Source organism: Actinocorallia aurea, from assembly GCF_054783995.1.
The window spans coordinates 55,300-166,967 of sequence record NZ_BAAGPQ010000032.1; the positions used below are offsets into that span (position 1 = coordinate 55,300).

Here is a 111,668-nt window from a genome sequence, read left to right on the forward strand (position 1 = left end):
CGGACCGCGGCGAAGGCGTGTTCAAGACGATGGGCTGAGGTCCTGGAGCTGGGCCAGGGTGCGGTGGAAGGTTTCCGCCGCGCCCAGCTGCTCGGCGATGTGCCGCTCGACGAGCGGCAGCACCTCCATGACGGGCACCGGCCGGCCCAGCTCGCGGGTGAGCGAGGTGGACGACGCGTCGCTGATCCCGCACGGGATGATCCGGTCGAACCAGCTCAGGTCGTTGTCGCAGTTGATCTGGATGCCGTGCATCGTCACGCCCTGGGAGACGCGCAGCCCGACCGAGCCGAGCTTGCGGTCCGGGCCCTGCCCGTCGACGAGCCAGACGCCGCTGCGGCCCTCGACCCGGACCCCTTCGAGACCGAGGTCGCCGAGCACCCCGATCATGGCCTCCTCCATCCTGCGGACGAAGGCCACGACGTCGATCGGGTCGGGCAGCCGGACGATCGGGTAGACGGTGAGCTGGCCGGGACCGTGCCAGGTGATCTTGCCGCCCCGGTCCACGTCGATCACCGGCGCGCCGGGGTCGCCCAGCGGCCGATCGAGCGGCTCGGTGCGCTTGCCCGCGGTGTAGACCGGCTGGTGCTCCAGCATGATCACGGTGTCGGCGACCTCGTCGGCCACCCTGCGCTCGTGGGTGCGGCGCTGTAGCGCCAGGCCCGCTTCATAGGGAACGGCCTGTTCGCCGAAGCCCGCATGCACGAAAATCACGTCACGACCCTACTCGACGTGCGCCCGCGCCCTCAGCGGAGCTGACGGGTCCAGTCGTCAGCGGAGCTGACGGGGTTCGATCGGGGTCTCCTTCACGCCCGCCCCGTCCCGCTCGATCCGCCACGCCCTGCCGGACGGGCGGTAGCCGACCGCCTGGACGAACTCGGTGCCGACGTAGTGCAGCGCGACGCCCTCGTCGGCGGCGTAGCCGTCGGGCAGCTCCCCCGAGGCGATCGAGGAGTGCAGCAGCGGACGGCGCTGGGAGTCGCTGTCGTAGTGGACGCCGCACGAGTACGGGAGCAGGCCGAGGCCGTCGCTCAGCGGACGCAGCGCGGGACCGAAGGAGTCGGTGTTGCCGCCGGAGTGCCAGCACAGCGCGCCCGCGCTCTGCCCGGCCAGGACCACGCCCGAGCGCCACACCTCGGCGAAGACCTCGTCGAGCCCGTGCGCGCGCCACAGGGCGAGCAGGTTGACGACGCTGCCGCCGGTCACGTACACGAGGTCCTGGGCGAGGAGGTGGCCGCGCAGGTCCTCCATGTTGGGCATGGGGAACAGCGCGACGTGGGTGACCTCGGCGTCCATCCGGCCGAAGGCCTCGTACATCTGGGCGACGCGCTCGGGCTGGTCGCCCAGCGCCGTGGCCAGGAAGCAGACGCGCGGACGGTCCTGCCCCGTCAGGTCGAAGGCGTACCTCAGCAGCGGGCTCGGGTCCAGGCCGAACCGGCCGTTGGCCACGAAGGTCCCGCCGCCGATGGCGAGGATGTGCGGCTGTCCGTCAGTGCTCAACTGTGCTCCCGGTCTTCGTCGGCGGCGTTGCCGTTGGTCTCGGGGTCCCCGTACCCCGCGCCCGCGGAGCGCAGCCGGAAACCCTTGCAGAGTCACCGTACGGCTACGCAGAGCCTCAGAAAGGCGTTTCCGCGTTTCTGTGGACATCCGCGGCGAGGAATGGGGAGGACCGCAACCCGCTAGCGTGGCCTGCAACCGGTAGTGCACTGCGTCGCGGGAGGAACCATGCCGTCTGTTCGGGTCGAGCGCACCGACACGGGATTCGTCGCCACGAACGAGCGGGGAGGGCGGATCGAGATCGGGTCGGCGCGGGACGAGGGGGTGTTCTCGCCCGTGGAACTGCTCCTCGCCGCGCTCGGGGGGTGCGAGATGGCGACGATCGAGCCTCTGACGGCCAAGCGGGGGCACCGGCTGGCGAAGCTCGCGAGCGTCGTGGAGGCCGAGAAGGTCTCCGACACTGAGCTGAGGTCCTTCACCGTCACGTATGACGTCGAGCTCCCCCCTGAGGACGAGAAGGCGCTGGAGGTCTTCCGCGCGGTCGCGCAGCGCGTGCACGAGCGGTACTGCCCGGTCGGCAAGGCGCTGAAGAACCCGATGCCGGTCGAGCAGCGGCTCCCCTGAGTGCCGCGGGGGGATCCCCCTAGGGAAGGACGCCCGCCCGGGGACCGGTCCCCCCGGAGGAGCACCGGGGTCGGAGTACGCCGAGAAGGCGAGGTGAAGACCATCCGTTCCGGTGATCACAAGCGGGCGCGACCGCCGGACCATGGACGACATGGTCCGCATCGCCCCCCGTTCACCTGTTCGTTCGCCTCTGGTCGGATTGCCCGGACCGGTCCCCGTCGCACCGCCCCGGCCGCGCGCGCCGCTCCCCGGAAGGGCGCCCGCTCCCCCGCCCCGTCCGACGGCGGCCCGTCCGTCGATCCTTCGGGAGTTCGTTCTCGTCGCCGTCTTCTACAGCGCCTACTCGCTGATCCGCGTCGTGCTGAACGACCCGGGCGGCCCGGCGCGCGCGTTCGCCAACGCCGCGGCGGTGCTCGACCTGGAGCGGTTCCTGTCCCTGGACGTCGAGCTCTCCCTCAACCGCGCGCTGGTGGCCAGCGAGCCCCTGTCGCTCGCCGCCAACCTCTTCTACCTCAGCGCCCACTTCACGGTGACGCTCGCGGTCCTGGTGTGGCTCTACCGCGCCCGCGCCGCGCACTACACGCGGATGCGGACGGCGCTCCTCGCGGCGACGGGGCTCGCGCTGGCCGGCTTCTGGCTGTTCCCCCTGGCCCCGCCCCGCTTCCTGCCCGCCGAGGGCTTCCTGGACCCCGTGACGGCCTTCGGAACGCCCGGCCTGTACGCCTCGGACGTCTCGGCGACCATGGCCAACCAGTACGCGGCGATGCCTTCGATGCACGCGGGCTGGGCCGCCTGGTGCGGCATAGCCCTCTTCGCGTACGGACGCCGCTGGTGGACGCGCGCGCTCGGCGTGCTCTACCCGGCCTGCACCGTCGCGGTGGTGCTGGCGACCGCCAACCACTACGTCCTGGACGTGGTGGTCGGGGTCGCCCTCGTCCTCCTGGCGCTGCTCGCGACGGCTCCGCGGGCCGGGCTCAGCGCCCGCTTCCGTAGAAGACGCGCTCGGTGACCTCGCGGGCGTGCCTGGCGTTCTTGCGCCAGTCCTCCAGCATGTCGCCCGTCCCGGGGTACCCGAGCAGGCGGCTGACCGCCGTCCGCTCGCGGTGGTGGTCGGTCGGCAGCAGGTCCGAGGCGCGCCCGCGCACGAGCATCACCGCGCCGCGGATCCGGGTGGCCAGCTCCCACGCCTCGGTGAGGACCCGCGCGTCGTGCGCCTCCAGCAGGGAGTACTCGACCGCGGACTCCAGCGCCGCGAGGGTTTGCGTGGTGCGCAGGCCCGGCACCTCCGAGGCGTACTTGAGCTGGAGGAGCTGGGCGACCCACTCGACGTCCGACAGGCCGCCGGGGCCGAGCTTGAGGTGCAGCCGCCGGTCGATGCCGCGCGGCAGCCGCTCGGCCTCCATGCGCGCCTTGAGCCGCCGGATCTCGTGCACGTCGCGCTCGGAGATCCCGCCCTCGGGCCAGCGGATGGGGTTGATCACCTCGGCGAAGGCCGCGCGCAGCCGCGCGGAGCCGATGAGCGGGTCGGCGCGCAGCAGCGCCTGGCTCTCCCACGGCGACGACCAACGCCCGTAGTAGGCGGCGTAGGAGGAAAGGCTCCGCACCAAAGGCCCGGACTTGCCTTCAGGACGCAGGTTGGGGTCGATGCCGACCGGCGGCTCCGGCGCGGGCAGCGCCAGGAGGCGGCGCAGCTCCTCGGCGACGGAGTGCGCGGCCCGGTGCGCCTCGCGGTCCTCGACGCCCTCGTGCGCCTCGTAGACGAACATGACGTCGGCGTCGCTGCCGTAGCCGAGTTCGTGGCCGCCGAACCTGCCCATCGCCACGATCGCCAGCTCGCACGGCAGCGGCCCTCGGCGCTCCATCTCGACCTTGTTGACGGCGGCCTCCAGCGCGGCCTCCAGCGTCACCGACGTGATGTCGGTGAGCGCCTCGCACACCTGGCGGACGTCCACCAGGCCGAGGAGGTCGGCGACGGAGACCCGGAACAGCTCGCGCCGCCGGATCGCGCGGACCGCGGCCACGGCGTGCTCGGCCTTCTCCCGGTCCTCGTGCCGGGAGACCACGGCCATCGCCTCGGTGCGCAGTTCCTCGACCGCGCGCGGGCCGAGCTCGTCGCCGCCGAGGATGGTGACCGCGTCGGGGGCGCGCAGCAGGAGGTCGGTGACGTAGGCGCTGGACGCCAGCAGCCGCGCCATGCGCTCGGCGACGGTGACGTCGTCGCGCAGCAGCCGCAGGTACCAGGGGGTGCTGCCGAGGGCGTCGGAGACCCGGCGGAAGCCCAGCAGGCCCGCGTCGGGATCGGGCGCGTCGGCGAACCAGCCGAGCATCACCGGCAGCAGCGTGCGCTGGATGGCCGCGCGGCGCGAGACGCCCTTGGTGAGCGCCTCGATGTGCCGCAGCGCGCCCGCCGGGTCGTTGTAGCCGAGCGCGAGCAGCCGGGCGCGCGCCGCCTCGGGGGTGAGGCGGGCCTCATCGGGCAGGTTGGCGACGGCGCGCAGCAGCGGCCGGTAGAAGAGCTTCTCGTGGATGCGCCGGACGCCGCGCGCGTACTTGCGCCACTGCTCGGTGAACCGCTCGGCGGGGTCTCCTTGGAGGCCGAGGGCGCGGCCGAGACGGCGCAGTTCGGGGGCGTCGGCCGGCACGAGGTGGGTGCGGCGCAGCTGGTGGAGCTGGAGCAGGTGCTCGGTGCGGCGCAGGAAGCGGTAGGCCTCGGCCAGGTCGGCGGCGTCCTCGCGGCCGACGTACCCGCCCTCCGACAGCGCCTCCAGGGCCTCCAGGGTGTTCGCGCTGTGGATCTGCTCGTCGGCCTTGCCGTGGACGAGTTGGAGGAGCTGGACGGCGAACTCCACGTCGCGCAGGCCGCCGGGGCCGAGCTTGAGCTGCCTCTCGACCTCGCCGTGCCGCTCCCGGAGGTCCTCCTCTACGCGGCGGCGCATGGCCTGCACGTCGGCGACGAAGTCCTCGCCCGCCGCGGCCTTCCACACCAGCGGCGATATGGCCTCGATGTAGGCGGCGCCGAGGCCGGCGTCACCCGCGACGGGCCTGGCCTTGAGCAGCGCCTGGAACTCCCAGGTCTTGGCCCAGCGCTCGTAGTAGGCGCGGTGGCTGGCGAGGGTCCGCACGAGCGGGCCCGACCTGCCCTCGGGGCGCAGGTTGGCGTCGACCTCCCACAGGGAGCCTTCGGGGGTGGTCGCCGAGCAGGCGCGCATCATCGCAGCGGCCATCCTGCCCGCGGCCTTCAGCGCGGCCTCCTCCGGCGCGCCCTCGGCGGCTTCGGCGACGAAGACGACGTCCACGTCGGAGACGTAGTTCAGCTCCCGTCCCCCGGACTTGCCCATGCCGATGACGGAGAGGCGGGCGAGCGCGTGGTCGGGGACCTCTGCGCGGGCGATGGCGAGCCCTGCCTCCAGGGCCGCGTCGGCGAGCGCCGCGAGTTCCGCGGCGACCTCGCTGACGTCGCACTCCCCGCACAGGTCGCGCCCGGCGAGGCTGAGGAGGCGGCGCCGGTAGGCGATCCGCAGGTGGTCGAGGGCGCCGGGTCCGGCGACCGGCGCCGCGGCCGCGGGGTCGGCGCCGACGGCGGCCAGCAGGTCGGCCCGCAGGTCGGCGGGATCGGGGGCCGAAGGCGCGCCCCTGAGAACGTTCCACTGCTCCGGATGGCGGGCCAGGTGGTCGCTCAGCGCCGCGCTGACGCCGAGCACGGCCAGCAGCCGGGCGCGGAACGCGGGGTCTGCTTCGAGCAGCCCCGGGAGGGAGGGGTCGGCGGCGGCCAGCCGGAGCAGGCCGTGCAGGGCGAGATCGGGATCGGCCGTCCCGCCCAGCGCGTCGATCACGGAGTCGGGGAAGGGTCCACCGGGACCGCCGGCGGCGGAGCCATGGGCGGCGAGGGCCTGCTCGGCCGCGGACGCGTCGGTGAAGCCCAACCGCGCGAGCCTGGCGGCGAGGGAGGTACGGCGTTCACTCACACCCATCAAAGTAACCTTCCCCGCCGCCTCCGCACCGGATCAAGGACCGCAAGGTCTCCGGAACGTTACAGATCTCACGTCAAGGTTACGCGCGGTTTGCGGCGCGGTGAGGGAACGGACGGATCGGGCATCGGGCTGTACCTGCCGCATTCGTGCAGCCAGTCGAGCTGCGCGCGCGGCGCGGCGAGCAGCGCGCACGCCACCCGGGACACGCCCCGGGCCCTGACGGGATCGAGGCGGAGCCTGCGCAGTTCGGCGTCCAGGTTCCGGGCCGCCTCCGCGACCTCCTCCAGCCGCCCCCAGATCCGCTCGTGCACGACCACCGCGGCGGCGGTGCGCGGCGACAGCCCGAGCTGCCTGCCGGCGACGGCGACGTGGTTGAGCGGGCCGTGGCCGTCCGCGGAGTAGGCGACGAGGTCGTTGCACCACGCGGTGACGTCGGCGGTGCCGTCGAGGAGCGCCTGCCAGGTCTTGGTGCCCAGCAGCTCGGCCGGGACCTCGGTCCCGAGCGCGGGTTCGAGGAGGTCGAGCAGGAACGGCGCGTGCAGTCGGCGGCGGACCGCGCCGTAGCGCGCCGGCGGGGGCAGCTCCCCGGTGCGGCGCGCGACGGCCTCGTCCAGGCGGCCCTGGCGGTGCCAGGCGAAGTGGTCGCGGAACCTGCGCCGCCAGCCCTGGCTCATGCCGGGCACGGTGCGGTTCCACAGGTCGGCGAGCGCGCTCTCCAGGGCGCTCGCGCCGGGCCGGGCGGTGCCGCGCCGCAGCGTCAGCGTGAGCGGCTCGCAGAGGGCGTCGACGGCCGTGGCCGACATGCCGAGCGTGCCGTCGTCGATGTGGTCGTCGAGCGCGAACAGCCAGATCAGCCATTCGGTGACGAGCACCGCGCGGTCGGGCGGGACGTCGGGGAGCAGCCGGCAGACCAGCCGCTCGAAGCGGCCCCTGCCGAGCCGGGTCGCGTCGGACTCCCCTATGACGAGCCCATGGCCGCCGGCCCAGGAGGTGGAGTCCTCGCCGATCTGCCACATGCCTTCGTGGACGCGGCAGGGGGCGACGAGCGCGGGGATGCGCTCGGCGAGCGGGAGCAGGAGGGAGACGTCCATCAGATCCGGCCGAACAGCCAGTTGCCGCCGGCCCGCGGGTCGTCGCCGGTGTAGAACTCGCGCGCCGCGCGCTCCAGCTCGCTGACGCTGACCATGCCGTCGCCGTCGGCGTCCAGGGCGCCGAAGGCGCTGGCGATGTCGGCTTCGGTGGTCCCGTAGGCGGTCTGCATGGTGCGGAAGGCCACGGGGTCGATGAGCCCGTCGGCGTCGGTGTCGCAGATGCGGGCGACGGCCTGGTTGGCCGGGCGCAGCACCGGCTCGTAGTCGGGCCCGACGATGAAGGCCTCGGCCATGCCCTTGCGGAACTGGTCGCGGCCGATGCGGCTCTCGGTGTCGAGGTCGAGACGGGACATCACCGCGGCCCAGACGTGGTCGAAGGCCTCCAGGAGGGTCCGGCCGGGGGTCGAGGTCGGCGGCTCGCCGAACCCGATCAGGAAGCGGGCGCCCAGGCCCGCGAGGTCCTCCCGGTCGACCATGCCGTCCCGGTTCACGTCGAGGTGGTCGAACGCCCGGTCCAGCTTCCGATCCTGCAATTCGGAGGTAGACATGCCCTCACGTTAGGTGAGGGCCCGCTCCCCGCATTCTTCATCGCTGGCCGCAGCAGGGTCAAAGTCCCGTCTTGACTTCCTCCGCCGCCCTCGAAGGACGGGGATGCCTTTCCTCGCGGGTCGGGGTTCCTGCTTCGTCGGGTCGTGCCCTCGCCGCTCTCGCGGGTCGGGTCTCACCGGCCCTCCACAGGCATTTCAGTCCTCCGTCGGCCCGGCGGCGAGAAGCTTCCCAGCTGCGTTGACGTTTCGGTCGTGGGCGACCGATTGCGCTACCGGGTCGAGCCGGGTGACGTGGTCCTCGCACAGGACGGACACCTCGCGCGCTGTTCCCTCCCGCGCATGAAGGCAGGGGTCAGCTCCCCGCGAAACTGATGACGCTCTCGCGGAGGAGCGGGGCGAGGATCGGCTCGGCGAGTTCGGCGGCGCCGTGGCCGGCGTGCCAGGTGCAGGCGCCGCCGACCGCGACGACCCGACCCGTCTCCAGGATCTTGCGGACGGCCTTGGCGACCTTCTTGCGGGACGGCCCGTTCGGCGCGGGGAAGAGCAGCCCGGGCAGTTCGCCGGAGTCGACGACGTCGAAGTCCACGTGGAGGTAGATCGGCCCTTCGGGCAGCACGAGGTCGTCGACGGAGCAGCGGGTGATCCGCGCGGACTCCAGGTACTCGGCCTCCGGCGGGTCGAGGTCGCGGGCGTCCACGAGGGTCACGTTGGCCTCGGGCACGGCCTCCAGGCCGAGGAGGTCGGCGATGACCTCGGGATGGGCGCCGACGAGCAGGCGCAGGGGCATCCCGCCGAGGTAGCCGGACAGGGAGCTGCGGGGGGTGTGCACGTCTCCGTGGGCGTCGAACCACACGATGGACGGCTGGACGCCGGCCCGCTGCAGACCGGCGACGACGCCGAGGGAGGTCGTGCAGTCTCCGGAGACGACGACGGGGCGGTCTCCCTCGGAGACGGCCTTCGCGACGGCGTCGGCCACCGTGTCGTAGAGGACGGCCATGCGCTGCCAGTGTCCGCCGTCGGGCAGCAGCAGCGTGATGGTCTCGTCGGCCTCCACGGGAGCCTCGAAGGCGGGGAGCCGCTCATCGAGGTGATAGGGCACGCAGATAACGCTCACATGATGACGGTATCCCTTAGGCCCGCGCTCCTTCGAGCACTTCAGGTGACAACCCCCGTACCTCGTCCGGGCCCGCCTTGTCATCCGGGCCCACGGAGTCGGCCCCGCGGCGGCCTTCCGCGAGGTCGCGGCCACCCATAACCGCGGTGTTCTAGATCCGTTCCGATCATGGCCGCCCCGGGCCCCCTGGTACTGCGGTCGGACCGTAATGCCCCGGCGTCCGGTGTGTTAACCAGGGGTGGACGTCAGGGGAGGTCTCCCCTCAACGTGCCCTGCGGGCCCCGGACGGGTAGGTTTGTAACGCTGGGGAAATACCGGCAGGGCAGACTGAAGGCCGGGGCCAGGGAAGCGATCGAAGCCTGCTTTCCGAGATGGCGTGGTGTGAAGAGGGAGAATGGTTTTGGACCGTCAGCAGGAGTTCGTCCTCCGGACGCTCGAAGAGCGGGACATCCGCTTCATCCGGCTGTGGTTCACGGACGTCCTCGGCTTCCTCAAGTCCGTGGCCGTGGCCCCCGCCGAACTCGAAGGCGCCTTCGCCGAAGGCATCGGCTTCGACGGCTCGGCGATCCAGGGCTTCGCCCGGGTCCACGAGGCCGACATGCTGGCCAAGCCGGACCCTTCGACGTTCCAGATCCTGCCGTGGCGGGCCGAGGCGCCGGGCGTCGCGCGCATGTTCTGCGACATCCTCATGCCCGACGGCACCCCGTCGTTCGCCGACCCGCGGCACGTGCTGAAGCGCACCCTGGGCAAGGCCGCCGACCTCGGGTTCACCTTCTACACCCACCCCGAGATCGAGTTCTTCCTGCTCAAGGACATGCCCAAGGACGGGAGCATCCCCGAGCCGGTCGACCAGGGCGGGTACTTCGACCACACGCCGCACTCGGCGGCGCACGACTTCCGGCGCAGCGCGATCACGATGCTGGAGTCCATGGGCATCTCGGTGGAGTACAGCCACCACGAGGGCGCCCCGGGCCAGCAGGAGATCGACCTCCGCTACGCCGACGCGCTCACCACCGCCGACAACATCATGACCTTCCGCCTGGTCATGAAGGAGGTCGCGCTGGAGCAGGGCGTGAACGCCTCGTTCATGCCGAAGCCGTTCACCGACTACCCGGGCTCCGGCATGCACACCCACATGTCGCTGTTCGAGGGCGACCGCAACGCCTTCTACGAGCCGGGCGCGGAGTTCCAGCTCTCCAAGGTCGGCCGGGCCTTCATCGCGGGCCTGCTCAAGCACGCGCCGGAGATCACCGCGGTCTGCAACCAGTGGGTGAACTCCTACAAGCGCCTGTGGGGCGGCCCCGGGGCCGACGCGGGCGCGGGCGGCGAGGCCCCCTCCTACGTCTGCTGGGGCCACAACAACCGGTCCGCCCTGATCCGCGTGCCGATGTACAAGCCGCAGAAGGGCCACGCGACCCGGATCGAGTTCCGTTCGCTGGACACCGCCTGCAACCCCTACCTCGCCTTCGCGGTGATCCTGGGCGCGGGCCTCAAGGGCATCGAGGAAGGCTACGAGCTGCCCCCGGGCGCCGAGGACGACGTCTGGGCGCTGACCCCGGCCGAGCGCCGGGTGCTGGGCATCCAGCCGCTGCCGCAGTCCCTCGACGAGGCGATCAAGGCGATGGAGCGCTCGGAGCTGCTGGCCGAGGTCCTCGGCGAGCACGTCTTCGACTTCTTCCTGCGCAACAAGCGCGCCGAGTGGGACGACTACCGCCGCCAGGTCACCGGCTACGAGCGCAAGCGCTACCTAGAGATCCTGTAGTTCGCCGGGACGAAACGCCCCGCTGCCCGTCCGGGCGGCGGGGCGTTCGCGCGCCCGGGCCCGTACCGCCCTCTCAGACCGCCCTGACAGGATCCTCGACTTGCCTTAACCTGCCGTTCGCCTTCTCTCAGCGGGAACTGCGGTTCGTCTCAGCCACGAGGGCGCGCGCCCTCATCGGGGCGCAAGGAAGCGTCCCTAACGTGCTGCTCGTCCCAGTAAACGAGAACCGGAGGACCAAGATGATCCGGAAGATGATCCCCGTGGCCGGCGCCTTCGTCGTCACCGCTTTCGCGCTCGCCGGGCCCGCCACCGCGGCGCACGCCGCCGAGCGGCCGCAGGTGTCCGCCACGCAGATCCAGCAGGCGCAGGAGCCGGCCGAGGACGCCGAGCCGGCGAAGCCCGCCACCGAGGCCAAGAAGGACGACAAGGACAAGCCCGTCCACAAGCGTGACAGCGCCGCCGTCAAGAAGGCCAAGGCCGTGTGCCTGGCCACCGGCGCGAAGGACGCGAAACTCGCCGCGAAGATCTCCGAGTACGACCATGCCAGGCCCACCAAGGCCAAGCGGGCCGAGGTGGCGACGCTGAAGAAGCAGCGCGCCGCGCTGGCCAAGACGCTGAGCTGGTGCGCCCAGAAGGGCTACGCCACCTCCTGACGCGGCGGGCGGGCCCGGCCGCGGACGCTCAGGCGCCGCGGTCGGGCAGGCCGTCCAGGGGCAGGCGGGGCAGCGGGAAGCTGTCGGTGTGGTGCTTCTTGCCCGGCCACTCTTCGGTGAAGGCGGTGTCGTCGGGGTCGATCCCGGGCAGCTTCAGGTCGCACCAGACGACCTTGCCGAGGGCCGTGCGGCGGGTGCCCCAGCGGCGGGCGTACTCCGACACCACCAGCAGGCCGCGGCCGCCCTCATCGTCGTCGGCCGCGCGGCGCAGCCGGGGCAGGGCCGCCGAGCGGTCCATCACCTCGATGACGAGGGTGCGCTCGCGCAGCAGGCGCAGCTCCAGGGGGCCCGGCGAGTACCGCATCGCGTTGGTCACCAGCTCGGAGGCCAGCAGTTCGGCGGTGTAGGACAGGTCGTCCAGACCCCAGTCGGCGAGCTGGGTGCGCACCAGGCCGCGGGCGCGGCGGACGGCGGCCAGGTCGTTCGGCAGGGTCCAGGACTCGCAGGTGTCCGCGGGCAGGCGGCGCAGGCGGGCGATGAGCAGGGCGATGTCGTCGCGGTCGACGTTGTCGTAGACGCCCGCGAGGCACGCCTTGGCGAGGTCCTCCATCGGCCGGTCCAGCGCCGAGGGGTCGAAGATCCCCTTCAGCCGGTCCAGGCCGTCGTCGATGTCGCGGCCCCGACTCTCCACCAGGCCGTCGGTGTAGATCACGAACATGCTGCCGTCCTCGACGGCGAACTCGCGGCTCTCGATCGGACTGCCGCCGACGACGCCGAGCGGCGGGGCGTCGGGCAGATCCAGGTACTCGGTGGTGCCGTCGGCCCGCAGCAGCAGCGGCGGCAGATGCCCTGCGGAGGCGATCTCCAGGGTGCCGGTGGTCGCGTCGTAGACGCCGAACACGCAGGTCGCGAAGTGCGGTTCCTGCTCGCCCAGCTCCGTCATCAGCTCGTGCACAATGTGCAGCGCGTCGGCGGGCGGGTAGTCGAGGTTCGCCAGCGTGTGCAGGGCGGTGCGCAGGCGGCCCATGGTGACCGCGGCCTTGACGCCGTGCCCGGCCACGTCGCCGACGATCAGCGCGACCCTGCCGCCCGGCAGCGAGATCGACTCGTACCAGTCGCCGCCGACCTCCACCAGCTTGCTGCCCGGGAGGTAGCGGTGCTTGACCTCCACCGACGACGGGTGCGACAGCCGCAGCGGCAGCAGGCTCCGCTGCAGGGTGAGGGCCGTGGCGCGCTCCCGGCTGAAGCGCCGCGCGTTGTCGATCACGATCGCGGCGCGCGAGGCGAACTCCATGCCGATCTCGACGTCGTAGGCGTCGAACCTGCGGAAGCCGGGGGTGCGGGTGCAGGCCATCAGGCCGAGCAGGTTCCCCTTCTTGCCGATCAGCGGCAGGATCACCATCGACACGTCGTCCAGCAGCTCGCGGACGGGGTCGCGGCGCCAGGCGTCGGCGATCCGGCCGGCGTGCTCGGCGCTCATGACCTTGAGGTGGACGGGCGCGACCTTGTCGAGGCACTCGCGGTAGGGGGTGCCCGGCGGGTAGACCAGCACCTCTCCGGTCGGGAAGGTGGCGGCCCAGTCGAGCTCGTGGTTGTCGGTGGCCAGCGCCAGGCGGCGCAGCACCGCCGAGCCGTTGGCCTCGCCGTGGCTCTCGTCGGCGGCGACCAGGCTCTCCAGCAGGACGATCGAGGCCACATTGCAGTAGTGCGGCACGATGACGTCGGCCAGGGCGCGGGTGCACAGGTCGAGGTCGAGGTTGGAGCCGAAGCGGGTGAGCTGGTCGTCGAACAGGGCGCGGCGGACCCGGGCCGGGTCCTGGAAGCGCTCGGTCGTCGACAGGGCCACGCGCAGGTGGACCATGGCGAACAGATCGGTGCCGCCGACCATCGGCTGGACCGTGACGACGGCGTCGCCGGGGCCGTGCAGGCGCCAGACCGAGGTGCGCTCCTGGCCTTCGGCGACGGCCTCGAGGATCGCCGGGATCTGGTCGCCGCCCTCGTCGAGAAGGTCGTACAGGCGGGTGCCGATCAGCGCGTCGGCCTCCAGGCCGATGACCTTCTCGGCGTTGTGCCCTGCCTGGACGATCACGCCGCGGTCGTCGATGCCCAGCACGAGCGTCCGGGACGCCGAATCGGCGGTCGACGCATTGGCCTTGCGCGCCATCGCGGTTCTCACGTTGGGCTCTCCCGCCGACCGGTTGCTCCTTCGTCCTGCCGGACAAGTATGCGCCACTCGGGCCTTCTGCGCGGCTTGTTGCGCACTATGGATGTCACGCAGGCGACCCTGTCCGTCACCCACCGGTGATCACGAACTCCCGGCCAGGGGCGGGCGTTCCTCTCCTCACATCGGGAATGGCCCCCTCTTCCCCTCCGGTTGAGTTGGTGGAATCATCTATTTCGTCCGGGTACGCCGAAGGGGCGATTCGAGACCGAGAGGTAGAGGAAGCATGTCCGAGGGACAGCAGAACCACGTGCAGAAGGACCGGTCGACCGCTCTCTACGGCGGCCAGGGAACCAGGCGCATCACCGTTCGCGACATCGCCGCCGCCAAGGCCCGCGGCGAGAAGTGGCCCATGCTCACGGCCTACGACGCGATCAGCGCGCGGATCTTCGACGAGGCGGGCATTCCGGTGCTCCTCGTGGGCGACTCCGCCGCCATGGTCGTCTACGGCTACGAATCCACGATCCCCGTCACGGTCGACGAGCTGGTCTTCCTGACCGGCGCCGTCGTCCGCGGCTCCAAGCGCGCGATGGTCGTGGCCGACCTCCCGTTCGGCTCCTACCAGGCCTCGGTCGAGCAGGCCCTGGCCACCGCCACCCGCTTCCTCAAGGAGGCCGGCGCCCACGCGATCAAGCTGGAGGGCGGCCGCCGGGTGGCCGCGCAGGTCGAGGCGATGGTCGCGATGGGCATCCCCGTCATGGGCCACCTGGGCCTCACCCCGCAGTCGGTGAACACCTTCGGCGGCTACCGGGTCCAGGGCCGCGGCGAGGACGGCGAGCAGCTCATCCACGACGCCAAGGCCCTGGAGGCGGCGGGCGCCTTCGCCGTCGTGCTGGAGTGCGTGCCGGCCGAGCTTGCCGAGCGGGTGACGGCGTCGCTGTCGATCCCGACGATCGGCATCGGCGCGGGCGGCGGCACCGACGCCCAGGTCCTCGTCTGGCAGGACATGGTCGGCCTCGTCGAGAAGCCCGCCAAGTTCGTGAAGAAGTTCGCGCAGGTCGGCGACGCCCTCGGCGCCGCGGCCCGCGCCTACGCCGACGAAGTGGTCGGCGGCACCTTCCCGGCCCCCGAGCACACCTACCACTAGTCCTTCTCTCCCACCCCACAGAAACGGCCCCGGTTCCCCCGCCGGGGCCGTTTCGCCTTCCCGCGGCTTCAGGCGGGCCGGTGCCTCACCACGATCAGCCGGTCGCCCCGCTCCAGGACGCGGCTCGGCAGGCCCTCGTAGGGGAGGGTCTCCTCGTCGCGGACCACGGCGAGGACGGGCTCGTCGATCTCGTGGACGGGCCTGCCGACCTCTCCCCCGGTGACCTGCCGTTCCAGCAGGCCGAGGCGGCTGCCGAGGACGAGCAGATCCTCGATCACCGCGCTCACGTTGGGCTCGCTGGTGGCCAGGCCCAGCAGCCTTCCGGCGGACTCGGCCGCGGGGATCACGTGGTCGGCGCCGCTCTGGCGCAGCAGCGGCTCGTTCTCCGCCTCGTTCACCGCGACCTGGATGGCGGCCGCCGGGTTGATCTGGCGGGCCGTCAGGGTGATCAGGACGGCGCTGTCGTCGCGGCCGGTCGCCACGATCACGTCGCGGGCCCTGTCGACCGCGGCGCGGCGCTGCACGGCGCTGCGGGTGGCGTCGCCGAGGACGCCGGTCAGACCGCGCTCCGAGGCCTCGGCGACGGCGGCGCGGGCGACGTCTACGACGACGACCTTGTCGGGCGCCGTTCCCGCGTCCAGGAGCGCCTCGGCCGCCGCGCGGCCCTTGGTCCCGTACCCGATGACGACGACGTGGTCGCGCACCTTGGCCTCCCAGCGCCTGCGCCGCCATTCCTCGCGCGACTGCTCGGCCAGCACCTCGAGGGTGGTGCCGACGAGGATGATGAGGAAGAGGATCCGGATCGGGGTGACCACGACGCTGTTGACCAGCCGGGCGACGGGCGTCACCGGCACGATGTCGCCGTAGCCCGTGGACGACAGGGCCACGCAGGCGTAGTAGAAGCAGGCGAGCAGGTCCACCGGCTGCCCTGTGGCGTCCTTGTAGCCCGCGCGCCCGAGGTAGACGACCCCCACCACGATCCAGAACAGCAGCACGGCGACCGCGACGCGCCACAGCACCCGCTCCAGCGGACTCCTGTGGCGCGTCGGCAGCAAGATCCCCGCGACCGCCCCCACAGCCGAGTGCCTACCCGGCAGTGACCGGGATCACCCGGAACCCGCGAGAGCGCCCCCGGCGAAGCCGGGATCTCAAGGCGCCCGAGCCGCGGCGACGAAGGGGCCGCGAACGACAGAGCGCCCGAGCCGGCGGCGAAGCCGCCCTAGATGTCAGTGAGGCGGATGCCGGCGTGGGCCTTGTAGCGGCGGTTGACGGAGATGAGGTTGGCGACGAGGGCTTCGACCTGGTGGGCGTTGCGGAGGCGGCCGCCGTAGACGCCGCGGAAGCCGGGGACGCGTTCGGCGAGGGCCTGGACGAGGTCGGTGGCCTCGCGGTCCTCGCCCTCGCCGAGGACGAGGACGTCGAGCGCGATCTCGTCGACGGCGGGGTCGAGCAGCAGCACGGCGGACACGTGGTGGAAGGCGGCGACGACGCGGCTCTCGGTGAGGATCGCGGCGGCCTGCTGGGCGGCGCTGCCCTCCTCGACGGGCAGCGCGTAGGCGCCCTTCTTGTCGAAGCCGAGCGGGTTCACGCAGTCGACCACGATCTTGCCGGCCAGCTCGGACCTGAGGGACTCCAGGGTCGCCTTGTGGCCGCCCCACGGCACCGCGACGATCACGATGTCGGACTCGGTGGCGCAGGCGGAGTTGTCGAGGCCGCGGACGCCGTGGCCGAGCTCGTCGGCGGCCTCCTGGGCCCGCTCCGCGGCGCGCGACCCGATGATCACCTTCAGGCCGGACAGGGCGAAGCGCCGCGCCAGGCCCTTGCCCTGGTCCCCGGTGCCGCCGAGGATTCCGATCGTCAAGCCGCTCACGTCAGGGAGATCAGTCATGGCGGCATCCTGTCAGAGCGCGCTTCTCCCGCTCACCTCGGGGTGAGCGCCGGTCGCTTCGGGGTGCGGCACCGCTCACCTCGGGGTGAGCACGGTGTCCCGGGGTGAGCGCGCGTCGGCGCGAACACCGCGTGTCGCGCGGAGAATTGCGTCACCATGTGGCGCATGGACAACGGACAGGTGGCCTTCTTGCGGGAGCTGCTGGCGTCCTCCGAGACGATGGCCGAGACCCGCCGCTTCGCCCGAGCCCTTCGTTCCTCGGCCCGCGAGGACCTGCTGCTGCTGGGCGCGCCCGGCGAGGAGGACCCGTGGCATCTCGCCGCGCACCTCGACGCGGAGTCCCGTTTCGTCCCGTCGCTGAAGCCCACCCTCGTGCGCTGGCAGCCGCCGCCCGGCGCGCCCGCGCACCTGGCCGTCGGGCTGGACCGGCTGGCCGCGGCCCGGCGCGGTGAGGCCGTGCTGGTGGTCGCCGAAGGCGCCGAGGCCCCGCCTCCGCTGCTGGAGCGGGTCGACGACGCCCGGCGCACCGGCGCGGTGATCCTCACCCTCGACGGCGGCGACCGGGAGCTGACCGGTCTCGCCCATGAGGCGCTGACCGTCCGGCCGGACGGTCCGGTGAGCTTCGACCAGGCGCAGCACCTGGTGAGCGCCACCGCGGGCGAGGAGACGGGCCGGCGGGGCCTGCGCGACCGCCTGGCCCGCTTCCTCGAGGTGGTCTCGGGGCCTCAGGAGTCCTGAGAGTCCCAGGCCTCGTTGCGCTCCTTCGCGTGCTCCAGCGCTTGCGCCGCCTGCTCCTTGGTGTCGTAGGGGCCCATCCTGATCTTGTCAGGGCAGCCGGGTCCCTCCTCGACCTTCATGTGCTTCAGGCAGAAGAACCAGTGTCCCTCGTCCGCCATCGCCTCTCGCCTCCCTAGACCGCATCCGACTGCGGCTCCCTCGTCGCCGCGGCCCGGACTCTTGCGGGAGCCCGGCCCGACCGACCGTCCCGGATCCTGCCCCGAAACGGGAACTAAACTCTTCCGCATGACGACGACGTATCTCACGCCCGGCCGGGTCTCCGCCCCGCGCAAGGTCCCCGCGAGCATCACGCGGCCCGAGTACGTCGGGAAGAAGGCCCCCAAGACCGGCGAACCCGACGTGAAGACCCCCGAGATCATCGAGGCGATGCGCGTCGCGGGCAGGATCGCCGCCCAGGCCCTGGAAGAGGTCGGCAAGGCGGTCCGCCCCGGGATCACCACCGACGAGCTGGACGCCGTCGGCCACGAGTTCCTGCTCGACCACGGCGCCTACCCCTCCACCCTGGGCTACCGGGGCTTCCCGAAGTCCCTGTGCAGTTCGATCAACGAGGTCATCTGCCACGGCATTCCGGACGACACCGTGGTCCGCGACGGCGACATCGTCAACATCGACATCACCGCGTTCGTCGGCGGCGTCCACGGCGACACCAACGCCACCTTCCTCGCGGGCGAGGTCCCCGAGGAGTCCCGGCTGCTCGTCGAGCGCACCCTTGAGGCGACCATGCGCGGCATCAAGGCGGTCCGCCCCGGCCGGGCCATCAACGTGATCGGACGGGTCATCGAGGCCTACGCGCGCCGTTTCGGCTACGGCGTCGTGCGCGACTTCACCGGCCACGGCATCGGCACCACGTTCCACTCCGGCCTGGTCGTCCCCCACTACGACGACCCGAACGCCACCACGGTGATGGAGCCGGGCATGACCTTCACCATCGAGCCGATGCTCACGCTCGGCACCTACGAGTACGACATGTGGGACGACGGCTGGACGGTCGTCACCAAGGACCGCAGGCGCACCGCCCAGTTCGAGCACACGATCCTGGTGACCGACACCGGCTCGGAGATCCTCACCCTGCCGTAGAACGGCGCGGCGGGTGGGCCGGACGGGGCGGTCCCGCGATAATTCGCCGCATGATGGGCCAAACCCATGCGCTGAGCGGGGCCGTCGCGTGGCTCGCCGCCGTGCCGCTGCTCACCTCGCCGGATCTGCTGCACGACCACGCGGTCTCGCTGAGCCCCGGCCAGATCGCGGCGGGCACCGTGGTGTGCGCGGGGGCGGCGCTCCTCCCTGACGTCGACCATCCGCGCGGGACCATCGCCAACACCTTCGGCATCTTCACCCGGTGGCTGTGCAAGGCGATGGCGTCGATCTCCGGCGGGCACCGGCACGGCACCCACTCGGTCCTGTTCGCGGTCGGCGCGGGCTACGGCGCGCAGTGGCTCGCCGACAACAACGCCTGGGGCTGGTGGGTCGCGCTGTTCCTGCTCGTCGGCCTCGGCCTGCGCGGGCTCGGCGTCGGCTTCGAGGGCAACGACGTCACCACGGGCGTGCTCAACGCCGCCCTCGCGGCGGGCCTGGTCTTCGCGATGCACGACGTCGGCGCGTCCTGGGCCGGGTACGCGGTCGCGCTCGGCTGCGTCGTGCACGTCGCCGGGGACTGCTGCACCCCGCAGGGCTGCCCGGTGCTGTGGCCCGTGCCCTGGCGGGTCGGCGTCCCCCTGGTGCCGCGGACGGACGGCAAGGTGGAGCGCTGGATCGTCACGCCGCTGCTCACGCTGGGCGTCGCCGTCCTCGCCGTCCGCACCGCGCTGGGCGAGGAGATCACCCACTGGCTCGACACGCACGCCTGACGACCCCGCCGGAGGGCGGGGCCGCCAAGCCGTCAGTCGACGAGAGTCACCGAAAGCAGCGTCACCCCGACGGACTGGGCCTCGTCGGAGCAGTCGCACTGCCCGCAGCCGGGAAGAAGGTCGCTGTTCATTTCCCGGGCTCCCTTCATGAAGAGTGATGAGGACGTTTCCGAGCGTACGCGGGAGAACGCGAAACGGGCACTGTCACGCGGGGGCAAATCTGTCGTCAAGGTAGCGGGGCGTGTCCCGTCGGGCGGGGGCCCGCAGGGTAGTGAACGCCTGTGAGAAAACGACACCTCCGCGCCACCGCGTCCGTGCTCGTCCTCGGCTCCGCGCTCGCGGGATGCTCCGGCGGGGAGAGCCCGCTGCACGTCGGCGGCTCGGGTTCGGCGCTGCCCGCCGTCGCGGACGGTTCGGCGACGGGCCTGGAGGCCGGGTACGAGCGGGTCGTCACCAAGGTGCTGCCGTCGGTCGTGCAGATCGTCACCGACCAGGGCGAGGGCTCGGGCGTGGTGTTCGACGGCTCCGGCAACATCGTCACCAACGCGCACGTCGTCGCCGGGGCCAAGAACTTCGAGGTCTTCCCGTCCAGCGGCGGTCCCGGGCTGCCCGCCACCCTCATCGGGTCCTTCACCGCGGGCGACCTCGCGGTCGTCAGGGTCGACGACGCGGGCCTGCCGCCGGCGACGTTCGGGCAGTCGAGCGGGCTCAAGGTGGGCCAGCTCGTCCTGGCGATGGGCAGCCCGCTCGGCCTGTCCGGCAGCGTCACCAACGGCATCGTGTCGGCGACCGGCCGGACCGTCAGCTCCCGCCAGGAGGGCCCGTTCCCTGGCGCGACCATCTCCAACGCGGTGCAGACCAGCGCCGCCATCAACCCCGGCAACAGCGGCGGCGCCCTGGCCACGATGGACGGCAGCGTCATCGGCATCCCGACCCTTTCGGCGGGCACCAGCCAGGGCACCGCCTCCGGCATCGGGTTCGCCATCCCCAGCGACACGGTGAAGAACATCGCGCCGCAGCTCATCTCCTCGGGGAAGGTCACCAACTCGGGGCGGGCCGCGCTCGGCGTCACCATCGCGCAGACCGTCAACATCTCCTCGGGCGAGCAGGACGGGGTCGCGGTCGTCGCGGTCACGTCGGGCGGCGCCGCCGCGCAGGCCGGCGTCAAGACCGGCGACGTCATCACCGCCGTCGACGGGCAGACCACCGACAGCACCACGGCGCTGGCCGAGGTGCTCGCCGAGCACCAGGTCGGGCAGACGGTCCCGGTGGAGGTCCGGCGCGGCCAGGAGACCCTCACCCTCGACGTGAAGCTCGGTGAGCTGCCCGGTTCCTGAGCCGTCGGGTTCCGGGGCGGTCCACATCCTCGAGAGAACAGGAAATTCACCGAGATCCCACGAACTATCCGCCGGGCGGAATGCTCCAAGAATCGGGTTCGCATGCTCTGGTCGTGTTCGTACGGCCACCGACATAATGCGTGCAGCCTGATCGGAGGAAAGCTGCATTGTTCGGGGTAGTTCGCCCGTGTCGCCACGTCATGAGCGCGGCGATGTTCCGGGACTGGATGGCGCATCTGTGCGGACACTGCCTCGCACTGCGCGACGAGCACGGCCACGCCGCCCGGCTCGTCACCAACTACGACGGCCTGCTCGTCTCGGTGCTCACCGAGGCGCAGGAGCCGGAGGCGTCGCCGCGCCGCAAGGCCGGGCCCTGCGCGCTGCGCGGGTTCAAGGGCGCCGAGGTCGTCGCCGCGCGCGCCGAGGGCGCCCGGCTCGCCGCCGCGGTGTCGCTGCTGCTGGCCGCGGGCCGCACCCGCGACCACATCGCCGACGGCGACGGGATCTTCGCCCGCAGGGCGCCCGCGGCGCTCGCCGAGCGGGTGTCGGCGCGCTGGGACCGCGCGGGCGGGCGCACCGCCGAGGCGCTGCGCTTCGACCCGTCGACGCTACGCGAGGCCGTCGCCCGGCAGACCGTGCTGGAGAACACGCCGGGCCTGTCGCTGCCGGCCCTGCTGGAGCCGACCGAGACCGCGGTCGCCGCCGCGTTCGCGCACACCGCGGTACTCGCCGGCAAGCCCGGAAACGCCGCGCCGCTGGCCGAGGCGGGCCGCTTCTTCGGCAGGCTCGCCCATCTGCTGGACGCGGTCGAGGACCTGCCCGAGGACCACGAGAGCGGCGCGTTCAACCCGCTCCTGGCCACCGGCACGTCGCTGCGCGAGGCACGCCGGCACGCCGACGCCGCCCGGCACGGGCTGCGGCTGGCGCTGGCCGAGACCGACTTCGCCTCCCGGGAGCTGGTCGAGGCGCTGCTTCTCGGCGAGACCCGCCGGGCCGTGCAGCGCGCTTTCGACGGCCACCCCTTCGCGGTGTTCGACGACAGGCCGTGGACGCCGGACGCGGACCCCGCCGAGTGGGCCGAGGCCCTCGCCGCACTCGCCGCCCGGCCGCGGCACCGGCACGGGCACGACCGCGAGCACCGTGAGTCGTGCGCGCACCGGACGCCGAGGTCGCCGCGGGCCGAGCTCGCCGACCAGGTCGGCGGGACCCTCCAGATCCTGCGCGTCGACGGGTCCGTCTGGACCCCGGCCGTCGCGCCCGTCCTGCGGCTCGACCAGGCCGCGGCACCGGGCGACCCGGCGGCGCCCGCACCCGGGGCCGGGCGCGCCGTGCCCGCGATCGCGGCCCATCACCCCCAGGAGCCGCCTCCCGGTGCGCCGTACTACCCGCAGGGAGGCCACCCGCCTCAGCCGGGTCAGTACCCACAGGGCGGCTATCCGCAGGGCGCGCCGTACCCGCCGCAAGGCGTCCCGGCCGGGCACGCGCACGCTGGGAGCCCTCCGCCTCCTCCCCCGCACGTTCCGTCCTCGGCGAAGGGCCCCTACCCGCCTCCGGGCTCTCCCCTGCCGCCCGGCTTCCGGCCGCGCAGGCAGCGCCCTGGCTGCGGCCCCGAGCTGTGCCTCGCGGGCGCGCTCGTCGGCTGCACCTGCGGCCTCTGGCGGCCCGAGTGGAGCGAGTACCACCAGGCGGACTGCACCGACCGCTGCGCCTGCGGGCGCTGCGACTGCGGCAACTGCGACTGCAGCGGCTGCTGCGACTGCTGCTCGTGCGGCGGTGATGGCGACGCAGGCGGTTCCGATGGCTGCTGCGACGGGTGCGACTGCTGCGACTGCGGGTGCGACTGCAACTGCTGACGGATCCGCGTCGAGGGTGCTGACACGAGAACCAACCAAGCGTACGCTCGGTTCCCGTGGAGACTCACGCGACTTTCGCCGAGCTGCTGACGGCCCGGTCCGGTGACGACCGAATCGGGCTGGTCTTCGAGGAGGAGGCGCACACCTGGGCGCGGGTGGTCGACGAGGCCCGGCGCAGGGCGTCCCTCATCGAGGGCCTCGCGACCGCCGTCCCCGGCCGCGCGCCGCACCTGGGCGTCCTGCTGGAGAACGTGCCGGAGTACGTCTACTGGCTGGCCGCGGCGGCGCTCGCGGGCGCGGTCGTCGTCGGGGTCAACCCGACCCGGCGGGGCGCGGAGCTGGCCGCCGACATCGCGCACACCGACTGCGACGTGCTGATCACCGACGCCACGGGCCTGGACGTCCTGCCCGCCTCCCACCGGCCGGGGAACGCGGCCGAGGGGCTCGCACTGCGGGCCGCCGGAGGAGGGCCGCCCGTCGTCCTGGTCGACTCGCCCGCCTACGCGGACGCCGTATCGGCCGCGCCGCCCTACGACGGTCCCGCGCCGAGCCCCTCCGCGCGCTACCTACTGCTGTTCACCTCCGGCTCGACGGGCGCGCCGAAGGCCGTGAGCTGCTCCCAGGGGCGGCTCGCGGTGATCGCGGCGATGGCGCCGGGCTTCGGGCTGACCCATGACTCCGTGACGTACGTCGCGATGCCGCTCTGCCACGGCAACTCGATCATGGCCAACCTCGCGATGGCCGTCCACGCGGGCGCCCGGGTGGTGCTGCGGCGCAGGTTCTCGGCGTCGGGCTTCCTGCCGGACGTCCGGCGCCACGGCGTCACCTACTTCAACTACGTGGGCCGCGCCCTCGCCTACATCCTCACCACCGGCGCCACAGACCCGGACTGCACCCTGGAGAGGGTGTTCGGCACCGAGGCCTCGGCCCGCGACCGGGAGGCGTTCGGCGCCCGCTTCGGCTGCGCCGTCGTCGAGGGCTACGGCTCCAGCGAGGGCGCGATCGCGATCCGGCGCACCCCCGAGACCCCGCCCGACGCCCTGGGCGTCGCCCAGCACGGCGTGGAGATCCTCGTCCTCGATCCCGACACCGGCCGGGAGTGCCCGCGCGCGGTGCTCGGCCCCTCGGGGCGGCTGGAGAACCCCGAGGCGATCGGCGAGCTCGTCGGCCTGACGACGGCGTTCGAGGGCTACTACAACAACCCCGAGGCCGACGCCGAGAGGCTGCGCGGCGGCCGGTACCACAGCGGGGACCTGGCCTACCGGGACGAGGCGGGCTTCTTCTACTTCGCCGGGCGCACCCCCGACCGGCTGCGGGTGGACGGCGAGAACTTCGCCGCCGCGCCCGTCGAGCGGATCCTCGCGCGCTGGGCGCCCGTCGTGATGTGCGCGGTCTACCCGGTGCCCGACCCGCGCACGGGCGACCAGGTGATGGCGGCCCTCGAACTCGACGGCACCGCGTTCGACCCCGCCGCGTTCGCCGCGTTCCTCGCCGCCCAGGAGGACCTCGGCACCAAATGGGCGCCCCGGTTCGTCCGGATCGTCGGTTCCATGCCGCTGACCGCGACGACCAAGGTCGACAAGAAGCCACTGCGCGCCCAGGCCTGGCTCACCGAAGACCCCGTCTGGCACCGCCCGGGCCGCGACCTGCGCTACGAGCCGTTCACCGACCCGGCGGCCCTCCGCGCCGAGTTCGCCGAACACGGCCGCCACCCCGCCTGACCGCCCCCGGCCCGCAGGGCCGACGGCCACGCCCTGCGGGCCGGACGCCCCGGTGGAACCGGCCCTCAAGCGCCTGGGCCGCAGGGCCCTACCCGCGCGGTTGTCCACAGGGGTCGGGGCGCGGCATCGGTTCTGGTCAATAAGGTGGGGGTGGCCACCGCTACCCGAATCGGACGATCATGAGATTCTTCGCCCTCACCAGGGCCGCCGGCGCAGTCGCCGCGTTCGCCGCCCTGACGCTCGCGGCCTTCGCCGCGCCCGCCTCGGCGCACACCGCGCTGAGCGGCAGTTCGCCCGCCGACGGGGCGAAGGTCGACTCCGTCACCGAGGTCGTGCTGACCTTCAACGAGGAGGTGCGCTCGGGGCAGCTCGTCATCCAAGACCAGGACGAAAAGCCCGTCCACAAGGGCAAGGTGACCATCTCCGGGACGGACGTCGAGCGCAAGGTGCGCGAGGCCCTTCCCGCCGGGAAGTACACCGTGGGCTACCGGGTGATCTCCGCCGACGGCCATCCCGTCACCGGCTCGCTGTCGTTCACCGTCACCGGGACCGCCGCCACGGCGCCCGCTTCTCCCGGGGCCGTTCCCGAGACGGCGTCCCCCTCGGCCTCGCCCGAGGGCGGGAGCGGGAGCGGCACGGCACGCTGGCTGATGGTCGGCGTCGGCCTGGCCGCGGGCGCCGGCGTCGGCCTGCTGATCTCGATGCGGAGGCGCCGGAATGCGTAGCGCGTACCGCGCGGCCGCGGTGGCCGCGCTCGCCGCGGTCCTCGGCCTCGTCGCCGCCCTGTACGCGGGCGGCTCCCTGGCCGAGAAGGTCATCCCGGGCATCGGCGACGCGGGCGAACTCGTCCGCTGGGGCCTGCCCGTCTCCCGGACGGTCATGGACCTCGCGGCGGCGCTGACCATCGGCTGCCTCGTGATGGCCGTGGTGCTGCTGCCGCTGATCCGCGACGGCCTCACCTCCGCCGCGCAGAACTACCTGCGCGCGGCCTCCTGGTGCGCGGCGGTCTGGGCCTGCGCGGCCGGGGCCACCCTGGTCTTCACCGTCGCCGACATCCTCGGCGTGGGCGTCACCGGCCTGCTGCGCGGCAACGAGCTGTCCAGCTACGTCGGGCAGCTCCCGCAGGGCACCGCGCTGCTGCTGGTGATCCTCGCGACGGTCGTCGTCGCGCTGCTCGGCCGCACGGTCGACACCCCGGCGGCCGGGCTCGGCCTGCTCGCGCTGTCGTTCTTCGCGCTGCTGCCACCCGCGCTGACGGGCCACTCCGCGTCCTCCCCGAACCACTCCCTGGCGATGATCGGCCTCGCGCTGCACCTCGCGGCGGTGGTGCCATGGGTGGGCGGCCTCGCCGTGCTCACCTGGCACGCGCTCGCCAAGGGGCGGCTGCTGGAGACCGCCGCGGCCCGGTTCAGCACGCTCGCGCTGTGGTGCGCGGTCATCGTGGGCCTGTCGGGGCTGGCCAGCACCGTCTCCCGGCTGCCCGACCCCGTCCAGCTCTTCGAGACCGACTACGGCAGGCTCATCCTCGCCAAGATGGCCGCGTTCGCCGTCCTGGTGTGGATCGGCCACCGGCACCGCGAGAAGACGATCCCGCTGATCGCCGCGCGCAAGCCGCGGGCCTTCACCCGGCTCACCTCCGTCGAGGTCGCGATCATGGCCGCCACCATGGGCCTGGCCGTCGCGCTCGCGCAGACCGCGACCCCGGTGACGTCGCTGGAGGCCGAGAGCACCGTCAAGACGCTCCTCGGCTACGACATGCCACCCGAGCTGAACCTGGCGAGGCTCGCCTCACTGTGGCGCTTCGACCTGTTCTGGGTGGTCCTGGTGGTCGCGCTCGGCGGGTTCTACCTCGCCGGGGTCGTCCGGCTGCGGCGGCGCGGCGACTCCTGGCCCTGGTACCGGCTCGTGTTCTGGCTGATCGGCCTCGCCACGATCGTCATCGCGACGCTCAGCGGGCTGGCCACCTACGCGCCGCTGATGTTCAGCGTCCACATGGTCCAGCACATGGTCATCGCCATGGTCACGCCGATCTTCCTGGTGCTCGGCGCGCCCATGACGCTGGCGCTGCGCGCGCTCAAGCCCGCCAAGGTCCGCGGTGACAGGGGGCCGCGCGAGTGGCTGACGGTCTTCCTGCACAGCCGCTACACCAAGGTCGTGGCGCACCCTGCGGTCGCCACCCTGCTGTTCATGGGCAGTACCTGGGCGCTGTACTACAGCTCCGCCTTCGAGTGGCTGATGGGCAACCACCTGGGCCACATCGCGATGCTGCTGCACTTCCTGGTGAGCGGCTACCTGTTCTACTGGGTGATCATCGGCGTGGACCCCGCGCCGAAGCCGCTGGGCTACCCGTGGCGGCTGCTGCTGCTGTTCGTCACCATGCCGTTCCACGCGTTCCTCGGCCTGGCGATGATGAACATGGGCGAGCCGATCGCCGCGGACTGGTACAAGATCGTCTACCCGCCGTGGGCCGGGTCGCTGGTCGACGACGTCCAGACGGGCGGCGCCATCGCCTGGGGCTTCGGGGAGATCCCGACCTTCATCGTCATCATCGCGATCGTCGCGCAGTGGGCCATGTCCGACACCCGGCAGGCCCGCCGCACCGACCGCCGCGCCGAACGCGAGGAGGACGCCGAACTCGCCGAGTACAACGCGATGCTCAGCGGCCTCGGCAAGGGCGGCGACAAGTAGCCCGAGCGGCGCGGAACGGCGCGGGATGCGCCGAACCGCACGACGGGCCCGGCCCCCTGATCGAGGAGGGGGCCGGGCCCGTCGCCTTTCCCGTGGTGGCCTGCGGCGCGCCGGGCTCAGCCCGCGAGCGCGGCGGCGTCGGCGGCGATCACCGCCGCATAGTCCGCCGGGAGGCCCTTGCCGCTCTCACGCTCGGCGTAGGCGACGACCTCGCTGTACTTGCCGTCGAGGACCTTCTTGAGGATCCAGTCGACCGACTTGGCCTCGGCGCCGGAGTTCAGCACGAGGTGGGCGAGGCCCGTCCGGGAGACCTCGACGGTGAAGGTCGAGGCCGCCGTGACGGTCCCCTCCTCGCCCGTCGCCGCGGCCTCGACCCTGTGCTCGCCCGCGGCGAGCAGCGACAGGTCCAGGGCCGTGCCCTGCTCGACGGCCCGGCCGTCGACGGTCACCTTGACGTCCTTGGCGTTCGCGGCGACCACGCCGACGACCGGCTTCTGCGAGCGGTCGAGGGCCGCGTCCGCGAGCGGGGAGGCGATCGTCACCGACGCGGGCGCCGGAGCCGCCGCGGGGGCCTCCTGCTGCCGGGCGGCGTTCCAGCCGGCCAGCTCGGTGGGCCGGTTGGTGATGATGCCGTCGACGCCCGCCTCGTCGAGCTTCTTCCACTGGGCGGCGGAGTCCACCGTCCAGGCCATGACGGCGATGCCCGCGGCGTGCAGGTCCTGGATCGCCTTCGGGTTCGCGATCAGCGCGTCACCGGTGGGGTTGTAGGCGGTGACGCCGAGGTCCTTGGAGACGGCGACGGGGTCGGCGTCCAGGCCGCTGCGCAGGAGGCCGGTCGGCAGTTCGGGCGCCAGCTCGCGGGTGTACTTGAGGGCGTCGACCTCGAAGCTCTGCACGAACACGCGCTGGGTCATCCCGGCGTCGCGGATCACCTTGACGATCGTGGCGACCTCGTCCTTGGTGTGCGCGCCCTTGATCTCCAGCAGGAGGTTGCCGCCGCGCGCCTTCAGGTCGGCGAGCTGCTCGGCGAGGGTCGGCAGCTTCTCGCCGGCGAAGTTCGGGGAGAACCAGGAGCCGGCGTCGAGGGCCTTCAGCTGGGCGGAGGTCAGCGAGCGGATCTCGCCGGTGCCGCTGGTGGTGCGGTTGACGGTGCCGTCGTGCAGGACGAACGGGACGCCGTCGGCGCTGGGCTGGACGTCGTTCTCGATGAAGTCGGCCCCGCCGCGCCGCGCGACCTCCTGGGCGGCCATGGTGTTCTCCGGCGCGGCGGACGAGGCGCCGCGGTGGGCGATCACCGCCATGGGGGTGCCGGCCGGGCGCAGGTAGCCGTTGGCGGGCAGTTCGGTGACCTTGACGTCGTCGAAGGAGACCGTGGAGCCGTTGACGATGAAGGCCTGGCCGCCGTCGGCGGAGCGGACCAGGCTCGTGGTGCGCTGCATCTGGACTCCGTCGAAGAACCAGCGCGCCTGGTTTCCGTGCACCTCGATGGAGACCTTGATGTCGCGGCCGGTGCCCGCGGCGTAGGGCGCCGACGCGGTGTTGGTCACGTTCCAGGCGTTCGCGGTGGTGAGCTGGGCGAACTCGAGGCCGTTGGAGGCCGTGGTGCCGGAGCGCATGGTGGCGATCCACCAGGGCACGGCGCCGCTGGCGGGGATGTCGAGGCCGAGCGCGGTCCAGCGGGTCGCCTCGTTGACCTTGTCGAAGCGGACGGTGGCCTCGAAGCGGAAGTCGTTGAGGTGCTTGCCGAAGGTGATCCGCTTGTTGCCGGAGGCGGAGGTGCCGACCAGCCGGCCGTCCTTGACCGCCCAGGCCCCGTCGGAGTTCCAGCCCGCGGGGATCCGGCCGTCGTCGAAGTTCGCGGAGACCGCGACGTCGCCGGGTGCGGCGGAGGCCGGCTCGGAGGCCGTGAGGGACAGGGCGGTGATGCCCGCGACCGCCACCGCGGAGGCCGAGGCGGCGGCGGCCAGCCGCCGCGCGGAGATCTTCTTACCGGGGAGCGGACTCTGTGTCAGGGGAATTAGTGTCACGCCGGGTGACGCTAAGGACCGCTCCGAAACACCCGGCGGCCACCAAACGATCTTCCCCGCAATAAGGGATTAACAGCGACCAATGCGACTAACAACACATTTTGCGGACACCGCCTGGCCGCCCCGCCGTCACCGCCAGGACGTCAACGGGGCTGGATGTAGGACGTCTCGTAGGCCAGGATCACGGCCTGGGTGCGGTCTCGGGCGCCGAGTTTGGCGAGGAGGTTGCCGACGTGGGTCTTGATGGTCTGGAGGCTGAGGAAGAGCGTGTCGGCGATCTCGGCGTTGGACAGGCCCGTGGCCATGAGGCGGAGCACTTCGGCCTCGCGTTCGGTGAGGTCGCCGTGCCAGCGGGCGCGGACCGGGGAGGTGCGCTGGGCGGCGAGCGCGCGGATGGCGGCGGGGAACAGCAGCATGTCCCCCTGCACGACGAGCCTGATCGCCTGGAGGATCTCCTCGGGCCGGGAGCGCTTGAGCAGGAAGCCGCTCGCGCCGACGCGCAGCGCGTCGTAGACGTAGTCGTCGTTCTCGAAGGTCGTCAGGACGAGGATCTTGGGCGGGTCGGGCTGCTCGGCGAGGATCGTCCGGGTGGCCTCGAGGCCGTCCGCGCCGGGCATCCGCACGTCCATGAGCACGACGTCGGGGGCGAGCCTGGCCGACTCGCGGCACGCCTCGACGCCGTCGCCCGCCTCGCCGACCACGGTGAGGTCGGGTTCGGCGCCGACGATGGCGGCGAGCCCGGCGCGGATCAGTCGCTCGTCGTCGACGATGAGCACGGAGGTCATGCGGTTCCCTTCGGGAGCGGGGTCATGCGGTTCCCTTCGGGAGCGGAATGGAGGCGGCGAGGCGCCAGCGGCCGTCGCGCGCGCCGGCGCTGAGCCCGCCGGCCAGCACGCCGACGCGTTCGCGCAGTCCGGCCAGGCCCCGCCCGCCGGTCTCCCTGCCGTGCGTGCGCGCCCCCATCGGATTGCACAGTTCGAGGTCGAGGACGCCGGGCCGGGCGCTGAGCCGCAGGTCCACCGGGACGCGCCCGGCGTGCTTCGCCACGTTCGTCAGGCCCTCCTGGACGATCCGGTAGGCCTCCCGGGAGACGGCCGCGGGCAGCCGGTCCAGATCGCCGTCGCACGAGACGCTCACGTCCAGGCCGGTCTTCGTCAGGAGGTCGTCGAGATCGCGAAGGGTGCGCTGCGGGGCTCGGGCCGTCTCCTCCTCGCGGAGGAGGCCGAGCACGTGGTCGAGGTCCTCCAGCGCGGTCCGCGCCGACTCCTCGATGGCCTTGAGCGCCTGGCGCGCGAAGTCCGGGTCGCGGTCGAGCACCCGTTCGGCCGCCGCGGACTGCACGGTGACGATGCTGAGGGCGTGGCCGACGGAGTCGTGCAGCTCCCGGGCCAGCCGCGTCCGCTCCACCTGCACCGAGGCCCTGCGCTCGGCGGCCTCCAGCCGCTCCTGCGGCGTCGGGCCGAGCGCCCGTTCGGCGACGCGCGCCGCGACGTGGCCGGTGAGGACGACCCCGTAGAGGAAGGCGGGGATCACGAGGAAGCCGAGCAGCGACGGCCAGACCGGGGCGTCGTCGGCCAGCAGTGGCCGGATCAGGCCGTAGCCGATCGCGGGCGGCACGCAGATCGTCGCGGTGCAGGCGATCGCCCCGCAGAACAGGTGCCCGACGAACCAGAGCGCGGCCCGTATCCGGGCGGCCCAGCGGTCGGAGACTCCCGCGACCAGCGGCGCGCCGAGCAGTTCGGCGGCGACGGCGGCCTCCAGTTTGCGCACCACCGGCAGGAGCCCGAGGCCGCTCATGAGGACGAGACCCGACCCGAAGGTCACCGCGATGGCGCCGGCCTCGGTGTCCAGGAGGGCGCCGGCGGTGCCCCCGACGAAGGCGACGACGACCGCCGCCGGAGCGCACAGGAGCCCCCCGAGCAGCAGGAAGGTCCATCTGCGCCAGGTCACGCCGGCGAAGAGGGGGCGGAGCGGTCTCACACCTTCATCGTGCCAGTGCGGGGCCCTGGATCGTCTCACTCTCAGGTGCCATACGGATCTCCTTCTCACGCGGGAGTGACGAAAGAGACAAGAAACGGTTGTATCTGAAGCACTAGGTCAAGGCTATGGTGAGCAGAACGTTAAAAGTGTCAGCGACTGTCGATAGCGTGGGATCATGAGCGTAGGGAACCCCCCCGGGGCCGAACGGCCCTTTCTAGGTCAGACCGGGCCGGCGACGCCGGGTCCGGTCCGCTCCTTCGTGCTCTTCGTGGTGCTGGGCGGCGGAGTGACCGTCCTGTCCAGCCTCGTCCTCTCCCTGTTCGGCGTGATCAGCGACGTGCCCGCACAGCTCGTCGCCATCAACGCCCTGATCACGGTGGCGGGCACGGTCCTGTCGACCGAGCTGCACCGCAAGATCACCTTCCGCAGCGGCCGGCGTGGGCTGCGGATGCACGCCGAGTCGGCGGTGACGGCCTTCGGGGCGTTCGCGGCGACGTCCGTGGCGATGGTCGTGCTGCGCGCCCTCCACCCGAACCCGAGCGTCCTGCTCGACCAGAGCGTCTACCTCGTGGCGTCCGGCGTCGCGGGGACCGTCCGCTTCATCGTCCTGCGGCTCATGGTCTTCTCCAAGCGGCTCGGCGGCATGGACGACCGCGACACGGTCGCCCTCGCCGCCTGACCCCGGCACGACGAAGCCCGGCCCCTCGGGGGACCGGGCTTCTTCCGTTCTCGGCGATCTTCGGCGACCGTCAGAGGCCCACGCAGGTCAGGGCGCGGCGGTAGGCGTCGCGGCGCTGCCCTTCCTCGCCCGTCTCCCCCAGCAGCTCGGCGAGGTCGAACCAGGCCTGGGCGGCGTCGCGGGTGGACTCCATCTCCTCAAGGCAGGTCGCGGCCTTGGTCAGGAACGTCAGCGCCTCGCCGCGCCGACCCAGCCGCACGTGCGCCTCGCCCAGGACCGTCAGCGCCCAGGCCGAGGAGCGGCGGGGCTCCTCGCCCAGCAGCGCGAGCGCCTGTCCGGCCAGCTCGACCGCCTCGGCCGGGCGGCCCAGCATCGTCTCGGCGCGGGCCAGCTCCGTCAGGCACCAGGCGGTGTCGACCTCTCCCGCGGCGTTGCCCTCGATCTCGGCGCGGGCCTGCACGAGCACCTCGCGCGCGCGCGAGGCCTCCGACGGGCGGGCGCGCAGGAGCAGCGAGGCGTAGGCGAGCTTCAGTCGGGACAGGTTGCGGGCGTCCTCGTCCTCGCCCAGAAGGCTCAGCGCCCGCTCGGCCTGGGCGACGCCGCGCTCGTACTCGCCGCGCATCTCGGCGACGTAGGCGGCCTCCCAGTAGGCGGCGATCCTGGCCTGGACGGTGCCGATCCGCTCGGCTCGGGAGATCAGCTCGTCGGCGAGCTGCCCCGCGCGCACGAGGTCGCCGCGCTCGATGCAGCAGCCGAGCAGGGTCGCGCCCAGGTGCACCGCGGCGTCGGTGAACTCCCCGCCCGCGATCGCCAGGCGGCGCAGCGCCTCCTCGGCCACCTGGACGCCCGCGCTGGTGTCGCCGCGCTCGCGCAGACAGCGGCTGAGCGCCACGTGCGCCCGGGTCCAGTGGTCGCGGTCGTACTCCAGGGACGCCCCGGAAGCGATCTCGCGCAGGGCCGCGATGGCCTCTTCCAGCGCGCCGCCTGCCTCCAGCGCCAGCGCGTGGCCCCAGCGGGCCTGCTTGAGCATGTCGGGCAGGGCGAGGGCGTCGGAGTGCGCGAGCACCTCGGCGAAGCGGTCGCGCGCCTCGGCGGCTGCGCCGTTCTGCAGGGCGATCTCGGCGTACTCCAGGGTGACCCGCAGCTCGTCGACGATGTCCTCGCTGACTCCGCTGACGAGGTAGGTGGCCGAGCAGTTGAGCTTGCGGGCGAGCAGTTCGATGACGCTCGGCGCGGGGACCCGCTTGTCGCTCTCGATCAGTGAGATGTAGCTGTCCGACAGTTCGGGAAAAGCCAGCTGCGCCTGGCTGACGCCCAGCTTGATCCGGAGATTCCTGATCCGGTCTCCCAGAGTCTCTTGACTCACTGCCGCCCGCTCCTCTTAGCTTCCAGTCATGAACCGTAAGCGCACAGTCATCGCCGCTCTGGCGATCTTGGGAGTCTGCGGACTCCTTCTGGCACCCTCGACCGCCCATGCCACGCCCCATGGGATCGGCCCGCGCGTGCATTGTTGCTGATTCGGGCGGGGTCCGCCCTTACATCGCACGAAGTGCCAGGAAAAAGTCCACTCTGTCCTCCAAAGTCGACAGGTCCCGGCCCGTCAGCTCCTCCACCCGCCGGATCCGGTACCGCAGGGTGTTGACGTGCAGGTGCAGGGCCGCCGCGCACCTGTTCCACGAGCCCGAGTGGTCGAGGAAGGCCGCGAGGGTGGCGACGAGATCGGAGTTGTGCTCGTCGTCGTAGTCCTGGAGCGGGCGCAGCAGCCGGTCGCGGAACGAGCGGCGCACCCCGTCGGGCACGGTGGCGAGCAGGAGCGCGTGGGAGTGGATCTCGTCGCTGGTCACCACGTGGGCGCGCCCGGCCCGGCGGGCCGCCGCGAGCCGCCTGGTGTGCCTGGCCTCCTCCACCGCGCCCCGCAGCATCGACGGACCGGTCGCCGGGCCGCTCACGCCCACGGTGAGCCGCTCGCGGACCAGCCCGGCCTCCAGCAGCGCGACGGACTCCCGGAGGCGCTCCACCAGCCTCTGAACGCCGTCCTCGGCGCGCACCACCGTCACCGCCTCCCCCTCGACGGCGGTCACCGCGGTCGCCTCGGGCATCAGCTCCCGCAGCACCTCGACGCCCTCGGCGGCGTCCGCCGTCCCGTCCCCGAGCGCGCAGGCGACCGCGACGAACGGGCGCACCGGATCCAGCCCGCAGGTCCGCATCCGCGCGCCGATCTCGGCGGGCTCGGTCAGGGCGGGGTCGAGCAGTTCGCCCAGCAGCCTCCGCTCGACCTTGTGGCCCTCCTCCAGCCTGGCCCGCTCCAGCGCGGCCAGGGCCGCGAGCTCGTGGGCCGACTCGCGCGCCTCCTCCGGCAGGTCGGCCAGCTCCCCCTCGCAGGCCAGGAACCAGCCCGCGACGCGGTGCGCGGCCCGGCTGTTGATCGGCAGCAGCGTCCGCGGCCCCTCCGGCCCGCCCGAGACGACCTGCGGGAGCCGGACCGCGGTGAGGTACTCGGCGGCGAGGCGCCGGGCGTCCGGCGGGTCCTGGCCGGGGCCGACGACGACCCGCCCGGTGGGCGACAGCACCCAGCAGGCCCGGCCCAGCTCGGCCTGGGTGACCTTGAAGACCGATTCCAGCCCCGAGCCCTCGGCGACCGACGCGATGAGCCGCCGGTGCCGTCCGAGCACCGTGGCCAGGCCCGCGGCGCGCTCGGTGGTGAGCCGCCGGGTCACCAGCTCGCTGATCGTGCCGAACGACAGCTCCCGGGAGACCTCCAGCAGCGGCAGCCCGCGCCGCGCGCAGGCCTCGCGCACCCGCGCGGGCACCTCCTCGTGCACCGACAGCCCGACGCCCAGCGCCGTCGCCCCGGCGTCGACGAGATCGTCCACGAGGGCCTCGGGCCGCTCGCGCAGCTGCGGCCCGATCAGCCCGGTGAGCACCAGCTCGTTTCCCGAGAGGTAGCGGCCGGTCTCCACCAGCTCGGTGAGGTACACCCAGCGGATCGGCCGGTCGAGCGCATGCTCGCCGGACACCAGCACGAGCCCCAGCTCGCCCATCTCCAACAGGTCCCTCAATCGCACAGCGCAAGGCTAACGGGCGGGAGGATGAGGGTATGAGCATCACGATCAAGGTGGTCGACACCGTCCAGGGCAAGCCGGCGAGCCAGGTCCCGGCCCGGCTCGACGCCTACGACGGCACGACCTGGAGCCCCGTCGGCGAGGACGTCACGGACCCTTCCGGCCGGATCTCCTTCGACGCCCCGGGCGACGGCCCCCTGCGGGCGCGGCTAGGGGTGGGCCAGTACTTCCGGAGCGCGTTTCCCGAGGTTCAGGTGATCTTCGATCCGTCGGCGGGAAGGAGTCTTCATGTGCACATCGCACCCCACGCGTATACGGCGACGGTCGTAGCGGAATAATCCCGGATGAAAATCTCGGCGTAGGAGGATCTGCATGGCCGCGGCCGGTCTCGATGGTTTCTTTCAGGTGTCGGCCCGCGGCAGCACGATGCCCCGCGAGCTGCGCGGCGGCGTCACCACGTTCGTCGCGATGGCCTACATCCTCCTGCTGAACCCGATCATCCTCGGCGGCGCGTCCGACGTCACCGGCGCCCAGCTGTCAGTGCCGCAGCTCACCGCGATGACCGCGCTGTCGGCCGCCATCGGCACGTTGTTCATGGGCCTCGTGGGCAACGCGCCGATGGCGGTCGCGGCGGGCCTCGGCATCAACGCGGTCGTGGCCTACCAGGCGGCCCCGCAGATGCTGTGGAGCCAGGCCATGGGCCTGGTCGTCCTCGAAGGCGTCATCATCATCCTGCTCGCCGTCACCGGCGTGCGGGAGCTGATCATGAACGCGATCCCGCTGGCGCTCAAGTACGCCATCACCGCGGGCATCGGCGCGTTCATCGCCCTCATCGGCATGGTCGACGCGGGCTTCATCAGCGGAGGCGGTGGAACGGTCCTGTCCCTCGGACCCGGCGGCGCGGGGCGGCTCACCGGCTGGCCGATCGTCATCTTCGGCTTCACGCTCGTGCTCATGGTCGCCCTGTACGTCCGGCGCACCCCGGGCGCGATCCTCATCGCGATCGTCTCGGGCACGGTGCTCACGATGATCATCAACGCCTTCGCCGACATCAAGGACGAGTCCTGGGGCCTCGTCGTGCCGAAGCTGCCCGAGGGCGTCCTCGGCCTGCCCGACTTCAGCCTGTTCGGCCAGGTCGACCTGTTCGGCGGCTTCGGCCGGGCCGGCTTCATCACCGCGCTCGTCGTGCTGTTCACCCTGGTCCTCTCGGGCTTCTTCGACGCCATGGGCACGATCGTCGGCCTGAGCGAGGAGGCCGGGACCGTCACCGAAGAAGGCAAGGTGCCGGGCCTCGGCCGGATCCTCACCATCGACGGCGTCACCGCCGCGCTCGGCGGCGTCACCAGCTCCTCGGCCAACACCGTGTTCGCCGAGTCCGCCGCCGGCATCGGCGAGGGCGCGCGGACGGGCCTGGCCAACATCGTCACCGGCCTGCTGTTCACCCTCGCGCTGTTCTTCACCCCGCTGGCCTCGCTGGTCCCCGCGCAGGCCGCCGCGCCCGCGCTCATCGTGGTCGGCGCGCTGATGATGAGCCAGGTCGGCAAGATCGACTGGCGCGACCCGGAGATGGTGATCCCGTCCTTCATCACCATCGTGTCGATGCCGTTCACCTACTCGATCACGAACGGCATCGGGCTCGGCGTGATCGCCTTCACCGTCGCCCGCACCGCACTCGGCCGCAGGGTGGCCTGGCCGCTGTGGGCGATCTCCGCGGTCTTCCTCGTCTACTTCTTCCTCGACCCGCTCCAGAGGCTCTTCGGTATCGGGTAGGACACTCTGGCCCTGAGGACACTTGCGTCCGGCTTGAATGGACCGATCCCCTTAGAAGATCCGCCAGGAAGGCACGACGAGGTGGCTTCACCCACCGGGCACGTTCTCATCGCCCCGGACAAGTTCAAAGGCTCACTGACCGCCTCGCAGGTCGCCCGGCACGTCGCCGCCGGGCTGGCCAGGCACCGCCCCGGCGTCCCCGTGACCACGCTGCCCGTCGCCGACGGCGGCGAGGGCACCGTGGAGGCCGCGGTGACCGCCGGGTTCACCCCCCACCGCACCGAGGTCCGCGGCCCCACCGGGCAGCCCGTCCAGGCGTGCTACGCCGTGCGGGGCGACCTCGCGGTCGTCGAGCTCGCCCAGGCCGCAGGCCTGGACCTGCTGCCCGAAGGCAGACCCCAGCCCATGACCGCGACCAGCGCCGGGACGGGCGAGCTGATCCTCGCCGCGGTCCGCGGCGGCGCGCGGCGCGTGGTGCTCGGCCTCGGCGGCAGCGCCTGCACCGACGGCGGCGCGGGCATGATCACCGCGCTCGGCGGCCGGCTCCTCGACGCCAAGGGCGTCCCGCTGCCGCCCGGCGGAGCCGCCCTGCGCGGCCTGCACGCACTCGACCTGCGCGGGCTCGCCGACCTCGGCGGCGTCGAGATCGTCGTCGCCTCCGACGTCGACAACCCGCTGCTCGGCAAGCAGGGCGCCGCCGCGGTGTACGCGCCGCAGAAGGGCGCGACCCGCGAGGGCGTCCAGGTGCTGGAGGCGGGCCTGCGCCGGTGGGCCGACCTCGCCGAGGCCGCCACCCGCGCGCCGTCGCGCGACAGGCCGGGCGCCGGAGCCGCGGGCGGGGTCGGGTTCGCGGCCATGGCGTTCCTCGGCGCCCGCGTCGAGCCCGGCATCTCCTACCTGCTCGACCTGCTCGGGTTCACCGAGGCGCTGAGCGGCGCCCGGCTGGTGATCACCGGGGAGGGCAGCCTCGACCCGCAGACCCTGCGCGGCAAGGCGCCCGTCGGGGTGGCCCGGGCGGCGGCCCGCGCGGGCGTGCCCGTCGTGGCGGTCGCCGGACGGCGCAGCCTCACCGGCGAGCAGCTCCGCCGCGCCCGCATCAGCGCCGCCTACGCCCTCGGCGACATCGAGAGCGACCCCGAGCGCTGCATGCGGGCGGCCGGACCGCTCCTGGAGGAGCTGACGTTCGCCATCGCCGAAGAGTGGCTGCGCTGACGGGACACCCACCCCGGAAAGCCGAGAATTCCCACGAGGCGACTCCTTTACGGCGGGATCGCCCGCAAACGCTGACCTGGGCTGACACCTTGTCAGGAAGAAGCGCCGCGCCCCTACACAGTGACGATGTCCCCGCCCGCCCTTCCGGCCGCACCCTGGAGGTGGTGGGCGACGGCACGGCGCCGTGTGCCACCGGGAAGGACACTGTGTCGGGCAGCGGAGCGGGCGGCGTCCAGGTGGGCGTGCCCCGCGAGATCAAGGACCACGAGTACCGGGTGGCGATCACGCCCGCGGGGGCGCACGAGCTCGTCAGGCACGGGCACGAGGTCCGCGTCGAGACGGGCGCGGGCCTCGGCTCGTCGATCACCGACGAGGAGTACCTGCACGCCGGGGCCAAGATCGTCGACACCGCCGCCGAGGCGTGGGCGGCCGACCTCGTCCTGAAGGTCAAGGAGCCCGTCGAGGCCGAGTACGGGCGGATGCGCCGCGGCCAGGTCCTGTTCACCTACCTGCACCTGGCCGCCTCGCGCGCCTGCACCGACGCGCTCCTCGCCGCGGGCGTCACCGCGATCGCCTACGAGACGGTGCAGCTCCCGAACGGGTCGCTGCCGCTGCTCGCGCCCATGTCGGAGGTGGCCGGGAGGCTCGCCCCGCAGGTCGGCGCGCAGTGCCTGCTGCGGCAGGAGGGCGGGCGCGGGGTCCTGCCGGGAGGCGTCCCCGGAGTCTCCCCGGCGAAGGTCCTCGTCATCGGCGGGGGCGTGTCCGGGCTGAACGCCGCGCAGATCGCCGCGGGCATGGGGGCCGATGTCACGATCATGGACGTGAACATGGACCGGCTCCGCCGCATCGACGAGGTCCACCAGGGGCGGATCACCACCCTGATGTCGTCGGCCTACGAGATCGAAAGGCAGGCGCTCAAGGCCGACCTGGTGATCGGGGCGGTCCTCATCCCGGGCGCCAAGGCCCCGACCCTGATCTCCGACGCCCTCGTCGCCCGGATGACGCCCGGCTCCGTCCTCGTCGACATCGCCATCGACCAGGGCGGCTGCTTCGAGGACTCCCGGCCGACCACGCACACCGACCCGACCTATCCCGTCCACGGGTCGGTGTTCTACTGCGTCGCGAACATGCCGGGGGCCGTGCCGAACACCTCGACGCGAGCTCTCACCAACGTCACCCTCCCCTACGCGCTCGCGCTGGCCGACAAGGGCTGGGAGCGGGCCCTGCGCGACGATCCGGCGCTCGCGCTCGGCCTCAACACCCATGCCGGAGCCCTCACCCACGAGAAGGTCGCCCAGGCGCACGGACTCGGCTTCACTCCCACCGCCCAGGTGCTGGCCTGACCTGCGGCGGCCGCGCGTAGCATGATCGGTATGGGCGAACTGGTCATTCTGCGGCACGGCGAGACCGAATGGAGCCGGACCCGCAAGCACACCGGCAGGACCGACATCCCGCTGACCCCGCGGGGCGAGGAGCAGGCCAAGGCCCTCGCCCCCTGGGTGGCCCGGCGCGACATCGCCGTCGCCTTCTGCTCGCCCGCCGCGCGCGCACGACGGACCGCCGAACTGGCCGGGGTGCCCTCCCCGGAGATCGAACCCGACCTCTGGGAGTGGGACTACGGCGGCTACGAAGGCCGCACCACCGCCGAGATCGGCCGGGACCTGCCCGGCTGGTGGATCTGGAAGGACGGCGTCGTGCCCGGCGCGACCCCCGGCGAGACCGTCGAGGCCGTGGGCGACCGGTGCGACCTGGTGATCGCCAGGGCCAGGGGGCACCTGGCCGAAGGCGACGTGGCGCTGGTCGCGCACGGGCACGTCCTGCGGATCCTCACCGCGCGGTGGCTGGGCCTGCCCGCGCGCGACGGACGGCTCTTCGCCCTGGACACCGGCACCGCGAGCACCCTCGGCTTCGAACACGGCCGCGAGGTCATCACGTCCTGGAACATCCCACCGTCCGCCTAAGGCCGCCCGCCGTACGGGCGTCTTGTCAGACGACGGCGTAGCCGGCCTCTTCGACGGCGGCGCGGACGGCGTCGTCGGTGAAGCCGTCGCCGGAGACCGTCACCAGTCCGCCCGCGAGGTCGACGGCCACCTCGGTGACGCCGGCGACCTCGCCGACCTCCTCGGTGACCGAGGCCTGGCAGTGGCCGCAGGTCATGCCCTGGACGGTGTAGGTGCGCTGGGTCATCCCGATCATCCTCCGTGCCGCCGGCAGATGGAACACCTACCGGGTAGGGGTATGCGAATCCGGGTCGAGCATACCCCTGAGGGGTTGGGTAGGCTGGAGCACCCCGCCCCCGACGCCGGCCTCCGCGCCCCTCCCTCCGGCGCCCCCGACACGTAGAGGACCGCCATGACCACGCGCGGCTACACCGCCACCAAGGACGACCTCCAGGCGCGGCTGCGGCGGATCGAGGGCCAGGTGCGCGGAATCGAGCGCATGGTCGCCGACGACCGCTACTGCATCGACGTCCTCACCCAGATCAGCGCGGTGCAGGCGGCCCTCGACAAGGTGGCGCTCGGCCTTCTCGACGGGCACGTGCGGCACTGCGTCACCGAGGGCGCGCACGAGGGCAAGTCCGAGGAGATGTCCACCGAGCTGATGGCCGCGGTGGGCAGGCTCATGCGGCGGGGTTGAGGGAGTCCCTCGTCAGCCCGTGGGCCCGCTTGGCGTCGGGGCCGTAGCGCAGGCCCGGCGGCACCAGGTGGGTCGTCCGGTACAGGCCCTTGAGGGCGAGGGTCGTCGCGAGGTCCGTGGTCGGCAGGCCCGGCAGGCCGTACATGCGGCGGGCCCAGCGCGGAAGGGTCGAGACGGTGAGGGCCGCGATGCCGGGGGCGGCGAGCTTCAGCGGCAGGTAGGGCGACGGCACCGGCGGGTTGAACAGCCTGCGCAGGCCCTCCTTGGCCTCGTCGCAGGCGAACAGGTGCGGGCGCATCCCCTCGTAGTAGTCGGCCATCTCCGCGACGGAGGCGGGCACCCCGGCCGGGTCGAGGCCGACGACGGCGGCGGACCTGCGCTGCTCGTCGACGAAGCGGTCGCGGTCGGCCTTGGTGAGCGGGATCCCGGCGCGGCGGGCGATGTCGAGGTAGGAGTCCACCTCGCCCATGTGCACCCACAGCAGGTTCTCGGGGTCGTCGACGGGGAAGGTCTCGCCGGTCCGCGGGTCGACCCCGCTGAGGCGCGAGTGCAGGTTCCGGATACGCCGGCCGATCCGCTCGACCTCGTCCGTCGGCTCCCAGGTCCGGATCCGGACGAACTCGATCGTCCGCCCGAGCCGCGCCCACGCCGCGTCCTTGTCCATGAGGTCCGAGTTCTGGGCGGTCCCCCACATCGAGTGCGGGTGCAGCGCCTGGAGCAGCAGCGCCCGGAACCCGCCGACGGCCAGCACCGGCTCGGCCATCACCCGCCACGTCACCGACCCGGGCCCGAACATCCCGTGATCCGCCACGTCCCCTCCTCAGAGTGACCCAGCTCATATACCCGCATATGTCACCGTACGCCCGCCTCGGCAAACACCAACCCTTTGCCGGTTCCGAGGTTTGGACGGGTCAGGCGCGTGCGAAGCGCAGCGCGGTCCACGCCGGGGCGATCTCCCAGGTGTGCTCGCCGGTGGTGAGGGCGTGGCCGTGGGCCTCGGCGCGGACGGCGTCCTCGGCGAGGGGGCCGTTCGCGGGCCAGGCCAGGCAGAGGGTGCCGGACGGGGCAAGGACCGTGGCCACCTCGGGAAGGACCTCCTCCAGGGCGGGCAGGTCGGCGCAGAAGGCGACGACGACGTTCCAGGAGGGCTCGCCGGCGCCCGGGCCCGGCGTGCCGGGCAGGGCGGAGGTGAGCAGGACGTCGGCGGGCAGCTCGCCGAGGTCGAAGGCGGCGGGCGCACCGACCAGGAGCACCCGGGAGTGCGCCACGACGCCGAGGGCGCGCGCCAGGTGCCCGGTCACTCGACGATCTCCAGGTCGTCCTCGTCGGCGGCCTCCAGGAGTTCCTCGTCCTCGTCGTCGTCGCCGGTCTGCTCGGCGACCCAGGCGAGGTAGTCGGCACTTCCCGCGGTGATCGCGGTGGCGATGATCTCGGGCGTCTCGTAGGAGTGCCGCTCGGCGATCAGCTGCGCGAGCTGCGGAAACGTGTCCGCGGTGGTCTTGAAGACCACCATGTACTCCTCGGCGGTCTCGATCTCCCCTTCCCACCAGTAGGTGCTGGAGATCGGGCCCACGACCTGGGCGCACGCCGCGAGCCGCTCGGCCACGGCCGCCGTGGCCAGTTCACCCGCCTCCGCGCGCTCGTCCGTCGTGGTGGTCACCTGCACATACGCCTGCGCCATCGAGGGCTCCTCCCGCTGCCTTGATCGTAACAACTGGACACGGTGCGCGGGGTGCGTTATGTTGTACTCATATCGAGAAGAACTCACTTCGAGAATGACACCTCTGAGACCGATGAACCGGGAGCCACCGTGACGGAAGAAGCCTTCCTCGCCGACTACGACCCCTCGCGCTACCCCGCGGTGGCCGTCACCGTCGACGTCGTGGCGCTGACCATCCGGGACGGCGTCCTGCACGTCCTGCTCGTCGAGCGCGGTGAGGCTCCCTTCAAGGGCCGCTGGGCGCTGCCGGGCGGGTTCGTCAAGGTCGGCGAGGAGAACCTGGACCAGGCGGCGGCGCGGGAGCTGGCCGAGGAGACCGGCCTGCGGTCGCCCGGCCGGGTCCACCTGGAGCAGCTCGCCTCCTACGGCGACCCCGGACGCGACCCGCGCATGCCGATCGTCTCGGTCGCCTACCTCGCGTTCGGCCCCGAGATGCCCGACCCGCGCGCGGGCAGCGACGCCTCGGACGCCGCCTGGACTCCCGTCGCCTCCCTCGGGCTGACGGCCTCGGGCGCGCAGCCTCCGGGCGCCACCCGGCGGCTCGCCTTCGACCACGCGCGCATCCTGTCCGACGGCCTTGAGCGCGCGCGCGGCAAGCTCGAATACACCCCGCTGGCCACGGCCTTCCTACCGGAGACGTTCACGATCCCCGAGCTGCGCGCCGTCTACGAGTGCGTCTGGGACGAGTCCCTGCACGCCGGCAACTTCCACCGCAAGGTGCTGTCGGTCCCCGGCTTCATCGAGGGCACCGGCGACACCACCGCGTCCGGCGGCCGCAAGGGCGGGCCGCGCGCCCGCCTCTACCGCGCCGGAGACGCCAGGCTCCTCCACCCCGCCCTGCTGCGGCCCGCTTCGGAAGAGGACATCAGATGACGCGCGAGGAGGCCGTCGCGCTGCTCGACCGGCCCGCCGCCGAGATCTTCGGGGCCGACGAGCGCGAGGCGCAGCGCCGCTACCGCCGGCTGGCGCGGCTGCTGCACCCCGACACGGGCGCGGACCCCGCCGCGTTCGCCCGGCTGACCGACAAGTGGCGCGCCCACACGGGCGGGACCGTCCTCACCACCCGGCGCGGCGCCTACCGCGTCGGCGCGCGGATCGCCCGCGGGGACGTCGCCGACCTCTTCGCCCTCACCGGCGAGGACGGGACCGAGGCGCTGCTCAAACTGCCGCGCGACCCGGCCGACGGCGACCTCATGGACCGCGAGGCGAGCGCGCTCAGGCGGCTCGCCGAGCAGGGCGATCCCCGGTACCTGCCCTACGTGCCCAGGCTCGTCGAGAGCATCCGGCACGACGGCAGGCGTGGCGCGATCCTCTCGCGCCACGAGGGCTTCCACACCCTCGCCGAGGTGGCCGCGGCCCGGCCCGGCGGACTCGACCCGCGCGACGCCGCCTGGATGTGGCGCAGGCTCCTGGTCGCCCTCGGGTTCGCGCACCGCGCCGGGGTCGTGCACGGGGCCGTGCTGCCCGGGCACGTCATGATCCATCCGGAGCTGCACGGGCTCGTCCTGGTCGGCTGGGGCCAGTCCGTCACCGACCCGCCCGGCCGGATCCCGCTCGTCGTGGACGCCTGGGCGTCGCTCTACCCGCCCGAGATCACCGGCCCGCCCAAGGCGGAGGAGCCCGGTACCCCCGCCTTCGACCTCTTCATGGCGACCCGCTGCATGACGCACCTGATGGGCCCACTGGCCCCCGCGCCGATGCGCGCCTTCGCCCGCGGCTGCACGAACCCGTCGCCGCACCGCAGGCCGGACGACGCCTGGGCGCTGCTCGGCGAGTTCGACGAACTGCTGGAACGCCTCTACGGGCCGCGCGTCTTCCGGCCCTTCACCCTCTGATCCCCCACACGAAAGGACCCCCGACATGGGAAGCGGAACCTGGTCGACCAACGTCTACGACGCCGCCGCGAGCTACCGCAAGGCCACCGGCAAGAGCGCCTTCGCGCACAGCGACTCCGGCGCCCGGCACGTCCACGACGCCCTCAACCCCCTCGACGTCGCCTTCCGGGAGAGCCGGGACGGCGACGACCACCCCGAGTCGCTCGCCATCGCCGTCCTCTTCGACGTCACCGGCTCGATGCGCACCGTCCCGCGGGCGCTGCAGACGAAGCTGCCGAACCTGCTGGGGCTGCTCCAGCGCAAGGGCTACGTGGCCGACCCGCAGATCCTCTTCGGCGCGATCGGCGACGCCACCTGCGACCGCGCCCCGCTCCAGGTCGGCCAGTTCGAGTCCGACAACCGGATGGACGACGACCTCGGCCGCATCCTGCTGGAAGGCGGAGGCGGCGGCCAGATGACCGAGTCGTACGAGCTCGCGCTGTACTTCATGGCCCGGCACACCGCGGCGGACTGCTGGGACAAGCGCCGCAAGCGCGGCTACCTGTTCCTCATGGGCGACGAGCTCGCTTACGCCAAGGTGAAGAAGACCGAGGTCAAGCGGATCATCGGCGACGACCTCAAGGCCGACATCCCGGTGGCGGACATAGTCCGCGAACTCACCGAGAAGTGGGATGTGTACTACATCATCCCGGCCGGGACGTTCCACGGCGACGACCCGAAGCTCACCGAGTTCTGGCGCGGACTGCTCGGCCAGAACGTGCTGTTCCTGGATGATCTGAACGCCGTGTGCGAGACCGTCGCGCTGACGATCGGGCTCGCCGAGGACGCGATCGACCTGCACGAGGGGCTCGACCACCTCGCCGAGGTCGGCTCGACCGCGGGCGCGGCCGTGTCGCGGGCGCTCGCGCCGCTCGACCGGGGCGCCGTCGCCCGGACCAGCGCCCCGCTGGACCTCGGCGACGACGTGCCGCGCGGGACGACCCGGCTGTGAGCGACGGGCATGTGATCGTCGCCGACCTCGGGTACGGCGACGCCGGCAAGGGCACCGTCGTGGACTGGCTGTGCGCCCGGGAGGGCGCGCGGCCGGTCCGCGCGGTGGTCCGGTTCAACGGCGGCGCGCAGGCCGCCCACAACGTGGTGACGCCGGACGGGCGGCACCACACCTTCGCGCAGTTCGGGTCCGGCACCTTCACCCCCGGCGTGCGGACCCACCTGTCGCGGTTCATGATGGTCGACCCCCTGGCGCTCGCCGCCGAAGCCGACCACCTGCGCGCGGTGGGCGTCCCGGACGCGCTGGACAGACTGACCGTCGAGGGAGACGCCCTGCTCACCACGCCGTACCACCGCGCCGCCAACCGGGCCAGGGAGCTGGCCCGCGGCGCGGCCCGGCACGGCTCGTGCGGCATGGGCGTGGGCGAGACCGCCCGGTACGCGCTGGAGCACCCGGACGCGCCGCGCGTGGCCGACTGCCTGTCACCCGCCCGGCTCAGGCGGTCGCTGACGGCGCTGCGCGCGCGGGTCCTGGAAGAGTTCCCCTCGGCCGAGGTTCCTCCGGTCGACGACTGCGCGGCGGCCTTGACCGCCTTCGCTTCGGCCGTCGAGATCGTCGGCGATCCCCACCTGCGCAGTCTGCTGGCCGAAGGTCCCGTGGTGTTCGAGGGCGCGCAGGGCGTCCTGCTGGACGAGCTCCACGGCTTCCACCCCTACACGACCTGGTCGACGACCACCTTCGCGAACGCCCTGGAACTCCTGGACGGAGCGGACGCCTTGCGCCTCGGCGTCGTCCGCAAGTACGCGACCCGCCACGGCTACGGCCCCTTCGTCACCGAAGACCGCGACCTGTCCTTCCCGGAGCCGCACAACACCGCCGCCACCTGGCAGGGCGCGTTCCGCTGCGGCCACTTCGACGCCGTCGCCCTGCGCTACGCCCTCCGCGCCTCCGGCGGCGCCGACGTCCTGGCCGTCACCCACGCCGACGCCGCCGACGTCCGACTCTGCACCGCCTACGAGAACTACGCCGAGCTCCCCCTGCACGCCGACCTGACGGCCCAGGAGTCCCTGACCGGCGCCCTCCTCACCGAGCGCCCCGTCTACACCGGCAAGATCTCCTCCCCCGCCGACGCGGCCGCCGCCCTCGGCCTCCCGCTGGCGCTGGAGTCTCACGGCCCGACCGCGCGTGAGAAGCGACAGATCGAAACCGCCCTTTAGTATCCGGACGGCCTAAGGTGGCACAGCTGTTCCTGTTGCCCCTTTGGAGACACCTTGCGCCGCCTCGCCCTGCTCCTCTCCCTCTCGACCGTGGCCCTCGCCGCCTGCTCGACGGCCGAGCCGCCGGTCGCCGCCCCGTCGGCCGCGTCGCCCGCGGCGAGCGGCGCACCCGTCGTGCGCGGGCTCGATGAGGCGCACCCGGAGGCGGCGACCGCAACCGTCGCTTTCGGCGCCGAGATGCGTCCGGGGCTGACGCTGGTGCCCGCGGCGGTGACCGGCGACGGACTCGTCGCCGGATCGCTCGTCGACGCCGACGCCCGGCAGCACGCGCTGGTGCTGGCCGATCCGAAGACGGGAAAGGTCACCGCGACGCTGCGCGAGCAGCGCCCCGCCTCGAACGGCCTGGACGGACCCTGGTTCGACCCCGTCGCGGCCGACGACCGCCATGTCGCCTGGGTCGAGGGCGTCGCGGATGGGGACTTCACCGACTGGCGGCTCTTCCTGCACGACCGCGAGAGCGGACGGACCGAGGCGGTCGCGGCCGGCCGCGCGGACATCGACTGCGCCGTGGACGGCTCGCGCCTCTTCCTCGGCGAAGGGCGCCTGTGGTGGACGGACTGCGACATCGCGAAGAACGGCCGGGCCCCCGCCGTGTTCTCGGCCGATCTCGCCGACCGCGAGCCCGGACTGCTGCGCAAGAACGCCATCCTGCGCGGCCTCGCGGGCGGCGGCGAGACCTTCGTCGAGGACGCCTCCGCTGATCTCCTTCCGGTGGTCCTGCTCGACGCCACGGGCGAGCCGAAGGAGACCGTCGTGAAGACGGGCCCCGACGGGTTCGCCGCCGACGCCGAGCTCAGCGCGCGGGAGGTCTGGGGGGAGGAGGAGGGCCGCCTGCACCTGCGCGACGGCGCCCGCGACCTGGTCCTGCCGCACACGGCTTCCGGCCCCGTCTCCGTCTCCGGCCCGTTCGCCGCGTGGGCCGCGATCGATCCGGCGGACACCGGCTGGCTCTACGACGGACGCACCGGGACCGCCCTCCGCCTCCCCGGCGCCCCGGGGTCCGTCGTCCTCGGCGGCTCGCACGTGGTGTGGACGACCGGTCAGGATCCCGCCCCGTCCGCCGCGCCGGGCGAGGTCGTCGCCGCTTTCTCCCTCCCCGACACCGTCCACCTGCTCCCGCTGTCCGCACTCACCCCGTAGCGCGGTCACCGTGCCGGAGCCGGATGCCTGTTCCGGCGAACGGCGTTCTAGGCTCGCGCGGGATTCTCACCCACCCTCGCCCCGGGAGATCACTTGCGCCGCCTCGCCCTCGGTCTCGTCGCCGCCTCCGTCGCGGCCTCTGCCGCCTGCTCGCCCTCCGCCCCGGCCGCCGCCCCTCCCGAGCCCTCGACGCCGCCGGCGACGCCGGCGGTCGTACGGGACCTCGCCGAGACCCACGGATTCGCCGAGGCCGTGACGGAGACCTTCGACGCCGAGGTGCGGCCCGGCCTCCGGCTCCTCGCCAAGACCGTGACGCCGGACGGGCTCGTGGCCGGGTCGCTGCTCGACGGGGAGTCCCGCGCGCACGCGATCGTGCTCGTCGACCCGAAGACGGGCGAGGTCGAGGCGACGGTGCGCGAGCAGCGTCCGGCGAAGGACGCCCGGGACACGCCCCAGTTCCGGGCGATCGCGGCCGACGGCGCCCATGTCGCCTGGATCGCGGCGACGCCCGGCCTGAACTACACGGACGCGAAGGTCATGCTCTACGACCGCGCGAAGAAGACCGCGTCGGTCGTCGCCGAGACCGGGCGCGAGGAGCCGGCCTGCGCCCCGGACGACGGCCTCCTCCTCGTCGGCGACCGCCTGTGGTGGACGGCCTGCGACGGCTCCGCCGACCAGGCGGTCTTCTCCGCCGCCGTCGCCGACCCCGAACCCGCGGTCCGGGCCGCGCACGCGCGGCTGCTGGGCGTCGCCGAAGACGGAGACGTCATCGTCAGGCAGAGCCTGAAGGGCGACGACCCCGGACAGATCCTGAGGCTCGCCCCGGACGGGACGCGCAAGGCGGTGATCTCGGAGGCCGGCCGCTTCGTCATGGCGGCGAGCGCCGACCTGACCGTCTCCACCGACGTGAGCAGGAACGAGCTGCGCCTGCGCCACGGCTCCCGCGAGGAGTGGGTGCCGCACCGGACCGCGACCGCCCCCGTCGCCGCGGGCCGCTTCGCCGCCTGGACCGCCGAGGACCCCGTCGGCACCGCATGGCTGTTCGACACCGGAACCGACACCGTCTACCGCCTTCCCGCCCCCTCGCTCGCCGCCCTCACCCCCGGCCATCTCCTCCTCGCCGACTCCTCTTCCTCCCCCGGCGAGTACTCCTTCCTCCCCCTGTCCACCCTCTTCGCCTGACCTTCACCCCCGGCTCCCCGGGCGTCGCGGACCTCGCCGGGGGCCGCCTGCGGTTCTCGGTCCGCCTCGCCTCCTGACGGCCCGCGAGGCCTCAGGCGTCGACGGTGAAGCGCACCTCGCGGCGGCCGTCGGGGAGGCTGCGGGAGGACCACTCCTTCGCGAGCGCGTTCAGGAGCCAGAGGCCGCGGCCGTGCTCGTCGTCGCTTGCGGCGGGGCGGGCGACGAGGGGCGTGCCGCCTCCTCCCGCGTCGAGCACGCCGATGCGGACGCCGCGGTCCGCGGTCTCGGCGGTGAACTCGACCAGGCCGCCGGGCAGGCGCGAGTCGCTGTGCGCGCAGGCGTTGGCGAGGGTCTCCGACAGGAGCAGCACCGCCGTGTCGTGCCAGGGGTGGGAGCGGCCCAGCCAGGCGCCGAGCACGTGGCGCGCGCGGGCGATGTGCGCCAGATCCCCCGGCAGCACGACGGTCATCCGCCCGGGGCAGGCGCCGGGGCCGGTCACGCGGCGGCCTTCCCGGCGAGATGCGCGGCGACCTGGTCGAGGTGGCGGACGTCCGCCCACCGGCCGCCCCACGCGTACACCCAGCCCCCGGCCCGTTCGGCCGCGGCGACCGCGAGCAGCCCGGACGCCGCCCGCCCGACCCGCAGCACCGCCCCGCCCGACGCGGGATTGACGAGGTACGAGGGGCATCCCCGCTCGCCCAGCCCCCGGCACAGGTCGGCCAGCAGGAGAAAGCGCGTCACGTTCGCGGGCACCGCCCGCGCCGCCGCGCCCTCCCCCGCCCAGCCCGGCCGCGGCCCCCCGGACCGCGAACCCCGAAGAGAGACAAAAGCACTCATCTTCACCACTCCAGTTCTCTCGATCGAGACGATGCACCCCCGTGCACGGGAGATCCCCCGAACTCCAGCCGGAGCGCGCATGTCTCGTTACTCTCCGAGTGTGACCCAGCGAGAGTCGCGGCGTTCGCATTTTCAATCGGAACTAGTTCCATTTGCCAAAGTCGCGAGAGACGAAAGGTGGTAGACCGTGCCGAAACGGACCAGTCCCACGGTGCGACGACGCCGGCTGGCGGGCGAGCTCCGGCGTTTGCGCGCCCAAGCCGGCCGGACCCGTGAACAGGTGGCCCAGTTCGTGAGCTGCGCGCCCTCCACGATCACCAAGATCGAAGCCGCCGCCACCGGAGCGCCTCCGGCTTACGTCGCCCGCATGCTGGAGTTCTACGGCGTCGACGGCGAAGAGAAAGAGGCCTGGCTGACGGTGGCCAAGCAGGCGCGCAAGCGCGGCTGGTGGACGCCGTTCTCGCGCGCCATACCCGAGTGGTTCACCATCTACATCGGGCTCGAAGAGGAGGCTTCGACGATCAGGGAGTACGAGTGCGAGATCGTTCCGGGCCTCTTCCAGACCGAGGGGTACATGCGGGCCCTCATGAGGTCGACCCCCGTTGCACCGACGCAGGACGAAGCTGACCGGCGCGTCACCGTGCGGCTGAAGCGGCAGCAGCTCCTCCTCAGCCCCGACGCTCCCGACCTCTGGGTGATCCTCGGCGAAGCCGCGCTCAGACGGGAGGTCGGCGGCACCGATGTCATGGCGGACCAGCTGAGGGAGCTCGCGGGAACCGCACGGCTTCCCAACGTCACCGTCCAGGTCCTCCCTTTCACCGCGGGCGCCCATCCCTCGATGCAGAACGGGTTCGTCGTCCTCGGTTTCCCCGAACCCCTGGACCCTGACGTCGTATACGTCGAATATCGGACAGGAGGGATCTGCCTCGAACAATCGGCGGACATACGGATATATGAGACAGTTTTCGACCACCTTCGAGCGAAGGCGCTCAGCCCCGAGGACTCCGCCGCGCTGATTCAGCGGATCGCCGATGAGATGTCCCACCCCCGATGTTGACGAGGCGGTTTCTGCACCATGCGCGAGTCCGTGATCTGGCACAAGAGCAGTCACAGCGACAACGGCGGCCTGAACTGCGTGGAGGTCGCCTCTCGGCGGAATCCTGGAACGGACGCGCCATCGGTCGCGACGGTCGCCGTGCGGGATTCGAAGAATCCCGGGGAGGGGGTGCTGGAGCTGTCGCGGCGGGCGTGGCGGGCGTTCTCGGGCGGGGTGAAGACGCGGGCGTGACCTCCGGGCGGTGCGCTCCTGCGGACCGACTCCGGAGGGACTTCACGGGGTGAACTCCGGGCCGGGTTCCGGCGTCTACCGGTCGGCGCGGCCCGCGGATGGGGCCTGCGGGCTCGGCGGGTCGGGAGGTGCCGGTGGAGACGGTGTTCCGCGGGGGCGGCGAGGGGTGGCGTGTCGTCTGGAGCGGGGGGACCGGGCTCGGGAGACGGGTCGTGCACGCGTTCGACGGAGAGGTCCGGCTGCGGGCCGTGGCTGCGGAAGGGTGGCTGCTCCACCGGGAGGTGCCGGGCTGGCGCCGGCCCGACGGCAGGACCGCCTTCGCCGCGGGTGAGCCGGGGCAGGAGTGGGCGGAGCCCACGACGGCCTTCTCCCCGCTGCTCGGAGTGCCCGTGGTCCTCGCCGCGTCCACGGTCTCCGCCAAGGGCGGCCGCTCGGTCATCGCGATGCATGCGGTGCCCGGGATGGAGCTGATGAACGCATGGGAGACCGGGTTCCCCTACACCGCCCGCCATCTCACCGCCGTCGCGGCGGACGGACGCTGCCTCGCGGCGGCGCGGGCCCCGTGGTCGCCCGAGTACCGCGTCTGGGACGCCGAGACCGGCGCGGAGGTCTGCGCCTGGACTCAGGAGCACGAGGGCACGATCGCCGCCGCCGAATTCGACGGCGATCCCCTCCTGCTGACGGGCGACGGACCGCTCGTGCGGGTACGCGACCCGCGCACCGGTGCGGAGACGCGGCGGCCCCTGGTGTTCGAGGGCGTCGAGGAGGCCGTGTCGATCTCCGTCGCCGCCGGGTACGCCCTGGTCGCCGGGCGGCTCAGGACCGGGCTGTACCCGCTGGCCGGTGGCCCACCGCTGTGGACGTCCGACGGCGACGGCCCGGACGCGCCGGTCAGCGGCCTCGGCCTGCTCCGCGGCAGGCCCGTGGCCCTGGTCAACACCCGCGGCCCGGGTGCGGGCCACCCTGTCCTCACCACCATGCTCGGGCGGCTGTCGGGACCCGCCGTCGTGCTCGACCTTCTGAGCGGGCGGCCGGTCGGGGATCCGCTGCCATGCGGCGCGTCGGGCGGGGGCTTCCTGCCGGCTCCGGAAGGAACACTCGCCTACGCCGCGCTCGCGTGGTCCCGGGACGATCCGGGCGACACGTGGGTGTGGGATCCCGAGATCCCCGACGACGCGCCCGCCTGGCACGGCGGCCCCGTCCGCGCGTTGCACTGCACCGTGCTCGACGGGGCCGAGGCGGCGGTCTCCCTGGACGAGGACGGCGACGCCCACCTGTGGGACCTCGACGCGCTCGCCCGCGACCCCGGCGCCGCCGCGGGGGTCCCCCTCGGCGGCGACGTCGGCGCCCTGGACCTGGTGACGTACGGCGGGCGGCCCGCCGCCGTGCTGGGCGGCGCGGGCTGGGTGCGCCTGGTATCCCTGGCCGACCGCGCCGTGCTCGCCGAGACCGCGCTCGCGGAGGACGAGGAGGTGACGGAGCTCTGCCACACGGGCGGGGACGACGACCTGCTGATCCTCGCCGGGGTCGCCACTCCCGACCCGCACTCCCCCCGCCGGCACGGATCGGTGCGCGCCTGGAAGCCCGGAGCCGCGCCGGCCCCGCCCTTCGGCCGGGGTTTCGGGAACGGCCTCTTCCGGGTCTGCGCCCTGGCCGCGATGAGGGACGGCGACCGCACGATCGCCCTGCGCTCGGGCGAGATCCACAACCTCTCCCCCGAACGCTGGTCCGTCGAGGACCGTGCCTACCTCGACACCGTCAGCACCGGCGGCGACGTCTTCGCGGCGGCCGCCACCGCACTCGACGGAGTGGCCCATTTCGCCTGCACGACCTACGCCGGCGGCGTGGCGCTCAGCCGGGTCTCGGACGGGAGGATCGTCGCACGGCTCGCGAACGACTCCTACGGGGTGGCCCAGGCCCTCGCGGTGTCCGGCGGCACCCGGCCCCTGATCGCCGCGACGAACCACTTCCGCGTCCTGTCACTCTGGCGCGCGCCGGACCCGTCGCCGCTGTCGCCCTCCGGCCGCCTCGCCCACGCCTCCTTGGCCTGTGCGTGGACTCCGTCCGGCCGCCTCCTGGTCGGCCTCGGCCCAGGGCTGGCCCTTCTCGAACCGCGGGTCCGGGGCGGGGCCGGCTGACCGCCCCTCGTGGCACCCGGCCCTTCGCCGGAGCGGCCCGCCACCCCGCGGAACGCTCCGGGGACCGGGCGCCCACCCCTCCGGGGCACCCGGTCCCCGGGTTCAGCGGGGTGCGACCTCGCGGTAGCGCGCCAGGACGTCAGGCGCCGGCTCGGCCGTGCACTCGACGGTGCCCGCGGCGGCCCACTCGGGCGGCTCCGCGCCTCCGTCGAGCAGCCAGGCCGCCTGGCGGGCCGCGCCGATCGCCACGTACTCGGCGGGTTCCGGCACCAGGACCGGGCGGCCGAAGATCGCCGGGGCGAGCCGCCGGACGGCCTCCGAGCGGGCTCCGCCGCCGATGAGGAGGATCCGCTCGGGTTCCAGGCCGAGCGCGGCGACCGCGTCGGCGAGGTGGCACAGCAGTCCCTCGACGGCGGCCCGCGCGAAGTGGGCGGCCGTGGAGTTGGCCAGGCGGATGCCGTGGAGGGTGCCCGTCGCGTCCGGGAGGTTGGGCGTGCGCTCGCCCTCCAGGTAAGGGACGAGGACCAGGCCGTCCGCCCCCGAGGGCGCGGCGAGGGCCAGGTCGCTCAGCTCCGGCAGGGACACCTGGAGCGTCGCGGCGGCCGCGTCCAGGACGCGGGCCGCGTTGAGCGTCGCCACCAGCGGCAGGTAGCGGCCCGTCGCGTCGGCGAACCCGGCGACCTTGCCCGTGACGTCGGCGCTCGGCGCGGACGCGACCGCGAAGGCCGTCCCGGACGTGCCGATCGACACGACGACGTCGCCGGGCCTGCCGCCGACGCCGAGCATCGCCGCCATGTTGTCGCCGGTGCCCGGGGCCACAGCGATCCCGTTCCACTCGCCCGCCTGGGCGCGCGGCGCGAGCACCTCGGGCAGGCGCGGGACCTTCCCGAAGGCGTCGGCGAGGATGTCGGTCCGGTACTCGCCCGTGGCCGGGGAGAAGTAGCCGGTGCCCGAGGCGTCGCCCCGGTCGGTGACGAGTTCGCCCGTCAGCCGCCACGTCAGCCAGTCGTGGGGCAGGCAGACGGTCTCGGTGCGCGCGGCGCTCTCGGGCTCGCTCCGGGCCAGCCAGCGCAGCTTGCCGACGGTGAACGACGCCACCGGGACGCTCCCGACGGCCTCGGCCCAGAACGGCGCGCCCTTCTCGGCGACGAGGTCGGCCGCGTCGGGCGCCGAGCGGGTGTCGTTCCACAGCAGCGCGTCGCGCACGACCTCGCCCGAGGAGTCCAGGCAGACCATGCCGTGCTGCTGCGCCCCGACCGACAGCGCGGACACGTCGGCGAGGCCGCCCGCGCGCTCCACGGCCGTCTCCAGCGCGCTCCACCACGCCGAAGGCGCGACGGAGGTGCCGGGCGGGTGGGGCGCGGCGCCCTCGCGGACGAGGGCGCCGGTCTCCGCGTCGCGGACGACCACCTTGCAGCTCTGCGTGGAGGAGTCGACGCCCGCGACGAGACGGGGTGCGGTCATCCGCGGACCCCGAGGAGGTGCTCGATGGCGAGCTGGTTGAGGCGGGTGTAGGCGCGGTCGCGCAGGGCTGCCGCGTCGGGGTCGAAGTCCTCGGCGAGCAGGTCGGCGAGGGACTCGCCTTCGCCGAGCGCCGGGAGGGCCAGCTCGGGTGCGTGGCTCGCGGCGAGGGCCTCGGCGACCTCGGGGTCGGCCCGGTAGGCCGCGGCCTTCTCCTTGAGGATCAGGTAGGTGCGCATGTTGGCGGCGGCCGACGGCCACACGTCCATGTCGGTGCGCAGCGGCTTGTAGTCGAAGTGCCGGGGGCCCTCGTAGCCGGCGTTCTCCAGGAGGTCGACGAGGAAGAACGCGCTCTTCAGGTCGCCGTGGCCGAAGATCAGGTCCTGGTCGTACTTGGGCCCGTGCTGGCCGTTCAGGTCGATGTGGAACAGCTTGCCGTGCCACAGGGCCTGCGCGATGCCGTGGACGAAGTTCAGGCCCGCCATCTGCTCGTGGCCGACCTCGGGGTTGAGGCCGACGAGTTCGGGGTGCTCCAGCGAGTTGATGAACGCCAGGGCGTGGCCGATGGTCGGCAGGAGGATGTCGCCGCGCGGCTCGTTCGGCTTCGGCTCGATCGCGAAGCGGAGGTCGTAGCCCTTGTCGATCACGTAGGACGTGAGGATGTCGAAGGACTCCTTGAAGCGGTCCAGCGCGATCCGGACGTCCTTGGCGCCGTCGGACTCCGCGCCCTCCCGGCCTCCCCAGCACACGTAGGTGGTGGCGCCCAGCTCGGCGGCGAGGTCGATGTTGCGGATGACCTTGCGCAGCGCGTGGCGGCGGATGTCGCGGTCGTTGCTGGTGAACGCGCCGTCCTTGAAGACGGGGTGGGTGAAGAGGTTGGTGGTGGCCATGGGGACCTTGAGGCCGGTCTCGGCCAGGGCGCCCTTGAACCGCTCGATCGCCTTGGCGCGGTCCTTCTCGACGGCCAGGAGGTCGTCGTCGTGGAAGGTGACGCCGTAGGCGCCCAGTTCGGCGAGCCTGTGCACGGACTCGACGGGGTCGAGGGGCGCGCGGGTGGCGTCGCCGAAGGGGTCGCGGGCCTCCCAACCCACGGTCCACAGACCGAACGTGAACTTGTCTTCAGGCCTCGGGGTGTAGGCGGACACGGTGCGGCTCCTCTGCAGCCAGGCGGGGGCGGACCGCATGAATCCGCCCTGGACCGGGAATTAGTCCATAATATTAACTTAATAAGACCCGATGGAGGTGGCATCGTCAAGCCCATGCACGCGAACCCCACGCAGGCGCCCGTCCGGCACGGCGCGATGCGCGCGCAGAACCTCGGCCTCGTGCTCGGCGAGGTGGCCCGGGGCGGGCCGCTGACCCGCGCCGCCCTGGCCGAGCTGACCGGGCTCACCAAGACCACGGTGTCCCGCCTGGTCGCCGACCTCCTGGACGCCGGGCTGGTGGCCGAGGCCCCTGCCGTGTCCGGCGGCGAGCGCGGCAGACCGGGCGTCGAGGTCAGCCTGAGCGGCGGCCGGGTGGCCGCCCTCGGCCTGGAGGTCAACGTCGCCTACCTCGCCGCCTGCGTCGTCGACCTGACGCGCGAGGTGCGCGTGCGCAAGGTGATCCACCGGGACAACCGCGCGGAGCGGCCGGAGGACGTCCTGTCGGCCGTGCGCGCACTAGGCGACGAGGCGGCTTCCGAGGCCTCCGATCTGCTGATCTCGGGCACCGTCCTGGCGATCCCCGGACCCGTCGGACGGGGCCGGGTGCACAACGCGCCGAACCTCGGCTGGCGCGACGTCGACGTCGCCGCCCTCTTCGGCAGGCCCGTCACCGTCGAGAACGAGGCCAACATGGCGGCCCTCGGGGAATTGGAGTTCGGCGGGGCGCCTTCGGACTTCCTGTACGTCTCCGGAGAGACGGGCGTCGGAGCGGGCCTCGTCAGCGGGGGCTCCCTCTACCGGGGCGTCCTGGGCGTCGCCGGCGAACTCGGCCATGTGGCCGTCGCGTCCGAGGGCCCTGCCTGCCGCTGCGGGGCGACCGGCTGCCTTGAGGTCTACGCGGGCCGGGACGCCCTGCCCTCCCCCGAGGCCCTCTCCTCCGGCGACCCGTCCGCCCTCGAAGCCTGCCGCCGCGCCGGGCACGCCCTGGGCGTCGCGCTCGCCTCGGCCGTCAACCTCCTCGACCCCGGCACCATCGTCCTCGGCGGTATCTACGCACCGGTCTTCGGCCGGCTCGCCCCTGCCGTCCGGGAGGTCCTCGCCGAACGCCTCGCCCGCCTCCGCCCCACGCTCCCTGACCTCGTCCCCTCCGCCACCGGCCCCGACGCCGCGGTCCTGGGCGCCGCGGGGCAGATCCTCCAGCGGGTCATCACCGAACCGATGGCCTATGCCGGGAAAGCGACTCCCTGACGCCCGGACGGCTTTATGTCGGTAAGACAACGGATGTGGGAAGGTGCCCCGCACACAGAACTTATGACCGGATCGCGGAGTCAGAGTAGGTGGTTGATCCCCCGCCCTGACCTGCACGGAGCGATCCAGTAATGCTGTTCAAGCGCCTCCTCCCGATCACTCTCACGGCCGTTCTGGCGACGTCCGCCTGCACCTTCCAGTTCCCCGACCCGGCGGCCACCGTCCAGCCGACCTCCGGGACCACGGTGAAGCCCGACGCCCAGCAGACCGGCGACGGCCCCGCCACCGAAGAGCCCGGCGTCCCGACCGCCAACCAGAGCTTCTCCGACGCCGAGGTGACCCAGGAGATCAACGACGCCGTCGAGGTCGTCAACACCTACTGGCAGACGCACTGGAGCGAGTACTTCACCGGCACCTACACGCCGCCGCAGGTGTGGGGCTCCTACTCCGGCAACGACCCCGAGCGCTTCACCTGCTCGGGCGAGCCCGCCGCCGAGATGAACGCCTACTACTGCATCGGCGAGGACTACGTCGCCTGGGACTTCAACCTCATGCGCGAGGGCTACGCCCAGGGCGACGCCTGGATCTACCTGGTCGTCGCGCACGAGTGGGCGCACGCGATCCAGAACCGCCTCGACGACAGCCTTGTGGACGTGGCCGGCGAGCTCCAGGCCGACTGCATGGCCGGCGCGGTCCTCTACGGCTCGACCACCGACGGCACCCTCACCTGGGAGCCCGGCGACACCGCCGAGATCAGCGCGGGCCTGACCACCCTCGGCGACGAGAGCCCCTGGGCCGACCCGTCCAGCCACGGCGACTCCATCGAGCGCGTGAGCGCCTTCGGCCAGGGCCGCACCGGCGGCGTCGCCGGCTGCCTCGCGAGCTCCTGACGGCACGGAAGGCCCCTGACCGGCGGGGCGCGCGGTCAGGGGCCCGCAAGCCCCTCAGCTCAGCCTGGTGACCTCCACGCGCACGTCCATGGTGCTGCTGGGGGCGCCGTGGTAGATGCCCTTCAGCGGCGGCACGTCGGCGTAGTCGCGGCCCCGCGCGACGGTCACGTGGCACTCGCCGACGGGGACGCCGTTGGTCGGGTCGTGCGCCACCCAGTCGCCCGCCCAGTACTCGATCCACGCGTGACTCTGGCCTTCCAGGGTGTCTCCCGGAGAGGCCGAAGGGTCGGGGTGCAGGTAGCCCGAGACATAGCGCGCGGGCAGGCCCAGCACCCGGAGCATCCCCACGGTGAGGTGCGCGAAGTCCTGGCAGACGCCCCTGCCGTCCTGCCACGCCTCCTGCGCGCCCGTGTAGACGCTCGTCGCCCCCGGCACGTAGGCGAGCCGGTCGCGTACCCAACCGGACACGAGCAGGGCCGCCTCGTGCGGCTCCGTCCCCTTCGCAAGGGCGCGGACCTGCTTGGCCAGCTCGTCCGACAGGGCGGTGTGCTCGGTGGACGCGAGGTACTCCTCCAGCCGGAGGCTCTCCACACAAGCGGGCAGCTCCGCCCAGCTCGGGGAGTCCGGCAGCGGAGCCGGCGCGCTCGTCTCCACGGTGCTGCGCGCCACCAGGACCAGTCCGTGGTGGTTCGCCTGGAGGTCGAAGGACGCCACTTCGCTTCCCCAGTAGTCCCAGTACGACCAGACGGGCACGTGCGGCTCGATCGTGAGCCGGTTACCGAGGACGGTCTGCCCGGGGAGCGTCAAAGGCGCCATCCGCACCTCGTTGTAGGACGCGCGCGCGTCACCGTCGTAGGAGACGCGGGTGGTGTGCGTGATCTGAAGCCGCCAGCCCATCTCAGCCCTCCTGTTCCCAGGCCACGGGGAGCGCGTACTGGAAGTACTTGTCCGCGACCGCCCCGGTGGCCCGCACGCACGTGTTCTGCAGCGCCGTGAGCAGCTCCGGCAGCTGCTCCAGCAGGAGCGCCGCGTCGGTGTACTCCAGGCGGGTGCGCAGCTGGCCGATGGGGCGGCGCGCGGCGTCGGTGAACCCGGCGCGCGCCGGGTCGGGGTCCAGGACGGCCAGGCAGTCCTCGGCCAGGGTGAGCGCGTGCAGGACCGAACGGGGGAACAGCCTGTCCAGCATGAGGAACGCCGCCACAAGGCGCGGCTCCCCGGTGCCGCCATGGGTGCGGATGTAGGACTCGTCGGCCCCGCTGGCCCTGAGGAGCATCGACCAGTCGGGCGCGTAGGAAGCCGAAGGCATCCGCAGCGAAAGCAGTCGGGCCGTCATGTCGATCCGCTCGACGCTGCGCCCTAGAACGAGGAAGTGCCAGCCCTCGTCGCGGCTCATGGTCGCGTCGGCGAGGCCGGAGAACAGCGCGGCCCGCTCCCTGACGTAGCGCAGGAACGCGTGCGGCCCGAGCCGCTCGGCGGCGCGGCGGCGCCCGTCGAGCTCGTGCCAGGTGACGTTCAGGCACTCCCACATCTCGGTGGAGATGACCTCGCGTACGCTCCGGCCCCCTGTGCGGGCCGCCTGGAGCGCGCCGGTGATGGCCGAAGGGGTGCCGTCGTCGTAGGCGAGCCGGGTGAGGACAGTGCCTATGTCGATGGCGGTGTCGCCCGGCGGCACGCCCAGGATGGCCAGCAGCGCGCGGCATCCGGCGTCCACGTCGGCGGACGGCTCCTCCAGCATCCGGTGCAGGTGGACGTCGAGGATGCGGGCGGTGTCGTCGGCGCGCTCGACGTAGCGGCCGATCCAGAAGAGGGTCTCGGCGATCCGGCTGAGCAGTCCTGTGCTCACTGCTGCTGCACTCCTTCCATCTTTCCGCCGTAGCCGGGTCCGCCTTGTGGAACCGTGACGTCGGCGTAGGCACGCGGCAGTGGGAGGGGCGGGTGCTCGGCGGCCTGAGCGGCCGACCTGTCATTGGCGAGCACCCAGGTGTCCTTGGAGCCGCCGCCTTGGGAGGAGTTCACGACGAGTTCCCCTTCGGGCAGCGCGACGCGGGTGAGCCCGCCGGGCAGCACCCACACGTCCTCGCCGTCGTTGACCGCGAACGGGCGCAGGTCGACGTGGCGGGGCGCCGGTCCGCGGTCGGTGAGGGTCGGCACGGTCGACAGCGAGACGGGACGCTGGGCGAGCCAGCCGCGCGGGTCCGCCGTCACGGTCGCGTGCAGCGCCTCCAGCGTCGCGGCGTCGGCGTGCGGGCCGATCACGATGCCCTTGCCGCCCGCGCCGTCGACGGGCTTGAGGACGAGCCGGTCGAGCCGGTCGAGGACCCAGGAGCTGACGTCGGGGTCGTCCAGCCGGTAGGACTCGACGTTGGCCAGGACGGGCTCCTCACCGAGGTAGTACCGGATCATCTCGGGCACGTAGGTGTAGATCAGCTTGTCGTCGGCGACGCCGTTGCCGACCGCGTTGGCGATCGTGACGTTGCCGGCCCGCGCGGCGTTGACGATGCCGGGGCACCCGATGACGCTGCCCGCGTTGAAGTGCAGCGGGTCGAGGTAGGCGTCGTCGATCCGCCGGTAGATGACGTGGACGGGGCGGCGCCCTTGCGTCGTCTGTATGTAGACGCGGTTGCCTGCGCAGATCAGGTCGCGGCCTTCGACGAGTTCAACGCCCATCAGACGGGCCAGGAGGGTGTGCTCGAAGTACGCGGCGTTGCCCACACCGGGTGTGAGGACCGCCACCACGGGGTCGGAGACGTCGCGGGGGGCGGACGCGCGCAGGGCGGCCAGTAGGCGGGCCGGGTACTCGTCGACGGGGTGGACGTGCTGTTCGGCGAAGAGCCCGGGGAAAGTCCGGGTCATCGCCAGCCGGTTCTCCATGACGTAGCTCACGCCCGACGGGGTGCGGACGTTGTCTTCGAGGACGCGGAAGCGGCCGTCCTCGTCGCGGATGAGGTCGATGCCGGAGACGTGGGCGCGCACCCCGTTCGGGGGCGTGAGCCCGCTCACCTCGCGGTGGAAGTGCGCCGAGGTGCAGATCAGCCGCCACGGCACGAGGCCGTCCTTGAAGATCTCGCCGGGCCCGTAGACGTCGGCGAGGAAGGCCTCCAGGGCCAGGACCCGCTGCCGGACGCCGCGCTCCAGGGTGGGCCACTCCAGTGCGTCGATCACTCTGGGGATCAGGTCGAGGGGGAACGGCCGCTCCTCCCCCGCGTAGTCGAAGGTGACGCCGCGGTCGGTGAAGACGCGTGCCAGCTGGTCCGCCCGGAAGCGCAACTCGGCGGGGTCCAGCGGTTGCAGCGCCGCGAGGACGGGCCCGTAGGCCGCCCGGGGCACTCCGGCACGTTCGAACATCTCGTCCCAGGCCGCCGCGGGCTGATAGTCATCGAAGATGTCCGCCATGGCTCGGCAGAGTAGGTCGCGTCTGTTTCAGGCGAGTGAAGCTTGATCCCGGGTCGTGTCAACTTACGACATTCCTCCCATTTGCAGAGGAATATGCCACACGTTGCGCAGTGGTGACCGTACGGAATGTCCGGATATCATGGAGTGGTAAGATCGCTGTCCCGTTGAAAGACGGTCTTCCATGACGACTGAGCCGGTCTCCTCACCGACCGGCGAGCCGTCCGTCGAACCAGCCGAGTTGAGGAACGCCGTGACCGATCAGCCCGCCTCCGTGCCCGAGGACGCCACCGAGAACACCGCCGCCGACACGGTGGCCGACGCCCTCGCCAACTGGCCGACCACCACGGCCAACCCCCGGCGCACCCAGATCTGATCCCGCGCGACCCGTCCCCGCCGTCCCGTCCAGGGCAGGCGGGGATTTCGTCTTCCCGGGCCGGCGCGCGGGCCCGGCCCGCGCGGCCCTCAGGCGGTCAGAGGGAGCCGAGGAACAGGGCCTCGGCGTAGGCGAAGTGCTCGATCTCCGACGGGTCCACGCTCTCGTTGGGGGCGTGGATGAGGCAGGCGGGCTCCTCGACCCCGAAGAGCATGATCTCGGCTTCGGGGTAGGTCCGCTGGAAGACGGTGCACAGAGGGATCGAGCCGCCTTGGCCCTGGCTGACCGGGTCCATGCCGAACGCCGTCTTGAAGGCCTGGCTCATGCGGTCGTACGCCGGGCCGCCCGTGCGCGCGCTGAACGCCTCCCCTACGGACTCCGGCTCGACCGTCACCCTCACCTGCCAGGGGGCCGCCGCCTCGATGTGCGCGGTGAGCAGCCGCAGAGCCTCATGCGCGTCCAGGCCGGGCGGGACCCGGAGGTTCAGACGCGCCCGCGCCTTCGCCTGCACGGCGGCGGCCGACCCCACGACGGGCGGGCAGTCGATGCCGAGCACCGTCAGGGCGGGCCGTGCCCACACGTGGTCGGCCACCGTCCCGGAGCCGGCGCGGCCGACCCCGTCGAGCACCCCGGCATCGGCGCGGAAGCGGTCCTCGGGGTAGGCGACGCCCTCCCAGACCTGGTCGGCGCGCAGCCCCCGCACGGTGACGTCCCCCAGGTCGTCGTGCAGGGAGCCGAGGATCCTGACGAGCGCGACGAGGGCGTCCGGGGCGGGCCCTCCGTAGGAGCCCGAGTGCATCGGCCCCTCCAGGGTCTCCACCGCGACGGTGACGTTCACCGCCCCGCGGAGCGTCTGCGTGAAGGTCGGCACGCCGACCTCGACGTTGCCGCAGTCGGCGACCAGGACGATGTCGGCCCGCGTCAGGTCGGGATGGGCCGGAAGGAACTCCTCCAGCCCTGCGCCGCCCTGCTCCTCCGACCCTTCGGCGACCAGGACGACACCCACAGGCAGCTCCTCGCCCAGCGCGCGCAGAGCGGTCAGGTGCATGACGAGGTTGCCCTTGCAGTCGGCGGCACCGCGCCCGTACCAGCGGCCGTCCGGCTGGTCGGTGAGCCGCCACGGGTCGGTCAGCCATGCCGTCTCGTCTCCGGGCGGCTGCACGTCGTAGTGGCAGTAGAGCAGAACCGTCGGCTTGCCTGCGGGGGCCGCCTTGCGGGCCACGACGGCCAGCGACCCGTCGGGCATCTCATGGAGCCCCGCGTCGGTCAGGCCCTCGGCCCTGCACGCGTCGAGCACCCACTGAGCGGCGCCCTGGCACTCCTGCTCGGGGTACTGGCTCGGGTCGTAGACGGACCGGAACGCCACGAGCTCCGCGAGATCGTCGCGGGCCCTGCCCATGAGCCCCCGCACCCTCGCCCGCAACTCTTCGCTCACTGTGCCCCTCCCGATTCGTCCGTCTCTCTTTCGAGCATGCCCCACCACGGGTCCCGCCGAGCACCCGGGCGCTCCGATCCCGCCGCTCCGCCCCCTGTCCGGAACCGATTCCGCCAATGGGGTGGACCGGACGGCCACCGCCCGCTCTACACTCTTGGTGCGGATAAAGGCTCCCCGCGGAGCCCGAATCCCTGCCCGCGCCCGCCACTCGCCGCGATGATCACGGCGAATCCCGGGAAAGGCGCAGGTAGAGACGTCACTGGGGGGCGGTAGCTCAGCCGGTCAGAGCAGCGGACTCATAATCCGCCGGTCGTGGGTTCGAGCCCCACCCGCCCCACCTTCTCCCCCTCCCCTGGGCCAAGGGCCTCTCCGGGCGTCTGACCGGGGGGCTGACGGGGGTGGCGGCGGGATGTGGGGGTTGCGGGGACGGGGATTGCGGTAGGTGGTCGGTGTGAACGTGATCGCCAGGCGGGTGCTGCAGCTCCACGATGTCGACGGGCAAGGGGTCGGCGACGTCGTCGTGTCCATCGGCCAGCCTTACCTCGATCCCGAGGGCGAAGGGGAATGGACCTGCCCCTACGCGATCGAGGGGCTCGGCGACTGGGACGGGCAGTACCAGATCGCCGGAGAGGACGCCGTCCAGGCGCTCCAGCTCGTCCAGGGCGTCATCTGGGGGGTGCTGACGGGCTCGGAGATGAGCCACCGGCTCCGGCTGTGGGGCAGGCCCGACCTGGGCTTCCCGTCGCCGTTCCACCGGATCCGGGTCATCCACGAACCGTCCTCCAACAGCGCCTACATCGGCCTGTCCGGCGTCTTCGACCACGACGGCGACGCCGTCGACCAGCTGGAACTCGACGGCCGCGACGGGGAGCTCGCGGCCATCCTCGACTTCGCCCACTCCGGGGAGCTGGTCGGCATCGAGCTGTTCGACGCCGCGATCCGGCTGCCCGAGGGCATGCGCCACCGCACCCACCCGGCGGAGCCTTGACGGCCCTGTTCCCGATCAGCCTTCACTGACTAGGCTCACCGCCATGTCCAGACTTCGCACCCTCATCGCGGCGTTCTTCGCCGTCACCCTCCTGGCCGGATGCAGCGCCGAAGACAAGTCCGGCGCCTCGGACCTGCCGCCCGCCCAGGAACTGCTGGAGCAGTCGGCGCAGGCGATGACCGAGGTCTCCAGCGTCGCGTTCTCCCTGACGACCGAGGGCACGCCGGACATCCCGGTCAAGGCGATGTCGGGCGACCTGCTCCGCAGCGGCGACGCGCAGGGCTCGGTGACGGCGGTCCAGCTGGGCATGACGCTGGAGGTGAAGTTCGTCCTCCTCGGCGAGGACCTGTACTACAACCTGTCCGGCAGCTACGCGAAGACCGACAAGTCGGCCATCACCAGCTTCCTCGACCCCGCCGCGATCCTCGACCCGCAGCGGGGCATCCCCGTCCTCCTCCGCCAGGCCAAGGACGCCAAGGTGACGGGCCTCGAAGACGGGGCCTACAAGGTCGACGCCACCCTTCCGGCCGCGGCCGTCACCGCGATCGGCGTCAAGGTGACCTCCGACCTCAAGGGCTCGGTGTGGATCGACGAGTCCACCAAGCGGCTCACCAAGGTCCGGATGGAGCTCACCGGCGGGTCGGCGACGCTCCAGCTCAGCGACTACGACGCGAACCCCGAGATCAAGGCGCCGAAGTAGATGGCCGGCCGCCGACTGGCGCTCGGCACCGGCGGGGCCGTCGTCCTGCTCGCTTCGCTCGACGCCTACGTGATCGTCACGGTGCTCGTGGACATGGGCGGCGACCTGGGCATCCCCGCCAACCGGCCCGAGCGCCTCATCCCCGTCGTCACCGGCTTCCTGCTCGGCTACGTCGCGGCCATGCCGCTGCTCGGCCAGCTGTCGGACCGGCTCGGCCGCCGGACCGTCCTGCACGCCTGCCTCCTCGCGTTCGCGGCGGGCTCGGCCCTCACCGCGGCCGCGGACGGCATCGGGCCGCTCATCGCCGGACGGGTCCTCCAGGGCGTCGCGGGAGGCGCGCTCCTGCCCATCACGATGGCCCTGGCGGGCGATCTGTGGGACGAGCGGCGCAGGCCCGTCGTCCTGGGCGTCGTCGGGGCGCTCCAGGAGCTCGGCAGCGTCCTGGGCCCGCTGTACGGGGCGGGCCTCGCGGCGCTCATAGGCTGGCGCGGGCTCTTCTGGATCAACATCCCGCTCGCCTTGGCGGCCATGGCGGCGCTGCACTTCACCGTCCCGCCCGGGCGCCCGGAGCGGACCGGCAAGGTGGACGTCGTAGGCGGGCTCCTGCTGGCGGTCGGCCTAGGACTCCTCGTCGTGGGGACGTACAACTCCGAGCCCGGGACCAGCGCGCTGCCCTCCTACGGCCTGCCGATGGTGGCGGGCGGAGCCGTCGCGCTCGTCCTGTTCGGCGTCTGGGAGTTCCGCACGCCGCACAAGCTGCTCGACCTCACCGGCGCCCGGAAGGGGCCCGTCTTCGCGGTCCTCGGCGTCAGCCTCCTGTCAGGCGCGGCCCTGATGGTGACGCTCGTGGACATCCAGCTCGTCGCCACGACGCTGCTGGGGCGGACCACCACCGAGGGCGCGTTCCTGCTCTCGCGCTTCCTCGTCGCCCTCGCCGTCGCGGCGGTCGCCGGAGGCTTCGTGGCCAGGCGCGTCGGCGAGCGGATCCCCCTGGTCGTCGGCATGGTGGTCGCCGGGTGCGGCTATCTCCTCATCTCCGGCTGGCCGCTCGACCCCACGGCCGCCGCCTACGGGCCGCTGCCTCGCATGGACGTGGACCTCGCCGTCACGGGGCTCGGTCTGGGGCTCGTCATCGCGCCCGTGTCGTCGGCCGTGCTCCGGCTCGTGCCTTCGGGGCAGCACGGCGTCGCGTCCTCGGCCGTCGTGGTGTCCCGGATGATGGGCATGCTGCTCGGCATCGCCGCCGTCTCGGCGTACGGGTTCCACAGGTTCTCCGAGCTCGTCGCGGGGCTCGCGGTGCCGCTCCCGTTCGACAACCCGAATTTCAAGGAGGAGCTGGCGGTCTACACCGACGGCGTCCAGCGCGCGCTGCACACCGAGTACGGCGAGATCTTCCTCATCACCGCGGTGCTCTGCCTCGCGGGCGCGCTGATCGCCCTCGCGGTTCCCGGGCGGTCCGCCCCGGAGCCGGCCGTGTCGCCCGGCAAGGCCCTGGACGAGGCGCCCACGACTTCCGGACGGCCGTAACCACCGACACCGGAAGTCAACGCTTTGTCAGGAAGGTCCGACAATGGTTACGTCGAAGCCATGGAGCGGATGAGCGGACTTGACGCCAGTTTCTACCTGATCGAGGACGAGAACACCCCGCTGCACGTCGCGGCGGTCATCGTCATGGAAGGCCCCGCGCCGTCCTACGGCGACCTGGTACGGCTCATCGCGGCGAAGCTCCCCGGCATGGCGCGCTACCGGCAGCGCGTCCGGGCCGTCCCGCTGCACGCGGGGCGGCCCGTCTGGGTCGACGACCCGCACTTCCAGATCCTGTACCACGTCAGGCACACCGCGGTCCCCGGGCCGGGCAGCCCCGAGCAGCTGCGCAGCCTCGCAGGGCAGATCGTCGCCCAGCGCCTCGACCCCAAGAAGCCGCTGTGGGAGCTGTACCTCGTCGAGGGCCTCGAAGGGGACGGCTGGGCCGTCATCGGCAAGGTCCACCACTGCATGGTCGACGGGGTCGCCGGGATGGACCTCATCACCTCCCTGTTCTCCCTTTCGCCGGACGAGCCCCTACCCGTCCCCGAGCAGGCCTGGCGGCCCCGCCCTTCGCCGTCCGACCTCGCGCTCCTCGCCAACGCGTTCGCCGACAACGCCCTCCAGCCGCTGAGGACGCTCCGGAACCTCCCCGGAGACCTACTCGGCACGCTGAGCCGGGCGCCCCGGATCGTCGACTACGCGGGCGGCCTCGCCCGGCAGCTCTACCGGTTCACGCGGGCGTCGGCGAGCGTGCTCAACGGCCCGATCGGCCCGCACCGGCGCTGGTGCTGGGCGGACGCCTCCCTGGACGACGTCAAGGCGATCCGCAAGGCCCACGGGGGCACGGTCAACGACGTCGTCCTCGCGGCGGTCACGGGCGGTTTCCGGGCCCAGCTCGCCGGCCGCGGCGCGCTCGCCCCTGACCTCGTCGTCCGCTCCGCCGTCCCGGTGTCGGTGCGCGCCGAGTCCGAGCGGGGCGTGCCGACCAACCGGATCTCCTCGGTCTTCGTGAACCTGCCCGCCGGCGATCCCGACCCGGTCTCGCGGATGGCCTACCTGCGCGCGCAGATGGACGACCTGAAGTCCACCCGCCAGGAGCTGAGCGGCGCCCGCCTCACCCAGCTGACCGACGCCGCCGTCGCGCCCGCGCTCCTCGCCCTCGGCGCGCGCACGCCGATCCGGCTGTTCAACCCGATCGTGCAGACCGTCACCACCAACGTCCCCGGCCCGCAGTTCCCGCTGTACATCCTCGGCAGCCGCGTCCGGGCCATGTACCCGTACGTGCCCCTGACGGGCGGCATCCAGATCGCGACGGCGATCTTCAGCTACGCCGGCAGCCTCCACTTCGGCGTCTGCGCCGACTTCGACGGCCAGCCCGACACGGCGGTCTTCGCCGAAGGCATCGAGGAGGCCATCAGGGAGCTGCTGCCCTGAACGTCAGGCGGGAGCCCGCCTTGCGGGAGAACTCCTTGGCTGCCGACCCCTGGTTGACGGCGAGGGCCAGAAGGCCGGAGGAGTCCTTGAACAGCAGAGGGGCGCCCACCGGGACGTCGCCGTAGGTCTCGGACCAAGGGACGGGCGTCCCGTCCAGGTCGAGGACCGATCCGTAGGGCAGCGGGCCGAAGGCGTCCGCCAGGTCCGACGGGCGCGCGCCCAGCACGAGGCTGCCGAAGGAGTCGGCGTACAACGCCGTCGCCGACAGGACGCCCGAGGAGACCTCGGGCACGGGCAGCTCCAGGGGGACGAGGGAGGCGGCCGGCCCGAAGTCCGCGAGGGGCACGCCGTTCGCCAGGTGGCCCGCGGCGGGCGCGAACACGTCGCGCCCGTGGAAGGTGCTGGAGGTCTCCGCGAGGCGCAGCCGCGGCTCGGCCAGCACCCTCGCCTCCGCCACCCCGCCCAGCGCCTCGGCGGCGGGCGCGAGGAGCCCGTTGTCGGGGCCGACGAGCAGGTCGCCCCGCCCGGTCCTGACCCCGACGGGCAGCCGCGCCGTCCCGACCCCCGGGTCGACCACGGCGACGTGCACGCCGACCGGAAGGTAGGGCAGCGCCTGCGCGAGCAGCATCGCCCCCTCGGCCACCGCGTAGGGCGTCACCTCGTCGCTCAGCACCTGGACCCGCGCGGCGGGCGCGATCCGGGCGACGACCCCGGCCATGACGCCGGTGTAGGCGGCCCCGAAATCCGTGGTGAGGCTCACGAAGACCGATGCGGACATGCGGGCCACGTTATCGGGCGCGGGCGGGCCGCCCGCCGCCAGAACCCCTCAGCGGCCTTCCCTGCGGGTGGCGAGGAGGTCCATGACGAGCGCGGCCGACCAGCTGAAGTCGTGGCCGCCGCGGCCGGTGCCGTCGAACGGGTCGAAGAACTCGCGGAACCCCGACTGGCGCACCAGCCGCAGCGTCGAACCGTGGACGAGGTCGGCGACCGCGCCGAGCCCGTGCGCGCGCACCCCTGCCCAGACGATCCAGTTCGTCGCGATCCAGGACGACCCCCGCCAGAACGCCCCGCGGTCGAACGCCGCGGCCTGGATGTCGCAGGTCGGCACCGGATACCCGGCGGAACCGGCGAACCGGGAGGAGAGCAGCAGATCGGCGAGACCGCGGACCGCGTGCGCCGGGAGCCCAGGATCCAGCAGCGGCCCGAACGCCGCGACGGTCACGGCGGGGACCGACTTGCCCGTCCGCACGTCGAACGCGCGAAAGCACCTCTGCTCGGCGTCCCACAGCCGCTCCAGCAGCGCCCCGCGCACCCGCTCGGCCGCCTCCCGGTAGGGCAGCGGATCCGTCCCGACGACGTCCGCCAGCTCCGCCAGCGCGTGCAGGGAAGCCAGGTACATGCCGTTGACCAGCGGATCCTCGACGGCGAACGGATGGTCGTCGCGCAGGTGGCCGCTGGCATAGCCCGCGTCGCGGAACGCCGTGACGAGCCACACGTAGCGGTCGTAGTCGACGCCTGTAGGCGCCGCCAGAGGGCGCGCGCCCGGGGCGTAGCGCATGGGCGGCAGGCGTACAGCCGCCAAGGGCCGGTCCCAAGCCGGGCTGTTGTCCATGCCCGACTCCCACGGATGGCAGATCGACACCAGCCCCGCCCCGCCGAGATCGCGGGAGGTCGCCAGATAGCGCTGCTGCGCGGCGAGCCGGGGGAAGATCGCGCGCAGGAAGGCGCGGCTGCGCTCCGGGTCGGGTGAGACGGCGTGCAGGCGCAGCGCGGCGAGCGCCTGGATGGGCGGCGGGGTGATCCCGGAGGTCTCCACGCCCTTCGGCGCGTCCGCGACCCCCGCGCTGCGCCACAGCTCCGGCCCCGGAAAGTAGGCGTGCCGGGCGACCTTCCCGTTGAAGACGATGTGCGGCACCATCCCGTTGGCCCACTGGGCGCGCAGCACGCTCGCCAGCTCCCGCTCGGCCCGCTCGTAGCGGTGGCGGGCCAGGCCCAGGCAGACGAACGCCGAATCCCAGCTCCACTGGTGCGGGTAGAGGCCCGGGGAGGGCACGGTGGCCGACCCCGTCCAGTTGGCGTCCAGCACCCTGGCGGCCGCCTGCCAGAGGACGGTCTCGTCACCGGTCAGTCGCGGGCTCATCACCCCAGCGTGAACCCGTGCTCGCGTTCTGAAAAGCCCCTGTCAGGTACGCATCATCTCTTCGTGGTCCTCGCGGTGCAGGCGGTCGTTCACCTTCTGCCGCGCCGAGGTCGCCGCCTCGCCCGTCTTGGCCCAGCCCTCCTTGGCGAGTTCCCCGGCCCGGTGCGCCCCTTTGGCGCCCACCTCCGCGGCCTGCTCCTTCACCGAGGCGGCGGCCGTCTGCACCTTCGGGTTCCCCCACACCTCCTGCGCCGCCTTCTTGATCTGCTCGTACCGCTCCCGTCCGGCCCGCGCCCCCAGCACGTACCCCACGGCCATCCCGCCCGCGAAGATCGCCCGCTTCATCCCTGCTCCCCACCGCTCTGGACACCTGTTCCCCAACCCCTACCCGCCTTCTCTCCACCGATGCGCGACCACCCCGGAAGATGCGCTAATCTAGACGAGCACGCAGGGGGAACCCCACTCCCCGCACCGCATTCCCGCGTAGCTCAATTGGCAGAGCAGCCGGCTGTTAACCGGCAGGTTATTGGTTCGAGTCCAATCGCGGGAGCTGGGCCGACTGGCCCACCTTCCCAGCTCAGGGCCGGTTCTCTTCATGAGAACCGGCCCTGATGCATTTCCGCAGGGTGGGCCGAGTTCAGGTGGTCGGGCGCTTTGTTCGGAGTGCTGATATGCGGTGCAGGATTTCGGTGACGGCTTCGGAGGGGGTGCGGGCGGTCGGGAAGGTGTGCGGGTCGCCTTGGGCGATGAGCTGCGGGCTTCCCATGGCGATCAAGGGTTTTCCCGTGCGCATCGCCAGGGCGATCTCGCTGAGGGTGCCCCAGCCGCCTCCGATCGCGATGATCCCGTCGGCGGCCGCCACGACCAGGCCGTTGCGCAGCTCGCCCATGCCGGTGGGCACGGACACGGTCAGGTAGGCGTTGCCCTCGGTCCGGTCCCGGCCCGGTAGGAGGCCGAGGGTGCTCCCCCCGTTCTCGACCGCCCCTCGGCACGAGGCCGCCATGACCCCGCCCAGCCCGCCGGAGACGACGGTCGCGCCGCGCGCGGCGAGCAGCCCGCCTACCTCGCGGGCGGCGCTCACCTGCTCCGGCGTCGCCTCTCCCGGCCCGATGACGGCGACGTAGGGCCCCCGCACGACGACCACCCGCCCGTTCCTCCCGACGACGAAGACCGGCCCAGCGTAGCCGTGCGGCCGAACCCGGCCCGGCAGGCTCGGGTACGGGGCGGATCGCTCAGCCGTGCTGCGGGCGCGCGTGGCCTGGGCGAGAGCCGAAGGCCGGTCCGGGCCGCCCGCAATCGTCCGGAAGCGGGCCTGTGGATAAACCGCGGGCGGGGAGATCGGCTGGGGTAGGTTATGGGGATGGTGCGGCTGGAGCGGGCGGTGCGGGGGAAGCTCGGACTTGCGCGGGGGGAGCGGGTGCTCGCGGTGGCGGGCACGCGCGGAGGATCCCATGTCGCGGTGACCCGGTATGCGTTGTTCGTGCCCGATGGCGAGGGCGGCTTCCAGAGGGTCCCCTGGGAGCGGGTGCTGCGCGCCTCGTGGAACGGCGAGTGGCTGCACGTGTGGGGCGACGACGGCGAGCATCACATCCGGCTCACCGAACCCGGCTCGGTGCCCGACCTCGTCCAGGAGCGGGTCACCTCCACGGTCGTGGTCACCCGCTACTTCGCGTTCGGCGACGACGGCGGCGTCCGGGTCGTCGGCCGCAAGCCCACGCAAGGCAAGCCATCCCCGGCCCCCGACGGCCTCCTGTGGTCCGTCGTCTACGACGACGACCTCGACTCCTCCGACCCGGGCGTCAAGAACAAGGCCGAACAGCTCCTCCTCGCCGTACGCCGCGAGATCGGGCTGTGACGTCGGCGCCTACCGCCCGGCGCCTGCGCGGGTCGGTAGGCGCACTCGGCGGCTTAGCAGGGCTCCGCTTCTGACCGAAGCGATCCCCGCTCACGACCGAGGCGGGCGGAGGCTTCCCAGAGGCGCCAGGGCCACCGCCGCCCGTGTCCTCCACAGCGCCGCGATCGCCGGTGCGGCGGCTTCGCTCAGGAGCGCCAGGGGCACCGCCGCCCCCGTCCCCCTCCGCGCCGCGATCGCCGGTGCGGCGGCCTCGCTCAGGAGCGCCAGGGCCCCGTCTTCGGGATGAAGGAGGGGTCGAGGGCGCGGGCGAGGAGCCATGAGGTGATCTCGGCGCCGGCCCGGACTCCCGCGGCGCGGGTGACGGCGGAGCCGGTGTGCGCCGTGTCGTGCAGTTCGCCGTGGGCGGGCCGGATGGCCGCGTCGGCGACGGCGAGGAGTTCGGCGTCCAGGAGCGAGTCGCCGGCCGCCAGCAGGTGGGTGGCGCCGCAGCGGGCGGCGACCTCGCGGGCCGCGGCGGCCTTGGTGAGCGGGACGGGCAGGAAGTAGACCTTGCGGCCCTGCAGGGAGACGGTCCAGGAGCGCTCCGCGCACCAGGCCGTCAGTTCGGCGAGCCAGCCGGACGGGAGGGCGGCGCGGTCCACGACGGTGTAGACGAACAGGTCGGCGGCCACCCGGACGCTCTTGGTGAACTCCCCGCTCGCCGCGGTCACCCGGTCGAAGACGTCGAGGACGGGCGCGCAGTCGGCGACGCGTTTGCGCACGCCCGCCGTCCAGGAGGCGTCCTCCTCCCCGTCGACGAGAAGGCGGCCTCCGTTGGCGCAGATCGCGTAGCGCGCGGGCGGCCCCGGCAGGGACACCCGCAGGTACTGCTCGGGTGTGCGCGTCGTGGTCGGCACGAGGACGGCGCGCCGGGCGAGCAGTTCGAGGTCGGCGGCGGCCTCCTCGGTGAGGTAGGACAGGGGGCGGGCCTGGTAGAGCTCGACGCACAGCAGCCGGGGCGGCACGTCGTCCTCGGCGAGGGCGAGCGCGTTCGCCGAGTAGATGAGGGTGCGGTCGAGGTCGGTGCAGGCGGCGACGGTCACGGCCGGGGCTCCCGGGGCTTGATCAGTCCGACACAGGCGTAAGGCAAGTCGGTGTCGACCTCTTCGACGGGCACGCCGCGTTCTGCGGCCAGGACCCGGATGTGCGCGAGGTCGGCGTCGGCCCCGCGCCGGGCGAGCACCTTCCAGGGCACCCGCCGCAGCAGCACCCGGGTCGTCTCCCCCACCCCTGGCTTCACCAGGTTGACGTCGCCGATGCCGTGGGCGTCGCTGATGCGCTCGACCGCCGCCCAGCCCGACCAGTCCGGCTCCTCCTGCGGCGGCGCGTCCCCAGGGTCGGCGGACGGGAAGTGGCGCGCGACGGTGTCCAGGAAGAGGTTCGAGACGTCGGACGGGGCGAGGTCCTTGTAGAACTTCGCTCCGTGGAAGTCGCCCGGCCCGATGAGGTCGCGGTTGAGCACCGTCCGGCTGACGAGCCCCGAGACCGTCGAGTTCAGGCACGCGGAGGGGATCAGGTAGTCCTCGCGGGTGCCGTACACCGATACGCAGCGGCCGGGGTCGGCGAGCACGGCGAGCTCGGGAGAGAAGTCGCGGCCTTCGAGGGCAGCCGCGAGCTCCCGGGTGATCGCGCCCTTGCCGGTCCACCCGTCGACGAACATGACGGACCGCGGGTCGTGGCGGGCGGCGATGTGGTCCATGGCGACGGTGTCGATGCCGCGTCCGCGCACGATGCTCACCGCGTAGTGCGGGAGGTCGAGCCCGTGCGCGTAGGCCGCCCAGCGCCTGCACAGCGCGCCGATGGGCGTGCCCGCGCGGGCGAGGGACACCAGGACGGCCTCCGGCCCGCGCGCCGCGAGGATCCGCTCGGTGATGACGGCGACGGCCTGCGCCAGCCGCTCCGCCGAGGCGTCCAGCGCGGTGTGGAAGAGCCGCTGGTACTCCGGCGACGGCTGGAACTCGATCGGCAAAGACTCGGCGTAGTGGGCGGCGCCCGACTGGATGGCCTCTTCGCGTTCCTCGGTCGGCGCTTCGAGTTCGACGTCGGAGAGGTCGGTGAGCAGCCAGGCGACGTCCTCGGCCGGGTAGCTGCCGAAGCCCGGCCCGTACAGCGGCGCCGCGCTCACGACGGCACCGCCGCGAGAACGACACGGCCGGTCAGGCCGGCGAGTTCGGCGAGCAGTCCTTCGTGCAGCACGGGGGTGTCCCCTTCCTCGTCCACGACGACGACGACGGCGTCGAAGCCCTGGGCGACGTTGTAGGCGTACCGCTCCCCCGGGCCGTCGGCGGGCGCGTCATGGGCGGGGAAGACGATCCTGCCGCGGATGGCGTAGCCGGGGTGGTCGACGGCCAGGACGGGCGAGCGGGTGGTCGTGGAGTAGCGGACCGCGGTGTCGGGCAGAAGGTCGGCGAGCGCCTCGGCCAGCCGCAGCGGCGCGTACATCAACTCCTCGAACCCGAGGACGAGGATCCGCCGCGCCCCGGCCGGCACCGCGCCGGCCACGTCCGCGGCCATCGCCGGCAGCCCCTTCTCCAGCGCCTCCCGATGCCCCGGCCCGAACCCGTGCCGCCCCCCGGACGGCACCCCGCCGGGCCACCTGACCGAAGCCCGCACGACCCCGTCGGCGTCCGAGCCCCGGCCCTCGCCGGGAGCGGTCGCGATGAAGGCCTCAGGACGGGGCCCGTCGGGAGCCGCCGGAGGGGTCCGCCGGGGCTTTGCCGGTGCGATGGCCGCTGCCGGGAGCGCGGGGCGGGAGTGGTTCACGTCCAGCGTGGCGACGAGGTCAGTGCCCGCCTCCAGGAGTCCGGGCGGCAGGAGGACCGCGCCGCGCGCGAGCGCGACGACTTCGACGGACGCGCCGAGTTCGGCGGCGAGCGCCTCGGTGGCGGCGATGTCGGCGGCGTCGCGCAGGTCGATCAAAGACGCGACGACGTAACGCGTGCGGGGGCGCACCGCGTGAAGCGCGCGCAGGGTGTTGCGGACGGTGCGGCCCGTGGAGAGTTCGTCGTCCACGAGGACGAGGGGCGCGTCGGTGTCGAACAGTCCCGGCGGGTCCGGGAGCAGGAGGTGGCTCGTGGCGTGGCTGTGCTCCTCCTCGAAGCCGCCGTACGGGGTCACGCCGGGCACGGGACGGCGGGTCGAGTGCAGGTAGGGGGCGTTCGCGAGCGCGTCGGCGACGCCGTGGCCGAGGGCCGTGGCCGTCTCGGCGTAGCCGAGCACGACGGCGTCGCGGGGCACGGCCCGGGAGGCGAGGAGGTCTCTCAGGGACGCCGCGGCCGAGCCGTCTCCGGCGAGCCCCTCGCGCAGGAGAGCGCCCGCCTGGAGGGCGACCTCATCGTGCTCCGCCGAAGACTCCCCGCCGAGGGCGTGTCCCGCGAGGCGCCCCAGCAGCAGCGCGGACCCGTAGACGAGCCGCGGATCAGTAGGCACGTGCTTGCCCAGCACGGTCGAGACGAGCAGGTGGGCGCGCCTCGGGTTGCGCCGCACGGCGAGCCCGACGAGTTCGGCGAGGGTGAGCCGCACGGGCGAGGCGTGGTCGACGAGGCCGAGGCCGAGCCGCGAGGCGACCCAGGAGCCTGACCAGACGGGCGCGCTCACCGGCTCACCGCCGCCTCGAAGAGGTCGACGAAGCCGACGTGCTCGGCCGCGACGCCGAAGACCTCGGCCCGCAGCAGGGTCCGCTCCGCCCAGGCCCGGTGGGGTTTGGCCTCGTTCATCTTGTTCGCGTAGCTGGAGGCCATCGCGCCTCCGGCGGGGACGCCGAGGATGTCGACGGCGTCGCTGTACTCCTCGTGGGAGACCACGGAGAGCGCGTGCACGGCGGCGACGTGGCTGGGGTGGATCACGGTCTTGCCGGTGAGCCCGTTGGCCCTGTCCAGGATGACCTCGCGGATGAAGCCGTCGACGCCTTCGGTGATCAGCCTCTTGCGCAGCGTCTCCGCGGAGTGCTCGGCGAAGGGCGCCTCGCGCAGCTGCGGCTTGAACAGCCGCTCCCCCGCCGAGAAGTACTCCCAGACGGGCCCGGTCACCGTGAACCCGGTGCCGTCGGCCCGGCCGAAGACGTTGACGACGTCGGCGATGAGGCTGGCGACGAGGTGGAGGTCGTAGATCGTCAGCTCGCGGGGCCTGCGCAGGCCGTACGCGGCGCACAGGTCGGTGCCGCCGAGTCGCACGGCCAGGACCTGCTCCCGGCGCCCGTCGAGCAGCCGGGCGATGTCGGTGAGCACGTCGGTCCGGGTCTCGCGGTAGAGCGCGTCGCGGGTCTCGATCACCGGCATGGCCAGCAGCGGGACGCCGGAGGCGGCGGAGGCCTCGGCGAGGGCGTCCAGGAACGGTTTGCCGCCGACGGCCTCGAACTTCGGCAGGACGAACCCGCTGAGCAGCCTCGCGGAGTCGCCCAGGCGGCGGATGAGGTCGGTGATCTGCCCGGCGGTGCGGATTCGGACGAAGAGGAGCGGCGCGGTGGCCGGGTCGACCGCCTTGAGTTGGGCGACGAGGTTGTCCTCCGCGGCGGGGACCTCACCGTCGGAGATCGAGTCCTCCAGGCACAGCACCATGCTGCGCACACCGAGCCCCGCGCACTTGGCGATGTCGGTGGCGAGCCGCGGCCGGGTCGCCGGGCTGTAGAGCGTGGCGCCCAGCGCCATCGCGAGCAGACCGGGATCGGAGTCCCGGTCGAAGTCCCCTGGCTGCCGATGGAACAGTTCCGTGCGGCGTCCGGCGTCGATCTGGTCGAAGTGACGCACGCTCAGCTACCTTCTCTCACGCGAACTCCAACGCCGGGCACGGTACTGGAGGTTCCGTCGGAGCACCCGGAAGAGATGCAACCTTGGTCACAGACGTTTCCCCCGGAGCCCGGGAACGCCGAAGCCCCGGCCGCCGCGGGACGGCGGGCCGGGGCTTCGCGCGGGTGCGTCAGAGCCTGCTCGACTCCAGCTCTTCGGCCTTCGCCGCCGCGATGCCGTCGCGCTTGCGCAGGATGATCGAGCTGACCAGGGCCAGCAGGATCAGGCCCGCGCCGATGCCGCCGGTGATCCACTCCGACAGGTGGTGGCCGATGGAGATCATCATGCAGACCGCGAGCGCGCCGATCGCCCAGTGCGCGCCGTGCTCCAAGAACTTGAACTCGCTCAGCGTGCCCTGGCGGACCAGGAAGACGGTCATCGACCGGATGTACATCGCGCCGACGCCCAGGCCGATCGCGATGATGATCGGGTCGGTGCTGATCGCGAACGCCCCGATCACGCCGTCGAACGAGAACGAAGCGTCCAGGACCTCCAGGTAGAGGAACAGGAAGAAGCCCGCCTTGCCGGTGGCCAGCACGAGCCCGTTGGGGCCCTTGGGCGTCTCCTCCTCGGTCAGCTCCGGGTTGTTGAACAGCTCGCCGAGTCCGTTGACCAGGATGTAGACCACGATGCCCAGCAGGCCCGCGATGAGCACGTTGGTGCGGTGCGCGTCGTCGGCGACCCAGGTGGCCACGCAGGCCAGGGTGGTGCCGGCGATGACGACCGGCAGCTGCTCCAGCTTGCCGATGCGCAGCAGCGGCTTCTCCAGCCACGACAGCCAGTGGATGTCCCGGTCCTCGAAGATCCAGTTCAGGAACAGCATCATGAGGAACATGCCGCCGAACGCGGCGATCATCGGGTAGGCGAACTCCATCTCGGCGTGGTACCGGTCAGGATCGTTGAACGCCATGTCCAGCGTCGCCCACGGGCTCATGCCCGCCGTCAGCGCGACGACCACGATGGGGAAGACCAGCCGCATGCCGAACACCGCGATCGCGATGCCGATCGTGAGGAAGATCTTCTGCCAGAACGGGCTCATCCGCTGCAGCACCTTGGCGTTGACCACGGCGTTGTCGAAGGAGAGCGAGATCTCCAACACCGCCAGGATCGCCACCACGGCGAGGGCCGAAGCCCCGCCGTACCAGAAGCCCGCGATCAGGCCTACCGCCGTGATCGCGAACGACCACCCGAACGTACGAAAAATCATGATGTGCTGTTCCTTGCCCGTCACCGGGCCTGTTGAGCGGCGTCGGTCGGCTGCTAGCCGACGTTGACGCCGAAGTCCTGTGCGATCCCGTGCAGGCCTGAGGCGTAGCCCTGTCCGATGGCCCGGAACTTCCATTCCGAGTTGTAGCGGTAGAGCTCGCCGAAGACCATCGCGGTCTCCGTCGAGGCGTCCTCGCTGAGGTCGTAGCGCGCGATCTCCACGCCGTCCGCCCGGTTGACCACCCGGATGAAGGCGTTGCGCACCTGGCCGAAGGCCTGGCCGCGGTTGGCCGCGTCGTGGATCGAGACCGGGAAGACGATCCGCTCGACCCTGGGGTCGACGGACGCGAGGTTCACGTTGACCGATTCGTCGTCGCCGTCCCCTTCACCCGTCAGGTTGTCGCCGGTGTGCTCGACGGTGCCGTCGGGGCTGGAGAGGTTGTTGTAGAAGACGAAGTGCTGGTCGGAGAGTACCTTGCCGTTGGACCCGACGAGCAACGCCGAGGCGTCGAGGTCGAAGTCCGTGCCGGTGGTGGCCCGCACGTCCCAGCCGAGGCCGACCGTCACCTCGCGGAGGTCGGGGGCCGCCTTGCTGAGAGAGACGTTTCCACCCTTGGAGAGGCTGACGCCCATCTTGACCTCCTTCAGGCCTGGTCCGGGGGGTGGGTCCGCGTCAGACGTTGACGCCGAAGTCCTGGGCGATGCCCTGGAGACCGGAGGCGTAGCCCTGGCCGACCGCGCGGAACTTCCACTCCGCGCCGTGCCGGTACAGCTCGCCGAAGATCATCGCGGTCTCGGTGGAGGCGTCCTCGGAGAGGTCGTAGCGGGCGATCTCGGTGCCGCCCGCGGCGTTGACCACGCGGATGAAGGCGTTGCGCACCTGGCCGAAGTTCTGGCCGCGGTTCGCGCCGTCGTAGATCGACACGGGGAAGACGATGCGCTCGGCGTTCGGGGGCAGCGTGCCGAGGTTGACCTTGACCTGCTCGTCGTCGCCTTCGCCCTCGCCGGTGAGGTTGTCGCCCGTGTGCTCCACGGCGCCCTCGGGGGTCTTCAGGTTGTTGAAGAACACGAAGTGGCCGTCGGAGAGGACCTTGCCGCCCGCGTCGACGACGATCGCGGAGGCGTCGAGGTCGAAGTCGGTGCCGGTGGTGGTGCGGATGTCCCAGCCCAGACCGACGATCACCGCGGAGAGGCCGGGGGCCTCCTTGCTCAGTGAAACGTTGCCGCCCTTGCTCAGGCTGACCGGCATCTTTGCCTCCAGGTTGCGGTTGATCGAGAGTGTTCTCGCATTGGATACGAACTGGTTCCACCTGACAGACGTCTAACCGAGCTTATCGGTTCCCTCCTCGCCCGGCCCTTATCCCCGCTTCCCCGTCCGACGTGGTTTGCGGCCGGATGCGGAAATGGTTGTCTGGATGCTGGGACAATCTGTCGGGGAGGCGACTTGAGGAGCTGCCGTGGCACGTGAGCAGCGCCGCCGGGGACGGCGCGACCCCAGGGCGGTGGCGGCGCGCGAGACCGCGCTCCAGGCGCGGCAGGACGCCGTCCAGGCCTTCTTCGATCTGGATCAGGCGCAGAAGTTCGTCGCGGGCCGGATGAGCGCGCTGAGTGGCCTGGACGCCTCCGCGGCCGACCCCTTGCGTCCGCGCTTCGCCGCCGCGAACACCGCCGCCGACCAGGCCTCCGCCGCCTACATCGCCGCTTTCGACGGGTGTGACCTCGACGACGAGGACCGCTCGATGATCGAGTACGAGGACGCCGGGCGCACCCTGCACGCGACCATGCCCGCGCTGAACCGGGCAGCCGAGACGCTGAACCGCCTGGCGGCCGACCTGGCGCCGCTCCTCACCCGGGCCGAGGCGTCCCTGGACCAGCTCGCGCCGCTGCTCCGCGCGGCCCGCGAGGCGCTCCAGGAGGCCCGCGAAGCGGTCGACGCGGCCGCGGCGGCCGGCATGGACACCGCGGAGGTCGGGGCGGAGCTCGCCGCCGCGCGCGGGCGGCTCGCGGAGCTGACCACCGAGGGCCTCGGCGGACTCGGCGTGCGCGGGGCGATGGCGAGGGCCGCCGAGGTGCGCGACGACGCCGGGCAGATCGCCGAGGAGGCCCGCGATCTCGCCGAGGCCGCCTCGCGGACCCGCCACGGCCTGGCGAGTGTCCGGACCCGCGTGCAGATGGCCGAGGGCAGGCGCGCGCGGGTGGAGGAGGCGATGAGCGAGCTGCGCCGCGGCTACGCGCTGGCCTGCTGGCAGGACCTGCGGGGCGCGCCGGAGGCGATCGGCCAGGCGCTGGAGCGGGCCGGCGAGCGGATCGCCGAGACCGAGCGGGCCGCTTCCGCGAGCGATTGGCGGGCCGCGCCGCGCGCGCTGGCGGCGGCGCGCACCGAGCTGAAGGACGCCGAGCGCAGGGCGGCGCGGGTCGAGGAGCGGATCACGGACCTGCGCGGGGTCGAGGCCGACCCCGCCGGGCCGCTGGAGCGGGCGAGGTTCACCGTGCGCGACGCCCAGCGCCTCGCCGTCGCCATGCCGGGCGGCCCGGCTCCGGCGCACGCGAGGGCGCTGGACGGCCTGGTGGTGCGGCTGGACCGCGCGCCGGACCTGCTCCAGGGCGCGCACCCGGACTACTGGGCCTACCTGAGCGAACTGCGCTCGGTCGAGGAGCGGGCGCGCGACGAGGTGGCGCTGATCCGCGCGGAGATGGCGGGCTGACGCCTAGAGCCGGCCGCCGGGCACCTGGACGGTGAGGTTGCGGCCGACCATCGGCATGCCGCCGCTCGACGGGGCGGGCACCGGCGGGGGCACGGCGATCCTGTCGTTCGTCTGGGTCTCGGTCTTGACCTGCTCGACCAGCACCGCGGTGCCGTAGGCGTACACCTCGAAGGACCCGTCGCCGAGCGGGCAGTTGGCGAAGCGCATCCCGACCACGGCGTTGCACCCGTACCGCTCGGTGTCCTGCTTGAGCTTGTCGATCGCCTCCCGGCGCGCCTGCGACAGGCCGCCGTGCGCCACCCCCGCGCCGCTCACAGCGCCTCGCACGTAGCGGATCTCGTACCCGGGGACGGTGTCGGTCGTCACGATCAGCATGCACTCAACCTAGACGACGAATCCCCGGCGCGGGGGGCCGTGCCGGGGAATTCGCCCGAACAGTCCGTTTTGTCGACCTCGTCGGGGTGGGGGTCGACGGCTGGGTGAGAGGAATGTCGCTATTCGAGGTACTCGCGGAGGACTTGGGCTCGTGACGGGTGGCGGAGCTTCGCGAGGGTCTTGGACTCGATCTGGCGGATGCGCTCCCGCGTCACCCCGAACTCCCGGCCGACCTCCTCAAGCGTCCGGGGGTGCCCGTCAGCGAGGCCGAAGCGCAACTGGATGATGCGCTGCTCGCGGTCGGAGAGGGTGGCGAGGATGTCCTCCAGCTGGTCCTGGAGGAGGATGAACGCGGCGGCCTCGATGGGGACGACGGCGTCCGCGTCCTCGATGAAGTCGCCGAGGTCGGAGTCCTCCTCACCGATCGGGGACTGCAGCGAGACGGGCTCCTGGGCGATCCGCTGGATCTCCACCACCCGTTCGGGCGACAGGCCCATCTCGGCGCCGATCTCCTCGGGCAGCGGCTCGCGCCCGAGGTCCTGGTGCAGCTGCCGCTGGACGCGGATCAGCTTGTTGATCGTCTCCACCATGTGCACGGGGATCCGGATCGTCCGCGCCTGGTCGGCGATGGCGCGGGTGATGGCCTGGCGGATCCACCAGGTGGCGTACGTCGAGAACTTGTAGCCCTTCGTGTAGTCGAACTTCTCGACCGCACGGATGAGGCCCAGATTCCCTTCCTGGATCAGATCGAGGAACAGCATCCCGCGGCCGACATAGCGTTTGGCGATGGACACCACCAGACGCAGGTTGGCCTCGATGAGCCGCTGTTTGGCCCGCACTCCGTCGCGTGCGAGCGTTTCCAGATCGAGCCTTTCCGGAAGGAGAAGCACGGCCGTGCGGACCGTCTTCTCCTCCGCGAACAGACCCGCCTCGATGGATTTGGCGAGTTCTACTTCCTGTTCTGCCGTAAGCAGCGGGACACGGCCGATCTCGCGCAGATAGATCCGTACCAGGTCGCTCGTAGGCGCCCTTCTGCTGAGGTCTCCCTCTTCCGCTCGCGTGAGCTCCTTGGGGTCCTCCTCGGACTCCAGGACCTCTACCCCCTGCTCTGCGAGCAAACGGACGACGCCTTCCAGCGCGTCGGCCGGCAGTTCGGAGCGATCGAGTGCGGCGGCGACGTCATCGACGGTGACGCCTCCACGCTCTCTGCCACGTGCGACGAGGTCGGCGACCTGCTCGGCCGACGGCGCCTCGCTGGGCAATGTCAAAGGGCCCACGTTCACAGTGTGCGCTAGAACACACCGAAAACGCAGGCCCCAATTTCCCGACGTGGCGGGCGGCCCGGTCCCGCGGGTTCAGCGCATCGCGCGTCGGCGCTGCTCAAGGGCCACGAGGTCCCCGAAGAGCCGGTTGTACTCTTCCGCCTCGGAGACCGGATTCAGCCTCCCCAGTTTGGCTTTGAGCCCGGCGATCTCACGGGTGAGCTGGAGTTCCATGAATCGGGCCAGGAGCGCCCGGGAATAGGTGTCGTCCGAAACCGAGTCGAACTTCGGATCGGTCTTCGGGGGCTCCACGCTGAGCCGCGTCACGAGCGAGCGCACCTCCTCGCCGGGCGCGAGCTCGCGCAGCCGCGCGGCCCACTCCATGAGGCCGGCCGCCGTGCCGATGCCGCCCGCGGCGAGGACCGTCTCGTGGACGGTTCTGTGCTCGGGCACCGTGAAGGCCTCCGAAGGCAGCGTGTCGTAGGCGGGGCCGAGGGTGGCGGGGCGCTGGAGCGCCATCTTCAGCAGCTCGCGCTCCAGCTCGACGGTCGGGTCGTTCGGATCGGCCTGCGGCTTCTCGCGCGGTTTGGGCGCGGTGCCCTTGAGGTGCTGAGCGACCCTGCCGAGCACGAGGCGCTCGTCCATGAGGCCGATCCAGCGGTCGACGCGGCCCGCCCAGACCTTGCGCCGCCCGGCGTCGCGGATCCCGCCGACGATCGGGGCGACGGCGTCGAGGGCCTTCATCTGGCCGTCGGGGTTGTCGAGGTCGTAGGAGGCGATGGCGTCGCGGATCGCGAACTCGTACAGGGCGACGCGCGCGGCGACGAGGTCGCGCACCGCCGCGTCGCCCTCCTTGACGCGCAGGTCGCACGGGTCGAGGCCGTCGGGCTGGACGGCGACGAAGGTCTGCGAGGAGAACTTGTCGTCATTGCGGAAGGCGCGCAGCGCGGCCTTCTGCCCGGCTGAGTCGCCGTCGAAGGTGAAGATGATCTCGCCGCGACCCTCGTCGCGGTCGAGCAGGACGCGGCGCAGCACCCGGATGTGCTCCTCGCCGAAGGCGGTGCCGCAGGTGGCGATGGCGGTGGTCTCGCCCGCGAGGTGGCAGGCCATGACGTCGGTGTAGCCCTCGACGATCACTGCCTTGTTGGCCTTGCCGATGGCGTTCTTGGCGAGGTCGAGGCCGTAGAGGACGGAGCTCTTGTGGTAGATCGGGGTCTCTGGGGTGTTCAGGTACTTCGGGCCGTTGTCGGACTCCAGCAGCTTGCGCGCGCCGAAGCCGATGACGTCGCCGGAGATCTCGCGGATCGGCCAGACCAGGCGGCCGCGGAACCTGTCGCGCGGGCCGCGCTGGCCCTGGACGGCGAGGCCGCCCTCGATCATCTCCTTGTCGGTGAACCCGCGCGTGCGCAGGTGCCGGACGAGGGCCTCCCACTCGTTGGGGGCGTAGCCGACGCCGAAGTGGGCGGCGTCGGCGGCCTGGAAGCCGCGGTCCATGAGGAAGCGCCGACCCACGGCGGCCTCGGGCGAGGTGAGCTGGCGCTCGTAGAACTCGGCGGCCTCCTTGTGCGCGGCCAGGAGCCGGGCACGCTGCCCGCCGTCCTTCTTCTGGACGTACCCGCCCTCTTCGTGCCGGAGCTGCACGCCGTGCTTGGCGGCCAGCCGCTCGACGGCCTCGGCGAAGCTGAGGTGGTCCATCTCCTGCACGAACTTGATGACGTCGCCGCCGACGCCGCATCCGTGGCAGTAGTACAGCCCCCGCGAGGGGGTCACGTTGAAGGAGGGCGTCTTCTCGTCGTGGAACGGGCACAGCCCCTTGAGGTTCCCGCCGCCCGCGCTGATCAGCTGGAGGTAATCCCCGATCACACCGTCGATCGGGGCTCTCTCCCGGACGACCGCGATGTCCTCTTGTCGGATGCGCCCAGCCATGCGATGAGTCTATGACCGCGCCGGACCGTCCGGGCGGAACACCACCATGTCCGCTACATCAGCTTTGATCCCGGTGCCAGGACCTCGCGCGGCAGCGCGTTGAGCAGGGGCACCAGGTGCTCCTCCTCATAAGCGAAGTGCGCCTCCAGCGCGCTGGAGATCCGCTCGGCCTCCTGCGCGATCTCCTCCGGAGCCGCCCCCTTCTCCGCGAGGGCGCGCAGGCCGTCGTTCATGGCCGCCACCTCGGCGTGCTCGCGCCGCAGCACCCCGACCACCTCCGAAAGGCCCGGGAACAGGGATTCCAGGCGCGGGAACACCCCGTCCTCGGCGGTGTGGTGCTCACCCAGGGCGGCGCAGGCCGTCAGGCAGTGGGTGTGCAGGTCGCGCCCGGCCCGGACGTCTCCGGCGGCCGCGAGATCGGCCCGGAGCGCGGCGTGCACCCGCAGCAGGTGGTCGCCGACGGCGGCGGCCCGATCGGCCCGGTAGGCGGCCGGGTAGAGCGCGACGACGGGGATCACCCGGTCGGTCTGCCGCTGGTATTCGGCGTACGCGGGGACCAGCGCGCCCTGCCGGGCATAGGCGTCGTCGCGTTCGGCGCCGTGCAGCGCCAGCGCCGTCGCCGGGTACCGCTCCTCCCCCACCTCGACGGAGACGCGGGGGTCGGCGAGGACGTTGCGGTACCAGACCGGATCGCGCGGCCCGCCCGCGTTGGAGGCGAAGACCAGGAGGCGCTCCTCCTCCGCCAGGTACCCCAGCGGGGTCGTGTGCGGCCGCCCCGTCTTCGCGCCTGTGCTGGTGAGCAGCAGCAGGGGCGAGCCTTCGAAGGGACCTCCGACCTTGCCCTTGTTCGCCCGGAACTCGGCGATGATCTGGTCGTTCCACCCTGCCATGAGCACGCTCCCTATCCTGGACCTGCGAGACATCTTTGCTTTGCAAGCAAAGATACTTTAACCACGAAGCTACTTTGAAAGCAAAGGCATGTCTGAGGAGAACTCCGCCGGGACGAGCGTCGAGGACGGCGTCCGGGCGATGCTGCGGCTCATGCCGCGCATGGTGGCGACCGTCAAGCGGATCAAGGTGCCGCCCGCGCTCGGCGGCTTCGACCTGGCGCCCCGGCACCTGTCCCTGCTCGCTTACCTGCTGTTCGACGGGCCGACCGGCGTCAACGCGCTCGCCGAGCGGCTGGAGGTGGCGCCCGCGACCGTCAGCCTCATGGTCGGCGACCTGAGCCGCCAGGGGATCCTGGAGCGCGGCGAGGACCCGGGCGACCGGCGGCGGACCATCGTGAGCATCGCCGAGGCGCACCTTCCGGCGATCCGGGAGTGGCTCGCGGTCGGCGCGGAGGCCTGGCGCAAGGCGCTCGCGCCGCTCACCGCCGAGCAGCGGACCCTCGTCGTCGAGGTGATGGCGGCCTACGAGCGGGAGGCGTCGGCGGCGCGGCGCCCGTGACGGCGCTGGGGAGTTCGTCACGTTTCACACCGTGCGGACTCACCTAGTTAATTCGTAGTTAAATCGGCAATTTCCGTGTTGCGTCGGTGGAAGGCCGGTCTTGACCAGCGATAACGTCATCGGGTGCTGATCTCTCCCCATGAGCAGGAACGGCTGCTCCTTCATGTGGCCGCGGGTGTGGCGCGCGAGCGCCAGGGGCGCGGACTGAAGCTCAACCACCCCGAGGCCACCGCGATCATCGCCGTCCACGTCCTGGAGGGCGCGCGCGACGGGCGGACCGTGGCGGAACTCATGGAAAGCGGGCGGAGCGTGCTCACCCGCGAGGACGTCATGGAGGGCATCCCCGAACTGCTCGACTCCGTCCAGATCGAGGCGACGTTCCCCGACGGGACGAAGCTCGTGACCGTGCACAGGCCGATCCCGTGAGCGCCGCGGAGCCTTCGGGCGGCTGGGCGCCGGGCCAGGTCGTCGTCGGCGACGAGGCCGTCGAGCTGAACCCGGGACGCGAGCGGATCACCCTCACCGTCCACAACACCGGGGACCGGCCGATCCAGGTCGGCTCGCACTACCACTTCGCGCAGGCCAACGCCGCGTTGGACTTCGACCGGGAGGCCGCCTCCGGCTTCCGCCTCGACGTCCCCGCGGGCACCGCCGTGCGCTTCGAGCCCGGCATCGTCCGGGACGTCGACCTCGTGCCCCTCGCCGGGCACCGCCTCGTGCCGGGCCTTCGGCCGGAAGGTGGCCTGCATGGCTGACATCTCACGCGCCCGTTACGCGGCGCTCTACGGCCCGACGGCGGGCGACCGCATCCGCCTCGCCGACACCGACCTGTTCATCGAGGTCACCGAGGACCTCGCGCGCGGCCTCGGCGCCGGCGACGAGGCGGTCTTCGGCGGCGGCAAGGTCATCCGCGAGTCGATGGGCCAGGCGCGGGCCACCCGCGCCGAAGGCGCCCCCGACCTCGTCATCACCGGCGTCGTCATCCTCGACCACTGGGGCATCGTCAAGGCCGACGTGGGCGTCCGCGACGGCCGGATCACCGCCATCGGCAAGGCCGGCAACCCCGACATCATGGACGGGGTCCATCCCGATCTCGTCATCGGGCCGTCCACCGAGATCATCGCGGGCAACGGCAAGATCCTCACCGCGGGCGCGGTGGACTCCCACGTCCACCTGATCTGCCCGCAGCTCATCGAGGAGGCCCTCGGCGCGGGCGTCACCACGCTCGTCGGCGGCGGCACCGGCCCTGCCGAGGGCACGAAGGCCACGACCGTCACCGGCGCCTGGTACCTGCACCGGATGCTGGAGGCGATGGACTCCTGGCCCGTCAACGTCTCGCTGCTCGGCAAGGGCAACACCGTCTCCGAGGCCGCCCTGTGGGAGCAGTTGAAGGCGGGCGCGTCGGGCTTCAAGCTGCACGAGGACTGGGGCACGACCCCCGCGGCGATCGACGCCTGCCTGAAGGTCTGCGACGCCTCGGGCGTCCAGGCGGCGCTGCACTCCGACACGCTCAACGAGGCCGGCTACGTCGAGTCGACGCTCGGCGCCATCGCGGGCCGCTCCATCCACGCCTACCACACCGAGGGCGCGGGAGGCGGGCACGCGCCCGACATCATCACCGTCGCCGCGCACCCCAACGTGCTGCCGTCCTCGACCAACCCGACCCGGCCGCACACCGTCAACACCCTCGACGAGCACCTCGACATGCTCATGGTGTGCCACCACCTGTCGCCGTCGGTGCCCGAGGACCTCGCGTTCGCCGAGTCCCGCATCCGGCCGACGACCATGGCGGCCGAGGACGTGCTGCACGACATGGGCGCCATCTCGATCATCGGCTCGGACTCCCAGGCGATGGGCCGGATCGGCGAGACGATCATCCGGACCTGGCAGACCGCGCACGTCATGAAGGCGCGGCGCGGCTCCCTCGAAGGGCCCGCCGACAACCTGCGGGCGCGCCGGTACGTCGCCAAGTACACGATCAACCCGGCCATCGCGCACGGCCTGGACGGCGAGGTCGGCTCGGTCGAGGTCGGCAAGCTCGCCGACCTCGTGCTGTGGGACCCGAGGTTCTTCGGGGTGCGGCCGACACTGGTCGTCAAGGGCGGCGTCATCGCGTGGGCGCAGATGGGCGACGCGAACGCCTCCATCCCGACCCCGCAGCCGGTCCTGCCCCGGCCGATGTTCGGCGCGGCCCCGGCCGTCGCGGCGGCGACCTCGCTGCACTTCGTGTCGGAGGCCGCGATCGAGGACGACCTGAAGTCCAAGATCGACGTGCGGCGGCGGCTCGTGCCCGTCAAGAGCACCCGCGCGCTCGGCAAGGCCGACATGCCGCTCAACGACGCGCTCCCGCGCATCGAGGTCGATCCGGACACCTTCACCGTCCGGATCGACGGCGAGGTCATCGAGCCCGCGCCCGCCACGGTGCTGCCGATGGCGCAGCGGTACATGCTGTTCTGATGCGCGCCCACCTGCTGATGCTGGCCGACTCCCGGCTGCCCGCCGGGGGCCACGCCCACTCGGGCGGCCTGGAGCCCGCGGTGAGCGCCGGGGCGATCGCGTCGGTGCCCGACCTCGCGGACTTCCTGCACGGCAGGCTGTGGACGGCAGGCCTCGTCGCGGCGGCGCTGGCCGCCGCCGCGCGGGCCCACGCGCCGGCCGGGACGGACTGGGCAGGGCTGGACGCAGAGGCGGACGCGCGTACTCCGTCTCCGGCGCAGCGGAACGCTTCCCGGGCGCAGGGCAAGTCCCTGCTCCGGGCGGCGCGGGCCACCTGGCCTTCGCCCGTGCTGGACGGGCTGCGCGTGCCCGTCGCCGAAGGGATGCCGCGCGCGGCGCACCACCCGATCGTGCTGGGCGCCGCCGCGCACGTCATCGGAGGCACCGACCTCGACGCCGCCGCCGTCGCCGCCTACGGCGCGGTGACGGGCCCCGCGTCGGCCGCGGTGCGGCTCCTCGGGCTCGATCCGATGGCCGTCCAGCGCGCGCTGGCCGAGCTCGCGGGCGAGGTGGACGGAGTCGCCGAAGAAGCCGCCGCTTACGCGGCGAAGGATTGGGCGGAACTGCCCGCGGTCTCGGCGCCCGCGCTGGACCTGTGGGCCGAAGAGCACCTGCGGGCCGATCTGCGGCTTTTCGAGTCGTAAGGAAAGAAGGAGAACCATGGGCGGATACCACGGCCCGGACCAGCACCACGCCGCGCCGAAGGCGGGCCGCCCGATGCGGCTCGGCATCGGCGGGCCCGTCGGCAGCGGCAAGACCGCGCTGACGGCCGCGCTGTGCAAGGTCCTCAAGGACGAGCTCAACCTCGCCGTCGTCACCAACGACATCTACACCACCGAGGACGCCGACTTCCTGCGCCGCAACGCCGTCCTCGACGACGCCCGCATCATGGCCGTCCGCACCGGCTGCTGCCCGCACACCGCGATCCGCGACGACATCTCCGCCAACCTCGACGCCGTCGAGGACCTGGAGGAGCGGCACACGGGCCTGGAGCTCGTCATCGTGGAGAGCGGCGGCGACAACCTCACCGCGACGTTCAGCCAGGGGCTCGTGGACAAGCAGATCTTCGTCCTCGACGTGTCCGGCGGCGACAAGGTGCCGCGCAAGGGCGGGCCGGGCGTGACCACGAGCGACCTCCTCGTCATCAACAAGACCGACCTGGCCCCCCTCGTCGGCGCCGACCTCGGCGTCATGGACCGCGACTCCGCGCAGGTCCGTGAGGGCCGCCCCGTCGTCTTCAGCTCGATCCGGCAGGAACCGGACGTGCCGAAGATCGCCGACTGGGTCCGCGCCAACGTCCACGAGTTCCTGCACCACTGAAGTCCACCGGCAGCGCGGCCGGACGCTCGAACGGCGAACGGCCCCTGCCCGAACCGCCCGGCGCGCGGCCTTCGGGCCGCGTGTCCTCGCAACCCCCAGGAGACAGCGATGGGACGCGGCTACGTCGCGCACGCCGCCGTGACGGCCGAGGCCGGCCCGGACGGCCGCACCCGCCTGACGCGGCTGCGCTCCGACGGCCCGATCGCTCTCCGCGAGACCCCCGACGGGGTGTACCTCGTCGGGGCCGCGGCGGGCCCGCTCGGCGGCGACCGGTTCCGCCTCGACATCGAGGTCGGCGCGGGCGCGTCCCTCACGATCCGCTCCGTCGCGACGGCGATGGCGATGCCGGGCGACGGCGAGTCCGTCTACACCATCGACGCGCACGTCGACGGCCGCCTCGACTTCGCCCCGGAGCCGACCGTCGCCGTCCGCGGCTGCCTCCACCGCGCCGTCACCCGCGTCGCCCTGGGCGAGTCCGGCTCCGTCCGCTGGCTTGAGGAACTCGTCCTCGGCCGCCACCACGAGGAGCCCGGCACCCACACCAGCCGCATCGACATCACCCGCGCGGGCCGCCCGATCCTCCGCCACGAACTCCGCGCCGACGCGACGTCACGAAGCCGCGCCATCCTCGGCACCTCCAAGGCCGTGGGTTCTCTTATCCGCACCGAGGGCTCGGTGTCCTACACCGAACCCGGCCTCGCCGTCCTCCCTCTGGCCTCCGGCGGCACCCTCGCCAACGCCCACGCCCCCGACTCCGCGGCCCTGCGCCGCCTCCTGCGCACCGCCGAGTCCCGCACCGCCTGACGCCGCGGTCCGCTCAGCGGCCGTCCTGCCCGCGGAAGATGGGCGGGTTCAGGATCGAGGCGGGGCCCCTGCGGTACAGGCTCGCCGGGCGGCCGAGGTCGGCGGCGCGGCGTTCGCCCGTCTCGGTGAGGAAGCCGGGTGAGCGGGTCACCTTGCGGCGGAAGTTGCTCGGGTCGAGACGGGTCTCCCAGACGATCTCGTAGACCTCGCGCAGTTCGGAGATCGTGAAGGGCTCGCGGCAGAAGGCGGCGGCGACCGTCGTGTACTCGAGCCCCGCGCGGGCGCGCTCGATCCCGTCGGCGAGGATGCGCGCGTGGTCGAACGCCAGTGTGCCGGCCCGCATGTCCCGCGCCGGTGTCCACACGGCCCGGCGCGCGTCGGACCCTGCGACGGGCTCCGGCAGATCGGGCACGAAAGCGAGATAGGCGATCGTGACGACCCGCCCCCTGGGGTCCCGATCAGGCTCCCCGTAGGCGCGCAACTGCTCAAGGTGCAGCGAGGCCCCATCCAGCCCCGTCTCCTCCTTCAGTTCCCGCAGCGCAGCGGCGTCGGGCCCCTCCCCGACCCGCAGGTACCCGCCCGGCAGGGCGAGCGCGCCGCGGTACGGCGTGTTCCCCCGCTCCACCAGCAGGACGTGCACGGCCCCATCCCGGATCGTGAGCACCACAAGATCAACGGTGACCGACACGCCGGTCTCATGCTCGCGCGACATCTCCGACTTTCCACCAAAGGTCATCTTGACTCTAAATACCCTAACACTTAAGGTCATACCTACCTAATCCCCCTGTCCTCGCGGAAGTGACATGTCAGCTCACCCGCATCACCGCGCCTCGCCCTCCCGGTCCGCGCCCCGAAGCCGGGCGACCCGCCGCATGTCCGCGGGCGTCTACCTGGACCGCGGCCTGCGCGACCTCGTCCTCGCCCGGATCCGGCTCGACACCCGCCGCAGGGTGGCGCCCTCCTACGGACACGACATCGTCCCGGTCGCCGTGCACGCCGGGCGGTCCCTGTACATCGACCTCGCCGCCCAGGCCGCGACGGTCGGCCTGATCGTCCACTTCTGCCCGAACGCCGACCTCACCGCGGCGCTCGTCGTCCTCCTCGCCGACGTCTCGTGGCCGCGGCCGCGGCCGCGCGACACCTCCCCGGAAGCGGAGGACATCAGGCGCAGCCGCACGAAGTTCGTCCGGCTACTGTGGATCGGCGCGCTGGTCTACGCCGCCGTCCGGATCTACCGGGATCGAGACCTGACTCCGGCCGCCCTCGTCGTGCCCGGCCTCACTTGCGTCGGCGGGATCATGCTGGTCGCCGCGGTGGCCGCGCTGCTGCGCCGGGCGCTGGCCCATTGCGCGTCCGTCCGCGAACCCGCCACCGGGCCGTGGCCGGGACGGCTGGGGAGGATCGACGCGCAGCAGCACGACGGGCTCGTGCTCTACCGGCGCGCGTCGGCCAAGAACGATCCCGGTGTCGCTCGGCGGAGGGTGTCCGAGGTCCACCTCGGCGCCGGCCTCATCGTGCACCACTGGGGGTACCCCCTCACCGTGCCGCTGCTTTCCCCGGGCGAGCGCGGCGGGACCGCCCCGACGGCGGCCGCCGCATCGCGGCATGAGCACGTCATGACCCCCTTCGAGGTCGAGGACTGCATCGACGCGCTGGCCCGGGCCGTGCGTGAAGTCGGCGACGCCGACGAGCCGGGAGCGCTGCCGCACCTGGTCATCCGCGACCGCGTCTTCGCCGAGGAGAAGAGCGCGGTCGGGTCCCTGCCGCCGATGCCGCTGGAAGGCGCCGCGCGGACCGCCGTCATCAACGAGCCCCACGGGAACTTCCGGCACGTGCTGGAGATCACCACCACCGCGACCGGCGACATCGTCACCACGGTCTTCGTCCGGGTGACCCTCATCGCCCGGACCCTCAATCTCGACTTCACCGCCTGCGCGCTCACCCCGCTCCCGGCGCTGTACGAGAAGCCCGAGTACCAGCGGAGCCTTGTCGCCCTCCCCCTGGCCGCCGCCAAGGCCGCTCTCCGATGGCCCGACGAGATGGCGTCCGGGTTCAGCTCCGCGGTCCTGTGGGCGGCGGCCAAAGCGCTGCCGCACGCCCTGCTGTCCCGCGCCTTGATCCGCGGCGGCGCCGAGGCCGGCACCACCATCAGCGCGCGGGAGCATGTCGCCGAACCCTGGTCGGCGACCTCCGAGGCGGCGCGGGAGATCGCCAGGAACGTCTGGGTCGTCCAGGAACGCCTGCTGCGCAGCATGGTGTCCTTCCTCGACGACCACGGTGTCGATGTCTCGCAGTTCGAGAGGTGGGCCAATCTGATCATCGCCGCCAACGTGCTCAACATGGGAGACGGCAGCATCACCTTCAACAACACGCCCACCGCTCAGGGCGGGCCGGCCCCCGGCACCGGCGCCGACGGCGGTAAGGGAGGAACCCGGTGAAAGGTCTCGGCAACGCTCGGATCACGGCGAACATCATCAACACCGGAGACATGGTGATCAACGGCCCGGTCACCTCGTTCACGGGAGAGAGCCCGCAGCCCTTCCCGCAGCCCGTCCCGGTGGACGACCGGGCCGCGCAGCCCTGCGACGTCGGCGTCATCACGGTGACGGCCAAGGAGACGCACGCCGTCAAGCGGGTCCTCGGCCTACGCGCGGGGAGGGAGGGCCTGATCCCCGTGTACTCCGGTGAGGTCGAAGGCGTCTCCGTCTGCGCGGTCATGGCGCCCGCCCAGGGCCAGCGCTCGGCGATGGCGGCGGTGGAGAACCTCCTGCACGTCTGCGACCCGGGCGCCGTCGTGCTCTGCGGCATCGGCGGGGGCCGCCCGCCCACCGCGCTCGGCGACGTCGTGGTGGCCACGGAGGTCGTCTACTACGACCAGCGGAAGATCACCGCCGAGGGAGTGCGCCGCCGGGCCGACGCGCACCCGGCGCCCGCCGTCGCGCGGCACGCGGTGAACGCCTTCCGCACCGAGGTCGACCTGCTCACCGCGACCGATCCCGACGGGCGGGTCAGGTCGTTCACGGTGCACGACGGGCCGCTCGGCTCGGGCGAGGCGGTCATCGCCGCGGAGGGGGCCGCCGAACTCGCCTGGCTCGATCAGGTGAACGACAAGCTCCTCGCGATAGACATGGAGGCGGGCGGTCTCGCCCGTGCCCTGCACGAGCGGACGGCGCGCACCGGAAGGCAGCAGCCCTGGCTCGTCGTCAGAGGGATCTCCGACCACGCCGACGCGGCGAAGAGCGACGAGCCGCAAAGGGACGCCGCCCTGCACGCCGCGCTCACCCTCGTCCGGTTGCTGCCGTACCTGAAGGGGCTGCGGTGAACGAGTTCACGGTCGGGGTCGTCAGCTCGCTGGCCGCGACGGCGCTCACCGTGGCGGCCGGCTGGCTGCTGTCGAGACGCGCCAGGCTTTGGGCGGTGCGCCTGGCCGGACGCTCCACCGGCACGGGAGTCCGCAGCCTGTACCGGCGCCAGCGCGAGGCCGCCGACGATCTGGCCCGCGACCTGGCCCGTGCACGGTGGGTGGGCGTGCTGGCGGGACGGGGCAACGAACTCACCCGCGAGCCGTTCGCCCCGCTGTGGTCGGGCGCTCCCGGCGGGACCGAGACAATCAGGGTGGCGCTGCCCGACCCGTCCGGCATCTGGCTGGAACGGCGCGCGGAGTCGGTCCACCGCGCCGACCGCGGCCTCCGCCCCGGGGTGCTGCGAGAGCAGGTCCGCAGCAACCTCTCCTACCTGGCGGAGGTGGCGCGGCATACGCCGAGCCTCGAACTGCGCCTGTACGAATCGCCCAACCTCTACCGCCTCATCGTCACCGACGAGGTCGCCTACATCACCCTTTACGAGGACTCCAGGCACAGCAGGAACTCCCCCTGCGTCGCCGTGCGCCGTCCGGGGTTTCTCTACGAGTTCGCCGTCCGGGCCTTCACCACCGGATGGGAGGCCTCCGTCCCCGGATCTCCGGAGAGACCTTCCCCCCGAACCGGAGATCCGCGCTGATCGCGGCTCCGATCCGCCGAGGCGCGGGTCAGCTCGCCTTCGCGGTCGATGCGGAAGCTCTCCGCGCTGGGGTCCCGGACCGCCGGATCACCTGTACCGCGCGACACATATCACGGGATCAGACACGAACTGCCGCTTCAGCGCCATTTGGGGCGGTTCTGGCGGTACTTTCTGAGTGGATCATGAAACGGGCAGATAGTGAGGATCCTTGGTGAAAGTCCTTTCAGGGCGGTACGAGCTCGTGGAGCCCCTGGGGCGGGGCGCCATGGGCGTGGTGTACCGCGCGCAGGACCGGGAGCTGGGCCGGGTGGTCGCGGTCAAGGTGCTTCCCGCGGAACTGCTGCGCAGCGAGGCCTACCGGGCGCGGTTCCGGCGGGAGGCCAGGGCCGCGGCCGGGCTGGCGCACGCGAACATCGCGGTCGTCTACGACGTGGGCGAGGACACCGGCGGTGAAGAACCCGTGCCGTATCTGGTGATGGAACTCGTCGAAGGCGGAACGCTCTCCGACCTGCTCGACGAAGGGCCGGTCACCCCGAAGGAGGCCCGCGAGATCACCGTGGCGATCCTTGAGGCGCTGGAGCACAGCCACGGGCGCGGCATCGTGCACCGCGACCTCAAACCGGCCAACATCATGGTGCATCGCGACGCCGACCGGACCCGCGTCAAGGTGATGGACTTCGGGATCGCCCGGCTGCTGTCGGACACCGCCACGAAGCTCACCGCCACCGGCATGCTCATCGGCACACCCTCCTACATGGCCCCCGAACAGGCCCAAGGCAAGCCGACGGATACGCGCTCCGACCTGTACTCCGTCGGCTGCGTCCTCTACGAGCTCCTCACCGGTCGGCCGCCCTTCGTCGGCGACTCGCTCCCCTCGGTGCTCTTCCAGCACCTCCAGAAGGACCCCGACCCGCCCTCCGAACTGAACCCGGCCCTTCCCGCGTTCTGGGACGCGATCATCGGCACCGCGCTGGCGAAGGCCCCGGAGCACCGCTTCACCGACGCCGCCGCGATGCGGCAGGCCGTCGAGGCAGGCTCGGTGCCTTCCGCCGAACCGGTTCCGGCTCCCGCGCCCGAGGAGCCCCCGGCTCCCACGCCGACGCCGCAGCCCGTCACCGTGCCTCCCGTCGTGCCCGGCCCTCCTCCGGCGCCCCCTTCCCCGGCGCCCCCCGTCAACCCGCACCATGTGCTTTACGCTCCCCCTCCCGCGCCGCCTTGGTCGGGCCCCGACCCGCACCACCCCGGCCCTCGGCCCCAGCAGGCACCCCGCCGACGGACCGGCACGGGCCGCCGCGGACTGGTCGTCGGCGCGGTCACCGGCGTCGTCCTCGCGACGCTGGCCGTCGTCGCGGCGGCGGCCGGAGACCTGATCCCGGGCATGTCGCAGGGCGGTGACCGGCAGGTCGCCACCGGCGGCGGTACCCGGTTCCCCGCCGCCGATGACCGGACCCCCGACGAAGCGGGCGCGGAGACCCCCGTCGAAGAGTCGGCGTCTTCCCCCTCGGCGACGCCGACGGCCCGGTCCGTCGCGGAATGCCTCATCGGAAGGTGGGAGACCGTCGAATGGCCGCGCCACCTGGAGATCAACGACGTCACGACCGACGTGACCTGGTCCGGCTACGCGTACGTGACCTTCACGGACGACGGATTCCAGAACCTGGAGAGCAACAACAGCACCTTCTGGACGCTCGACGACGGCAGCCCCGTCGAGATGCGCCGCCGCGGCACCTCCTCGGCCGAATACAGAATCAGCGGCGACCGTCTCTCCTACACCCCGGCCCAGGACTCGGAAACGAGAACGCTCCTCATCTCCGGCCAGGTCGTCCAGGACGCCGACCTCGGCATCGGGTACTCCGACGACGACGTCTCCTCCTGCACCGACACCGAACTCGTCCTCATCGACTCGATGCTCAACCACGTCACCTACCGCCGCGTGCCCTGACCACCCCCACCCGCGTCTCCCGCCCCGGCAGGAGACGCGGGGCCTCCCCCGCACACCCTTGACCACCGACGGCGCCGACTTCCCGGAGAGACGAGCAGCGTCGCCCGCTCCTCCGCCGTGCCCTTCCTCCGCCTCGTCCAGCAATCCCCTCCCCCGCGGCCTCCACTGATGCCATCTCCTCGACATGGCATCGTCGTAGAGCCGATGGCCGCCCCGGCGAGCCCGGATCCGGTTGCGGCGAGCGGGCCGCAGGCGGCTGTCGGGAGCCGGTCAGGCGGAGCGGAGGGAGGCCGAGAGCGCGTCGCAGTGGCCGGTGAAGGACTCCGCCGGCGTCACGAAGGCGACGGTGCTCGGATCTCGATCCTGCGGGGGCCGGTCGAGCGCACCACGGGCGACTCCGATCAGTCGGCGCACCGCCGCCTCGTCGCCGAGCAACGCCGCTGCGGGCGCCTTGCGCATCTCGATGAGCGCGTGCAGTTTGGGGCACGGTTCGTGGCGGGCGACGGCCGTGGCCCGATCCAGCAGCCGAAGCGCCTCGCGCGCCGGTCCGGCATCACCCGTCATCCGGCTGAGATGGGTGGACTACAGCGCCAGCGAGGCGTAGGTGAGCACGGCGTCGCCGGAAGTCTCAGCCAGCGGGACGCTCTCGCCGAAGAGACCGCGCGGGAGGGCCTGGGCATCAGGGTCGTAGGCGCGAAACCCGCCTCGATCCCGATCTCAGCGCAGAGGGCGAGCAGGTCGCGCCCGATGCGCTCGGTGTGGTCGCTCGCGTCGAGCATCGCCCGAGCGCGTTTGGAGAGAGCCACCCCTTGCCGTACCACTCCGCTTCCGCCCCGGGAGCGATCCTGCCTGCGCAGACCGTTCACCGAGGCGCGGAGCAGGCGGAGGTGCGCGTCCGTCACTTGGACGGGCGGTGCCGAGCCCGCCGGAACCATCGTAGCGGCCGTCACGGCCATGGTCTGCCCTGCGAACGTGCGCCGGTCGATGCTTTCCGCTCCCCTGCCCGCTGCCTCCCCCTCGACCGGTACGTCGGCGGAATCGGGATCGCCGAGGAACAGCGGGAGCAGGGACTTCCTCGGCATGCCCACCGCGTCGACGAACGCGCGCAGTTCCCGGAGGTCGTACAACGTGTCGCGTTCGCCGCGCTCGACCCGGCCCACCTTGGTCTGCGTCCAGCCGGGGACCAGGTCGGCGAGCTCCTGCTGACTCATACCCGTCATTTCACGCAGTCTCGCCGCCACCGCCGCCAGGTCTCCGTCCGCGAGGGCGGACCGCATCTCGGCCGAGTCGAACAGTCCTGCGGCACCCGCCGCCGCCCCGCGGGCCCGTGAGCACGGGCCGCATCGGACACCCGGGTTGTACCGGGAAAGGTGTACGTCGCACGCGGAGCAGCGTCGGTCCGCCGCCATGACCTTCTCCCTCCCGCCCGCTTCGTGCGCTCGGCGCGGGCGACCGTTGCCATTGTGCAAGCCCGAACCCGGCACGTCCGGGGATGTCGTCTCGGGGGCCGCTTCTCGAGCGGATCACCGCGCGCCGCAACGGCGAGGGGCGCTGGATGCTGCGCTGGTTTTGGGGCGACGCCCTCGGCCCCGCCACCGGCCTCGGCGCCGTGGTCGTTAAGATCACCCACGTTCTCACCCCTTCCCCCGGCGTCGCGAGTCCGCCTGACCGTGCCGGGATGACAGAGCGCGCCGGCCCAGGTTCGGGATTTCTTGGGCGACGAGCGTGTGGGGGCAGCCGCTCGCCGGGCGGGCGGCCGACGGGGCCTGCCGTCCGATCCGGCGCTGTCGAGGGCGGGCCCGGCGGGCGGTCGGCTCCGCCTCGGCGGAGGCGTCGCGGGCTCGGGTCAGTGTGCGGGAGCCGGTCGGGCGGGGTCGGGGGACTCGATCGGGGTCGTCGCCCAGAGGAGGAGGGCGGCGAGGCTGAAGGCGGCGCCGAGGGCGCAGACGCCGAGCCAGCCGGCGGACGCGTAGGTCAGGGACGAGCCCAGGGCGCCCAAGGCGCTTCCCACGGAGTAGAAGACCATGTATCCGCCGATGACGCGGCTTCCGGCGTCGGGTCGGACGGTGTAGATGAGGGTCTGGTTCGTCACGTGGACGGCCTGGACGGCGAAGTCGAGCAGGACCGCGCCCAGTGCGAGGGCCCACAGGGAGTGTTCGGTGAGGGCGAGGGGGATCCAGGAGGCCGCGAGTACGGCGAGGCCGATGCCGGTCGTGCGCCGGGCCAGGCCGCGGTCGTTCCACCGGCCCGCCACCCGCGCGGCCAGCGCTCCGGCCAGGCCGGCGAGGCCGAACGCGCCGATCGCGGTGTGCGACAGCGACCACGGCGGCTCGCTGAGCGGCTGGACCATGCCGCTCCACAGTGTGCTGAAGGCCGCGAAGACCAGCAGCGCGAGCGCGCCGCGCACGCGCAGGAGCCGGTGGCGCGCGAACAGGGAGACGGTGGAGCGCAGCAGGTCCGGGTACCGCGTCGCCTCGGCGGGTGCTCCGGCGCGCGGCAGCTCCCGCCGCAGCAGGAGCGCCAGGCAGGCCGTGACGGCCGCCGAGGCGAGGTAGACGGCGCGCCAGCCGGCCAGGTCGGCCAGCACGCCCGCGACGGTGCGGGCCAGGAGGATGCCGGTGACGACACCGCCGGTGACCGCCCCCACGACCCTCCCCCTGCGTTCGGGCGCGGCGAGCGACGCCGCTGCCGCGACCATCGTCTGAGTGACCACGGCGAGGAACCCGACCGCGCTCAGGGCGGCGAGCAGCATCGCCCCCTCGAACGCCAGCCCGGCCACCAGGAGCGCCGCGCACAGCAGGCCCAGCTGAACGGTGATCAGGAGCCGGCGGTCGAGGAGGTCGCCCAGGGGCACGAGCAGGAACAGGCCCAGCCCGTAGCCGACCTGGGTGGCGGTGACGACCGCGCCCAGCAGTTCCGGGCCGAGCGAGAACCGCGCGCCCAGCGTGACCAGCAGGGGCTGGGCGAAGTAGACGTTGGCCACCGCACTGCCGCAGGCGACGGCGAACAGCCGGACTGTCCGCGCGGATATATCCGCTTTCCCAGCCGCGAGGGCGTGTTCTCCTGACATCCCACCTCCAGTTGCATCTTGCTACCAGATGGACCCTAGGCCGACGAGGTAGCATGTTGCAACCAGATGTCGAGGAGGACGCGGTGATGGTCGCCCGTACGAGATTCGAAGCCGATCCCTGCCCGGTCGCGCGGTCGGTGGACGCCATCGGCGATTGGTGGTCGCTGCTGATCGTCCGCGACGCGTTCGACGGCAGCCGCCGCTTCGGCGAGTTCCAGCGCGGCCTCGGCATCGCCAAGAACATCCTTGCCGCCCGCCTGCGCGGCCTTGAGGAGGCCGGCGTCCTCCGCCAGGAACCCGCCTCCGACGGCAGCGCCTACCGCGACTACGTCCTCACCGACAAAGGCCGCGACCTCTTCCCCGTCATCGTCGCCCTCCGCCAATGGGGCGAATCCCACTGCTTCACCCCCGACACCCCCCGCTCCCGCCTCCTCGACCGCCGCGACCACCTCCCCCTCCTTCCCCTCACCCCCCGGGCCGCCGACGGCCGCCCCGTCACCCCCGCCGACACGATCGTCGAAAAAATCCCCCCACCCCCTCTCTGAGCACCCCGCACCCGACACCGGGCCGCCCCCACCGGGTCGAACACGCCCACACCGTCATCCCCCTCGAGGACAAGCACCTCCGACCGGCCCGCGACACCCCGGACCGGAACCGCCGTTCCGGATCGGCGCATCCCCCGGCTCGTCCATCAGCAATCAGATATCTGATCCCATGAGAGTGATCAGTGCCACCGAGGCCTCGCGCAATTTCGCCCTGGTGCTGGACGAAGCGGAACGAGGCGAGACGATCATCGTCACCCGTGGGGGAAGGCGGATCGCCACCATCGGTCCCGCGCCCACCGCGCCCGGCCGCATGGTCAAGGCCTTCCTCTCCCGGTCCGAGGGCTCCTTGGACGAGGAGTTCGGGCGCGATGTGGCGGCGGCTCGCCAGAGCGTGGACGAGGAGATGAGGCCGACGTGGCCCGACGCCTGATCCTCGCCACCGGTGTGCTGATCGCGTCAGAGCGCGGCACCGCCTCGGTCGACGAGGTGATCGGCGACACGGACGACGTCGCCATCTCCGCCATCACGGTGGCAGAACTCCTGGTCGGCGTCGAACTGGCGGACGCGGCGCGCCGCCCCGTGCGCCAGGCCTTCGTCGACGAAGTCCTGGCGCTGATCCCCGTTGAGGAGTACACCGCCGACGTCGCTCGGGTACACGCCCGGCTTCTCGCCGAGACCCGTCGGCAGGGAAGACGGCGCGGCGCCTATGACTTGCTCATCGCCGCCACGGCCGCGGCCACCGCGCGCACCATCATCACCGCCGATTCCTCGGCGGCGTTCGATGACCTGCCCGGCGTACGGGCCCAGGTCCTCTGAGCCGGGCGCACGGCCCGAGCGCGCGCGACGCGCGACGGCGGGCGGGGCCGATCAGAGGTCGGTGAGAGGCACGGATGGGTCGGTGAGGCGGGATTCCTCGACCTTCTTGCCGGAGCGGATGAGGGCCTGGAGGGGGGCGGTGACGTCCCAGATGTTCGCGTTCATGGCAGCGACGATCGCGCCTTCGGAGAGCCAGAAGGCGATGTACTCGCCGGTGGACGGGTCGCCGCGGAAGACGACCTTGTCGTAGGCGCCGGGGGCGGCGTAGCCGGAGAACTCCATGCCGAGGTCGTACTGGTCGGAGAAGAAGTAGGGGACGCGGTCGTAGGTGACGTCCTGGCCGAGCATGGACTTGGCGGCGGCCGGGCCGGCGTTCAGGGCGTTGGCCCAGTGCTCCACGCGGATGTGGCGGCCGTACAGGGGATGGAAGGCGTTGGCGACGTCGCCGGCGGCGTAGACGTCGGGGTCGTCGGTGCGCAGGGAGGAATCCACCAGGACGCCGTTCTCCGTCTTCAGGCCCGCGGTCTTGGCCAGGGAGTCCTCCGGGACGGCGCCGACGCCGATCACCACGAGATCGGCCGGGACCTCGTGGCCGAGCGAGGTGGTGACGTGCTCGACGGAGCCTTCGCCGCGCAGGGCGAACAGGCCCTCCCCGGTGCGCACCTCCACCCCGTGTGCGCGGTGCAGCTCGGCGAACAGGGCGCCGACCTCCGGGCCGAGCGCCGCCTGCAGCGGGGCGGCCTCGGCCTCCAGCACCGTCACCTCGTTGCCGTAGGTGCGGGCGGCGGCGGCCACCTCAAGGCCGATCCAGCCCGCGCCGACGATCACGACGCGCAGGCCGCCGCCCTTGATCCGCTCGCGCAGCGCCAGGGAATCGGCCTTGGTGCGCAGGGTGTGCACTCCCCCGAGGTTCGCCCCGGGCACGCGCAGCCGCCTTGGCACGGCGCCCGTGGCGAGCAGCAGTTTGGCGTACTCCACCGACGAGCCGTCGGCCAGGCCGACGCGGTGGGCGGAGAGGTCGAGGCTCCGCGCCTCGGCGTCCTCGCGCAGCTCCACCTCGTGCTCGGCGTACCAGCCGGCCTCGTGGACGTAGACCGAGTCGTCGTCCTTCTTCCCCAGCAGGACGTCCTTGCTGAGCGGCGGCCGCTCGTAGGGGCGCTCCCCTTCCCGCCCCAGCAGGACGATCCGGCCCCCGAACCCCTCGGCGCGCAGCGTCTCGGCGGCCTTGGCCCCCGCCAGGCCCGCTCCGACGATCACAAAAGTGCTTCCGGTCCCCGACATCGCGCTCTCCCCGAGTTGCGCAGATCCACCGGCGACGCGGGCGCGCCGCCGACCCCACAACGCCCACACTGCCACACCGGACGGAAGAGCGTTCCGGGCCTGTGGACAACTTTCCGCGACCCGCCCGACCCGCCCGCGCCGGCCCCCGCGTCAGCCGCGTGTCAGCCGCGTGTCAGCCGCAGAGCCTCGCGTGCCAGGCCAGCGCGCTGGTGTCGGTCAGCGACGCCACCTGGTCGACGATGACGCGGCGGCGCGCCTGCGCGTCGGCGGCGTCGGCGTAGGCCCAGCGGAACATCGGGTCGAGGGTGCCGGGCGCGCCCGCCGCGAGGGCTTCGGCGAGTTCGGCGATCACCTGGCGCTGCCGGGCCCGGTTCGCCTCGTAGCTGATCCACACGTAGTGCGCGGTGACCGCCTTGAGCAGCGACACCTCCTGCCGGATGTGCCGCGGGACGATCAGGTCCGCGTCGTAGCGGGTGAGCCGCCCCGGGCCGTAGGTGTCCCGGGTGGCCTCCTCGGCGCCCATGCAGAACCGGCCGATCAGCCAGCTCGTGAGGTTCTTCAGCGCCGCGTACGCCGAGGCGGTGTGGTCGATCTCGCGCGGCCAGAACGGCTGGGACAGCAGGACGGTGAAGCGATCCTCCAGCTCCGGCGCGTCCCCCTCACTGCCGTACATCTTCGCCGCGACCTCGGCGACGTCCTTGCGCAGCACCGAGTCGGCGAGCATCCCGAGGTTGACCGAGCCGGTGACGAGGGCGTCCTCAAGATCGTGCACGGAGTAGGCGACGTCGTCGGACCAGTCCATCACCTGGGCCTCGAAGCACGTCCTGCCCTCGGGGGCCTCCGACCGGACCCAGAGGGCGACCTCGAGGTCGTCGTCGTAGACCCCGTACTTGGCGGGGTTGTCCCGCCGCCGCCACGGATACTTCATGGTCGCGTCGAGGGACGCGCGGGTCAGGTTGAGCCCGACGCTGCGCCCGTCCTCGGCGAAGGACTTGTGCTCCAGCCGGGTGAGCAGCCGCAGGCTCTGCGCATTGCCCTCGAAGCCGCCGCAGTCTCCGGCGAAGACGTTCAGGGCCTTCTCGCCGTTGTGGCCGAACGGCGGGTGGCCGAGGTCGTGGGCGAGGCACGCGGTCTCGACGAGGTCGGGATCGCAGCCGAGTGACTTGCCGAGTTCGCGCCCGACCTGGCCGCACTCCAGCGAGTGGGTGAGGCGGGTGCGCTGGAAGTCGTTCGAGCCGGGGTCGCCCACCTGGGTCTTGGACGACAACCGCCGCAGCGCCGCGCTGTGCAGCACCCGGGCGCGGTCGCGCTCGAAGGCCGTCCGGTCGCGGCGCTTGGGCACCTCGGGGGCCCACCGCTCGATGTCGAAGGAGGTGTAGCCGTTCATCCGCCGAGGATAGTGCGCGAAGGTGACGCCGCCATGACGTTCAGCTCTTGGCGCGACTACGGCCCAGCAACACGTAGTAGAGGTAGCCGCCCGTCTCGCGGATGATGGACTGCGCCTGCGTGTCCCGGGTCATGACGCTGGGGCCGCTGCGGGTGGGCGACGACGCGGCTTCGATGCCGTTCTCCGAGGCCATCTTCTCCGAGCGGAGGCTGTGCCAGGGGTCGGTGACGACCACGCCGGTCTTCCAGCCCCTCTCCTTGTACTCGGCGCCTACCGCGACCATGCTCTGGAGCGTGTCGCGGCCGCTCTCCACGGCGAGGACGTCGTCGGCGGGGACGCCGAGGCCGATGAGGAAGTCGCGTCCTGCGGCGGCCTCGGTCACCCGGTCGCCGGTCTGCTTGCCGCCCACGGTGACGATCTTGGGCGCGACCTTCTCGTCGTAGAGCTCCTTGGCGTGCCGCAGCCGGGACTCCAGGTACGCCGAGGGGCGTCCGTCGTACTGGGCGGCGCCGAGGACGATGATCGCGTCGGACGGCGGCCGGTGGTCCTGGCGCGCCTCGTACCAGACCCGCCAGCCGACGACGAGCGGGGTCAGCACGCAGACGGACACCACCACGAACAGGATCCTGCCCGTCCAGACCAGGAACCGCGGTCTGCGCCGCTTCTTGCGGGGCCCGCGCCCCTGGCCGCCCTCGTTCCGTTCCATCCGCTGTTCCGTCGCGTCCGCGTCCATCGCCATCGTGGCTCTCACACTATGTGAGACGGACGCGGGGATCAGGCAGTTCGGCCCGGTGGCCGGTTCCCCTGCGCAGCCGGGTCCTCCAAGAACCGGCCACCGGGCCCATGAGCACGCCCGGCACCCGGAAGGATGCCGGGCCTTGCCCGATATGACCGTCAGCGGCTGTCGCTGCCCGCCGTCTCGACCGACGCCCGGCCCGCCTCAAGGCGGGCCACCGGCACGCGGAACGGGGAGCACGACACGTAGTCCAGCCCGACCTCGTGGAAGAAGTGGACGGACTCGGGGTCGCCGCCGTGCTCGCCGCAGACGCCGAGCTTGATGCCCGGACGGGTCTTGCGGCCCTCCTCGACGGCGATCTTGACGAGGCGGCCGACGCCGTCGCGGTCGAGGGTCTCGAACGGGGACACGCCGAAGATGCCCAGGTCGAGGTAGCGGCTGAAGAACGAGGCCTCGACGTCGTCGCGGGAGAAGCCCCACGTCGTCTGGGTGAGGTCGTTGGTGCCGAAGGAGAAGAACTCGGCGCCTTCGGCGATCTGTCCGGCCGTGAGCGCGGCGCGCGGCAGCTCGATCATCGTGCCGATGAGCGCCTCGACGCCGCCGCCGACCTCGGCGAGGACGCCTTCGGCCTCTTCCCTGGCGTGTTCCAGCTCCTGGATCGACCCGACGAGCGGGATCATGATCTCCGGCTTCGGGCTGCCGCCCTCGGCCAGACGCTCGGCGGCGGCTTCGGCGATAGCCCGCACCTGCATCGCGAAAAGGCCAGGAATCACCAAACCCAGCCTCACACCTCGCAACCCGAGCATAGGGTTCTGTTCGTGGAGGCGGTGGACGGCCTCCAGCAGCGTGCGGTCCTTCTCGGAAGCGTCGGCACCGGCAAGTGCCACCTTCACCGACAGTTCGGTCAGATCCGGGAGGAATTCGTGCAGCGGCGGGTCGATGAGCCGGATCGTGACCGGCAGCCCGTCCATGTCCTTCAGGATCCCGTGGAAGTCCTCGCGCTGCAGCGGCGCGAGCGCGTCGAGGGCCTGGATGCGCTCGGCGTCGGAGGTGGCGAGGATCAGGTCCTCCACGAGCTGCCGCCGGTCGCCGAGGAACATGTGCTCGGTACGGCACAGGCCGATGCCCTGCGCGCCGAAGCGGCGGGCGCGGGCGGCGTCCTCGGGGGTGTCGGCGTTGGCCCGGACGGCCAGGCGGCGGGCGGTGTCGGCGTGCGTCATGATCCGGTGCACCGACTGCACGAGCTCGTCGCCGTCCTCGGGGGCGAGGGCGCCTTCGAAGTACTGCACGACCGGGGAATCGCTGACGGGGACCTCGCCGAGGTAGACGGCGCCGGAGGTGCCGTCGATGGAGATGACGTCGCCCTCGTTGACGACGACGTCACCGACCCGGGCCACCTTGTTCTTGACGTCCACGTCGAGTTCTTCGGCGCCGCAGACGCAGGTCTTGCCCATGCCGCGGGCGACGACGGCGGCGTGGGAGGTCTTGCCGCCGCGGGAGGTGAGGATGCCCTGCGCGGCGATCATGCCGGTGAGGTCGTCGGGGTTGGTCTCGCGGCGCACCAGGATGACCTTCTCGCCGCGCGCGGCGGCGGCCTCGGCCGCCTCGGAGGAGAAGACCGCCTTGCCGACGGCCGCGCCCGGGGAGGCGTTCATGCCCTTGGCGATGCGGTTCTTGGGGGCGTCGGCGTCGAAGCGGGGGAACATCAGCTGGGCGAGCTGGTCGCCGTTGACCCGGTGCACCGCCTCGTCGAGGTCGATGAGGCCCTGGTCGGCGAGCTGGCAGGCGATGCGGAACGCCGCGGCGGCGGTCCGCTTGCCTACTCGGGTCTGCAGCATCCAGAGCTTGCCGCGCTCCACCGTGAACTCGATGTCGCACAGGTCGAGGTAGTGGTTCTCGAGCTTCTCCATGATGGCGAGGAGCTCGTCGTAGACGTCCTTGTTGATCTGCTCGAGGTCCGCGAGGGGCACCGTGTTGCGGATGCCGGCGACGACGTCCTCGCCTTGGGCGTTCTGGAGGTAGTCGCCGTAGACGCCCTGCTGGCCGCTGGCCGGGTCACGGGTGAAGGCCACGCCGGTGCCGGAGTCCATGCCGAGGTTGCCGAAGACCATGGAGCAGATGTTCACCGCGGTGCCGAGGTCGGCGGGGATGCGCTCCTGGCGGCGGTAGAGGATGGCGCGGTCGGCGTTCCACGAGTCGAACACCGCCTTGATCGCCAGGTCCATCTGCTCGCGGGGGTCGCCGGGGAACTCGCGTCCGGCGTGCTCGCGGACGATGCCCTTGAAGGTGTCGACGAGGCCGCGGAAGTCCTCGGCGTCGAGGTCGAGGTCGTCGGTCGTGCCCTTGGCGTGCTTGAGCTCCTCGAGCGCCTCCTCGAACAGGTCGCCGTCCACGCCCAGCACGGTCTTGCCGAACATCTGGATCAGGCGCCGGTAGGAGTCCCACGCGAAGCGGTCGTTGCCGCCGGCCTGCTTGGCCAGGCCCAGCACGGAGTCGTCGTTCAAACCGATGTTGAGGACGGTGTCCATCATGCCGGGCATGGAGAACTTGGCGCCCGACCGGACGCTGACGAGCAGCGGGTCGTCGGACTGGCCGAGCCGCTTGCCCATGGACTCTTCCAGAGCCGTCAGCTTCGCGGTGATCTCCGCGGTCAGGCCTTCGGGGGTCCTGCCCTCGGCCAGGTAGTGCCGACAGGCCTCCGTGGTGATGGTGAACCCCGGAGGCACCGGAAGACCCAGGTTTGTCATTTCGGAAAGATTTGCACCTTTTCCGCCCAGGAGATCTTTCAGATCTTTGTTGCCCTCGGTGAAGTCGTACACGAACTTCGGCACGGCCAGCTCCTTCCACCCTTTGGTCGTGAACTGTACCTGTTGCCCTGTTCAGGCCCCTTCACCCCATTCTCCCGGAGGGCAAACCGCCTGGTCAGAGGGGGTGCTGTGGTCTAAGCCAATCGTCCTGTTCCAGAAACTTTGCGTTCTTTTCACACTGGATTGGAGCGTGCCCACCCGTGAAAACCGGGGAAGCAGAGTACGAGGGAGGTGAGGCCGTGCGTCGTCGTGGGGCCCTGGGGCCCGGCAGCGAACCGTTCGCGCCCATCGCGGACTTCGGGTTCCTGTCGGACTGCGAGACGACCGCGCTGATCGCGCCGAGCGGCAATGTGGAATGGCTGTGCCTTCCCAAAATCGACTCGCCCAGCGTGTTCGGCTCGATCCTTGACCGCGATGCCGGATATTTCCGGATCGCTCCGGCAGGGGTCGAAGTACCCGCAGCGCAGCGCTATATCCCGGGCACCATGGTCATGGAGACCACATGGTGGACCCGCGGGGGCTGGCTCGTCGTCACCGACGCCCTTCTCATGGGGCCCTGGCACCATGAGGGAGAGCGGTCGGAGTCGCACCGCCGCGCCCCCACCGACTACGACGCCGACCATGTGCTGCTGCGCAAGGTCAAGTGCGTCAACGGCAACGTGCAGGTCCGCATGGACTGCATGCCGGTGTTCGAGTACGGCCGCACACCGGCCCGCTGGAACTACACCGGCCAGGGCTACCAGGCGGCCGTGGCCGTCGGGGGCGGCCTCAGCCTGCACATGACGACCGACATGAACGTCGGTTTCGAGGGCTCGCTGGCCACCAGCCGCACCCTCCTGAAGGAGGGCGAGTCACGCTACGTCGCGCTGTCGTGGAGCACCCACGGTGCGCCCAAGGACCTGACCGAGGCCGAGGAGCGCATGCGGTGGACCATCCACCACTGGCAGCACTGGCTGGATCGAGGTGATTTTCCCGACCACCCGTGGAGGTCCTTTCTCCAGAGGAGCGCCCTCACCCTGAAGGGCCTCACCTACGCGCCCACAGGCGCGGTGGCCGCGGCGGCGACGACCTCGCTGCCCGAGGCCATCGGCGGAGACCGCAACTGGGACTACCGGTACACGTGGATCCGCGACAGCACCATGACGCTGTGGGCCTTCTACACGCTGGGCTACGACTGGGAGGCCAACGACTTCTTCCACTTCATCACCGACGTGGCGGAGGAGTCCGACGGACGCCTGCAGATCATGTACGGGGTGGACGGAAGGTCGGAGCTGCCCGAGTCGGAGCTGGAGCACCTGACGGGCTACGACAACGCCAAGCCCGTCAGGATCGGCAACGGCGCCTACACCCAGGCCCAGCACGACGTGTGGGGCGCGATCATCGGGTCGATCTACCTGTTCGTCCGCAAGCGCGACAGGCTCGACGACAGGCTGTGGAAGATCGTCGTCACCCAGGTCGAGGAGGCGCTGCTGCACTGGCGCGAGCCGGACTGCGGCATGTGGGAGGTGCGCGGCGCGCCGCAGCACTTCACCTCCTCGAAGGTGTTCTGCTGGCTGGCCGCCCAGCGCGGCGCCCAGCTCGCCCGGCTGCGCGGCGCCGACGAGCACTCGCGGGCCGAGCGCTGGCAGCGCGCGGCCGACGAGATCCGCGACGACGTGCTCGCGGGCGCCGTCGACCAGCGGGGCGTCTTCACCGCGCACTACGGCGCCAAGTCCCTGGACGCCTCGGTGCTGCTCATCCCGCTGGTGGGCTTCCTGCCCGCCGACGACAAGCGGGTGCGCGAGACGGTCCTGGCGATCGCCGAGGAACTCACCGAGGACGACCTGGTGCTGCGGTACCGGGCCGACGAGACCGACGACGGTTTCACCTCGGACGAGGGCACCTTCACGATCTGCTCGTTCTGGCTCGTGTCGGCCCTGGTGATGATCGGCGAGACCGAGCGCGCCAGGACGCTCTGCCAGAAGCTGCTGAGTTACGCCTCGCACCTCCAGCTGTACGCCGAGGAGATCGACCCGCACACGGGCCGGCACCTCGGCAACTTCCCTCAGGCGTTCACCCACCTGGCCCTGATCAACGCGGTGATGCAGGTCATCGGCGCCGATCGCGGCCAGCGCCTGTATCCGTTCAGTTAGCGAACGGGATCGTCCCGGGACGGTGGCTCACGAGGCCGCCGTCCTGAGGTGGCGGTTCCGCCTCCGCCCACCCGACATGGGCGGAGACGGACCCGCTGACACCCAGCCTAATCCGGCGCCGCCCGCCACACCGGGCGAACCGGCCACCCGTTCGATCCTTCTCAGGACGCGGCGCAGTCGGGGCAGGTGCCGAAGATCTCGATGGTGTGGGTCATGTCGGTGAAACCGTGCTCCTCGGCGAGCGCGTCGGCCCACTTCTCGACGGCGGGGCCGGCCACCTCGATCGTCTTTCCGCAGGAGCGGCACACCAGGTGGTGGTGGTGTTCGACGCTGGAGCACGCGCGGTAGACGGCCTCACCGTCGACGGTGCGCAGCACGTCGACCTCGCCGGACTCCGACAGCGCCTGGAGCGCGCGGTAGACGGTGGTCAGGCCGATCTTCGAGCCTTCGGCGCGCAGGACCGCGTAGATGTCCTGCGCGCTGCGGAAGCCCTCTCCCCCTGCCAGGGCGCGGCGAACGGCGTCGCGTCTGGCGGTCGTCATGAGGCCTCCTCTAGCGCGGTTTCTCGCCCCGACTCTAGCGGTCCGTACCCGGCCCGCGCCGCGCGGCGGCGGGTGAGCGGGCCGAGCACCGCGGACACGACGAACAGGGCCAGCGCGCTCATCACGATCGCCGGACCCGGCGAGATGTTCACCTCCCCCACGCTGAACTGGTAGGACGCGGTGAGCCCTCCGAGTGCGGACAGCACCCCGTAGACCATGGCGAGCGCGGCGGTCGCCTTGAAGCCGCGGGTGAGCTGCTGGGCGGCGGCCACCGGCACGACCATGAGCGCGCTGACGAGCAGCAGGCCGACGACCCTCATCGCGACGACGATGGTGAGCGCGGCGACGACCGCGAGCAGGATGCTGAGGAAGCGGGTCCGCACACCGGACGCGCGGGCCATCTCCTCGTCCTGGCACAGCAGGAACAGTTCGCGGCCGAACACCAGCAGCACGGCGAGGACCGCGACGACGAGGCCGCCGATCACGTACAGGTCCTCGGCGGACACGCTGCTGATCGAGCCGAACAGATACGACAGCAGGTTGGAGGTGCTGCCGCCGGGCGCGAAGTTGGTGACGAGGACGCCTCCGGCGAGGCCCCCGTAGAACAGCAGCGCGAGCGCGACGTCGCCGCCGGTCCGCCCCGAGGAGCGCATCAGCTCGATGAGGACCGCGCCGAGCACCGAGACGACGACCGCGCCGAGCAGCGGCGAGGTGCTGGTGACCAGGCCGAGGGCGACGCCGGTGAGGGCGATGTGGCCGATGCCGTCGCCGAGGAGCGACAGCCGCCGCTGCACGATGAACGTGCCGACGGCGGGCGCGGCAAGGCCGATGAGCAGCGCCGCGAGCAGGGCGCGCTGCATGAAGTCGTAGGCGAGCACTTGTCAGTCCTTCAGTACTTGGCCGTCGTCCTGGCGGAGCGCCGGGAACCCGGTGTCCCACAGCGACGCCTCGGCGGGGCCGCCCGTGTGCGGGTGGACGTGGTCGTGGCCGGGTTCGGCGCAGTCGCCGGACGGCTCGGGGGCCTCCCCCACGTGCACGATCTCGCCGTGCTCCAGCACGACGCTGCGGGTGATCAGCCCGGCGAGGGGTCCGAGTTCGTGCAGGACGAGCAGCACGGTGACGCCGCCCTCGACGAGCCGGGCGAGGGTCTCGGCCAGGGCCTGCTGGCTCGCGGCGTCGACCCCGGCGAGGGGCTCGTCCATGACGATCACGTCGGGCTGCCCGGCCAGCGCGCGGGCGATGAGGACCCGCTGCTGGGTGCCGCCCGAAAGGCCGGAGGCGCTCTGTTTGGCGAGGTGAGCGATGCCGGTCGCCTCCAGGGCCTCGTCGACGGCCTTCCGGTCGGCGGCCGAGGCGGGGCGCCAGCGGGAGCGCCGCGCGATCCGGCCCGAGGAGACGATCTCCCGGACGGTCACCGGCACGCCGCCGCCGACGCTGAGCCGCTGCGGCACGTAGCCGATCCGGCCCCAGTCGCGCACGCGCCGCGCGCCGAACACCTCGCGGTCGCCGGCGCTCAGGGGGACGAGCCCGAGGAGCGCGCGCACGAGCGTGGACTTGCCCGAGCCGTTCGGGCCCATGAGGGCGACGACCTCGCCTGGCGCGATCTCCAGGTCGATGCCGTGCAGGATCTCGCGGCCCTCCAGGCGGACCCGGCCGCCCTTCAGCCGGAAGACCGGGGTGGTGCCGGTCTCCGCCGGCGCTTCGGCGGTCGTCGTCATCGTCGTCCTCTTTCGGGGCGCTACGCGGTTCTGGAGCATCTCGTTCAGGAGCAGGTCGTTCAGGAGCAGGTCGTTCAGGAGCAGGTCGTTCAGGAGCAGGTCGTTCAGGAGCAGGTCGTTCAGGAGCAGGTCGTTCAGGAGCAGGTCGTTCAGGAGCAGGAGAGAGCCGTTCGCAGCGCGGCGAGGTTCGCGCGCTGGAGCGACAGGTAGTCGTCGGAGGAGCCTTCGGCGACGCCCTCGACCGGGTCGAGGACCGCGGTCTTGACGCCCGCGGACTCCGCGAGGGTCCGCGCGACCTTGGGGCTGGCGAGGGTCTCGGTGAAGACCGTGGTGACGCCGTGCTCCTTGATGTGCTCGACGAGTTCGGCGAGGCGGCGCGGCGAGGGCTCGGCCTCGGGGTCGAGCCCGGACACGCCGACCTGCTCCAGGCCGTAGCGGCTGGCGAGGTAGGTGAAGGCGGTGTGGCTCGTGACGATCGTGTGGTCCTTGCAGGAGGCGAGGCCCTCCTTGAACTCGCCGTCCAGGGCCGTCAGTTCGTCGGCGGTCTTCTGGGCGCCCGCCTTGTAGTCGGCGGCGTTGCCGGGGTCGACCTTGGCGAGGCGCTCTCCCAGCGCGGCGGCGACGGTCGCCATCCGGCTCGGGTCCATCCAGAGGTGGGGGTCGTGATCGCCCTCGTGGGCGTGCTCCTCCTCGGCGTGCGCCTCCTCTTCGTGGGAGTGGCCGTCGGAGGGGAGCAGGTCGACGACGGAGCCTGCGTCCAGCGCGCGGTCCGCGGCGTGCTGGGCGATCGCGTCGTCGACGGCGGGCTGGAGGTCCTTGACGTAGAGGGCGAGCCCGGTCTCGCTCAGTTCGCCGACCTGGCGCGGCGAGAGCTCGAGGTCGTGCGGCTCGGCGCCGGGCGCGGTGAGCGTGCTGACGGACACGTGGTCGCCGCCGACGCGCTCGGCGAGCCAGGCCATCGGGTAGAACGAGGCGGTCACCGCGGTGCGGCCACCGTCAGCGCCCGTGCCGCCTCCGCCGCCGCACGCGGCGGTCGCAAGGAGCATTCCGGACATAACAGCTGATGTCAGAAGGGGGCGCTTCATGCCCCCATCATGCGGAAAATGAAAACGATTGTCAAAATCGAGTGATATCTCCGACCGCGAAGGCGATCAGCAGGACGACCGCGCCCACCCGCAGCAGCCGCGCCGACCACGCCAGCCCCGGCCACGAAAGATAGGCGAACCAGCCGAGGAACAGCGCGAGCGCCGCCATGGCCAGCGCGCC

The 111,668-nt window shown here is 72.3% G+C and carries 109 protein-coding genes and 2 tRNA genes (2 of these 111 only partly in view); 56 read left to right on the forward strand and 55 right to left on the reverse strand.

Annotated features, from left to right (window positions below):
• Positions 1–38, forward strand: the end of a protein-coding gene (locus ACYVOM_RS35020) for a DUF1877 family protein (RefSeq protein WP_460307880.1). The gene continues 451 nt to the left of window position 1, outside the view; only the last 38 of its 489 coding nucleotides appear in the window; the start codon falls outside the window, past its left edge; it ends in the stop codon at positions 36–38.
• Here the strand turns inward: ACYVOM_RS35020 and lipB are convergent.
• Positions 22–711 (reverse strand): lipoyl(octanoyl) transferase LipB, encoded by a 690-nt coding sequence (lipB, locus tag ACYVOM_RS35025; RefSeq protein WP_460307881.1) that lies wholly within the window; start codon positions 709–711, stop codon positions 22–24. The two genes, ACYVOM_RS35020 and lipB, sit on opposite strands and share 17 nt — an antisense overlap.
• 57 nt (positions 712–768) lie before the next feature.
• Positions 769–1,497, reverse strand: coding sequence for a Type 1 glutamine amidotransferase-like domain-containing protein (locus ACYVOM_RS35030; RefSeq protein WP_460307882.1), 729 nt, complete (start codon positions 1,495–1,497; stop codon positions 769–771).
• Positions 1,498–1,722: 225 nt separating this feature from the next.
• Here ACYVOM_RS35030 and ACYVOM_RS35035 point away from each other — a divergent pair, with 225 nt between their 5' ends.
• Both ACYVOM_RS35035 and ACYVOM_RS35040 read left to right on the forward strand, forming a co-directional pair.
• On the forward strand, positions 1,723–2,118 hold the full coding sequence (locus ACYVOM_RS35035; protein WP_460307883.1) for an OsmC family protein: 396 nt from the start codon (positions 1,723–1,725) through the stop codon (positions 2,116–2,118).
• Positions 2,119–2,317: 199 nt separating this feature from the next.
• On the forward strand, positions 2,318–3,127 hold the full coding sequence (locus ACYVOM_RS35040) for a phosphatase PAP2 family protein (protein WP_460307884.1): 810 nt from the start codon (positions 2,318–2,320) through the stop codon (positions 3,125–3,127).
• On the opposite strand, the gene ACYVOM_RS35045 is transcribed toward ACYVOM_RS35040, so the two are convergent.
• From ACYVOM_RS35045 to ACYVOM_RS35060, 4 genes are all read right to left on the reverse strand, one after another.
• Positions 3,093–6,089, reverse strand: a complete 2,997-nt coding sequence (locus ACYVOM_RS35045; protein WP_460307885.1) for a bifunctional [glutamine synthetase] adenylyltransferase/[glutamine synthetase]-adenylyl-L-tyrosine phosphorylase — start codon at positions 6,087–6,089, stop codon at positions 3,093–3,095. The genes ACYVOM_RS35040 and ACYVOM_RS35045 overlap by 35 nt on opposite strands.
• Before the next feature lie 68 nt (positions 6,090–6,157).
• Entirely contained in the window at positions 6,158–7,180 is a 1,023-nt protein-coding gene (locus tag ACYVOM_RS35050) for a terpene synthase family protein (protein WP_460307886.1), read from the reverse strand.
• The gene (locus ACYVOM_RS35055; RefSeq protein ID WP_460307887.1) at positions 7,180–7,728 is read right to left on the reverse strand and encodes an EF-hand domain-containing protein; all 549 of its coding nucleotides are present in this window, start codon (positions 7,726–7,728) and stop codon (positions 7,180–7,182) included. Before ACYVOM_RS35055 ends, ACYVOM_RS35050 begins: the two co-directional genes overlap by 1 nt.
• A gap of 352 nt (positions 7,729–8,080) precedes the next feature.
• Positions 8,081–8,926, reverse strand: coding sequence for an arginase family protein (locus ACYVOM_RS35060; RefSeq protein ID WP_460307888.1), 846 nt, complete (start codon positions 8,924–8,926; stop codon positions 8,081–8,083).
• A 316-nt stretch (positions 8,927–9,242) separates the two neighbouring features.
• Here ACYVOM_RS35060 and ACYVOM_RS35065 point away from each other — a divergent pair, with 316 nt between their 5' ends.
• Positions 9,243–10,604, forward strand: coding sequence for a glutamine synthetase family protein (locus ACYVOM_RS35065; RefSeq protein ID WP_460308008.1), 1,362 nt, complete (start codon positions 9,243–9,245; stop codon positions 10,602–10,604).
• A 251-nt stretch (positions 10,605–10,855) separates the two neighbouring features.
• Positions 10,856–11,257 carry a hypothetical protein gene (locus tag ACYVOM_RS35070; protein WP_460307889.1) on the forward strand — a complete coding sequence of 134 codons (402 nt, stop codon included), beginning with the start codon at positions 10,856–10,858 and terminating at the stop codon, positions 11,255–11,257.
• 28 nt (positions 11,258–11,285) lie between these two features.
• On the opposite strand, the gene ACYVOM_RS35075 is transcribed toward ACYVOM_RS35070, so the two are convergent.
• Positions 11,286–13,433, reverse strand: a complete 2,148-nt coding sequence (locus ACYVOM_RS35075; RefSeq protein ID WP_460307890.1) for an ATP-binding SpoIIE family protein phosphatase — start codon at positions 13,431–13,433, stop codon at positions 11,286–11,288.
• A gap of 271 nt (positions 13,434–13,704) precedes the next feature.
• On the opposite strand from ACYVOM_RS35075, the gene panB reads away from it, so the two are divergent.
• Positions 13,705–14,565, forward strand: a complete 861-nt coding sequence (gene panB / locus ACYVOM_RS35080; RefSeq protein WP_460307891.1) for a 3-methyl-2-oxobutanoate hydroxymethyltransferase — start codon at positions 13,705–13,707, stop codon at positions 14,563–14,565.
• Positions 14,566–14,633: 68 nt separating this feature from the next.
• Here panB and ACYVOM_RS35085 read toward each other — a convergent pair whose 3' ends face one another.
• Together ACYVOM_RS35085 and npdG are read right to left on the reverse strand one after the other, a co-directional pair.
• The gene (locus ACYVOM_RS35085) at positions 14,634–15,620 is read right to left on the reverse strand and encodes a potassium channel family protein (RefSeq protein ID WP_460307892.1); all 987 of its coding nucleotides are present in this window, start codon (positions 15,618–15,620) and stop codon (positions 14,634–14,636) included.
• A 164-nt stretch (positions 15,621–15,784) separates the two neighbouring features.
• On the reverse strand, positions 15,785–16,453 hold the full coding sequence (gene npdG / locus ACYVOM_RS35090; RefSeq protein ID WP_460307893.1) for an NADPH-dependent F420 reductase: 669 nt from the start codon (positions 16,451–16,453) through the stop codon (positions 15,785–15,787).
• Positions 16,454–16,618: 165 nt separating this feature from the next.
• On the opposite strand from npdG, the gene ACYVOM_RS35095 reads away from it, so the two are divergent.
• Positions 16,619–17,191: a hypothetical protein gene (locus tag ACYVOM_RS35095; protein ID WP_460307894.1), complete on the forward strand. Its 573-nt coding sequence runs from the start codon at positions 16,619–16,621 to the stop codon at positions 17,189–17,191.
• On the opposite strand, the gene ACYVOM_RS35100 is transcribed toward ACYVOM_RS35095, so the two are convergent.
• On the reverse strand, positions 17,179–17,349 hold the full coding sequence (locus tag ACYVOM_RS35100; protein WP_460307895.1) for a hypothetical protein: 171 nt from the start codon (positions 17,347–17,349) through the stop codon (positions 17,179–17,181). The two genes, ACYVOM_RS35095 and ACYVOM_RS35100, sit on opposite strands and share 13 nt — an antisense overlap.
• Before the next feature lie 127 nt (positions 17,350–17,476).
• On the opposite strand from ACYVOM_RS35100, the gene map reads away from it, so the two are divergent.
• From map to ACYVOM_RS35135, 7 genes are all read left to right on the forward strand, one after another.
• Complete coding sequence (map, locus tag ACYVOM_RS35105; RefSeq protein WP_460307896.1) at positions 17,477–18,328, forward strand: type I methionyl aminopeptidase; 852 nt, start codon at positions 17,477–17,479, stop codon at positions 18,326–18,328.
• A 50-nt stretch (positions 18,329–18,378) separates the two neighbouring features.
• Entirely contained in the window at positions 18,379–19,098 is a 720-nt protein-coding gene (locus ACYVOM_RS35110) for a metal-dependent hydrolase (protein WP_460307897.1), read from the forward strand.
• Positions 19,099–19,379: 281 nt separating this feature from the next.
• Positions 19,380–20,435: a S1C family serine protease gene (locus ACYVOM_RS35115; RefSeq protein ID WP_460307898.1), complete on the forward strand. Its 1,056-nt coding sequence runs from the start codon at positions 19,380–19,382 to the stop codon at positions 20,433–20,435.
• 140 nt (positions 20,436–20,575) lie between these two features.
• Positions 20,576–22,288 (forward strand): DUF5685 family protein, encoded by a 1,713-nt coding sequence (locus ACYVOM_RS35120; protein WP_460307899.1) that lies wholly within the window; start codon positions 20,576–20,578, stop codon positions 22,286–22,288.
• A gap of 56 nt (positions 22,289–22,344) precedes the next feature.
• Positions 22,345–24,009: an AMP-binding protein gene (locus tag ACYVOM_RS35125; RefSeq protein WP_460307900.1), complete on the forward strand. Its 1,665-nt coding sequence runs from the start codon at positions 22,345–22,347 to the stop codon at positions 24,007–24,009.
• Positions 24,010–24,188: 179 nt separating this feature from the next.
• Positions 24,189–24,734 carry a copper resistance CopC family protein gene (locus ACYVOM_RS35130; protein WP_460307901.1) on the forward strand — a complete coding sequence of 182 codons (546 nt, stop codon included), beginning with the start codon at positions 24,189–24,191 and terminating at the stop codon, positions 24,732–24,734.
• Positions 24,727–26,697, forward strand: a complete 1,971-nt coding sequence (locus ACYVOM_RS35135) for a cytochrome c oxidase assembly protein (RefSeq protein ID WP_460307902.1) — start codon at positions 24,727–24,729, stop codon at positions 26,695–26,697. Before ACYVOM_RS35130 ends, ACYVOM_RS35135 begins: the two co-directional genes overlap by 8 nt.
• Before the next feature lie 116 nt (positions 26,698–26,813).
• Here the strand turns inward: ACYVOM_RS35135 and ACYVOM_RS35140 are convergent, their stop codons facing one another.
• The 3 genes from ACYVOM_RS35140 to ACYVOM_RS35150 form a co-directional block, all read right to left on the reverse strand.
• Positions 26,814–28,724, reverse strand: a complete 1,911-nt coding sequence (locus ACYVOM_RS35140) for a glycerophosphodiester phosphodiesterase (protein ID WP_460307903.1) — start codon at positions 28,722–28,724, stop codon at positions 26,814–26,816.
• A gap of 143 nt (positions 28,725–28,867) precedes the next feature.
• Complete coding sequence (locus ACYVOM_RS35145; RefSeq protein ID WP_460307904.1) at positions 28,868–29,509, reverse strand: response regulator; 642 nt, start codon at positions 29,507–29,509, stop codon at positions 28,868–28,870.
• 22 nt (positions 29,510–29,531) lie between these two features.
• Positions 29,532–30,704 carry a sensor histidine kinase gene (locus ACYVOM_RS35150; RefSeq protein WP_460307905.1) on the reverse strand — a complete coding sequence of 391 codons (1,173 nt, stop codon included), beginning with the start codon at positions 30,702–30,704 and terminating at the stop codon, positions 29,532–29,534.
• 175 nt (positions 30,705–30,879) lie between these two features.
• Here ACYVOM_RS35150 and ACYVOM_RS35155 point away from each other — a divergent pair, with 175 nt between their 5' ends.
• A complete protein-coding gene (locus ACYVOM_RS35155; RefSeq protein WP_460307906.1) occupies positions 30,880–31,383 on the forward strand; it encodes a GtrA domain-containing protein in 504 nt (167 codons plus the stop codon).
• A gap of 70 nt (positions 31,384–31,453) precedes the next feature.
• Here ACYVOM_RS35155 and ACYVOM_RS35160 read toward each other — a convergent pair whose 3' ends face one another.
• On the reverse strand, positions 31,454–32,749 hold the full coding sequence (locus ACYVOM_RS35160) for a helix-turn-helix domain-containing protein (RefSeq protein ID WP_460307907.1): 1,296 nt from the start codon (positions 32,747–32,749) through the stop codon (positions 31,454–31,456).
• Positions 32,750–32,918: 169 nt separating this feature from the next.
• The gene (locus ACYVOM_RS35165) at positions 32,919–34,448 is read right to left on the reverse strand and encodes a PucR family transcriptional regulator (RefSeq protein ID WP_460307908.1); all 1,530 of its coding nucleotides are present in this window, start codon (positions 34,446–34,448) and stop codon (positions 32,919–32,921) included.
• A gap of 32 nt (positions 34,449–34,480) precedes the next feature.
• Between ACYVOM_RS35165 and ACYVOM_RS35170 the strand changes: the two genes are divergently transcribed.
• The 5 genes from ACYVOM_RS35170 (at position 34,481) to ACYVOM_RS35190 (ending at position 39,388) form a co-directional block, all read left to right on the forward strand.
• Positions 34,481–34,783: a hydroxyisourate hydrolase gene (locus tag ACYVOM_RS35170; protein WP_460307909.1), complete on the forward strand. Its 303-nt coding sequence runs from the start codon at positions 34,481–34,483 to the stop codon at positions 34,781–34,783.
• Between the two features lie 34 nt (positions 34,784–34,817).
• Positions 34,818–36,215, forward strand: a complete 1,398-nt coding sequence (locus ACYVOM_RS35175; protein ID WP_460307910.1) for an NCS2 family permease — start codon at positions 34,818–34,820, stop codon at positions 36,213–36,215.
• A gap of 81 nt (positions 36,216–36,296) precedes the next feature.
• Positions 36,297–37,427: a glycerate kinase gene (locus ACYVOM_RS35180; protein WP_460307911.1), complete on the forward strand. Its 1,131-nt coding sequence runs from the start codon at positions 36,297–36,299 to the stop codon at positions 37,425–37,427.
• A 206-nt stretch (positions 37,428–37,633) separates the two neighbouring features.
• A complete protein-coding gene (gene ald / locus ACYVOM_RS35185; RefSeq protein WP_460307912.1) occupies positions 37,634–38,770 on the forward strand; it encodes an alanine dehydrogenase in 1,137 nt (378 codons plus the stop codon).
• A gap of 30 nt (positions 38,771–38,800) precedes the next feature.
• Positions 38,801–39,388 carry a histidine phosphatase family protein gene (locus ACYVOM_RS35190; RefSeq protein WP_460307913.1) on the forward strand — a complete coding sequence of 196 codons (588 nt, stop codon included), beginning with the start codon at positions 38,801–38,803 and terminating at the stop codon, positions 39,386–39,388.
• A gap of 25 nt (positions 39,389–39,413) precedes the next feature.
• Here the strand turns inward: ACYVOM_RS35190 and ACYVOM_RS35195 are convergent, their stop codons facing one another.
• The gene (locus ACYVOM_RS35195) at positions 39,414–39,614 is read right to left on the reverse strand and encodes a heavy-metal-associated domain-containing protein (protein WP_460307914.1); all 201 of its coding nucleotides are present in this window, start codon (positions 39,612–39,614) and stop codon (positions 39,414–39,416) included.
• 165 nt (positions 39,615–39,779) lie between these two features.
• On the opposite strand from ACYVOM_RS35195, the gene ACYVOM_RS35200 reads away from it, so the two are divergent.
• The gene (locus ACYVOM_RS35200) at positions 39,780–40,064 is read left to right on the forward strand and encodes a metal-sensitive transcriptional regulator (RefSeq protein ID WP_460307915.1); all 285 of its coding nucleotides are present in this window, start codon (positions 39,780–39,782) and stop codon (positions 40,062–40,064) included.
• Here ACYVOM_RS35200 and ACYVOM_RS35205 read toward each other — a convergent pair.
• The 3 genes from ACYVOM_RS35205 to cutA all read right to left on the reverse strand — a co-directional run bounded on the left by ACYVOM_RS35205 (position 40,048) and on the right by cutA (position 41,745).
• Positions 40,048–40,875 (reverse strand): oxygenase MpaB family protein, encoded by an 828-nt coding sequence (locus tag ACYVOM_RS35205; RefSeq protein WP_460307916.1) that lies wholly within the window; start codon positions 40,873–40,875, stop codon positions 40,048–40,050. The two genes, ACYVOM_RS35200 and ACYVOM_RS35205, sit on opposite strands and share 17 nt — an antisense overlap.
• Before the next feature lie 100 nt (positions 40,876–40,975).
• Positions 40,976–41,365 carry a hypothetical protein gene (locus ACYVOM_RS35210; protein WP_460307917.1) on the reverse strand — a complete coding sequence of 130 codons (390 nt, stop codon included), beginning with the start codon at positions 41,363–41,365 and terminating at the stop codon, positions 40,976–40,978.
• A complete protein-coding gene (gene cutA, locus ACYVOM_RS35215) occupies positions 41,362–41,745 on the reverse strand; it encodes a divalent-cation tolerance protein CutA (RefSeq protein WP_460307918.1) in 384 nt (127 codons plus the stop codon). The genes ACYVOM_RS35210 and cutA overlap by 4 nt, the downstream gene beginning before the upstream one ends.
• Before the next feature lie 129 nt (positions 41,746–41,874).
• Here cutA and ACYVOM_RS35220 point away from each other — a divergent pair, with 129 nt between their 5' ends.
• The 6 genes from ACYVOM_RS35220 (at position 41,875) to ACYVOM_RS35245 (ending at position 48,209) form a co-directional block, all read left to right on the forward strand.
• A complete protein-coding gene (locus ACYVOM_RS35220) occupies positions 41,875–42,657 on the forward strand; it encodes an NUDIX hydrolase (RefSeq protein ID WP_460307919.1) in 783 nt (260 codons plus the stop codon).
• Positions 42,654–43,619 carry a molecular chaperone DnaJ gene (locus ACYVOM_RS35225; protein WP_460307920.1) on the forward strand — a complete coding sequence of 322 codons (966 nt, stop codon included), beginning with the start codon at positions 42,654–42,656 and terminating at the stop codon, positions 43,617–43,619. The genes ACYVOM_RS35220 and ACYVOM_RS35225 overlap by 4 nt, the downstream gene beginning before the upstream one ends.
• A gap of 25 nt (positions 43,620–43,644) precedes the next feature.
• On the forward strand, positions 43,645–44,610 hold the full coding sequence (locus tag ACYVOM_RS35230; RefSeq protein WP_460307921.1) for a hypothetical protein: 966 nt from the start codon (positions 43,645–43,647) through the stop codon (positions 44,608–44,610).
• Positions 44,607–45,827: an adenylosuccinate synthetase gene (locus ACYVOM_RS35235; RefSeq protein WP_460307922.1), complete on the forward strand. Its 1,221-nt coding sequence runs from the start codon at positions 44,607–44,609 to the stop codon at positions 45,825–45,827. The genes ACYVOM_RS35230 and ACYVOM_RS35235 overlap by 4 nt, the downstream gene beginning before the upstream one ends.
• Before the next feature lie 54 nt (positions 45,828–45,881).
• Positions 45,882–47,027 (forward strand): hypothetical protein, encoded by a 1,146-nt coding sequence (locus ACYVOM_RS35240; protein WP_460307923.1) that lies wholly within the window; start codon positions 45,882–45,884, stop codon positions 47,025–47,027.
• Positions 47,028–47,120: 93 nt separating this feature from the next.
• On the forward strand, positions 47,121–48,209 hold the full coding sequence (locus ACYVOM_RS35245; RefSeq protein ID WP_460307924.1) for a hypothetical protein: 1,089 nt from the start codon (positions 47,121–47,123) through the stop codon (positions 48,207–48,209).
• A 91-nt stretch (positions 48,210–48,300) separates the two neighbouring features.
• Here the strand turns inward: ACYVOM_RS35245 and ACYVOM_RS35250 are convergent, their stop codons facing one another.
• Both ACYVOM_RS35250 and ACYVOM_RS35255 read right to left on the reverse strand, forming a co-directional pair.
• Positions 48,301–48,708, reverse strand: a complete 408-nt coding sequence (locus ACYVOM_RS35250) for an ATP-binding protein (RefSeq protein ID WP_460307925.1) — start codon at positions 48,706–48,708, stop codon at positions 48,301–48,303.
• Entirely contained in the window at positions 48,705–48,950 is a 246-nt protein-coding gene (locus ACYVOM_RS35255) for a hypothetical protein (protein ID WP_460307926.1), read from the reverse strand. Before ACYVOM_RS35255 ends, ACYVOM_RS35250 begins: the two co-directional genes overlap by 4 nt.
• Before the next feature lie 307 nt (positions 48,951–49,257).
• Here ACYVOM_RS35255 and ACYVOM_RS35260 point away from each other — a divergent pair, with 307 nt between their 5' ends.
• From ACYVOM_RS35260 to ACYVOM_RS35270, 3 genes are all read left to right on the forward strand, one after another.
• Complete coding sequence (locus ACYVOM_RS35260) at positions 49,258–50,103, forward strand: helix-turn-helix domain-containing protein (RefSeq protein ID WP_460308009.1); 846 nt, start codon at positions 49,258–49,260, stop codon at positions 50,101–50,103.
• Between the two features lie 18 nt (positions 50,104–50,121).
• Positions 50,122–50,334: a DUF397 domain-containing protein gene (locus ACYVOM_RS35265; RefSeq protein WP_460307927.1), complete on the forward strand. Its 213-nt coding sequence runs from the start codon at positions 50,122–50,124 to the stop codon at positions 50,332–50,334.
• Positions 50,335–50,546: 212 nt separating this feature from the next.
• Positions 50,547–52,472 carry a WD40 repeat domain-containing protein gene (locus ACYVOM_RS35270; protein WP_460307928.1) on the forward strand — a complete coding sequence of 642 codons (1,926 nt, stop codon included), beginning with the start codon at positions 50,547–50,549 and terminating at the stop codon, positions 52,470–52,472.
• 102 nt (positions 52,473–52,574) lie between these two features.
• On the opposite strand, the gene xylB is transcribed toward ACYVOM_RS35270, so the two are convergent.
• Both xylB and xylA read right to left on the reverse strand, forming a co-directional pair.
• Entirely contained in the window at positions 52,575–53,936 is a 1,362-nt protein-coding gene (gene xylB / locus ACYVOM_RS35275; RefSeq protein ID WP_460307929.1) for a xylulokinase, read from the reverse strand.
• Entirely contained in the window at positions 53,933–55,078 is a 1,146-nt protein-coding gene (xylA, locus tag ACYVOM_RS35280; RefSeq protein WP_460307930.1) for a xylose isomerase, read from the reverse strand. Before xylA ends, xylB begins: the two co-directional genes overlap by 4 nt.
• 114 nt (positions 55,079–55,192) lie before the next feature.
• Between xylA and ACYVOM_RS35285 the strand changes: the two genes are divergently transcribed.
• Both ACYVOM_RS35285 and ACYVOM_RS35290 read left to right on the forward strand, forming a co-directional pair.
• The gene (locus ACYVOM_RS35285; RefSeq protein ID WP_460307931.1) at positions 55,193–56,326 is read left to right on the forward strand and encodes an ROK family transcriptional regulator; all 1,134 of its coding nucleotides are present in this window, start codon (positions 55,193–55,195) and stop codon (positions 56,324–56,326) included.
• 131 nt (positions 56,327–56,457) lie between these two features.
• The gene (locus tag ACYVOM_RS35290; RefSeq protein WP_460307932.1) at positions 56,458–57,216 is read left to right on the forward strand and encodes a neutral zinc metallopeptidase; all 759 of its coding nucleotides are present in this window, start codon (positions 56,458–56,460) and stop codon (positions 57,214–57,216) included.
• A gap of 54 nt (positions 57,217–57,270) precedes the next feature.
• Here ACYVOM_RS35290 and ACYVOM_RS35295 read toward each other — a convergent pair whose 3' ends face one another.
• Genes ACYVOM_RS35295 through ACYVOM_RS35305 form a run of 3 tightly spaced genes read right to left on the reverse strand, consistent with a single transcriptional unit; the run spans position 57,271 to position 60,609 of the window.
• Positions 57,271–58,113 (reverse strand): transglutaminase family protein, encoded by an 843-nt coding sequence (locus ACYVOM_RS35295; protein WP_460307933.1) that lies wholly within the window; start codon positions 58,111–58,113, stop codon positions 57,271–57,273.
• Position 58,114: 1 nt separating this feature from the next.
• Positions 58,115–59,059 (reverse strand): alpha-E domain-containing protein, encoded by a 945-nt coding sequence (locus tag ACYVOM_RS35300; protein WP_460307934.1) that lies wholly within the window; start codon positions 59,057–59,059, stop codon positions 58,115–58,117.
• On the reverse strand, positions 59,056–60,609 hold the full coding sequence (locus tag ACYVOM_RS35305; protein ID WP_460307935.1) for a circularly permuted type 2 ATP-grasp protein: 1,554 nt from the start codon (positions 60,607–60,609) through the stop codon (positions 59,056–59,058). The genes ACYVOM_RS35300 and ACYVOM_RS35305 overlap by 4 nt, the downstream gene beginning before the upstream one ends.
• Positions 60,610–60,790: 181 nt before the next feature.
• Here ACYVOM_RS35305 and ACYVOM_RS35310 point away from each other — a divergent pair, with 181 nt between their 5' ends.
• Entirely contained in the window at positions 60,791–60,982 is a 192-nt protein-coding gene (locus tag ACYVOM_RS35310) for a hypothetical protein (protein ID WP_460307936.1), read from the forward strand.
• Positions 60,983–61,079: 97 nt separating this feature from the next.
• Here the strand turns inward: ACYVOM_RS35310 and ACYVOM_RS35315 are convergent, their stop codons facing one another.
• Positions 61,080–62,417: a M20/M25/M40 family metallo-hydrolase gene (locus ACYVOM_RS35315; RefSeq protein ID WP_460307937.1), complete on the reverse strand. Its 1,338-nt coding sequence runs from the start codon at positions 62,415–62,417 to the stop codon at positions 61,080–61,082.
• Between the two features lie 263 nt (positions 62,418–62,680).
• On the opposite strand from ACYVOM_RS35315, the gene ACYVOM_RS35320 reads away from it, so the two are divergent.
• From ACYVOM_RS35320 to ACYVOM_RS35340, 5 genes are all read left to right on the forward strand, one after another.
• Positions 62,681–62,754 (forward strand) — tRNA-Ile (locus tag ACYVOM_RS35320).
• Positions 62,755–62,868: 114 nt separating this feature from the next.
• On the forward strand, positions 62,869–63,405 hold the full coding sequence (locus tag ACYVOM_RS35325; protein ID WP_460307938.1) for a DUF6968 family protein: 537 nt from the start codon (positions 62,869–62,871) through the stop codon (positions 63,403–63,405).
• Between the two features lie 43 nt (positions 63,406–63,448).
• Complete coding sequence (locus ACYVOM_RS35330) at positions 63,449–64,105, forward strand: LppX_LprAFG lipoprotein (protein WP_460307939.1); 657 nt, start codon at positions 63,449–63,451, stop codon at positions 64,103–64,105.
• The gene (locus tag ACYVOM_RS35335; RefSeq protein WP_460307940.1) at positions 64,106–65,632 is read left to right on the forward strand and encodes an MFS transporter; all 1,527 of its coding nucleotides are present in this window, start codon (positions 64,106–64,108) and stop codon (positions 65,630–65,632) included.
• A 69-nt stretch (positions 65,633–65,701) separates the two neighbouring features.
• Positions 65,702–67,066 carry a WS/DGAT/MGAT family O-acyltransferase gene (locus ACYVOM_RS35340; RefSeq protein ID WP_460307941.1) on the forward strand — a complete coding sequence of 455 codons (1,365 nt, stop codon included), beginning with the start codon at positions 65,702–65,704 and terminating at the stop codon, positions 67,064–67,066.
• On the opposite strand, the gene ACYVOM_RS35345 is transcribed toward ACYVOM_RS35340, so the two are convergent.
• Genes ACYVOM_RS35345 through ACYVOM_RS35355 form a run of 3 tightly spaced genes read right to left on the reverse strand, consistent with a single transcriptional unit; the run spans position 67,047 to position 69,551 of the window.
• Positions 67,047–67,844 (reverse strand): SAM hydrolase/SAM-dependent halogenase family protein, encoded by a 798-nt coding sequence (locus ACYVOM_RS35345; RefSeq protein ID WP_460307942.1) that lies wholly within the window; start codon positions 67,842–67,844, stop codon positions 67,047–67,049. The genes ACYVOM_RS35340 and ACYVOM_RS35345 overlap by 20 nt on opposite strands.
• A gap of 48 nt (positions 67,845–67,892) precedes the next feature.
• On the reverse strand, positions 67,893–69,206 hold the full coding sequence (locus ACYVOM_RS35350; protein ID WP_460307943.1) for an MGH1-like glycoside hydrolase domain-containing protein: 1,314 nt from the start codon (positions 69,204–69,206) through the stop codon (positions 67,893–67,895).
• A gap of 42 nt (positions 69,207–69,248) precedes the next feature.
• Entirely contained in the window at positions 69,249–69,551 is a 303-nt protein-coding gene (locus tag ACYVOM_RS35355; RefSeq protein WP_460307944.1) for a YtxH domain-containing protein, read from the reverse strand.
• A 132-nt stretch (positions 69,552–69,683) separates the two neighbouring features.
• Between ACYVOM_RS35355 and ACYVOM_RS35360 the strand changes: the two genes are divergently transcribed.
• Positions 69,684–69,756: transfer RNA gene (locus tag ACYVOM_RS35360), tRNA-Asn, on the forward strand.
• 87 nt (positions 69,757–69,843) lie between these two features.
• Here ACYVOM_RS35360 and ACYVOM_RS35365 read toward each other — a convergent pair.
• The gene (locus tag ACYVOM_RS35365; protein WP_460307945.1) at positions 69,844–70,350 is read right to left on the reverse strand and encodes a TIGR00725 family protein; all 507 of its coding nucleotides are present in this window, start codon (positions 70,348–70,350) and stop codon (positions 69,844–69,846) included.
• Between the two features lie 216 nt (positions 70,351–70,566).
• Between ACYVOM_RS35365 and ACYVOM_RS35370 the strand changes: the two genes are divergently transcribed.
• On the forward strand, positions 70,567–71,061 hold the full coding sequence (locus ACYVOM_RS35370) for a hypothetical protein (RefSeq protein ID WP_460307946.1): 495 nt from the start codon (positions 70,567–70,569) through the stop codon (positions 71,059–71,061).
• A gap of 254 nt (positions 71,062–71,315) precedes the next feature.
• Here the strand turns inward: ACYVOM_RS35370 and ACYVOM_RS35375 are convergent, their stop codons facing one another.
• From ACYVOM_RS35375 to ACYVOM_RS35405, 7 genes are all read right to left on the reverse strand, one after another.
• Positions 71,316–72,143 carry an HAD family hydrolase gene (locus ACYVOM_RS35375; protein WP_460307947.1) on the reverse strand — a complete coding sequence of 276 codons (828 nt, stop codon included), beginning with the start codon at positions 72,141–72,143 and terminating at the stop codon, positions 71,316–71,318.
• On the reverse strand, positions 72,140–73,225 hold the full coding sequence (locus ACYVOM_RS35380) for a cysteine protease StiP family protein (RefSeq protein WP_460307948.1): 1,086 nt from the start codon (positions 73,223–73,225) through the stop codon (positions 72,140–72,142). Before ACYVOM_RS35380 ends, ACYVOM_RS35375 begins: the two co-directional genes overlap by 4 nt.
• Entirely contained in the window at positions 73,222–74,697 is a 1,476-nt protein-coding gene (locus ACYVOM_RS35385; RefSeq protein ID WP_460307949.1) for a phosphoribosyltransferase family protein, read from the reverse strand. Before ACYVOM_RS35385 ends, ACYVOM_RS35380 begins: the two co-directional genes overlap by 4 nt.
• Positions 74,694–75,845, reverse strand: a complete 1,152-nt coding sequence (locus tag ACYVOM_RS35390) for an HpcH/HpaI aldolase/citrate lyase family protein (protein WP_460307950.1) — start codon at positions 75,843–75,845, stop codon at positions 74,694–74,696. The genes ACYVOM_RS35385 and ACYVOM_RS35390 overlap by 4 nt, the downstream gene beginning before the upstream one ends.
• A gap of 169 nt (positions 75,846–76,014) precedes the next feature.
• Complete coding sequence (locus ACYVOM_RS35395; protein WP_460307951.1) at positions 76,015–77,091, reverse strand: DUF475 domain-containing protein; 1,077 nt, start codon at positions 77,089–77,091, stop codon at positions 76,015–76,017.
• Positions 77,092–77,144: 53 nt separating this feature from the next.
• On the reverse strand, positions 77,145–77,723 hold the full coding sequence (locus ACYVOM_RS35400; protein WP_460307952.1) for a TerD family protein: 579 nt from the start codon (positions 77,721–77,723) through the stop codon (positions 77,145–77,147).
• 40 nt (positions 77,724–77,763) lie between these two features.
• A complete protein-coding gene (locus tag ACYVOM_RS35405) occupies positions 77,764–78,339 on the reverse strand; it encodes a TerD family protein (protein WP_460307953.1) in 576 nt (191 codons plus the stop codon).
• A 208-nt stretch (positions 78,340–78,547) separates the two neighbouring features.
• Between ACYVOM_RS35405 and ACYVOM_RS35410 the strand changes: the two genes are divergently transcribed.
• The gene (locus ACYVOM_RS35410) at positions 78,548–79,795 is read left to right on the forward strand and encodes a molecular chaperone DnaJ (RefSeq protein WP_460307954.1); all 1,248 of its coding nucleotides are present in this window, start codon (positions 78,548–78,550) and stop codon (positions 79,793–79,795) included.
• 3 nt (positions 79,796–79,798) lie between these two features.
• On the opposite strand, the gene ACYVOM_RS35415 is transcribed toward ACYVOM_RS35410, so the two are convergent.
• The 4 genes from ACYVOM_RS35415 to ACYVOM_RS35430 form a co-directional block, all read right to left on the reverse strand.
• Positions 79,799–80,170: a YbjQ family protein gene (locus tag ACYVOM_RS35415; protein WP_460307955.1), complete on the reverse strand. Its 372-nt coding sequence runs from the start codon at positions 80,168–80,170 to the stop codon at positions 79,799–79,801.
• Between the two features lie 119 nt (positions 80,171–80,289).
• Entirely contained in the window at positions 80,290–81,447 is a 1,158-nt protein-coding gene (gene rpoD, locus ACYVOM_RS35420) for an RNA polymerase sigma factor RpoD (protein WP_460307956.1), read from the reverse strand.
• Positions 81,448–81,525: 78 nt separating this feature from the next.
• Positions 81,526–83,358 (reverse strand): DNA primase, encoded by a 1,833-nt coding sequence (gene dnaG, locus ACYVOM_RS35425; protein ID WP_460307957.1) that lies wholly within the window; start codon positions 83,356–83,358, stop codon positions 81,526–81,528.
• Positions 83,359–83,411: 53 nt separating this feature from the next.
• Positions 83,412–84,248 (reverse strand): nitroreductase/quinone reductase family protein, encoded by an 837-nt coding sequence (locus ACYVOM_RS35430; RefSeq protein WP_460307958.1) that lies wholly within the window; start codon positions 84,246–84,248, stop codon positions 83,412–83,414.
• An 88-nt stretch (positions 84,249–84,336) separates the two neighbouring features.
• On the opposite strand from ACYVOM_RS35430, the gene ACYVOM_RS35435 reads away from it, so the two are divergent.
• The 7 genes from ACYVOM_RS35435 to ACYVOM_RS35465 all read left to right on the forward strand — a co-directional run bounded on the left by ACYVOM_RS35435 (position 84,337) and on the right by ACYVOM_RS35465 (position 89,427).
• Entirely contained in the window at positions 84,337–84,807 is a 471-nt protein-coding gene (locus tag ACYVOM_RS35435) for a MarR family winged helix-turn-helix transcriptional regulator (RefSeq protein ID WP_460307959.1), read from the forward strand.
• 123 nt (positions 84,808–84,930) lie between these two features.
• A complete protein-coding gene (locus tag ACYVOM_RS35440) occupies positions 84,931–85,233 on the forward strand; it encodes an urease subunit gamma (protein WP_460307960.1) in 303 nt (100 codons plus the stop codon).
• Complete coding sequence (locus ACYVOM_RS35445; protein ID WP_460307961.1) at positions 85,230–85,562, forward strand: urease subunit beta; 333 nt, start codon at positions 85,230–85,232, stop codon at positions 85,560–85,562. The genes ACYVOM_RS35440 and ACYVOM_RS35445 overlap by 4 nt, the downstream gene beginning before the upstream one ends.
• Positions 85,555–87,264 carry an urease subunit alpha gene (locus tag ACYVOM_RS35450; RefSeq protein ID WP_460307962.1) on the forward strand — a complete coding sequence of 570 codons (1,710 nt, stop codon included), beginning with the start codon at positions 85,555–85,557 and terminating at the stop codon, positions 87,262–87,264. The genes ACYVOM_RS35445 and ACYVOM_RS35450 overlap by 8 nt, the downstream gene beginning before the upstream one ends.
• Positions 87,264–87,947: an urease accessory protein UreF gene (locus tag ACYVOM_RS35455; protein ID WP_460307963.1), complete on the forward strand. Its 684-nt coding sequence runs from the start codon at positions 87,264–87,266 to the stop codon at positions 87,945–87,947. The genes ACYVOM_RS35450 and ACYVOM_RS35455 overlap by 1 nt, the downstream gene beginning before the upstream one ends.
• 16 nt (positions 87,948–87,963) lie before the next feature.
• The gene (gene ureG / locus ACYVOM_RS35460; RefSeq protein WP_460307964.1) at positions 87,964–88,623 is read left to right on the forward strand and encodes an urease accessory protein UreG; all 660 of its coding nucleotides are present in this window, start codon (positions 87,964–87,966) and stop codon (positions 88,621–88,623) included.
• 108 nt (positions 88,624–88,731) lie between these two features.
• On the forward strand, positions 88,732–89,427 hold the full coding sequence (locus ACYVOM_RS35465; protein WP_460307965.1) for an urease accessory protein UreD: 696 nt from the start codon (positions 88,732–88,734) through the stop codon (positions 89,425–89,427).
• Positions 89,428–89,440: 13 nt separating this feature from the next.
• Here ACYVOM_RS35465 and ACYVOM_RS35470 read toward each other — a convergent pair whose 3' ends face one another.
• The gene (locus ACYVOM_RS35470; protein ID WP_460307966.1) at positions 89,441–90,139 is read right to left on the reverse strand and encodes an NUDIX hydrolase; all 699 of its coding nucleotides are present in this window, start codon (positions 90,137–90,139) and stop codon (positions 89,441–89,443) included.
• Between the two features lie 91 nt (positions 90,140–90,230).
• Here ACYVOM_RS35470 and ACYVOM_RS35475 point away from each other — a divergent pair, with 91 nt between their 5' ends.
• The 4 genes from ACYVOM_RS35475 (at position 90,231) to ACYVOM_RS35490 (ending at position 95,368) form a co-directional block, all read left to right on the forward strand.
• A complete protein-coding gene (locus ACYVOM_RS35475) occupies positions 90,231–91,865 on the forward strand; it encodes a hypothetical protein (protein WP_460307967.1) in 1,635 nt (544 codons plus the stop codon).
• On the forward strand, positions 91,862–92,749 hold the full coding sequence (locus ACYVOM_RS35480) for a 5'-methylthioadenosine/S-adenosylhomocysteine nucleosidase family protein (protein ID WP_460307968.1): 888 nt from the start codon (positions 91,862–91,864) through the stop codon (positions 92,747–92,749). The genes ACYVOM_RS35475 and ACYVOM_RS35480 overlap by 4 nt, the downstream gene beginning before the upstream one ends.
• Positions 92,746–93,426: a hypothetical protein gene (locus tag ACYVOM_RS35485; protein WP_460307969.1), complete on the forward strand. Its 681-nt coding sequence runs from the start codon at positions 92,746–92,748 to the stop codon at positions 93,424–93,426. Before ACYVOM_RS35480 ends, ACYVOM_RS35485 begins: the two co-directional genes overlap by 4 nt.
• A 211-nt stretch (positions 93,427–93,637) precedes the next feature.
• Positions 93,638–95,368, forward strand: a complete 1,731-nt coding sequence (locus tag ACYVOM_RS35490) for a protein kinase domain-containing protein (RefSeq protein ID WP_460307970.1) — start codon at positions 93,638–93,640, stop codon at positions 95,366–95,368.
• 270 nt (positions 95,369–95,638) lie between these two features.
• On the opposite strand, the gene ACYVOM_RS35495 is transcribed toward ACYVOM_RS35490, so the two are convergent.
• The 3 genes from ACYVOM_RS35495 to ACYVOM_RS35505 form a co-directional block, all read right to left on the reverse strand.
• Complete coding sequence (locus ACYVOM_RS35495; RefSeq protein WP_460307971.1) at positions 95,639–95,932, reverse strand: hypothetical protein; 294 nt, start codon at positions 95,930–95,932, stop codon at positions 95,639–95,641.
• On the reverse strand, positions 95,929–96,777 hold the full coding sequence (locus ACYVOM_RS35500; protein ID WP_460307972.1) for a helix-turn-helix domain-containing protein: 849 nt from the start codon (positions 96,775–96,777) through the stop codon (positions 95,929–95,931). Before ACYVOM_RS35500 ends, ACYVOM_RS35495 begins: the two co-directional genes overlap by 4 nt.
• Before the next feature lie 437 nt (positions 96,778–97,214).
• Positions 97,215–98,438 carry an MFS transporter gene (locus ACYVOM_RS35505; RefSeq protein ID WP_460307973.1) on the reverse strand — a complete coding sequence of 408 codons (1,224 nt, stop codon included), beginning with the start codon at positions 98,436–98,438 and terminating at the stop codon, positions 97,215–97,217.
• Positions 98,439–98,491: 53 nt separating this feature from the next.
• Here ACYVOM_RS35505 and ACYVOM_RS35510 point away from each other — a divergent pair, with 53 nt between their 5' ends.
• The 3 genes from ACYVOM_RS35510 to ACYVOM_RS35520 all read left to right on the forward strand — a co-directional run bounded on the left by ACYVOM_RS35510 (position 98,492) and on the right by ACYVOM_RS35520 (position 99,799).
• Positions 98,492–98,983 carry a winged helix-turn-helix transcriptional regulator gene (locus ACYVOM_RS35510; RefSeq protein WP_460307974.1) on the forward strand — a complete coding sequence of 164 codons (492 nt, stop codon included), beginning with the start codon at positions 98,492–98,494 and terminating at the stop codon, positions 98,981–98,983.
• 169 nt (positions 98,984–99,152) lie between these two features.
• Positions 99,153–99,413 (forward strand): type II toxin-antitoxin system Phd/YefM family antitoxin, encoded by a 261-nt coding sequence (locus tag ACYVOM_RS35515; protein WP_460307975.1) that lies wholly within the window; start codon positions 99,153–99,155, stop codon positions 99,411–99,413.
• Entirely contained in the window at positions 99,398–99,799 is a 402-nt protein-coding gene (locus ACYVOM_RS35520; protein ID WP_460307976.1) for a PIN domain-containing protein, read from the forward strand. Before ACYVOM_RS35515 ends, ACYVOM_RS35520 begins: the two co-directional genes overlap by 16 nt.
• Positions 99,800–99,850: 51 nt before the next feature.
• Here ACYVOM_RS35520 and ACYVOM_RS35525 read toward each other — a convergent pair whose 3' ends face one another.
• From ACYVOM_RS35525 to ppdK, 4 genes are all read right to left on the reverse strand, one after another.
• The gene (locus tag ACYVOM_RS35525; protein ID WP_460307977.1) at positions 99,851–101,080 is read right to left on the reverse strand and encodes an NAD(P)/FAD-dependent oxidoreductase; all 1,230 of its coding nucleotides are present in this window, start codon (positions 101,078–101,080) and stop codon (positions 99,851–99,853) included.
• Between the two features lie 172 nt (positions 101,081–101,252).
• The gene (locus ACYVOM_RS35530; protein WP_460307978.1) at positions 101,253–102,467 is read right to left on the reverse strand and encodes a deoxyguanosinetriphosphate triphosphohydrolase; all 1,215 of its coding nucleotides are present in this window, start codon (positions 102,465–102,467) and stop codon (positions 101,253–101,255) included.
• Between the two features lie 40 nt (positions 102,468–102,507).
• Positions 102,508–103,173 carry a YdcF family protein gene (locus ACYVOM_RS35535; protein WP_460307979.1) on the reverse strand — a complete coding sequence of 222 codons (666 nt, stop codon included), beginning with the start codon at positions 103,171–103,173 and terminating at the stop codon, positions 102,508–102,510.
• A gap of 188 nt (positions 103,174–103,361) precedes the next feature.
• Positions 103,362–106,034 (reverse strand): pyruvate, phosphate dikinase, encoded by a 2,673-nt coding sequence (gene ppdK / locus ACYVOM_RS35540; RefSeq protein ID WP_460307980.1) that lies wholly within the window; start codon positions 106,032–106,034, stop codon positions 103,362–103,364.
• A gap of 215 nt (positions 106,035–106,249) precedes the next feature.
• On the opposite strand from ppdK, the gene ACYVOM_RS35545 reads away from it, so the two are divergent.
• Entirely contained in the window at positions 106,250–108,142 is a 1,893-nt protein-coding gene (locus ACYVOM_RS35545) for a glycoside hydrolase family 15 protein (RefSeq protein ID WP_460307981.1), read from the forward strand.
• 161 nt (positions 108,143–108,303) lie between these two features.
• Here the strand turns inward: ACYVOM_RS35545 and ACYVOM_RS35550 are convergent, their stop codons facing one another.
• The 5 genes from ACYVOM_RS35550 to ACYVOM_RS35570 all read right to left on the reverse strand — a co-directional run.
• On the reverse strand, positions 108,304–108,684 hold the full coding sequence (locus ACYVOM_RS35550; protein WP_460307982.1) for a Fur family transcriptional regulator: 381 nt from the start codon (positions 108,682–108,684) through the stop codon (positions 108,304–108,306).
• Positions 108,681–109,544 carry a metal ABC transporter permease gene (locus ACYVOM_RS35555; protein WP_460308010.1) on the reverse strand — a complete coding sequence of 288 codons (864 nt, stop codon included), beginning with the start codon at positions 109,542–109,544 and terminating at the stop codon, positions 108,681–108,683. The genes ACYVOM_RS35550 and ACYVOM_RS35555 overlap by 4 nt, the downstream gene beginning before the upstream one ends.
• A 21-nt stretch (positions 109,545–109,565) precedes the next feature.
• Entirely contained in the window at positions 109,566–110,402 is an 837-nt protein-coding gene (locus tag ACYVOM_RS35560; protein WP_460307983.1) for a metal ABC transporter ATP-binding protein, read from the reverse strand.
• Positions 110,403–110,551: 149 nt separating this feature from the next.
• Positions 110,552–111,448 carry a metal ABC transporter substrate-binding protein gene (locus ACYVOM_RS35565; RefSeq protein WP_460307984.1) on the reverse strand — a complete coding sequence of 299 codons (897 nt, stop codon included), beginning with the start codon at positions 111,446–111,448 and terminating at the stop codon, positions 110,552–110,554.
• A gap of 70 nt (positions 111,449–111,518) precedes the next feature.
• Positions 111,519–111,668, reverse strand: partial view of a DUF6703 family protein gene (locus tag ACYVOM_RS35570; RefSeq protein ID WP_460307985.1) — the 3' portion only. The gene runs 132 nt beyond the window's last position; only the last 150 of its 282 coding nucleotides appear in the window; the start codon falls outside the window, past its right edge; it ends in the stop codon at positions 111,519–111,521.

Coding starts and splice junctions, on each gene's coding strand:
- ACYVOM_RS35035 (WP_460307883.1), top strand. CDS start 1,723: ATGCCGTCTGTTCGGGTCGAGCGCACCGACACGGGATTCGTCGCCACG.
- ACYVOM_RS35045 (WP_460307885.1), bottom strand. CDS start 6,089: ATGGGTGTGAGTGAACGCCGTACCTCCCTCGCCGCCAGGCTCGCGCGG.
- ACYVOM_RS35050 (WP_460307886.1), bottom strand. CDS start 7,180: ATGGACGTCTCCCTCCTGCTCCCGCTCGCCGAGCGCATCCCCGCGCTC.
- ACYVOM_RS35055 (WP_460307887.1), bottom strand. CDS start 7,728: ATGTCTACCTCCGAATTGCAGGATCGGAAGCTGGACCGGGCGTTCGAC.
- ACYVOM_RS35060 (WP_460307888.1), bottom strand. CDS start 8,926: ATGACAAGGCGGGCCCGGACGAGGTACGGGGGTTGTCACCTGAAGTGC.
- ACYVOM_RS35070 (WP_460307889.1), top strand. CDS start 10,856: ATGATCCCCGTGGCCGGCGCCTTCGTCGTCACCGCTTTCGCGCTCGCC.
- panB (WP_460307891.1), top strand. CDS start 13,705: ATGTCCGAGGGACAGCAGAACCACGTGCAGAAGGACCGGTCGACCGCT.
- npdG (WP_460307893.1), bottom strand. CDS start 16,453: ATGACTGATCTCCCTGACGTGAGCGGCTTGACGATCGGAATCCTCGGC.
- ACYVOM_RS35095 (WP_460307894.1), top strand. CDS start 16,619: ATGGACAACGGACAGGTGGCCTTCTTGCGGGAGCTGCTGGCGTCCTCC.
- ACYVOM_RS35100 (WP_460307895.1), bottom strand. CDS start 17,349: ATGGCGGACGAGGGACACTGGTTCTTCTGCCTGAAGCACATGAAGGTC.
- map (WP_460307896.1), top strand. CDS start 17,477: ATGACGACGACGTATCTCACGCCCGGCCGGGTCTCCGCCCCGCGCAAG.
- ACYVOM_RS35110 (WP_460307897.1), top strand. CDS start 18,379: ATGATGGGCCAAACCCATGCGCTGAGCGGGGCCGTCGCGTGGCTCGCC.
- ACYVOM_RS35130 (WP_460307901.1), top strand. CDS start 24,189: ATGAGATTCTTCGCCCTCACCAGGGCCGCCGGCGCAGTCGCCGCGTTC.
- ACYVOM_RS35135 (WP_460307902.1), top strand. CDS start 24,727: ATGCGTAGCGCGTACCGCGCGGCCGCGGTGGCCGCGCTCGCCGCGGTC.
- ACYVOM_RS35145 (WP_460307904.1), bottom strand. CDS start 29,509: ATGACCTCCGTGCTCATCGTCGACGACGAGCGACTGATCCGCGCCGGG.
- ACYVOM_RS35155 (WP_460307906.1), top strand. CDS start 30,880: ATGAGCGTAGGGAACCCCCCCGGGGCCGAACGGCCCTTTCTAGGTCAG.
- ACYVOM_RS35170 (WP_460307909.1), top strand. CDS start 34,481: ATGAGCATCACGATCAAGGTGGTCGACACCGTCCAGGGCAAGCCGGCG.
- ACYVOM_RS35175 (WP_460307910.1), top strand. CDS start 34,818: ATGGCCGCGGCCGGTCTCGATGGTTTCTTTCAGGTGTCGGCCCGCGGC.
- ACYVOM_RS35190 (WP_460307913.1), top strand. CDS start 38,801: ATGGGCGAACTGGTCATTCTGCGGCACGGCGAGACCGAATGGAGCCGG.
- ACYVOM_RS35195 (WP_460307914.1), bottom strand. CDS start 39,614: ATGACCCAGCGCACCTACACCGTCCAGGGCATGACCTGCGGCCACTGC.
- ACYVOM_RS35200 (WP_460307915.1), top strand. CDS start 39,780: ATGACCACGCGCGGCTACACCGCCACCAAGGACGACCTCCAGGCGCGG.
- cutA (WP_460307918.1), bottom strand. CDS start 41,745: ATGGCGCAGGCGTATGTGCAGGTGACCACCACGACGGACGAGCGCGCG.
- ACYVOM_RS35225 (WP_460307920.1), top strand. CDS start 42,654: ATGACGCGCGAGGAGGCCGTCGCGCTGCTCGACCGGCCCGCCGCCGAG.
- ACYVOM_RS35230 (WP_460307921.1), top strand. CDS start 43,645: ATGGGAAGCGGAACCTGGTCGACCAACGTCTACGACGCCGCCGCGAGC.
- ACYVOM_RS35265 (WP_460307927.1), top strand. CDS start 50,122: ATGCGCGAGTCCGTGATCTGGCACAAGAGCAGTCACAGCGACAACGGC.
- xylB (WP_460307929.1), bottom strand. CDS start 53,936: ATGACCGCACCCCGTCTCGTCGCGGGCGTCGACTCCTCCACGCAGAGC.
- ACYVOM_RS35285 (WP_460307931.1), top strand. CDS start 55,193: ATGCACGCGAACCCCACGCAGGCGCCCGTCCGGCACGGCGCGATGCGC.
- ACYVOM_RS35290 (WP_460307932.1), top strand. CDS start 56,458: ATGCTGTTCAAGCGCCTCCTCCCGATCACTCTCACGGCCGTTCTGGCG.
- ACYVOM_RS35295 (WP_460307933.1), bottom strand. CDS start 58,113: ATGGGCTGGCGGCTTCAGATCACGCACACCACCCGCGTCTCCTACGAC.
- ACYVOM_RS35305 (WP_460307935.1), bottom strand. CDS start 60,609: ATGGCGGACATCTTCGATGACTATCAGCCCGCGGCGGCCTGGGACGAG.
- ACYVOM_RS35310 (WP_460307936.1), top strand. CDS start 60,791: ATGACGACTGAGCCGGTCTCCTCACCGACCGGCGAGCCGTCCGTCGAA.
- ACYVOM_RS35330 (WP_460307939.1), top strand. CDS start 63,449: ATGTCCAGACTTCGCACCCTCATCGCGGCGTTCTTCGCCGTCACCCTC.
- ACYVOM_RS35335 (WP_460307940.1), top strand. CDS start 64,106: ATGGCCGGCCGCCGACTGGCGCTCGGCACCGGCGGGGCCGTCGTCCTG.
- ACYVOM_RS35340 (WP_460307941.1), top strand. CDS start 65,702: ATGAGCGGACTTGACGCCAGTTTCTACCTGATCGAGGACGAGAACACC.
- ACYVOM_RS35345 (WP_460307942.1), bottom strand. CDS start 67,844: ATGTCCGCATCGGTCTTCGTGAGCCTCACCACGGATTTCGGGGCCGCC.
- ACYVOM_RS35350 (WP_460307943.1), bottom strand. CDS start 69,206: ATGAGCCCGCGACTGACCGGTGACGAGACCGTCCTCTGGCAGGCGGCC.
- ACYVOM_RS35355 (WP_460307944.1), bottom strand. CDS start 69,551: ATGAAGCGGGCGATCTTCGCGGGCGGGATGGCCGTGGGGTACGTGCTG.
- ACYVOM_RS35370 (WP_460307946.1), top strand. CDS start 70,567: ATGGTGCGGCTGGAGCGGGCGGTGCGGGGGAAGCTCGGACTTGCGCGG.
- ACYVOM_RS35395 (WP_460307951.1), bottom strand. CDS start 77,091: ATGATTTTTCGTACGTTCGGGTGGTCGTTCGCGATCACGGCGGTAGGC.
- ACYVOM_RS35400 (WP_460307952.1), bottom strand. CDS start 77,723: ATGGGCGTCAGCCTCTCCAAGGGTGGAAACGTCTCTCTCAGCAAGGCG.
- ACYVOM_RS35405 (WP_460307953.1), bottom strand. CDS start 78,339: ATGCCGGTCAGCCTGAGCAAGGGCGGCAACGTTTCACTGAGCAAGGAG.
- ACYVOM_RS35415 (WP_460307955.1), bottom strand. CDS start 80,170: ATGCTGATCGTGACGACCGACACCGTCCCCGGGTACGAGATCCGCTAC.
- dnaG (WP_460307957.1), bottom strand. CDS start 83,358: ATGGCTGGGCGCATCCGACAAGAGGACATCGCGGTCGTCCGGGAGAGA.
- ACYVOM_RS35430 (WP_460307958.1), bottom strand. CDS start 84,248: ATGGCAGGGTGGAACGACCAGATCATCGCCGAGTTCCGGGCGAACAAG.
- ACYVOM_RS35435 (WP_460307959.1), top strand. CDS start 84,337: ATGTCTGAGGAGAACTCCGCCGGGACGAGCGTCGAGGACGGCGTCCGG.
- ACYVOM_RS35450 (WP_460307962.1), top strand. CDS start 85,555: ATGGCTGACATCTCACGCGCCCGTTACGCGGCGCTCTACGGCCCGACG.
- ACYVOM_RS35455 (WP_460307963.1), top strand. CDS start 87,264: ATGCGCGCCCACCTGCTGATGCTGGCCGACTCCCGGCTGCCCGCCGGG.
- ureG (WP_460307964.1), top strand. CDS start 87,964: ATGGGCGGATACCACGGCCCGGACCAGCACCACGCCGCGCCGAAGGCG.
- ACYVOM_RS35465 (WP_460307965.1), top strand. CDS start 88,732: ATGGGACGCGGCTACGTCGCGCACGCCGCCGTGACGGCCGAGGCCGGC.
- ACYVOM_RS35470 (WP_460307966.1), bottom strand. CDS start 90,139: ATGTCGCGCGAGCATGAGACCGGCGTGTCGGTCACCGTTGATCTTGTG.
- ACYVOM_RS35475 (WP_460307967.1), top strand. CDS start 90,231: ATGTCAGCTCACCCGCATCACCGCGCCTCGCCCTCCCGGTCCGCGCCC.
- ACYVOM_RS35495 (WP_460307971.1), bottom strand. CDS start 95,932: ATGACGGGTGATGCCGGACCGGCGCGCGAGGCGCTTCGGCTGCTGGAT.
- ACYVOM_RS35500 (WP_460307972.1), bottom strand. CDS start 96,777: ATGGCGGCGGACCGACGCTGCTCCGCGTGCGACGTACACCTTTCCCGG.
- ACYVOM_RS35505 (WP_460307973.1), bottom strand. CDS start 98,438: ATGTCAGGAGAACACGCCCTCGCGGCTGGGAAAGCGGATATATCCGCG.
- ACYVOM_RS35510 (WP_460307974.1), top strand. CDS start 98,492: ATGTTGCAACCAGATGTCGAGGAGGACGCGGTGATGGTCGCCCGTACG.
- ACYVOM_RS35515 (WP_460307975.1), top strand. CDS start 99,153: ATGAGAGTGATCAGTGCCACCGAGGCCTCGCGCAATTTCGCCCTGGTG.
- ACYVOM_RS35525 (WP_460307977.1), bottom strand. CDS start 101,080: ATGTCGGGGACCGGAAGCACTTTTGTGATCGTCGGAGCGGGCCTGGCG.
- ACYVOM_RS35530 (WP_460307978.1), bottom strand. CDS start 102,467: ATGAACGGCTACACCTCCTTCGACATCGAGCGGTGGGCCCCCGAGGTG.
- ACYVOM_RS35535 (WP_460307979.1), bottom strand. CDS start 103,173: ATGGAACGGAACGAGGGCGGCCAGGGGCGCGGGCCCCGCAAGAAGCGG.
- ACYVOM_RS35550 (WP_460307982.1), bottom strand. CDS start 108,684: ATGACGACCGCCAGACGCGACGCCGTTCGCCGCGCCCTGGCAGGGGGA.
- ACYVOM_RS35555 (WP_460308010.1), bottom strand. CDS start 109,544: ATGCAGCGCGCCCTGCTCGCGGCGCTGCTCATCGGCCTTGCCGCGCCC.
- ACYVOM_RS35560 (WP_460307983.1), bottom strand. CDS start 110,402: ATGACGACGACCGCCGAAGCGCCGGCGGAGACCGGCACCACCCCGGTC.
- ACYVOM_RS35565 (WP_460307984.1), bottom strand. CDS start 111,448: ATGCTCCTTGCGACCGCCGCGTGCGGCGGCGGAGGCGGCACGGGCGCT.